Here is a 109,042-nt window from a genome sequence, read left to right as displayed (position 1 = left end):
AAAAAGCCTTAGAAAAATCTAAGGCTTTAAGCGGAATGGACGGGACTCGAACCCGCGACCTCCTGCGTGACAGGCAGGCATTCTAACCAGCTGAACTACCACTCCGTTTTGTGTGCTTCTCGTTTGAAGTGATGCAAAGGTAGGTATTTCGACTTTTTCCGCAATACCTTACCATAAAATTTTTTTAACTTTGATTCTATCTCTTTCTAATTCAGGAGAATAATTTTCAATATTTTTGAATTTAGTCTATTTCCACGAAAGGGTTTGCCTCTGAAGGATATTCCTTATCTTTGTTCCATTCAAAAATCACCAAAATGGTATTAGAATTCGAAAAACCAATAGCTGATTTAGAGCAAAAACTTCAGGAAATGAAGGATTTGGCCAAAGGTAGAAATATCGATTTAAGTTCAGATATTGAGTCCCTGGAAGAAAAAATCCTCGCTTTGAAAAAAGAAACATTTCAGAATTTGACTAGATGGCAGCGGGTTCAGCTTTCCCGCCACGCAGACAGACCTTATGCATTGGATTACATTTATGAAATCACCAACGATTTCATCGAATTGCATGGAGACCGTTCTGTAAAAGACGATAAAGCAATGGTCGGTGGTCTTGGAGACATTGATGGCCGTACTGTCATGTTTATTGGTCAGCAAAAAGGTCGCAACACCAAACAGCGTCAGGAGAGAAACTTTGGGATGGCAAATCCTGAAGGTTACCGAAAGGCACTTCGCCTGATGAAAATGGCTGAAAAATTCGGCAAGCCGATAGTAACTCTGATTGATACTCCGGGAGCATTTCCAGGTTTGGAAGCTGAAGAAAGAGGCCAAGGTGAAGCTATTGCTAGAAATCTCAAAGAGATGTTTATGCTGAAAGTCCCTGTGATTTGTATCATTATAGGCGAAGGTGCTTCTGGAGGAGCTTTAGGGATTGCAATAGGTGACAGAGTTTACATGTTAGAAAACACTTGGTACTCTGTTATTTCTCCTGAGTCTTGTTCTTCTATTTTATGGAGATCCTGGGATTACAAAGAACAGGCAGCTGAAGCATTGAAGCTGACAGCAAAAGACATGAAAGGAAATGGTCTGATTGACGATATCATTCCTGAGCCACTTGGGGGAGCACACAAAGACCTAAAGTGGATGTCTAAAACTATCAAAGAAACCATCACTTCTGCCTTGAAAGAATTGGATAAGATCAAGCCAGAAAAACGAATCGACCAACGCATCGACAAGTTCTGCTCGATGGGTGTGGTAGTAGAATAAAATTTCAATCCCGGACTCATCCAAGTCCGGGATTTCTTTTGAATCAATAAATGGAATTACACGTAGTCAATACCGGTTTTTTTAAATTGGATGGAGGGGCCATGTTTGGGGTAGTACCCAAAGTTCTTTGGTCACGAACCAACCAAGCAGATGAAAATAATCTATGCACCTGGGCCATGCGCTGCCTTTTGGCTGTAGATGGAGATCGCGTGGTGTTGATTGATAATGGAATAGGAGATAAGCAAGACGCAAAGTTTTTCTCTCATTATTACCTGCATGGAGATGATTCTTTGGAAAAATCTCTTCGAAAATTAGGAGTAGGCTTTCACCAGATTACTGATAATTTTCTGACCCACTTGCATTTTGATCACTGTGGAGGTGGAGTTAAGTATGGAAGTCATGGACAGTATGAAATGGCTTTTCCCAGAGCGAGCTATTGGTCTAATCCAGATCATTGGAAATGGGCGACAGAGCCAAATCCAAGAGAAAAAGCTTCTTTTTTAAAGGAAAATATTGAACCAATGGAAGAGTTGGGTCACCTGAAAATGGTGGACTTGAATTCCAAAACTCTATTCCCTGGTTTTAACTTCATCACAGTTGATGGGCATACGGATAAGCAAATGCTTCCAAAAATCCAGTATAAAGGAAAAACATTGGTTTTCGTTGCAGATTTACTTCCTTCTGTAGGCCATATTCCTATTCCTTATGTGATGGGATATGATACCAGACCTTTGCTGACCATGGATGAAAAAGCCAAATTTCTGGAAGAAGCGGCAAGAGAAGAATACATTCTGTTTTTTGAACATGATCCTGTCAACGAATGTTGCACCGTTAAAATGACCGAAAAAGGTGTTCGGGTAGACCAAACATTCAAACTTGATGAAATCTGAATTGAAAATAGGAGTGGCCCTCTCAGGCGGAGGAGTTCGGGGTATTTCACACCTTGGAGTTTTAAAGGGGCTGAATGAAGCCGGGATTTATCCTACGCAAATCAGTGGAACTTCCGCCGGTGCAATCGCTGGTGCTATGTATTGTCAAGGTTATCAGCCGGAAGAAGTTTTAAAAATCATTGTAGAGACTAACTATTTCAAATTTTTAAGACCTGCTATTTCGTGGACTGGGATCCTAAAAATGAGCAGTATCGAAAGCCTTTTCAAAATCTACATGGCTCATAATGATTTTGGACAGTTGAAAATTCCTTTAACTGTGGCTGCAACGGATATCAAAAGAGGAAAAGCGGTCTATTTTTCAGAAGGAGAATTGATTCGTCCGGTAATGGCTTCTAGCTGTATCCCGGGGATGTTTGAACCCATTGAAATCGAAAATAAGTACCTGGTCGATGGAGGAGTGCTGAATAATTTGCCAGTTGAGCCCTTGGACGGCATCTGTGATTTTGTCATCGGCGTAAATTGCAATCACTTGCCTGAGGAAAGCAACATTACCAATATGAAAAAGCTGATCGAGCGATCAGTTATCATGGCGATGAATTACAATGTTTATAGCCGAAAGGCTAAATGCGATTATTTCATAGAAGCTCCCGGATTAGGCAAATTTGGGGTTTTTGATATCAAAAAAGCCTCCCAATTATTTCAGGCGGGTTATACCCAAACCATGAAATATATTGAAGAGAATCCATCTATCTTAGAATTGAGTAAACCCAATAAATCTACCCTCAGCGCATGATGAAGTTTCTATCCCGGATTGTTTTCTGGATTACCGGTTGGTCATTGAATACCAATTGGCCGGAAGGAGTAAAAAAGGCCGTTTTAATTGCTATACCCCACACTTCAAATTGGGATTTATTATATGCCAGAGCAGCTTTTTTCCTGATGGATATTCCCGTGAAATTTACCATCAAAAAAGAAGTAATGGTTGGACCATTGGGTTGGTTTATCAAAGCTTTGGGAGGTATAGCCATTGATAGAAAGCGAATTCCCGGGGGAAGAAAACAAACTTACACCGAGGCTATGATTTCCATGCTCAAAGAATCAGAGGAACTGGTGATTATGGTTACTCCTGAAGGCACTCGAAGTGCAGTAAAGAAGTGGAAAACCGGTTTTTACCATATCGCGCTGGGAGCTGATGTTCCAATTGTTGTGGGCTACTTGGATTACAAGAAAAAGGAAGCAGGTATAGGCCCATGGATACAGCCAAATGGTGAAATGGATACTCAAATTGAAGAATTAATGGCTTTTGGAAGAACAGTGACGCCTAAACATCCCGAAAAGGGGATTATCTAAACAACTTGAATTAACAAACCCATATAATCTTTCAAAATCCTAAACTCGGCATCATCTACTTTGCCGTCTTCCCAAATCTTATCGATAAGCTCTTTAAGTCCATTGAATTTAGACTTCAGGTTTTCATCATCTTGGTTTTCTAAAAACTGTTTTAGCTTGTAGACTTCCTGATCGTTGATGTCTCCCGAGGAAAGGATTCCCTTAAGTAATCCTTTGATAAATAGTTTGTTGGAATCTTCAACCCGTTGTTTGGATCCGATTTTCTCTAAAAATTTATTAAGAATATCCTCAATCTCTTCCAACTCCTCCTTATTCACGGAACCTGAGTCCACAATGGGTTTAATCTTAGAGTATAAACCATTAAATGGTTCATGTTCGCATAAAGACTCATTGTCTGCACACCAATTTTTCAAAGTTTCATATTCGTTTCTGGTTACAACTCCGTCCAGTGAAACCCCATAAATCATTCCCGCAAGCTCTGTCGCAGCGTTTTTCCATTCAGTACTTTTCGCTTTTTCCATTCCTGTCTTTATTTGAAAAAAAATATACAATTTATCTCCTGCATTTTTATACCCTGTACAGGGTATTTTTCTGGTTATGAAAGAATTGTAGTGTTTTTTATGAATTATCAAATATCCTCCTCTAAAACCTTGATAACTGTCTAAAAGGCCGGAAAGCGAATTTCTTTAGGGCTGAAAAACTGTTTAAAATTTTCTAGTTGTTATGAATTTAACATTTAATAAGAAACTATTAGTAGAAATAAAATCCTGTTTTTTCTATCTTTTGCCAAATTCATTTTTCACTTAAAATTTCCAATATGAGGCACTTATTTCTATTTGCGATTATTCCTTTTTTGTTTTCCTGCGGCAAAAAAGCTGATAAGGGGGGATTTTCAGACGAGATTAAATTATCCATAGACACTGTGATGGTAGATGCCGGAGAGGAATTTCTTTCTCTCAATTATGATCTTAATTTTTCCTCACTTTCTCCGGATAAGAGTTATCTGATTAATTTAAATCCAGAGACTCATGTTGCCGAAAAAATCGATTTGAATAACTTGGTTCTATCCGAAAAAATCCAATTTGAAAAAGAAGGACCGAATGGAGTTGGACAGAGAACTGTTTATTTTTCAATTCTCCCTGATGATAGACTGCTTTTTAGAAATTATATGTTTTACAAAGTTTTTGATCAAAAAGCCCAACTGACAGAAGATTTGGAGCTTGAAAAAATAGCCCCAGAGTATTTGGGAGATTCTGAGAGATATGCTTTACAAGTATTTCAGAGCAATGATGATCCCAATCGGGTGATTGTGTTTGGTTTGAAATGGGAAAATTACACTTATTTTATCTTGGATATGGATTTAGAAAACAGGACATATACTGCAAAAGACCTTCCTGTTTTTGAAAAGGGTAAAGAGTTTAGGACAAATATTTTATATAATGGAAGTCCAGCTGGAGGATATGGTCCGAGTATTTACTCAACTATTGAAAATGGGAAGATTTACTTTAATATGAATGCTTTCAATGAGATACATATTTTTGATTTGGAATCAGACAGTCTATCTACCGAAGGCTGGGATACTCCTCTATTGGGCGCTAAAAGAACCTATATTCCTCCTAAGGAGGTTGAAATGACCACTGGTGAGCTAAAAGAAATTACAAGGAAGGCTGGAGAGGATGTGTCTTACAAGCATTTTGTCTGGGATGAGAGTAAGAAGCGTTTTTATAGATTTTCCATCAAACAAAAATTTGGTGAGGAAATCGATGAATATGATGAGTATGTAGCAATAGGCGCAGACGTTTTTTTGTCAGTTTTTGATGAAGACTTGAATTTAGTTTCTGAACAATTGGTGCCAGAGTTGAAAGAGTTGTCCAATAAATACTTTGTGAAAGACGGAGCCATTTGGATGTATTCCAATGTTGATGATGAATTAGCTTTCACAAGGATAAATTTTGTGGATTGAGTGATTGTTGATAGCCATCTATTAAATTTATTCTGTTAAACCTCAGCTCGACTTGGACTGTCAAAAACACTTATTTTCGATTGATCCTGAGATTTCTTATCTCAACAATGCATATCGGGGGCCTTTACTTAAGGCTTCTGAAAATGCTGCATTGACGGATTTGGGTAAAATGAGAAACCCTCAGGAATTGCAGCCGTCAGATTTTTTCACTGAAACCGAAGAGGTGAGGGGGCTATTTGCGCAATTAATTTCAGCTGAAACCGATGAAATTGCCATTATCCCAAGTACCTCCTATGGGTTTGCAAGTGCCTTGTCAAACTGGACTGACCAGAAGGGGCAAAAAGCCATTACGGTGAAGGATGAATTTCCCAGTGGATATTTTGCTGTTAAACGCTGGGCGGAAGAACATCAATCTAGCCTAGAAGTGATTGGGGAAGATGCTGAGCTGTCTTGGAATGATAAAATTCTAGCTGCTATCGATGAGCATACTGCCTTGGTTTTGATTTCCAGCGTTCACTGGATGAACGGCTACATTTTTGACCTGGAGGTTATCGGAGCAAAATGCCAAAAAGTAGGGGCATGTTTTATAGTGGATGGTACTCAATCGGTGGGAGCAAAACCTATAGACGTGAAAGCATGTAAAATCGATGCCTTGATTTGCGCGACCTATAAATGGTTATTAGGACCTTATTCTTTGGGCTTAGCATATTTTGGTGAAAAATTTGAAGGTGGTAAGCCCTTGGAAGAGTCTTGGATGAATAGGACAAATTCCAGGAATTTCTCTGAATTGACGAATTATAGGCAGGAATTCTTACCCAAAGCTCACAAATTTGATGTAGGAGAAAGCAGTCATTTCATCTTGATGCCGATTCTAAAAAAATCATTGGAACAAATTCTCCAATGGAGCACAGAAGAAATTCAGCATTATACTTCAGATTTAAAAAAGTACTTATTTGAAAGTTTAGAACTGGACCTTTTTCATGCTCAATCAAGTTCCAATCACCTATTTGCCTTGCCTTTAAAACTTGGTCTAAATCCTCAGGTTCTTAAATCCGAATTGGAAAACGAAAAAGTTTTTGTCTCTGTCAGAGGGCAATCCCTCAGGGTTTCTCTTCATCTCTATAATGACCAAAGGGATATACAAAGGCTGGTTTCTGTTTTGGAAAAAAGCTGATTTTTGACTTAGTTAAGATTATTCCATTATTACTAGATGTAGCATTTAGCACATCCAAAGCGTTAAGTTTTAAATGAGAGAGACCATGCTTAAAAGATATATACCCTTTGTCTTAGTTTTTATCTTGTTTTTTTCATGTTCTGAAAAAAACGATTCAACCGCATTTCAGATTGATCAACTGCTTAGATCTGCAACCTGGAGAATAGCCGATTATTCTGAAGATGGCACTGATCAGACCAGTCAATTTAGCGGAGGAACTATGAGCTTTATTTCTGGTTCAGAAGTTCAGACCCGAATCAACGGTGGTGTAGAAAATGGAATTTGGACTTTAAGTATTGATCCTGCTGACCCCAATCAAAACACGGTCAATATTGCCTTCTTTTTTAATTCAGGTTCAACATTTTCAAAAATCAATAGGGATTGGACAGTGGTGAGTTATTCCAATACAAGGATTGATATGATTTATAATCGACCTTCCGATCAGGCTGTTTTTGACTTGGTGCTGCAGAAGAATTGATTATCTAAAATTCAAAGTAAAAACTGTTCTTACATCCGGCTCCGACTCTACTGTCAAACTTCCTCTGTGCAAATTCATAATTTGTCGGGAAATAGCCAATCCTATGCCTGATCCGGTTTTTTTGGTAGTATAAAAGGGTACAAAAATCCTCTCCAAAGCTTCTGGCACTATTCCCGGACCATTATCTTCTACTTGAATTAAAGTTCCCAAATCCCCCTGGGAAATAACTCGAATAATTACCTGTCTGTCTGCTTTCTTTAACATGGACTCTGAAGCATTTTTGATCAGATTGATTAGGATCATATTGATTTGATCTGGGTCACAGAGAATTTCCAATTCTTCGGGCCGAAATTCAGTTTTGACAAAAACTTCTTTGGATTTTAACTCCTCCTTGATCAGGCCTAAAACATCTTCAATAAGCGTTTTTGCTTTGATCCATTCCTTTTTAGGCTCAGGGATATTGGTATAATCCCTGTAGGCATTCACGAAATTTACCAAACCTTTGCTTCGGTTAGCAATGGTATCCAAACCCTCTTGAATATCTTGAAAACCATCTTTTTTGATCAGCATTCCCTCTTGTTGCACGAAGCTGTCTTCATCCAAAATAGTCCTAAGGGACTCAACCAAACTCGAAATTGGAGTGATGCTGTTCATGATTTCGTGCCGTAAAACCTTGGTCAGGTTTTGCCAAGCTTCCAGTTCATTAGACTGTAGTTCCGCATTGATATTTTGCAAGGAAAGTAATGTCCAACTTTGTCCACCCATTTTCAGGGAAGTTGACTGAACAATCAAAAACAAAGAAGGGCTTACCTTATAGGAAGTTCTTTGTCCCGGCTTCATTTCTAAAACCTCTTTTAATAATGTGGGTGAAAGCCTGCCCAAATCACTGATATTTCTAAACTGAGGAATTTGAAGCAATTGCTTTGCGGCATTATTGATTACCCCGATTTTGCCTTCTGCATTGAAAGAGATGATTCCGGTATTGATATGCTGGATGATTACCTGAAGAAAGAGCATTTGTTCTTCTTTCTCAGCACGGGTTTGCTTAAAAACCTCCATCACCTCGTTGAAGGCAAAATTTACCTCCTTAAAAGAGTTTCCCATTTTGCTATCTGAGGTAAAAGAGCTGGAAAAATCCCCATATCGAATGGAATCCAGAAATCGAGCTAGCTTTTGATTTACAGAATTGACGTAATGGATTAGCTCTACAATCAGCCCCAAAATAATCAATGTAATGACCGCAGGTGCAAGCAGTAGATTTTGTCTGAAATACAACCAAACTCCTGTAAATAAGCAAAGTGTAATCAGAATGACCCGAACACTTATCCCTATCGAAAAGCGCTTATAAACCATACTTTTCCAATCTTCTGTAAAGGGAGGATCTTGTGAGTCCTAACTCTTCAGCTGCTCGGGTTATATGTCCATTGTGCTTTTGAAGAGCTTTTCTGATCAAAATTCTTTCAACATCTTCTATGTTCAAATGCTCCAAGCTGACATTCTCCTCCGATTTCTCAGGCTGTCCCGTTTTTTGCAAAAATAAATCCTCAGGCTGTAGCACATTGTGATTACTCATAATCACAGCTCTTTCTATACTATGCTGCAGTTCCCGAATGTTACCCGGCCAATGATACTTAGTCATTCGCTTAATCAAAGGCTCAGAAGCTTTTCGAATGTCTTTATTGTATTTTTTGGAATAATAGCTGATAAAATGATCAGCCAAAAGAGGGATGTCTTCCACTCTTTCTCTCAAAGGAGGTAAATTGATTTCAATTGTATTGATTCGGTATAATAAATCCTGCCTGAAAGTATTGTCATAAACCATGGAGTGAATAGGCATGTTGGTTGCAGAAATCAATCGGATATTGACATCTACCGGTCTATTGGCTCCAACTCTCGTCACTTGCCTATTCTGCAATGCAGCCAATAATTTAGCTTGCAATGGTAAGGGTAGGTTTCCAATTTCATCTAAAAATAAGGTTCCTTTATGCGCTTGCTCAAATCGGCCTGCGCGGTCCTCTTTGGCATCAGTAAATGAGCCTTTTTTATGCCCAAATAATTCTGATTCAAATAGGGTTTGGGTAATCGAACCTAGATCCACTCCCACAAAAGCCTCTCTGCTTCTTCTGGAATTTCTATGAATTGCACGGGCAATTAATTCTTTACCGGTACCATTTTCTCCTAAAATCAAAACATTGGCATCCGTACTTGCTACGCGTTCAATGGTCTCAAAAATCTTCTGCATCGCTGGACTTTGTCCGATGATGTCTTTGAATTTATTGTCAATATCCTGCTGTAGAGTCGCTTTTTGATCCTTAAGCAAGTTGACCTCCATTTTCTTTTGACGAAGTTGAAGAGCAGAGTTTAGGGTAGCCAGTAACCTTTCATTTTCCCAAGGTTTCAATACAAAATCTGTAGCTCCTTCTTTGATTGCCCTGACGGCAAGATTGACATCGCCATATGCTGTAATCAAAACAACCACCGCGGAAGGATCCAGTTCCAGAATACGGTCCAACCAATAAAAGCCTTCTTGTCCTGAGCTGACATCTTTGGTGAAATTCATATCCAACATGATGACATCATAATTTTCATTATGTGTCAGGATAGGAAGAAGGTCAGGATTAGTTTCGGTATCTACTTGTGCAAAATGTCTTTTCAAAAAGATTTTAGCTGCTTTTAAAAGATCTTCGTTATCGTCAACTATGAGAATTTTACCTATTCTTTGCTCATTCATGCTTTTAAGGTTTTTGCTGGAATCGTATCAAGCTCCCTTCTAATATTCCAAAAGTCTGCCGATTTTTCAAACCATCAATTATTTTTAATAAATGCCCGTTTCCGATCAAATTCGAGCGATTTTAAAGCATGGTCGATCAGGTTCTTGATAGGAGTCAAACTTTCGTTTTTGAAAAGTTTTGTTCGCTGGCGGACGAAATTGTTCGAGTCTCGAAAGCCCTCTTTTTCCAAAAACAGGAAATATATCCTCTGAGAGGCATTTTTTGCATGGCACATCATTTGGCATAAAAGGGTACAGCCAGAAAAGGCAATCACACACAATGGATAGAAAATTAGAAAAGAAAACATGGACAGCAAAGAAAATCGCTTATCTGCTAGGTGGGCTGTTGGTCGTTGCTGTAATTATTTACCAGTTGGGTTTTGCTGACCATAGATCCACCATGAATGTGGAGCGGGATAGACTTAGTATAGCCACTGTCTCTAAGGGTGAGTTTACTGACTATATATTGGTCTCTGGTCAGATTGAGCCCGCACAAACTTTTTTCCTGGATGCGGTTGAAGGAGGTATGGTCGCTGATGTGATCAGAGAGTCGGGAGCCTTAGTGGAAAAAGGGGATACTATTTTAGCCTTAACCAACTCCAACCTTCAGCTGGATGTGATGCAGCGGGAGACTATGCTATATGAACAAATCAATAATCTCCGTCAAACCCGCTTGCTTTTGGATCAAAATGATTTGAATCAGCAGGGGCAATTGGCAGAGATAGATTATCAAATCAGTCTTTTGGAACCACAATTCAAAAGATTCAAAGAATTGCATAGTAAAAAACTGGTTTCAGATCGAGAGTTTGAAGAGGTTAAAGAGCAATATGAATACAATCTAAAAAGGAGGAAGCTGACTTATGAGTCTTACAAGAATGACTCAGTAGCGCGCTCCATACAATTGGCTCAGCTTCGTAATTCTGAGAGAAGAATGCAGGCTTCATTAACTGGAGTTGGTAAAATTTTGAACAACTTAATCATAACCGCCCCAATTGCAGGGCAGCTGGCTATGGAGCAAATTGAAATAGGGCAAGCGATAAATCCTGGACAGCGATATGGACAGATAGATGTCATGGATGAATTTAAAGTTCGGGTTCCCATCGACGAGCTCTATCTACCTAGAATTGGCAGAGGCCTGAAGGGTAAATTTACCTTGAGCGGACAAGAGCATGAACTAGAGATATCTAAAATATACCCTACGATCACCAATGGAAGATTTGAAGTAGACATGGTGTTTACCGGTGAAAGTCCCAAAGGAATTCGTAGAGGTCAAAGTGTGAGAATCCGATTAGAACTAGGGGATAGTGAGCAAAGTCTATTGATTCCTACCGGTGGATTCTTTAAAGATACTGGTGGAAATTGGGTCTTTGTCTTGAATTCTTCAGGAAATGCCGAAAAAAGAAATATTCGTCTAGGCCGCAAAAACCCAGAGTACTATGAGGTTTTGGAGGGCTTGGTAGAAGGTGAAAAAGTGATTGTTTCGGGGTACGAGAATTTCGGGAATAATGAGGTGTTGGAGTTAAAATAGTTGTCAGATGCTAGATGTCCGATGACCGATGTGACTCGTTGGTAAATATTGATAATTAAAGACATTTATTAATGTTCCTTTTAGAAAATTATTGTTTCATGATTTTAAATTTTAAAAAAGATGGATGAATTTATTCCTCATTTTAAGTTTGAAAAACTTCAGATATGGCAAAAGGCCATGGATTTTGGAGATGCTGTTTTTGAACTTAGTAAGTCATTTCCAAAGGATGAGCTTTATAATTTAATATCGCAATCCAGAAGGGCAGCCGATTCGATCGCTTTGAATATCGCAGAAGGGTCAATTTCTCAGTCTAACCCAGAATTCACTCGATTTTTAAATTATGCGATTAGATCTCTTGCAGAGGTTGTGACTTGTTTACATAAAGCCAAAAGAAGAGAATACATCAGTCAGGATGATTTTACGGTACTCTATAAAGAGTCATTTCACATAATGAATATGTTACAATCATTTAAATCAAAACTTAACTAGGCTTATCGTATAAATCGGTAGCCCTCATCGGTCATCCGGCATCGGACACCGGACAATTTTATAAATCATGGAAAACGTAATCAAAACAGTAAACCTTCGGAAATTATATACCACCGAGGAAGTGGAAACCACCGCATTGGATGGAATCCAAATCGAAATTAAAAAGGGTGAATTCGTAGCCATAATGGGTCCTTCCGGTTGTGGTAAATCAACCTTATTGAATATCATTGGCCTTTTGGATAACCCGGATGAGGGTGAGTATCATTTCCTAGGTCAAGAAGTGGCTAACTATTCAGAAAGACAGCGCTCTTCTCTAAGAAAGGGGAATATTGGATTTGTTTTCCAAAGCTTTAATCTAATCGATGAGCTAACTGTATTTGAAAATGTGGAGTTACCTCTTTTGTACCTGAAAATCCCATCAGATGAGCGAAAACAAAGAGTAGAGGAGGTTTTGACCAGGATGAATATCATGCATAGACGCAACCATTTTCCTCAGCAGCTTTCAGGTGGTCAGCAACAGCGTGTAGCCATTGCCCGAGCTATTGTAGCCAAGCCATCAGTGATCCTTGCCGATGAGCCTACCGGTAATTTGGATTCAAAAAACGGTGAAGAAGTCATGAGGTTGTTGGAAGAGTTGAATAATGAAGGCACCACTATCGTAATGGTAACTCACTCACCTCATGATGCCAATTACGCTCATCGGGTAATCAATTTGTTTGATGGAAAAGTAGTGACTGAGAATATTAGGGAGCAATTCCATATTTGATTTCAATTATTTCTTTTTGAATGAGTCGAATTAACACTATTTCGGCCTTTCAATTAAATCAAATTAGTCTCGTGCGAAATCGGACAAAATTGTTCGGATTACTAATCCAGAAAAATCAGAAAAATGCCCATTTTGAGAAATTTGGGCATTTTTTGCTGGCACAAAAAGTGAATATCTAAGTGTGAGGCTTTGGATGCCTCATTTATAACATGACCTATGTTTAAGAACTATTTAAAAATCGCATTTCGAGGCTTTGGTAAACATAAGCTTACCTTCTTCATTAATTTGTTTGGCTTGACCTTGGGACTTTGGGCGGCAATTCTGATAGGATTGTGGATCAAAATTGAACTTGAAACTGATAGAGGACTTCCGGGTGCGGATCAGGTATTCAGGGTCATGGAGCATCAGAATTACGGAGATCAGGTTTTTACTATTCCTTCTACTCCTGGAGTATTGGCTGAGGCCATGGAAGAAAATTTAGCAGAGGTTCAATATGCTGCGACCTATACCTGGAATGAGGAGAATTTATTTGTTCAAGGTGATAAACGTGTAAAACTTTCCGGGATTTATGCCGGGGCGGATTATTTGAAAATTTTCCAATATCCTCTGCTTTCTGGAAATAGAGAACAACTGCTATCAGACAAATCCCATATAGTTCTGACTGAATCATCAGCAATCAAATTATTCGGAAAAACTGATGTTTTGGATGAAGAAATTGAAATGATTTCTACTGATGGAACGGAGCTCTTCTTGGTGAAAGGTATCATTGCAGATGAGGGAATGGTCAATTGGGAGAAATTTGATTTTATTCTGCCATATAAATTGTTTTTTGATAAACCCTACAATAGTTGGTTACAACACTGGGGGAATAATGGTCCCAATACTGTGATAACCTTGCAGGAAAATGCGGATTCAGAAGCCTTTTCGGCTTCGATAAAAGATTTCATTCGGGATCGTTTTGAAGGTTCAAATGCAGATCTATTTGTTTTCCCTCAAAGTGATATGTACCTCCATGGTTCATGGAAGGATGGAATAATTCAGGAAGGAAGAATTAAGACGGTTAAGCTTTTTGCAATGATTGGATTTTTCATTCTGGTCATTGCCTGTATTAATTTCATGAACCTATCCACTGCCAAATCACAAAAACGCTCGAAGGAGGTAGGTGTGAGAAAAGTATCAGGTGCAGATAAATCCAGTCTTATTTATCAGTTCTTGAGCGAGTCTCTGCTAATTACCTTTTTCTCAGGCTTGTTTGCCTTGGTTTTGGTTCAGCTGACACTTCCGGTATTCAATCAATTAGCTGGAAAAGAATTGGTCCTTCCAGTCTTAGATCTTTATTTCTGGGCAGGCTTTTTACTTGTATTGGTGTTTACAGGACTTCTGGCAGGGAGTTACCCCGCTTTTTATCTGTCTTCCACCAAAGTTGTATCTGTCTTTAAAAATCAATTTAGTGGTAATCGAAAAGTAGCATTCGCCAGAAAGGGCTTGGTCTTATTTCAATTTGTTTTGGCGACCTGCTTGCTCATATCTACGGTTGTCATTTTCCAACAAATCAATTATGCATTGAACCAAGATTTGGGCTATGAAAAAGATCAGTTGATTTTAGTGCCTCTAGAAGGTGAATTGCCAGAGAAGTATGAGATATTCAAGTCTAGGTTGGAGGCAAGGCCTGGAATTTCATCGGTAAGCAGAGCCTCCCACAACTTGATGGGAAGAAGTAGTAACACCGGGGATGTATCATGGGATGGCAAAGAACCAGGCTTTAATGCTTTGTTTGAAAGATTTAGAGTTGATTATGATTTTTTGGAAACCGTGGGGATAGAATTGCTCAGCGGGAAGGATTTTTCTAAAGATCGTATTTCAGATTCAGTGAGCGCCGTTATTCTAAATGAGAAGGCTTATGAACTTATCACTCAAAATAATCCTGAAAACAATACTGTGATTATCAATGAAGAAAGATTAGAAATAATAGGAGTTGCCAAAAATTTTCATTTCCAAAGCATGCATCAGACCGTGGAACCTGCTTTCATGGTGATAGACCCTACTTTCAATTTTAATTGCTTCATTCGCATCAATTCATCTTCCATGCAAGAAGCCTTGGCAGAAATAGAGGGAGTCTTTGCAGAGTTGAATCCGGTATTTCCATTTACCTATCAGTTTATGGATGAAAATTATGCCAGAATGTATAGAGAAGATGTAAGGCTCAGGGATTTGGCTAAGTATTTCAGCTTGTTGACTATTTTGATTTCTTGTCTGGGTTTATTGGGGTTATCAGCTCATGTTGCTGAACAGAAAACCAAGGAAATCGGAATTAGAAAAGTATTGGGAGCATCTACATTTTCTATTTTGAATGTGATCAATAAGGAATTTATCACGATTGTTTCGATTTCAATCTTGCTGGGCTCTGGATTAGGTTATTGGATTATGCAGGATTGGTTGTCGGGCTATGCCTACAGGATCAACTTTGAATGGTGGTTTATTCCAGCTGTAGCGGGTATTATCTTTCTGATTGCTTTATCCACGGTTTGGATTCAGTCTTATAAAGCCGCCAATTCCAATCCTGTGCAGGCGATTAAGACGGAGTAAGTTTGGTCGAAATCTAAAATGGAAATGCTCTCTAAATTAATTGGAGAGTATTTTTTTATGCAACCCATTTAAGCAAACCTGCATCTATAAAACAGGAGGGATTAGATGGGCTTTAGAATATTGTTCGCTTGCGGTCAAAAATCCTAAGGATCGGACATGTAAATAATTGATATGCCGCTCTAAAGCTCAAAATAGCATATTTTATCCCTTGGCACATTCTATGAATCTATTTATCTAAACTAACACAGCTATGAAAAAGAATCTGGCACCCATCTTAATTTTATTGGCATTCCTAATGGGATTTTCCGCCAATGCCCAGCAAACTGAAACCAGAAAATTAGATCGCTTTACCAAAGTGGAGTCCGGTGGAAGCTGGGATGTTTTTATTACCCTAGGCAATGCCTATGAGGTAAAAATCGAAGCTCAAAATGTAGACTTGGACAAAATTCTTACTGAGGTAAAAAACGGACAACTCAAGCTGAAACTTGAAAAAGGAAACTATAGAAACGTTAGGTTGAAGTTTTATGTAACTATGCCTGAAATTGAGGGATTGGGTTCTTCCGGCTCAGGTTCAATCACTGTAATGGATGATTTGGAATCTGATAAGCTGGGGCTGGGTGTTTCCGGCTCAGGGCTGATCAAACTTCAGAAAGTTTACGCTTATTCCATGAGTGTAGGGATCAGTGGGTCTGGCGATATTGTGGTAGATGGAGGAGAGGTTGAGAAGTTGGATATAGGTCAGTCAGGCTCAGGAGATTTTGAAGGAATGGACTTAAAAGCCCAGCAAGTAACTATTGGGAAGTCAGGTTCGGGAGAAACATATATTACTGCGATAGAAAGTCTTAAAGTAGGTGCATCCGGCTCAGGAAATGTATACTACAAAGGAGAACCTACCAAACAAATTGGAACATCAGGTTCTGCCAAAGTAATCAAAAGATAAAACCAAGACCTAGCACTATGAATCCAAAAATGCCGAGTAGTATATTTTACTAAGCGGCATTTTTTTCACCAATCAGCCATGTTTAGAAACTACTTTAAAATCGTATTCAGGAATGCTAAAAAGCATCCTTTGTATGTCTTCATCAACCTTTTTGGTTTGGCCATAGGAATGGCTGTGAGTATTGTGATTCTGCTGTATGTTCGGTATGAACTCAGCTATGACAATTATCACCCTGATGTGGATAGAATTTATAGAGTTTCGAGAGCTTGGTTTAATCCGGATGGGAGTACCAGCTTGCATCTGGGGCATACTGCTCCTCCCTTTGGGCCTCTGATACAATCAGATTTTCCGGAGGATGTGGAGTTCTCAGCTAGATTGATGAATGCAGATCCTTTAATCAAATCAGGAAATAATGCATTTGTGGAGGAACGATTTTTCTTTGCAGACCCAGAGGTTTTTGATGTTTTTTCTTGGGAAACACTGGAAGGTGAATCAAAGAATGCATTGACTCAAGCAGATGGTCTTATATTATCTGAAAGTACTGCCAAAAGATATTTTGGGTCTGAAAATGCAGTGGGGAAAGAACTTCTAGTAGAGATAGGAGGGATGGAGTTTACCATGCAGGTGAGAGGAGTGGTCAAAGACACTCCGGACAATTCCCATTTTCATATTGATTTTCTAGCCTCCATGCTACCTGTCGTTCAATTTTACGGTAGGCAAGATGCATTTATGTCTAATTATGGTTCCAATAATTTTTCCACTTATATCAAACTTGCAGAAGGTGTTTCTTATAAAAATTTTGAAGCCAAGCTTCCCAGTTTGATTGATAGACATATGGGTGAAAGTAATTCTGGAATCCCTATGTCAAAAGGCACTCAGCTTCTTCTATGGCCTATTCAGGACATTCACTTACAGTCGAACCTGGACTCTGAAATAGAGCCCAATGGAAATATTGATTATGTCTATATCTATGGGGCTGTGGCATTATTTATCTTATTGATAGCCTGTATCAATTTTATGAATCTTAGCACCGCAAGGTCCTCCTTAAGATCTATGGAGGTGGGCTTGAGAAAAGTGATGGGTGCTGACAAGACCATCCTCATCCGGCAATTTATGGGTGAAAGCTTCGTGATGACTTTTCTGGCTATGCTTATTGCCCTTTGCCTTGTCTTTTTATTTCTTCCTTATTTCTCCGATTTTCTGGAAAACCCTTTGAGTTTGAATTTTCTAGAAAGCCCAGAACTACTGGTTTGGATACTGGGATTAATCCTTTTTGTGGGTTTGATTTCAGGAAGTTATCCAGCTCTTTTTCTTTCAGGATTTACTCCTGCCAAAGTGTTAAAAGGAGCATTTAAAGCAGGAAAAGGCCATGAGAACTTCAGGTCTGTATTAGTGGTCGGGCAGTTTGCTATTTCTGTAATACTGATAGTCGCTGTCATAGTGGTGATCAATCAGCTGAGCTTTATGCAGAATAAAGATTTGGGCTTTGAAAAAGAAGATATAGTGGTGCTCCCTAGCTCTAATCAGATCAATGAAAACTATCTCATTTTCAAGGATCGCTTAGAAAACCATCCTGATATTCAGTCAGTGAGTATTTCGAGCAGAGTTCCGTCAGGAAGGCTCCTAGATTCTCAAGGGGCAACAGCCGAAATAGGAGGAGAGCTAACCCAGCTCAATAGCAGGATTGCGGACATTCATGTAGCTCATAATTTTCTGGATACTTATGGGATTTCTGTAAAGGCTGGAAGAAACTTTGATTTTCTAAGAGCAAGTGATTCTACTGAAGCATTTATTTTGAATGAAGCCGCTGTTCGGGAAATTGGTTGGCAAAGCCCTGAGGAAGCTGTTGGCAAGCAGTTTTTGTACGGAGGAAGAAGAGGTTTTGTGACTGGAGTTATGCAAGATTTTCACTTTGAAAGTTTGCATCAGCCCATTGTTCCTATGGTGTTTATGATTTCCCATGATAGGAATAATAGTGTCAGCATCAAGTTTGAAAGTGGAAAAAGAGAGGAAGTTTTGGCCTATCTAAAAGAAGAATGGGCAGTGATGAGACCTGATTATCCATTCGAACCCCTAATGATAGACCAGGGATTCAATAGGCAATATGAAGCAGAGGCAAGAGTCAAAACCATATTCACTTTCTTTTCTGCCTTAGCAATCATTATTTCTGTGTTGGGGCTTTTAGGTTTGGTGACATTTGCCACTGAACAAAGAACCCGTGAGATTGGAATCAGAAAAGTAATGGGAGCTGAAACTGGAAATATTCTGGCTCTTTTGGGTAAGGATTTCCTAAAACTGGTAGCAATAGGCTTTTTGATTGCTATCCCGGTCTCCTATTTTGGAATGAAAAGTTGGCTTCAGGATTTCGCTTACAGCATAGGAATCAATTGGACCACATTCCTTTGGGCAGGCTTAATTGCGGGGGCAATTGCAGCATTCACTGTCATCAGCCAAACAATCAGAGCTGCATGGGCAAATCCTGTGAAGAGTATTAAAAGTGAATAATTTATTCAATCAATTTTGATTAAGATTTTAATCTTCTTTGATTAAAAAGTGTCTGATTCCTAATAAAAATCAATTGGCCAATCAGAAGAAAACTTGGCATGGCTTGAGAGGGGAGTAAGACTTCTTTTTTTGTAGATAAGGGAAGCTATGAGTTTAGATTATTTTCCCATTTTCGGACAATAATGTTCGGTGAGTTATTTTTTGATACTTCTAAATCCCTCAATCAAGTCAATCAAGCATATAAATTAATGGCATGGATATCGTAAAAGAATCCATGCTATTTTATTTTAAATTAATTATAAACAGTTCTAAAACTCAGGATATGAATCTTTTACCAATTAAAATATCAATTCGATCCTATTTGAGAAATAGGCTGTATACTGCACTTAATCTTACAAGTCTTGTTTTAGGATTGGTTATAGTTTTTTTAGGCATCAGTTTTTTAGTCTATGAGTTTTCTTATGATAAATTTCATGAAGATCAGGATGAAATTTTCCGAGTTGTAAGAAAGTACAGAGGTCAAAATTATGGCGTAAATGGTTTTCCATCATGGTCGGAATCAACTTCAGATGAACAACTATTAATGATCAATTCAATAGAAAGTTTACCAGAAATTGAGGCCGTAAGTCAGTTTGTAGTTTCACCAGTTTCACAGTTTGTCAATTTTGAAGGTAATAGGATATCAAGCCAAAAAGTTCTTTCAACAAATACACCTAAATCTTTTTCCAGAACATTTACATTTCCAATCAAAAGCGGATCCTGGGATGATTTTAGTTCAAGAAGAAACTCTGTGTTACTCACAGAAAGCTTTGCTAAACAAATACCCAGAGTAAATTACTTGCAGCAAGAAGAATTGATCGGCAAGACCATAATGCTGAATGATGAGCTCTATGTCATTTCAGGGATTCTTCAAGATGCTCCTACCAATTCGCATTTTGATTTTGATTTGATTTTAAATGCTGCGCAATTGGATAATTGGGGTAGTAGAATTTATATCAAAAAGAACAGTTCTGTTAGCCATGAAAGCTTAGAAAAGGCTATAGATTTGGCCATTGAAAGGTCGAATCCAAGATTGGCAGCAGATGAATTGTACACCGGACATTTACTCCAACCGATTTCAGATATTCATTTTCAGAAATCTGTTCTCTATGATTTGAAACCTAGTGGAAATTTGTTGTATGTGTTTTTAATAGGAGGTTTTACGATTTTTATCCTTTTGATCACTCTTTTTAATTATTCAAATCTTACCATGGCTATTTATTCCAAAAAAAGTCGAGCCATTGGAACAAAGAAGGCTATCGGTGCATCAAAGTCTAGTCTGTATATACAAATTTTATCTGATGGCTTGATGTTAGTTTTAATCGCAATTCCAATTGCTTTTCTTTTCTTGGAATTATTACTGCAATATTTCAATCAATTGATGGAAGTACAATTAGAAACTTCAATTTTTAAAAATTGGCAAAACTTACTCATCTTTTTAATAATAGCATTTTCACTTGGGATCTTAGCATCAATTTGGCCTATGCTTTTTCTAGGTAATAAATCTGTCGTTCATTTATTTAAAGATACTCTAAGCCGGAACCAGCGAAAAGCAGCTCCAATTAATAATTACTTGATATTAGGTCAGTTAGTTATCGTGATTGTAATTAGCTCATTATCATTATTTGTAATTAATCAATTAGACTACATTGAATCAAAAGAAATAGGATTTGAGAAAAATAACATTCTGTATGTCTATAGCTCTCCGGAAAGCGTGGATGAGTTTCAGCAAGAACTTGTAAGAATTGCAGGTATAAAAAAGATAGGTAATGGCTCACCATTCGGGACCTCATCATTCAATACAATTACTTATTCAATTCCGGGTTCCCAAGAAATTTTTGATGATTCGAGACAATTGTATTTAGATCCTGAAGCTTTGGAGATTTATGGTTTAAAAACCAGTTTGGCCCAATTGCCTCAATCTAGACTTACATTGATTAATCAATCTGCAGCTGAAAAGATAGCTAAGGTAAGGAGGGTGGAAACAGAGGATTTAATTGGAACTCAGATTATCACTGAGCCAGAATATGAAAATACTGAAACAGGAGAAATGGGGATTCCTTTTGAGATCGGAGGGATTTTTAATGATATCCATTTGTTTTCCCTTCATGAGAAAATAGAACCTTACTTTATAACAGTAATTCCTGATTTAAAAATGGACGGGAGGACCATTGTAGAAGTATATCCTGGAAAAGAAGAAGAAGTCCTTCAAGAAATCGAGAAAGTATATGCTGGGATTTCAAGCGATATTCCACTTGAAATTGAATTTTTAGATCAAAACATTTTCAGCTTATATCAGAATGATGTTCAATTTAAAAGACTGGTTATCTACCTAGCTGGATTGGCAATTTTTCTTTGCTTGTTAGGATTAGTTGGGATGACTCTATTTATGATCCGAGCAAGAACTAAGGAGATTGGAATTCGGAAAGTATTGGGAGCGAGCGTTTTCGGAATAATTCTGAATATCAATCAATCTTACTTGAAATTAATGGGGATTGCCCTTTTAGTAGCTTGGCCTATAAGTATTTATTTGGCGTATTCTTGGTTAAATACCTTTGCTTATAGAATTTCAATTAATATCTGGCTTGTTCCTTTTTTGGGTCTTTTAATTTTCATGCTGGCTTTCGCCATTTTGTCTTGGGTGGCTAGCAAGTCAGCCTTAGCTAATCCGGTAAAAAGCATCCAAAGTGAATAATTTCTCTACATCAAAAATCCATTATCCACAGGGTAAGGTTGTGGAATTTCTTTCTCATCCAGCATTTCCAGCAAGTCTATTTCAATTACTCTGGTGATAGAGGATATAGGGACATCATTGTAGCCTGCTTCAAAAGGGTTTTCAGAATAATCTCCAATTCTGTCAACCAAAAAGAATATCCAGATAATGATTCCGGAAAAGGGTACCGTCAGCCAATAGTGGAGCTCTGTAGACTGCTCAAAAATATCCAAAAGACCCAAAGGAATTAATGCGCAGAAAATGTAAGTAATCCAAAGTCCGGTGGAGGCATATTGTCTTGGAAAGGGAAAGGTTTTTATTCGTTCGCTCATTCCCTGTGTATCATAAAATCTACTAATCAGCTGATGAAGCCAAACATGCTTGTATTCACTAAGTCCGTTTTCTTGATGTATTCTGTCCAACTCTAAGCTTTGTTTTTTGAGAAGTTGGGTAGGAAAGTTTGTGTATGCCTGCAATGATTCCCATTCCTCAGGATCCAGATATTTTCTGATTTCAGGTTCTAAGCCATTAGCCATTTCCTCTCTGAATCCCGGTGTAAAGACCATTTTGTCTACGGGTAAATTATGTTCCCAAGATTTTCCCTTACGAAGGTTATGCTTAAGAGAAACTAGCCAAGCCAGATGTCTGAAAATCATTTGTTTCTTCCAAGAGTAGGGAACGCTCTTATCAGGTAATGATAAAATGGCCGAGGCGAAAGTTCTACAGTCATTGACAATAGAACCCCAAATTTTTCTGGCCTCCCAAGCACGATCATAGGAGGAGTTGTTTTTAAAACCTAAGAAAAAAGATACTGCGACACCAATTACTGAAATAGGTTGCCAAGGCAATGAAAATGGCAAACCAGTGACTTCGTATAAGAAAACGATAATTGCAGAATATATCAGTCCATTGATCAGTGGCTTTTTAGACCAGCGGACAGTCATCCAGAGGCTATAGTTTCTTTTGACATACATAGGCTGATATTTTCTATAATCTACTGATTTATAGGATATTTTTCATTATTGAGTCAAATTGAATTTTATTTTGATGATTAACAATTTTATTAAAAGTCTTCATTTGTATCAGTAAAAAAGAGAGACAATGTTCAAGTTATGGCAAGGTTCAGCAATCAATTCTTGGGGAAGCCAGCGGTCACTTATGCGGGTAGCTTACTAAGAAATGGAGAAGAATGGTTTTTGTACATATTTGATTATTATGAATTTCGGTTTTCTTCTCAATAAAGAAATAATTATGGCTTAGTATCAGATGAATGGATTAGAATACCGAGCTTCTGTCTTCGGTTGCTTGTGCTGAGCGCCCGCCTCCCGAAGGGCAGGAACTCGAAGTATCCAATCGGTCAAGCAAAGAAAATAGGGTAAGTGGCCAGATTGCGCATAATTAGATTCATTATAATCTTCAACCCATGTTAAATTGGTGAGAGCCAATATTTTTAAGATTTATTTGCCCGTCAGCGGACAAAATTGTCCGAGGTAAATCCTGAATTTTTGAAAAATCGCTGTATTAAGGCTGTAAAAGTACTTTTGAAATGGCATAAAACTGGGATTATCTCTGGCAAATGATGTAAAGCTTTTCGTATATGTTAAAGAACTATTTCAAAATTGCAGTTAGAAATCTTCTCAAGCACAAGCTCCATACTGGGATCAACCTGATTGGCTTATCTTTAGGTCTGGGAGTAAGTATTTTGATTTTTTTCTTCGTTCAGTTTGAACTGAGTTTCGAGACTTTCCATCAAGATTTAGATCGGATGTACCGAGTCAAAACACATGAGCGGATAGACGGAGAAATGAAAGAATCCTACTCTTCTCCGGTAGTCCTTGAATCAGCTTTCAGAGAGGAGTTCCCCCAAATTGAGGCAATTACTGGAGTAACCAATGCAGACGTTCAGGCAATCTTGCCTGATCAGAGTACTCAAAATCAAAGAATCCGCTTGGTTCACCCAGACTTTTTAAAGATGCTCAACTTTCCCTTGATCAAAGGAGATATTTCTTCCCAGCTGGTGGATAAATACTCTGTGGTGATCACCGAAAAAGCTGCCAAGCTATACTTTGGGTCAGCAGATCCTATTGGCCAATCTCTCCAACTGAAAATGGGAGAGGACTTTGTAGACTATCGAGTTTCAGGACTTTTGAAAAACCCTCCTGCCAATAATTCCATTCCCTTCGAAATTCTGATGCCGATCGAAAACATGGATTTCTTTGCGGATAAGGAGAGTTTAGCCTCTTGGTACAATGTGTGGGGATTTAATCTGGTCAAGTTGAATAACCCGGAACAAGTAGCCTCCATTCATCAAAGTATGGAAGCTTTTATGAAAAAGTCTCTGGGTGAGGATTACGAGGAAGGCGGACTTTACTTCACGCTTACACCATTGGCTGATATGCACTTTGCTGAAGGAGCAGGAAATGGGGCTGTGCAGACTACCCAAAAATCTTTGCTCTGGATTTTGTCAGGGATTGCCTTTCTGGTTTTACTGATTGCCTGTATTAATTTCACTACGATGGCTATCGGAAGGGCAACCTCAAGAGCCAAAGAGGTCGGGGTAAGAAAGACCATGGGAGCCAGCTTTGGCCAATTGATCATTCAGTTTATGATGGAGGCCTTTTTGACAACCTTAACAGCCTCGATGATAGGGGTAGTGCTTGCTGAGTTGTTCCTGCCCACTTTCAATGATCTCTTTCAAAAAGAATTGGATATCGTCTATGGACCAACTCAGTTTGGGATTTTAGCTGGGCTGATTGTATTTATTTCAGGATTGGCTGGAGCCTACCCTGCCTTTTTTCTATCCGGACTGCGTCCAATTAAGGTATTGAAAGGAAATCTTTCCCTTCATTTTGGGAAGCAAGGCCTTCGGAAAGGTTTGGTTGCTTTTCAGTTTTTCATCTCTTTCCTACTCATTGCCACCACCTTGATTATGGTTAATCAGATGAACGCAATTCAGGAATATGACTTGGGTTTTGATCAGGAGCAGATTCTGATCGTGGACATGCCAGATTTTCCTTCCCAAAACTTTGTGACATCTTTGAAAGAAAGTTTTAGAACTGCCGAGAGTTTTCGTCAGACATTGGTCTCACGAACAGAGATTGCCTCCACAGCTTTGACTGTTGCTACTTATGGAGATGATGCCTTTTGGCAGGTTGGATTTCCTTTGGAAGATGGAACGATGTTTTCGTTCAAAGTCAACTTCGTTTCGGGGGACTACATGGAAACACTAGGCATGGAGCTTTTGGAAGGAAGAACCATTAACCCTGCTGTGGGAGCTGACAGTAGTGCCCTGATCATCAATGAGGCTTTTGCCAAAGCGTTTAATTGGGAGGATCCTATGGGAGAAATGCTTCCAAGAACCGATTTTGAACCCCATCAGATCATTGGAGTGGTAAAGGATTTTCATCATGCCTCTCTATACCAACCTATAGAACCCGTGATGATTGCTAAGTCTCCTATGGCCGTATTCAGTGGGATTACCAATCTTATGATCAACTCCAGCACCAATCCTAAGCTGCTTGTTCGTGCTGCAGGTGGTGATATCAATCAGGTTCGGAGCGTGATCGAAGCGGAGTGGGAAAAGCAGTTTGCTGGACTTCCTTTGGAAATTTCTTTTTTGGATGAAACGGTAGAAGCTCAGTACCAATCAGATCGGAGATTGGGGAAAATGGTATTTATCGCGGCATCACTTGCCATTTTGATTGCGGCCATGGGATTGTTTGCTATGGTTGCCTTGTCGATCGCCGGACGGACCAAAGAGATCGGAATCCGAAAAGTCCTAGGAGCATCAAGCTGGAGTATTTCGTGGCTTTTTGGAAAGGAGTTTATTGTCACTACGCTGGTTGGGGTAATAGTAGCGCTTCCGCTGAGCATCTATTTGATGAAAGGCTGGCTGGATCAATTTGCGGTCAAGGGTTGGCCTTCCTGGATCAGCTTTGCGGGACTGGTTATTGGGGGAATTGCTTTCACCCTTGTCCTAGTCTATGCTCAATCTCTCAAGGCCAGTTTGAGTAATCCGGTGAATACCTTGAAGGATGAATAGAGAGGTGGTATCAAGTACCATGTATCAAGTATTAGGTACAAAGTAGAAGGAAAAAAGATTGTATAATCAAGTGTCTAGACTATTGAACCTTAGCGCTATAAAACTTTCAAGCCCATGTGGAAAAATGACTTAAAAATCGCCTGGAGAAATCTATTAAAAAATAGAGTGGACACGATGATCAACCTGGGGGGGCTTACGATTGGTTTTTTTGCTGTGTTCCTGATTGCGTTGTACGTGAATTTCTCGAATAGTTTCGATAAAAACTTGGCCCAAGGTGAACAGTTGTATCGAGTCAATTTAAACTCCAGGGTTTCTGGTAAGGAAATGGACAAAAGCGCCCGTACTGCTCCAGCCATGGGGATGATTTTTAAAGAAGATTTGGCAGAAGTAGAGGATTTTTCCAGGGTAATTATCATGGGAGAGGTGATTGCAGGGCAGGATGATTCTTTTGTAAGAGAAGACCAAATTTTCATTACTGATGAAGCCTATTTCGAATTTTTTGACATCAATCTGATCCAAGGAAGTGAAGAAGGATTAGGGCAGCCACTTCAAGTCTATCTCTCTGAGAGTATTTCCAAAAGGATATTTGGGGATAAAGACCCAGTGGGACAGAATCTGGATATAAACAGTACCAATTTCGACGGAACGGTGGAGTTTCAGGTAGCAGGGGTTTATCAAGATTTACCTATTAATCGGCACCTTAGGCCCGAATTGATGATTTCATATGCAACGCTCCATCATTTTCTTGGCTCCGATATCGACAATTCCTATGATTGGCTCAATCAGTATACCTTTCTGAAGTTGGCACCGGGGGCGAACGTGGAGAGTCTTACTGATCAACTAAATGCAAGTCTTCAGACTCACCATGGGGAGCAACTAGAAGCCAGCGGTACGGAATGGGTTGTGGATTTGATTTCGGTGGGTAAAATCCATAATACCCTTGACTATTCAGGAGAGTACAATCAAGGGGTGGACGGGAAAAAGCTTGCGTATTTTGTTTGGATAGGATTTTTTGTACTGGCGATGGTATACTTGAATTCCATCAACATTGCAACTTCCAAAGGCCAAAACAGATGTAAAGAAATAGGAGTCAGAAAAGTATCCGGTAGTTCTAGTATACAATTGATTAGACTGTTACTCACGGAGTCCTACTTGACACATTTCATCGCTATTGCAATTGCCTGTTTTTTGGTTTTTGGTTTTGGAGATTGGATCAATCAGGTTTTGGGATTGGGTTTACCTACCGTAAGCCTTCAGCTAAGTCAATATTTGAGCTGGATAGTTTTCTTTTGGATTCTGGGTTCTTTCATTTCTGGAATTTACCCTGCATTGCTTTTGACCTCCTTCTATCCACAAAAAGCCATCAAAGGAGAAAGTAATCTATCTTTCCGTCAAGCATTTGGTAGTCCACTTTTGGTCGTTCAACTGATCTTCTGCTTGGTTATTTTAGCTGGGATTCTGACTACTTACAAGCAGATAGATTTCATGCGTAGCAGAGATTTAGGCTTGGAGCTTGAAGATAGAATAGTTATTCGATCCCCCATGCTGTTTGTGGATGGGAGTGGCAATTATCAGGAAAAAATGAAAGCCACCTTAGGAGCATTGCCAGAGGTCCAATTCATTGCTGCAGCAAATGAGATTCCTGGAAATGAAATCTACTGGAAAACAGAGGACTTTCATTTGGAGGGGAAAGAAAAGAGTGGAGTCATGTATAATATGTTGAGCGTCGGAGAGGATTACTTCAAACTTTTTGATCTAAAAATCTTAGCGGGAAGGCAATTTAACCCCATTGGACAAGGAGAGGAAGCAATTATCAATCAAAGGGCACTTGCCGGTTTAGGACTAAATAACCCGGAAGATGCACTGGGGAAAAGCTTAATTTCTGGTAGAGGTGAAGCAAGAATTGTGGGAGTGGTGGAGGATTACTATCAGGAGGCAGTCAATTCTCCCTTGGATCCCATTGTTCTTAATTATTCTCCCGGAGACCTGAATTATTATATTCTGAAAGTAAAATCTATGAATGAAGTGAGAAATTTATTATCAAAAATTGAAAGCTCCTTCCAGGCTAATTTCCCCCAGTCGCCTTTTGAATACTTTTTTCTTGACGAGTTTTTTGATAAGCAATACAAGGCAGAATTACAATTTCAGAAGCTTTTTGCATTAGCTTCTTTGGTTGCCATTTTCATTGCTATTATGGGAATTTTTGGAGTGATTTCTCAGGTGCTACTAAGAAGATTAAAGGAAGTAAGTATCAGGAAAATCTTGGGAGCTTCTGCCTCTTCGATTTTAATAATGATTTCAAAGGACTATCTCTATTGGCTAGGTGCTTGTTTTTTATTGGGTATTCCTTTGGCCTATTTTCTTTTTACAGAATGGCTTCAGGAGTTTCCGGTAAGAATCGAATTGGGTTGGTGGTTTTACACTCTGCCGGTACTGGCTATTTTGCTCATTTTCTTTAGTACAGCTCTGGTTTTGACGATTCGAACCGTTTTTGTAAATCCGGCGAAAATCCTAAAATCAGAATGAAATGAGGACTTGGATTCCAAAGATTGCTCTATGTATTTGTTTTTCAGGTATTCATCTGTTGACTTTTGGACAAAACCTCAATTCATCATTAGACAGCCTTTTTCAAAATGAAGTAATAACCAAATCCTTTGAGGGAACCCTATTAGTATCGCAAAATGGAGAGGTGATATATCAAAAGTCATCTGGTTTCAGGGATTTTGAACAAGAAATTCCAATTCAAATCGGAGATAGTTTTGGCATTGCATCAATCACAAAAATGATTACCTCTATTTTGATTTTACAGCTCAATCAAGAAGGAAAAATTCAGTTCGATCAAAGTCTAGAAGAGTTACTTCCAGAACTTAAAGTTCCAAATGCAAAAAGGATTACAATTCACCATCTTCTTCTGCATATATCAGGTTTACCAAACGAGCGAAATGATATTTACCTGAAGGAAGTCACGCCTCAGGAATTTGTAACTATGACCTTGGAAAAAGGAACCAAGTCCAGGGGCTTTGGTAAATTCAATTATGCAAACATAGATTATGTTTTGCTTGGATTAATTGCCGAAAAGATTGAAAGAAAACCTTGGCAGGAGATGATATCTGAACGCATTTTGGTTCCGCTAGAAATGGGAAAAACCGGGTTTTTGAAAAAAGAAAGTTTCCCTTCAAATTTTGTAAGAACATTTTCATTCTCGGAGACAGATGAAAGAATTTCTGATCCGGATTTCCAAATCGAAAACTTTTATGCAGCAGGCTCAATGTATTCTACAGTTTCTGATTTGCTAAAATTGGATCAGGCACTTTACGGAGAGCAACTATTATCCCAAGAATCTAAAAAAATTCTTTACACCTCTTATCCAGAGTATAATTATACCGGATATGGAGTTTGGACCTATTCTTATCCTTTCGCGAAAGGTAATCCGCTTATTATGGAGCGAAGAGGTGGAATTTTAGGTTCAAACAGTGTGCTAGTCAGAATGTTGGACTCCAATCAAACTATCATCATACTTAGTAATAACAATCGCTTTAATCCCGATTCATTTGGTGATAAAACAAATCTGAGAGAGGCAATCATTACTTTATTAGCTGAAGGAGAAAAATAACAACTAAAAGAAAGATCATATGCTCAAAAACTACTTAAAAATAGCCTGGAGAACCCTTCTTCGCCAAAGAATATTCTCCCTTATCAATGTTTTGGGCCTAGCAATAGGCTTAGCATGCTTTCTTTTACTGGCTTCTTATGTAAAATTTGAGCAATCCTATGATTCATTTCAAGAGGATTCTGACCGGATATTTAGAGTTTCTCAGCAAGTTCGTGATTTTGGGAATTCTGCCTGGGCTGGGGGAGCTGTGGCCCCTATGCTTCGTAAAGAGTTTGGGGAGCAGTTGGAAGAGATTGTCAGCTTAATTCAAATCAATACTTATCTCAAATCTGTCGATGGAATCAATCCCGAAGAAAGTTTCAGAGAAGATTACTTTTTTTACGCAGAGCCTGGATTTGAAAATATTTCTGGGCTAAAGGTCCTTCAGGGAAGTCTGAAAGGAGTTTTTGATGATCCTTTTACTTTAGTCCTGACCAGATCTAAGGCAAAGCACTATTTCGGAGATGAAAACCCTGTTGGTAAAGTGCTTCTGGCTACAGGAGATATAGCTTTTGAAGTAAAGGCAGTGGTAGAGGATCTTCCAGCCAATACCCACATGAAGTTTGACTTTTTATCTTCGGTTTCCACTTTCAAAAATCTTAATAATTTTCCTCAAAATGCTGATTTTGGTAGCTTTTGGTGGCCTCAAACATTTACCTATGTCAAAGTAAAAGAGGGTCAAAATGCCCAGGCGATCAGTGATAGAATACCGGAAATAAATGGGAATTACCGTGATCCTGAGGAAGCTAAAAACTACCAATATTACCTACAACCCATTCAATCAATACATCTTCAATCAGGATTTGGAGGCGAGTGGACGCCAGGAGTAGATCAAAAGACTTTGTGGATTTTTCTTTCAATTGGTGGATTTGTGCTTTTGCTAGCATGCATCAATTTCATCAATTTGGCTACGGCTCGTGCTATCAGAAGGATGAAAGAAATTGGTGTGAGAAAGGTCAATGGGGCTAAGAGAGGACAATTGATGGCTCAGTTTCTGGCTGAAGCATTTTTAACAAATGCATTTGCGCTTGTTCTAGGGTTGATTTTGGTGGGGCTGGCTCAACCAATTTTCACATCCATGCTGGGTTTATCATTTGAAGTTCCGCTATTTTCAGATAGTTCTTTGATAGGCATTGTTCTGGCTGTATGGATAATCTCCTCCTTACTAGCAGGTGTTTTTCCCGCATTTTACCTAAGTGGTCTCCGACCGGATGTCATTCTTAAAAACTCACAAATTTCTGGTGGAAAAGCCTTCCTGAGAAAATCTCTGGTAGTTTTCCAGTTCGCGCTTTCTTCCCTGTTGGTTTTCTGTGCCGGGGTAGCTTATATGCAACACACTTTCCTCAGAACATCTGATATGGGCTTTGATCACCAAGGATTATTGACCGTGAAACTCGGAAATGCTGCAAAAGCCCAAATTGAGCCCCTTAAATCTTCCCTTGAGCAACAATCAGGAGTGATTTCTGTCAATGCAATTTCCAATGCTCCCGGACTGGAAGGAGGTTGGAATCCTTCCGTAGCTTTCAGGGGAGTTGAAATAGAAGAAGCCTTTTCTATTTATGTTCAATATGTAGATGAATTCTACTTCGAAAATTTGGGAGTAGAGGTGATTGCTGGAAGAGAATTTTCGCTGGATTTTCAGGATCAGGGGGAGGTAACGGAAATGATGAGGGGACAATTTCCAAAAATGGAAAATCTTAGCGTAGTTGTAAATGAATCCGCAGCTGCCATAATTGCTCAGGCAGGGCAGGAAACTCTTGGAAATGCAGTCAGAGTATATACCGAAGAAAATGGTAATTTATTCTCTGATTACAATGGTAATATCGTTGGAGTGGTGGAAGATTACCATACTCAGGATTTAAAAACCACCATCAAACCCACTGTTTTCCTTCCTGTAAAAAATGCAGCTTTTGATGGAAGCAATATCTTATTAATTCGAACAGGAAATGGCTTTGATGAAGCTCAAATTACTCATTTAAAAAATGCATGGAATCAAATAATTCCAGGAATTCCTTTCGATTATTCATTCTTAGACGAGCGGATTGCCCAGAATTATGCTCAAGAGGCCCGAACGGGTAATTTGCTAGGCGCATTTGCTATACTAACCTTGTTGATCTCCTGCTTGGGGTTGCTAGGACTTTCCATATTCACGGCAGAAACTAAGCGCAAAGAAATTGGTATCAGAAAAGTCCTAGGAGCCTCCGTTCAGGGGATAATTTCTCAATTGTCCAAAGAGTTTATTTATCCTGTGATTTTGGCCTTACTAATAGCCTTTCCGCTTGGGTTTTATTTGATGAGCCAATGGCTAGAGCAATTCGCAACTAAAGTGAATATTTCTATTGGTTTCTTCTTGGCAACAGGGATGACTTCGCTGGTATTTGCCTGGTTGACTGTGACTTGGCAGTCCTGGAAAGCTGCCACTTCCAATCCAGTGAAATCAATTAAATCAGAGTAAGATCAATCATTTTTCAAAGACGCTAAGGTTATGCTCAAAAACTATTTTAAAATCGCCTGGAGGAATCTTCTCCGCAATAAGCTCCGAACAGCAATCCATATCCTCGGACTTTCTCTAGGGATTGCGATATGCTTTTTGATATTCAATATCGTATGGCACGCATACAGTTTTGATAATTTTCACCCTGATAAAGAGAGGATCTATAGAATCATCACGGAGAATGATTATGGGGAAATGAAATACAGTTATCCGGCTGCTCCAGGGCCATTGGGTGAGGTTTTAGGAGAAGAATTGGCTGGTATTGAAGAAGTAGGTAGACTCTATACCTTAGGACAAACACATGCCAGTATTCCGGAAGAAAATAAAAACTTTGGTAGAAAGGATTACATCAGTTTCGCTGACCCTGGTTTTTTTAAAGTTCTCCCAAGAACTTGGCTAGCAGGAAATCCTGAGACAGCATTACAGGAACCTAATCAGGTTGTGATTAGTGAAAAGAGTTTGAATACTTATTTTCCCAATCAACCTCTGGATCAAGTACTTGGGAAAGAGCTTCGCTATGTGGATGCTGATACCATCATGGCAACCATTGTTGGTGTTATCCAGGATTATGATGAAAACACCGATTTTATTTTTCAGGATTTCATTTCTTTTTCCACTATTAAAAAGAATGAGAAAGAAGACTGGTATGGGCTTCATTCATGGACCAATATCAATTCCAGCAGTCAGGTTTTCTTTAAATCAGGTAATGGAATCTCTGCCAGCAATTTACAGGAAGGGCTTAATGCAATAGCAGGTAAATACTATGCCGATGAAGAGGAGGGAAGCACCTCGTTTGGATTGGAACCCTTATCGGAACTTCACTTTTCTTATGGACTGCTGGATGAAACAGGTGCCTCAAAAGAGCTGATTAAGGGTTTGTTGATAGTTGGAGCCATCATTCTGATTTTGGCATGTCTCAATTTTATCAATTTAGAAACTGCCCAAGCAATCGGCCGAGCAAAAGAGGTAGGGATTCGAAAAACACTTGGAGGCAACAAATTCCAGCTGATGTTTCAGTTTTTAGCTGAAACCTACTTATTGGTATTAGGTGCAACTTTGCTGGGTTTGGTGTTTTCAGACTTGATATTAAAAACCTTCCAAAGCTATCTTCCAGACGGCTTCACGATGCCGTATTTAGCAGGATATAATTTAGTATTTATAGTTCTTTTCGGAGTCTTATTGACTTTGGTTTCAGGAATTTACCCAGCCTTGGTTCTGGCTAATTATCAGCCTCAGCGTGCCCTGAAAGGCGAGAAAATGGGTTCGGCGAAATTCTCCTTTGGGGTCTTTTTGAGAAAAAATCTGACGGTACTTCAGTTTACTGTGTCCATGGTCTTTTTGATTTTAGTAATGGTTATTGGCTCTCAATTGAAATATATCAGTAGTCAGCCAGTTGGATTTGAAAAAGATGCAGTGGTCTATGCTTACTTACCTTTTATGGCAGGTTTTGAAAAGGCTTCACTCTTTCAGAGCCAGGTGTCTCAAATGAGTTTTGTGGAAGGAGCCAGTTTAGGAGGAGATGCCATTTCCTCTAATGGGATTTGGACCTCTGATGTGAAAGTTCCTGTAGACAGCACAGAAATGGAATTTTTTACACAAGTGAAAAATGTGGATTCATCCTTCGTTCAAGTAAATGGAGTTGAGTTGCTGGCTGGAAGGAACTTAACTCAAAATCAAACAGAGGTTTTGGTAAATGAACGCTTTTTGAAGGAAGCAGGGATCAATTCTGCACAGGAAATTCTCGGTAGTTTCATAACAATTGGAGGAGGGCCAAAGTCTGTTGTTGGAGTGATGAAAGATTTCAATTCCCGATCGCTGAAAGAAGAGATTCTTCCTATGGTTTTTCTTCAAAACCCTGATTATTACAATGTCATCTCAGTCAAACTGGGGAAAGGAATCAACCTCGAGACAGCATTGCTTGGATTAAGAGAATCATACACGAGCGTATATCCTTTTGAGGAAATTGATTTCAAGTTTCTGGATGAGGAAATAGCGAAATTCTACGAAGAGGATCAGCGCATTAGAAACATTCTCGGTTTTTCCAGTATGATAGCCATCCTAATCTCTGGAATGGGATTGTTTGGACTTTCTTCTTTCACCATATCTCAAAGATTGAAAGAGATCTCTGTGAGAAAAATATTAGGTGCCAGTATTGCTCAGATTCTAGGACTTATCAGTAAGGAATACGTGATGCTGGTCAGCATTTCCTTTCTATTAGCAGCTTATCCAACTTATTGGCTCGCTAAAGAATTTTTGGAAAGCTATTCATACCGAATTGATATGCCTTACCTGCAATTTTTGATGGGAGGCATGGCATTATTGGTTCTTTGCATAGGGATAGTAGGTGCTCATTCCTGGGTGGCGGCTAAATCGAATCCTGCCGAAATTCTGAAAGACGAATAAGGGATTCGGTAATATTTTAAATCAATGAGTGATTCTGGTTTTAGTGGAAAAATCGTTCGCCAGCGAACAAAAATGTTCGAGAAAATATAGGGTTGTTTGATCAAAAAGGGCCTTTAGACTTGTTCTGAGGCCCTTTTTTATGGCATGGAAGTGGAAATGGTTATTGAAGCTAATTTTCAAGTATGATACAACTTAAAGAAATCGATAAATACATTGAGTCCCGTTTCCAGAGGATTTTTATTCTTAAAGGAATAAATCTTACTATCCAACAAGGGGAGTTCCTTACTTTGATGGGCCCTTCAGGAGCAGGGAAGTCCACCTTGCTGAATATCATAGGAATGTTGGACGAAGACTACGATGGGGAATATTTTTTTGGAGAAAAAAATATCCGTAAAATGAAGGACAAGGAGAGATCCAATCTGCACAAAAGTGAGTTTGGATATATTTTTCAGGCTTATCATCTGATAGATGAATTGACTGTTTATGAAAATATAGAAACGCCACTTCTTTATAGAAATGTAGCTTCATCCGAGCGGAAAAGCATTATTGCAGATCTTTTAGATCGCTTTAACATGGTAGCCAAAAAGGATCTCTTCCCTGCTCAGTTGAGCGGTGGACAACAGCAATTGGTGGGAATCGCTAGGGCTGTTGCCGGCCGACCAAGTTTGCTTCTCGCGGATGAACCTACAGGGAATCTTCACTCCACTCAAGCCAAGGAAATAATGGAGGTTTTTCAAGAATTGCATAAAGAGGGAACCACCATCATCCAAGCTACTCACGCTAGAGAGAATGCGGATTATGGAACCAGATTAATCAATCTATTAGATGGAAAAATTGAAAGTGATGAACAGCTATAAATTTCTAATTACCCTTTTGACTTTAGCTTGTTGCTCATTTGTAACATATGCTCAGGATACTCTTAGGTTGGATTTTCGTCAAGCAGTAGAATTCGGACTTGATGCAAATCTTGATTATAAAATTCAGGAGAATAATATGGAAATCCTGAAAAAGCAGAAGCAGGTAGCGGCACTATCTCATTTGCCCTCTGTGGGAATCAACTCTAATTTATTGAGGCAAAGTGGTCAGCAATTTCAACAAGTAGAAGGTGAAATTGTAGTTACCAATGTCACCAATGAAATTGTTTCCGGAGGATTAAATATGAATATGCCTGTATTCAATGCGGGCAGGAGAATTTTGGATACTCAATCGGCCAAGCTGGCATTTGAGGCTGGGGAAAAGGGCTTGGAAAGGGCCAAGCAACAGGTAGTATTCGATGTAGCCCAAAGGTATTTACAGGTGCTATTGGATCAGGAGTTATTGAAAATTGCGATAGAAAACCTGGAAAATCAGCAGGAGCAACTTCGGCAAATTGAGGGTTTCGTTGAGGCTGGATTAAGAACTGTTTCTGATTTATATAATCAGCAATCTGAAGTTGCCAGACTGCAATCCGTAAAAGTGGATGCGGAAATTCAGTTGGAAAATGATCTTTGGTCTTTATCAGAATATCTGCAATTGGAGGCGGGTAAAATTCCTGATTTGGAACCCGTTGATCCTACTAATTCATCGGTAAGCTTTGCCGAGCAAAATCTAGGAGAATTATACGAGTTGGCTATGGCAAACCGTGCTGATATAAAGCAACAGGAGCTTTTGGTAAGCTCTACCAAAAAAGATGTTCAGGCAAGAAAGGCTATGTACTTTCCTAGGGTTTCTGCTTTTTATAATTACAATACCTTTTTTACATCCTTAGATAGTAGAAGTCTTAGGGAGCAGTTATTAAGGATATATCCTCAAAATACGCTCGGCTTGAATCTGGTGATTCCCATATTTTCCAATTGGCAAACCAGATTGGATGTGAGTAGAGCTAAAGTAGCCTACGAAAATCAGCAATTGACCCTACAGTCTTTGGATAGAAGGGTGTACCAAGATGTGAGATTAGCCTGGCAAAATTATAAAGCAGCTAAATTGAAAGAGCAAAACACTGGTTTACAGGTTTTGGCGGCGGAGGAGGCAAGAAATGCAGTTCAGGAGCGCTTTAGATTGGGGATTTCCAATTTTGTAGATCTATCTGCGGCTAACCAGCAATTTGTGGCTGCCCAAGCAGATCAAGCTCAGGCAATTTACACCCTATATTTTCAGGAAGTATTAATGCAGTTCGCTTTAGGAACTTTAAGCACTGATTAAAGCCAATTAGGAGGAAATAAAAAAAGCAGACCCATAAAGTCTGCTTTTTTTGATTTAATTGTGGTAGTTGGTTTTGTTTATAACATTGCAAAGAACATATCCAAATCAGGGATTAGGACGATTCTAGTTCTTCTGTTGATAGCCATATTTTCTTTGGAATCATTGGCAACGATCGGCATATAGCTCGCACGACCCGCAGCGATCATTTTTTCAGGAGCTACACCAAAATCATTTTGAAGCTTTCTAACAATAGAGGTAGCTCTTTTTACAGATAGATCCCAGTTATCCTGAACAACTGCATTAGAGATGGTTCTTGGGTCTGTATGACCTTCTATCATCACCTGAAGGCTAGGCTCAGCGTTGATTACTTCTGCCAATTTCTTCAATAGTGGATCTGCTTTGCTGTTGATCCTGTAAGATGCGGTATTGAAAAGAAGCTTGTCAGAAACAGAGATCATCACCACCGTCTGATCAATGCTGATTTCTACGTCATCTTCTTCACCTCCGGTGTTTTCAGTGATGTTTTGCTTCAGATTATATTCCACTGCCAAGTTTACAGAATCCTCCAAAGTCTTAGCTTGAGCAAGCTTCTCAGGATCCACCTTTGCTAAAGTTTCAGTCATCTTTTGCTTTGAGTTTTTGGACATGACGGTTCCTGACTCGATTGAATACAATGAGTTATTGGACTGAGTCAAAGCATCATTGGTGTCTCTCAAAGAATTGATTCTCGCGTTGTATTCTGCTACTCTAGCCTCGATAGCTGCCATTTTTTCTTCCAATTCAGCCTTTTCCTGATTGGTCATGGCTAATTCTGTTTGAGTCTTGAAGAGATTACTCTCCAACTCGGTGTACTTCTTTTTAGATACACAGGATACTAAAACACTTGCGCTAAGTATGCCTGAAAGGATCAAAGAGTTTTTCATGGTTTTAAAATTTGTTTTTCAAGTCGATTAAAATCTGCCATGTTTAGAAATTCTTTTGTTTCCTGGCAGAATTGATTTCTAGGTTTATTCTTCTTGATCCAAAAGAACTGCCAGTGATTTTCAGAAATCTTATTATGACTTAATCAATTGAAAAACAATGATTTATACTTTTCAAATAAAAAAATCCCATCGAAAAGATGGGATTATTACTAAGCAAACTGGGGAATTATTCCACAGAATCTATTCCATGTAACGGTTTACAACTTTAAATTCATTCATCACCCGATAGGCAGCACGGGTAATGTCAGACTGAAAGCTAGGGGATTCAAAATCAAATTTAGCAGCGGTATAGCCTTGCCAAATAGTGTTTCCTCTTTTGTTGTCAATAACATAAATGACTAGCATTCCATTATTCTCCTTGTACTTGATTTGGTTGTAGGTTTCATCCTTCTCCAGTTCTTTGTCTTTGTCCTTTTCCAAATCCCTTTCCAATACCCGGCTTCCTGTTCTCTGCAACCAATAATCAAACTCGGGCTGCACATATCCTCTATAACGGATCGAATCGGTAAAAATCTTATAGCTGACCAATAAGTCTGGTTTATCCGTTTTCTCTACAAAGCCCTGAGATCCCAATCTAGCACCAATAGTAGCATTTAATACAGGAGTGATAGTTTCGATTTCAGGCTCGTTGATCTCAACAAATGCAAAAGTTTTATATCGTTTAAAGGTACCCTGGTAATTGTAATCATATTCTGTGACGAAATCTTTTTGGGTGAAGCAGCTTGAAATTACCAAAACAAGCAAGACTAGGTAATAGGTAGAGTTTTTCATATGATATGAATTTATGGTTGACTAAGGCCGATATTTTTAGATTCAAACAAGTCTTAGGAAAGTCGAGGTTTTCACTAGCTGCCTTTGATACTTTTTAGGGAATTCCTTTAGCAGAAAAGCAATTGTTTCTCGATTTATCCTCTTCTATGTTTGATCGGAAAAAGCTGAATTATCTAACTCAAAAACCAAACTGCTTTACCAATACTTTGTTTCAAGTTATTGATATTCAACTTCCTGTCTTATAATTTAAAAAGATATTTGCGTTTAATCCATATACTGGATCAATCATTTAAAATTTTACAGAAAATTCCCGAAAAATATCTTTTACACATATACGATGTTTTAAAAGCTTCTGGTTTTTAGAGAGTTAAGAAAAAATATTACTTGCCGCTGTATAATTGATGGAAAACAGAGAATTGAAGCTGATTTTTTGAAAATCGATTGGTTTTTTGTTCCATAAAACCAACCTGAACAGCCAACTGACTTTGAATTCGGTATCCTAATCCCCCATAAAGCCGATTTCTGTCGAAGTATTCCACCAAACCGTCTAACTTTTCTCCGTTGATGAATAATTCGTCATAAAGCTGTAAATACCAACTCCCTTTTTCACTCAAGCTTTTAGAATTGAGCGGGACATTTAGAAATAATGCATACCTAAATCTGCTGCGAAATGGAGAGGATTCAACCCATCTTTGTTCGTAACGGAAACGATGCATGATTCCTACTTTGGATACTTTTTGCCTTAAAATTGCTTCCTGATATATTCTGCTTTCAGGAACAGAAACCGTACTCTCTCCCGGTGGTTGTGTAGTGATATTTCCGTATCCAAGAGTGAAGCTTGCGCTTCCGTCTTTTAAATTATATTGTAATCCTGTTCTGATTAGAAGTTGCTCTAAATCCCCGACTATGTTATGGTTTCTATATTGTATTTCACCATGAATAGCCCAAGGACTTTCCCGAAATCTAAAGTTTCCAAAATACATATACCAAGAGCCTAATTCCGGATTATTTTGGCCAAATGAAGAAAAGCCAGAAATTAGAAATATTAATAAAAGGGAAAGGGGTAGAGTCTTTTTCACAATTCAAATTAAACCTAGAATTAGAAAAGGTCAATTTTTCATGGAAAATTTAAATTCAATTCTTCGGGAGGTTAGAAATTGCAAGCTTTGTGAAGCGCATCTTCCATTAGGAGCCAATCCAGTGCTTTCGATAAATTCTCAAAGTAAAATTCTAATTATCGGACAAGCACCAGGAACCAAAGTTCATGCAACAGGTATTCCATGGAATGATCCAAGTGGAAATGAGTTAAGAAGATGGCTCGATGTGGATAGCAATACTTTTTATGATCCTGAGATTTTTGGAATTATGCCCATGGGATTTTGTTATCCCGGCAGAGGTAGGGTAGGAGACTTGCCTCCAAGAAAGGAATGCGCACCTACCTGGCATTCTATGTTATCTTCACAGATGCCTAACCTGAAGTTGATTTTATTAATTGGTGCTTTTGCCCAATCCTATTATTTGGGAGAAAGAAGAAAAAACAATCTGACGGAGACGGTGAAAAATTTCAAAGAGTATTTACCAAATTATTTCCCTTTGGTTCATCCATCCCCAAGAAATAGATTATGGATGAGAAAAAACCCTTGGTTTGAAACTGAAGTGTTGCCCGAGCTTAGAGACAGAGTTCTCGCTCTTATCTGAATGGATTTTCTTTTTGCTCCAAGGCACAATTTTCCTCTGACAATTCCCACTCTATGGTGTAATGACTCAGAGGATATTTTTTGAGAGTCTCTTGTACTTGCTTTTTGGATTCAAGCAATTCTTTTAGGTTTTGAACTTGTTTCAAGCGCACATGAGCAGTAAAAACGTGGTGAGCGCCTTCCATTGACCAAAGATGGGTATGATGAATGGATTCAACTATTGGAAGAGCACACAACTCTTTTTTGATTTGGTCTAGAGAAATATCAGAAGGCACTGCCTGAAGAAATATATACAAGGTTTCTTTTAGATTTTTTAAAACATTCCAGAGAATGAAAAGCGTGATACCCAAGGATAAGACAGGGTCAATCCAAGGCCAATCGAAAAATAAGAGAAGTATTCCCCCAATTAAAACAGCTACCCAACCCAAAACATCCTCAATCAGGTGCCAACTGATTACTTTTTCATTTTGGGAATGTCCGTGACCCACCTTCCAAGCGGCATAGCCATTGACAATTACCCCGAAAATTGCAAAAAAGATCATCCCTTTTGCATCACTCAATTCAGGGGTTATGAGTCTTTGGATTGCTTCATTTATGATGAAAACGGAGCCAATGATTAGCACCATGGCATTGATTAGGGCGCCTAAAAGTGAAAATCTACCGTAGCCAAAAGAGAAACTATCGTTGGCTTTTTGCTTGGATTTTTCTTGTAATCCCCAGGCCAATCCTAATGAAAGGGAGTCTCCCAAATCATGAATGGCATCTGATAATATTGCCACTGAATTTACCCAAAATCCTCCAACCAACTCTAAAATGGTAAAACCCAAATTCAGAAAAAAAGCAATCTTTAAATTATTGCTATCCTGTGGATGGTGGTGATGTTCATGCATAATTATCGAAGACAGTTTTTAAGTCCTTCTCTAATTGGAGTAGGGTAGATTCCATATTTTTGCTGGATTTTTTTGGAATCAAAGCAATAATCCTGGCCTAGTTGATATCGAAGTTCTTTAACCTCTTTCAGTATAGACATAAATAAGGATAAAACAGAAATAAGCCAGGCTGGCATAACTTGAACCTGATGCGAGCTGTTCAATTCTTCATTTAGGATATGCACAATTTCTTCCAAGCTGGGATAGGAAGAGTCAGTTGGTAAGTTCCAAGCTTGATTCCAGGAATCTTCCTGCAATGCCAAAAAAGCAGTTGCTTTGCCTGCGTCGGGAACATAGGTAAAGGAATGCTTTTTGGAAGCTGAGTATAGCCATTGGGGTTTCTTACCTGACTTCATTTTTGAAATGACCATTTCATTCAACATGCTATTACCAGCACCTGGTCCATAAAAATCCGCTGATCGGGCTACAAGTGCTTTTAATTTTTTGGAAGCTACCTCTGACCACAGCATTTCTAATATCTGTTTCCTAACTTTTCCTTTTTTACTGCTTGCCTCCAAAGCAGTTTTTTCAGTTAGATGAGAAATTTCTTCCGGGTCTAAAGCATACATGTTATCAAAAAACACCAGTTTGGCTTGGTTTGCAATAGAAGCGTCTAATGTATTTCGCATGATAACAGGCCATTGTTTCGCCCAAGCTTTGCTAGAATACTGGATGCCTACCAGTAGGAAAATCAGATCTGCTCCTTCACAGGCTTTATGGACTGAATTTGAATCTAAAATATCTCCCGCAAATAGGATGTCAGTATGATTAATTTTTTGAGGCTTTCTGCTGAATTGAACCAGTTGATAATCAGTTTTAGCCAGCTCTAGGGAAACATATTTCCCAATATTTCCATTAGCACCAAGGATAACTGCTTTTTTCATAAGTTCTCATTTTGGATTAAATAGTTTTATGGCATCTAGCAAGGCTGAAAATTATTTTAATTTGGATTGCTTGTATCCTGCTCGATTTCATTTACTATATTTTTTTGGAAAAACTGTTTTTACTTTTTGGTTTCAAGATTTTCTACGAAAAAAACCAATGGAAATCTGGGTTTCTTATATGAATTTCAGAATAAAAATTGGGTTTTTCATCAAACCTCCAAGCTTTTCAGGAGGCAACTTACAGGGGAAGTTTCTTTGGCTTGGTAGCCAAGGATAAAAGTGCAATGGTGGAAAGGATTAGAAATGTTCCTAACCAATCCATAGCAGTAAAAGAGACTCCTAACCAAACTACAGCCATCATGGCTGCAGATAAAGGTTCCACGCTACATAGCAAAGATGCTGTTTGAGCTCCAATCAATGGAATTGCGGTGAGGAAAAAGAAAAATGACAACAGGCTTCCAAAAACAATGATATAGCCAAATGCGGCAAATGACTCTACATCCCAAATTCCGTTTATTTGCCACGGCTGAAGGTAAATGGCAAAGAACAAGCCACCCAAAAGCATTCCCCATCCCGAGACGGCTGCTGCTGAATGTTTGGCAAGTAACTGAACAGGATAGATGGTGTAAAAAGCCAAAGCAAGTGCTGATAGTAGCCCCCAAATCAAAGCTTGCGGTGAAATAACCAAAGTAGACCAAGTTCCGTGGGTGACCAATAGAAATGTGCCCAATACGGCAAAAATCATGGATGCCATTTCAGCTAAAACAGGCCACCTTCTGAACTTAATTGCATAGAAAGAAACCACGAATACAGGGCCGATATATTGGATGACTGTTGCGGTGGCAGCGTTGGAAAGTCGAATGCTGTAGAAATAGCTGAATTGTACTGCCCACATGCCCAGAATACTAAAAATTATCAGTTGGGTAATTGAGCTTTTAGATTTCCATATGGAAAGGGTTTCTTTTTTGGATTGGAAGAAACTAAAAACCAAAAGCAGTGCTCCCGCAAGGATCAGCCTCCAGCAAACCAACCAAGAAGGATCTATATTTTTTTGTTCGAATAAAAACTGGGCACAGTTGCCTGAAATTCCCCAAAAAATAGCTGCCGCCAAAGCAAGAAGCATTCCTTTGGTTTTGATCGAATCAGCCTTTTGGACAGTCATTGATAGCTTGTAAAAATTTCTTGAAATAGCATTTAGATTAATTAAAAAGCAATGGGTTTAAAAAAAATTGCAATGTTTTAGATGAGATGATAAAAAAATAAAAAGCCATCCGTTTTGGGATGGCTTTGTGGGCCCACCTGGGCTCGAACCAGGGACTTTCTGATTATGAGTCAGATACTCTAACCAACTGAGTTATAGGCCCAATAATTACTTTTAAACAAGAAAATTCTTGATAAAATCCCGCTTGGATTAGCTCAAATGCTAAAATACCTTGGTTTTGGGAATGCAATGTTACATATTTGAAATCATATTCACAACCATATTTACGGATGAAAAAAACACCGGACGCAGACTTTTTAATTTTCGATTTAGGTAATGTAATTATTGACATAGATTATCAAAGATCCTTATCTCTTATACGTCAGGAAGTTCCGTCTAATCTTCATCATTTGGTAGATGATTTTTACAAAACTGATTTTCATTATGCCTATGAAAAAGGTTTGATAGATTCTGTAAGTTTTCGAACTGAAGTCAGAAACTATTTTGATCAAGATTGGGAAGATGAGAAGATTGATTCACTTTGGAACTCTTTGCTTGGTAAAATCCCAGCTGAGAGATTGGAATTGGTCAATAGAGTGAGGAAGCACTATCAAGTTGGAGTTTTGAGTAATACCAATATGATTCATATTTTGGCTGTCAACGATATTTTAAAAAGAGATCATGGCCTTGCCAATTTTGACCCTGTATTTGACTGGGTATTTTTAAGTCATGAAATGGGATTGGCAAAACCTCAACCTGAGATTTACCATAAAATGATCACTGATTTGGGTACTTCTCCTGAAAGGGTTGTATTTTTTGACGATCTTGAACAAAATGTTCAGGGAGCTAGTGAAATAGGGATTCAGGCTATACAGGTAACTGGGCCTGAAGTTATTTTTGATTATTTAAAGCATGTACAGTAAGAAGGAGTACTTTATACATACCATATTATTTATCCTTACCCTAATCGCCAGCACTTTAGCAGGAGGTGAATGGGTTTATGGTAAATCAGTCATTGCAAAAGGTGATGATTTTTTGAGCTGGGACTATTTCTTGAGGTCATTTGCATTTTCGATTCCTTTCATCGGAATTCTATTGATTCATGAGTTGGGGCACTTATTCACCTCAATTCATCACAAAGTCAAATCCTCCTTGCCATTTTTCATTCCAGCTTGGTTAGGTTTCCTAGGAATACCTTCCATAGGTACATTTGGAGCCATTATTCAGATGAAAAGTTTCGTCAATTCCCGAAAAAAATTCTTTGATATTGGAGTTGCGGGGCCATTAGCTGGATTTGTGATTGCATTGGGAGTTTTAACATATGGATTTACAACACTTCCTCCAGCTGAATACATTTATGAAATTCACCCTGAATACGCAAATCCTGAATTTGAAGGTTATGGTGATCAGGTGGTAGATTTTGAGTTGGGTAATAATCTTCTTTTCTCACTGATGAGCTCCACGCTAGCTGATCCGGAAAGGATGCCTGAAATGTCAGAGTTAATCCATTATCCCTTCTTATTTGCAGGTTACCTGGCTCTGTTTTTTACAGCGCTTAATCTTTTACCAATTGGACAACTTGATGGTGGGCATGTGATTTTTGGACTTTTCCCAAAGAGGCATAAAGAAATCTCCCTTAGCGCCTTCACCTTATTTCTCTTTTATGCAGGTTTGGGGATGATCAGTCCTTTTTTCCCGGCTGAAGAACTCATTATTAGAATTCCACTTTACTTAGGTTTTCTTTATATCTGTTATCATAAATCGGGACTTACTGCTCAAACAAAATTGACTTTTGCCTTAAGTATAGCGGCAAGTCAATATTTAATTGCATATTTTTTTCCAACCATTCAGGGCTATCAAGGCTGGCTGTTTTTTGGATTTTTACTTGGAAGGGTGATGGGAACAAGACATCCAGAGGTATCAGGGTATAAAGAGTTGGACGCTAGAAGAAAGATTATAGGTTGGATTGCTATTATTATCTTTTGCCTTTGCTTCTCTCCACAGCCATTTATCTTCTCTGAATGATTATCTAAAAGAGTGTAAAATTTATAACTATACCTGGTTATTTTCTGATTTACCAAAAAAACAAAACCCTGAAAAGGTTGCTCTTCTCAGGGTTTAGAAATTTTTTCGGACAAAACTTATAGATCTCTGTAAGCCATGATTCCACCCAAAACATTTCTGACTTGGGAGAATCCCTTACTTTCTAGAAACTTTTTGGCATTTCCGCTTCTAGCACCGCTTCTGCAATGGATGATAATTTCTTGATCTTTGTAAGAATCAAGTTCCTCCAAACGATGGGGAAGATCTGCTAAGGGGATATTTTTTGCTCCAAGATTATCATCTTCATATTCCCACTCTTCCCGGACATCCAAAAAAAGAAATTTGTCTTTTTTCTCCAGTCTTTCTTTCAGTTCTTTTACGTCAATATCTTCCATAATTATTTCACTAAAATTCTAAACGATTCGGCTCCTTTTTCAGAAAGCAGGTGGAGCACATAAATTCCTGACTTCTGACCTCTAAAGTTAAGGATTTCTCCTCGCTCTGTCGATTCTCTCTCAAGTAAAATCTCTCTGCCAAATGAATCGAACACCTTAATGTCTCTAAATTTCCCCTCAATATTCAGTTGATTTTCGACAGGATTAGGGTAGATTCTGAATATCTCTGAAGGATTTTCGGATTGAGCAAAAGGAGGAGCCAGACTCACATGTGGTCTAATCATTAACGAACCTCTTACTTCAGTATTTTCTGCCCACGTACCATTAACATTATAAAAAATCTTATCACCTTGATCATTATTCTTATCCAGACCTATGTGTATGAAATCATTGGTAAACTGGGTAAAACCCACATAAAATTCCCCCGTAACCTGTATGTTGGTGTCCAAAGAGAAGTAGGTAAGTGAGTCAATTCCATTTTTAAATGGAATCAATTCCTCTCTTCTAAAAACAGGTTGATTATCCAGGTTTTGCCAAACCATGATATCTATAGGGAAATCTATTTGATCGGCGTTTGTAAAGTTGATGGTAAGCCCCTTGATATAGACAGGCTGATCCACTTGATACTTAACTGCAAGCATCCCCGAACGCTGATTGATTCCAGCTGCATAATCAGCCCTTCCATCGTCATAGGCAAAGAAATCCCTGATTGGAATAAGAGTCGTCACCGTATCATTGACCCGATAATTTACTTGGCTGAAAAAAGTGCTGTCACCGGAGTTGATTTCAAAGAGACTTTTATCTCCTGTGGTTAAATAAGTTTTTATTTCTAAATCTGTTTCCTCGGAAATTGCAGGTACCTGAGATGGTGAATTACTTGAAAATCCCCTTCTTTCCAGGGCAGTTGGAACAGGGTTGAAAGGGGTGTTTAAATTAATAGGAACTGAAGCACCAGTATTTGTATTGGTAATTAATACAGAGTACTCCATTGCCCGAAACCTATTTTCCAGATTGTAAAATTCGTTTTTAATAGACCCGATAGAGGAGGGTAGGGAAGAAGAGAAAACCGCAGGAACTGCCGTGTAATCCCCAAATTTCAATTCATTAGCTTGGGTTAAGGCTCTATCCAAATAGCTTAATTGATTAAAAGTTCTGCCTGTATTCAAATAGACATAATCCAAAATCCAGGTATCAAATGGTCCTGAAAGGCGACCGAAATTCACAAATCGAAACTGAAAAGCCTCATGCTGAAAGTCGGCTAGGACCTGCACAGATTCTTGAGAAAATTGGTTAGGATCTCGTTCTGGTCCACCGGATATTTCCCAAACGCTGATCCATTGTCCATTTCGGTTTAGAAACTGCAATACCAAGCGGTCGTTTTCATCGGGCATTTCAGCTCTTCCACCAGCCTGCCAAAAGAAGCTTAAAAAGAGACTTGTACTTTGAGCAACTGAAAGTGTAGATAAATCAAAAGGACGGGAAGTCAGGTAATCTCCGGCTCCTTGATCCCTAATTTGTCTTGAATAGGGCTTTCCATTGGAGTCAGTTCCATCCAGAATAATGACTCCTACAGAAGGAGCATTGATTCCAATACTTTCGCTATAGGAAGCTCCCTCGAAAACCCAAGCCAAGGTATCCATGCCTTGACTAAAATCATCCCAAAATGGAAGAGTGTTGGTATTGGTAATTCTCGAATTTGCCCCAAACTCTACCTGAGGTTTGAAGTTTTTGTGTGGAACAGTCCCCAATTCTACTAATTGGGCAAAAGAGGTCTCTGCGCCTATAAAAAGGAGAAAAATCAGAACATAAAAATTGGGTTTATTTCCCATATGGTTTTAGAAACTTCCTTCACCGGAAATCCAAAGATCTATAATATCGCCGGTTTTCACCATTGATTCAGCAGGAGGAGACTGACGAAACACCCTGCCTGATGCTAACGTATCATTTTTCATGTAAGTTTTTTGACCTACTCGAAGGCCTGAACCTAAAATAAGGAATTCGGCATCAATTTCATCCATCCCGATTAAGCTAGGAACATTTAAAACCTGATTCCCCAAACCGTTGCCAACAACCAAATCAATTTTTGCTCCTTTCGGAATCTCAAACCCTTCGGAGATACTTACTCCCCTGTATCTTTGTTCCAATACTACATTTGCTCCAATGTCAGGAACGTATATCAATTCTCCTCTTTCCAACCCAATATTGGCTAGTATTTCCTGTACGTTCTTTAACGGCATATTGACCAAGTTTGGCATCTTGATTATTGGTGCATTTCGGGCATTAAGCGTTAAATAAATTTTTCTTCCCCCTTTTACCTGTTCGTTGGCTGGAGGGATTTGCTTCAAAACCGCTAAAGGTTTTTCATCCATGTTGAAACCGGAATCTGGAGAAACCTGATAATTAAGACCAGCCTTTTCTAAAATATCCTGACTTTCATCAAAAGTATATCCTGATAAATCCGGTACAGACACCGTTTCGCCGTGATTTGTGTACATAGGAAGATAAACTTTTAGGAAAAGAAAACCCAAAAGAATTGCTATGCCTATGATAATGCCAAGGTTGATAAGAATTTTTTTCAGGGAATACTGGAAAGTGCTCATGTATAAATATTAATGCCTAAAGATAATTGGGATTTTTCATGCACCCAAAGATTGGAAATATGGAGGCTTTCTGAAAGGCAAAAAATAAGCCGAAGTGTACATCTTCGGCTTATTTAGCATTAATTAATTATCAATTTTTTTGTCTCGCTGATCGTATTGCTATTGATCCTGACTATATAAAATCCAGGAGGGAAAATCTCTCTGCTGAAAGAATAAGTTTGGTTCAATGTGTTAGGATATACGACTTGCTGCAATACTTGTCCACTTGCCGAAACAATCTGGATTGTCACGTTTTCATAACGAGGCAAGTTAAATGCAATATTGAAGTAGTCGGAAGCAGGATTTGGATAAAGAATACTCATGCCCTCTGTTGGAATTACAGGCTGTGGGTTAGCAGTCAGGAATAGCTCAATATTATCCAGATATATAGGAGTATTAAATCCTTCTCCAGCATCAAGAGCAAAAGCTAACCTGACAGATTGGTTTCCATTACCTGTGAACTCTGTAAGGTTCACGAATTCCCTTCTAAAGTCAGAGGCATTACTTGGGCTTGCTATATTTGCGGATGTAGTTCTTAGATCTTCTCCTACTGCCTCCCAAACAGGAATGTAAGTTTCTCCCGCATTAGAACTGGCAAATAGCGTCAATCGAGTAGAAGGGGCCATCTCTCCAACTGCATAATCGAAAAATACAGAGGCCTGAGTTCGATTGGATAAGTTGAATATTGGAGATCCAAGCCAGTAGGAATTCCCAGGTTGTGGGTTCTGCACTCCATTGACATTGTTGGAGGAATTATTGGTGGGGATTGTCCTCCATGAGTCCCTGTTTTCCTCTGGGTTGATTGTTCTCCAAGGATCAATGGATGTGGAGAAATTAAAGTTTTGTCTCCATGGAACCAAGGTGTTTTGGCTATCCTCGATTACAAACCTTTCCAACTCACTCTCATTACCTATGTTTTGGTCAAAATTTGGAAATATTACTCCATAATTCAATCTATTGACTCCTTCCCGAGTAGAATTTCCTCCGGTTAAATTAAAGCTTGCTCCAGGAGCTACTGGAGCCCCCTCAGCAACAAAAGCTTGAGTAGAAGAGCCATTAATACTTCTTGTAAATACAAATCGCGAAACCGGAAGATTCCCTGTATTAGTCACTCGAATTACCTCTTCCTCGTATCTTCCATCTGAAATCGGTGTAGGAAGAATTACCTCATTCATGGTCAACTCGTATTTGAACTGCTCTTCCTTAAGAATTCTAATATTTCTCAAGTAGATATTGTTACCATAAGAATTAACAGAAATGAAAGCAATTCTGACTTGGCCTAAATCAGCAAATGGGCTAAGGTTTACTAATTCGGTTCTAAACTGACTGTTTTGAGTTGGAATAAACTCATTTAATGTAGGGTTGGAGGTTTCCAATGAAACTCCAGATTTGTCATAGGTAGCATCCGCTATTTGAAATGTATTCCCACAATCTGTAGAAACTGCCACAATCAAGTCATCCTGAAATCCCGGCTGATTGTAAGGAGCATGGGCTAATTCAAATACCAATTGCGCATTTGGATTGGCGCTCAAATCAATGATAGGGGAGATAAAGTAGTCCAATTCACCCGGAGCTTCATATTCGTAATGCCGGATATAGATCAGATCTTGTTGAGTCCCCGAGATTGTCAATCTGGTAGGTTCCCAAGTAAAAGATCCATCAGGATTGGTGATTGACCAGGAACTCGGGATGGAAGCAAGATTCAAACTTAAAGGTAGACTTGCAGCTTGTTGCAAGACTGGACTGGAAGTCAATGAATTGTTTGCTGAGTTTTCATCACTATTATCATTGACTTGAACCACTCTGAATTCTACTTCATTTCCATCAGGTAAAAGATTGAAATTATTAAAACTCAAAGTAGCATCTGCTCCCGTCACCAAATTCAAAGTAAACCTTCTGCTTTCAATAACAGAACCATTTCTTCTCAATTCTACTCTAGCTGAAGTAATAGTTTGTTGCCCTGCATTTTTCACTTGTACAGAAGGAGAGATGATAGGGGAACAAGCAAAATTTCCCGGCTCAATAATTCTTGAAATCGCTAAATCCCTATCCACTAAAACAGGCTCCTGCGTAGCTCTATTATTTACCAAAGTCCTTCTTCTCGGACTATTAGCTAAGACCGCATTGAATCTTTCTACCTGTCCTCGTGTAAAAATATTCATACAGGCATCAGGAGTATAATCCATGTAATTTTGGATCATATCATTAGATCCACAGCTAAATCTGGAAGGATTGTCATTACAGGTATTATTTGAATTATCCTGTTCTGGAGTATCAGACACAAAATCATCTACGCCACAGCCTCCATCTCCCCAAATATGTCTTAGTCCGAAATAGTGTCCAACTTCGTGTGTGGCTGTTCTACCCAGAGATGCTCCTATGGCATTTCCACCACTTCCAAAAAATCTGAAATCAACTGTAACTCCATCGGTAATTGCTGGGGCAGGGGAGAAATTTAAGCCAGGTAAATCTGAAACAGGAAAGGAAGCATAGCCAATAAAAGGTTGGTTTAAGGGCACAACCCAGATATTGAGGTATTCGTCCGGATTCCATTGACTAAGCTGCCCAATCTGCGATGCATCTTGTGGGGCATAAGAGGTTTTGGGACCTTGAATTCTTACTATTCCATTGGTTGGCAGTCCATTAGGATCTTGCTTAGCTAACACAAATTCGATTTTGGCGTCGGCGGCTACCGGTAAAAACTCTGCTGGAGTACGGTTAGCATCTTGATTTAATCTCCTGAAGTCCTCATTGAGAGTTCTAATTTGCGACTCGATTTGTGATAAAGGTACATTAGCTCCCTGACCGATGGGCGTTCCGTTATGAATCACATGGACCACCACAGGAATCAATCTTATCTCTTCTTGAGTTCTTGCAATAGAAAGTGGTTGATTCCTTTGTGCTTCTATTTTGCTGTCTATCCAGTTTTCAAAAAAATCTTTGGTGCCAAAGTATCCCATTTCTTTCACCAGCATTTCCTCCAGCACACCATGAGCACATTTTTCATTATGTGCATGATTACTTTTTGAATTAGCCGTTCCTGAATAATCAGGCAAAGGTGAAATGGTGAAATTTTGAGAATTGGCTGAGGTATATGCAAAAATAGCTCCTAAAAGGAGCATAGTTGCTTTGTTGAAAAAGCTGGAAAATCTCTTCATTTAGTTCTTTTGAATTAGGCCATCGAAAGATTTACAGCCTCTACCCGTACAATTTCAGGTATGGCACGTTTGATGGCATCTTCTACTCCCGCTTTCAAGGTCATAGAAGACATTGGACAAGACCCGCAAGAACCCAACATCTCAATTTTCAAAACCTTATCATCGGTCAACTCCACAATTCTTACATTACCTCCATCGGCTTCCAAATAAGGTCTGATGGTATCCAACGCAAATTCAATCTGTTCTCGTAATTCTGCCTGCATTATATTATGCTTTTATTTCTACTACTTCTGTTTTCTTTTCCTGAGCGTTTCGGATGGCAATTTGTCTAGCAAGTGATTCTGCCAATTCCATATACGCATTTTTTGTTACTCCAGTTTTTAATACCGCAGGATAACCAGTGTCTCCACTTTCTCTAATACTCTGCACTATTGGTATTTCTCCTAAGAACGGTACCTGATACTTTTCTGCCAATTTTTTCCCTCCTTCTTTTCCAAAGAGGTAATATTTATTGTCAGGAAGTTCTTCAGGTGTAAAGTAAGCCATATTTTCAACAACACCTAAAACGGGAACATTAATTTGTGGCTGTCTAAACATGGAAAGTCCCTTAGTAGCATCTGCCAAAGCCACTTTTTGCGGTGTGGTTACAATCAGAGCACCTGTCACCGGCACTGTTTGAACCATGGTTAAATGAATGTCAGAGGTCCCCGGAGGTAGATCAATCAACAAGTAATCCAATTCTCCCCAATCCACATCTGAAATAAACTGCCTTAAAGCAGAACTTGCCATAGGACCTCTCCAGACAACTGCCGATTCGGCCGGTGTCAAAAAGCCAATAGACATTAGCTTAACTCCATACTGAGTGACTGGAATGATCACATTCTTATCTCCAACTTTTTTTACCGCAGGTTGCTCTCCTTCTACATTGAACATGGTAGGAATAGATGGACCTGAAATATCAGCATCTATCAAGCCTACTTTAGCTCCCAATTCTGAAAGTGCAACTGCTAAATTTACAGCAGTGGTAGATTTTCCCACTCCTCCTTTACCAGAGGCTATTGCAATGATATTTTTAACTTCAGGAAGGATTGGAGTAGCGTCCCGAACGGTGGTTACTTGAGAAGTCATATGTAGATCCCATTGGATTCCTTTTCCGAAATCCTCCTCCAAAGCTTCTAAACAATTGTTTTTAATGACTTCCTTTAGTGGACAGGCAGGGGTGGTAAGGACAACTTTCATTCGGATTACATCGCTGGAAATCTCTATGTCCTGTATCATTCCCAAGCTCACCAAATCTCGCTTAAGGTCCGGATCCTGAACTCTGGAAAGTGTTTTTAATATCGCTTCTTGGGTAATCTGCATTTGTAAATAAAATTTGCTGCAAGTTAGGGCTAAGACTTCGCTTTTGGAAGCTAATCCTATTCCTATGACTCACTAAACTAGCTCAGTGCTCAAATAGTTCTCCATTTGTCCTTTCTATTTGGCTGGGAACATTAACTTTGTTTACTCGGAAAAATTATGGGAATCAGTAAACTCACCACAGATAAGGTTAAAGAAAGAATGGACATAGAAGAGATCATCTCTGATTATGTTCCACTCAAGAAAAAAGGCCAAAACCTTTGGGCTTGCTGTCCTTTTCATGGTGAGAAAACACCTTCATTCTCGGTTTCACCAGCTAAGCAAATCTACAAGTGCTTTGGCTGCGGAAAGGCTGGCGATCCACTTCAGTTCGTAATGGATATTGAAGGGATAGGCTTTCAGGAGGCGATCAAACACCTCGCTGGAAAGTATGGAATCGAAGTAGAGGAAGATGAAACCCGTACTCCTGAGCAAGAGCAGGCTCAAAGTGAAAGGGAAAGTCTTTTGATCGCTTTAGGCTTTGCCAGAGATTTTTTTGTAAAAAACCTGCAAACTGAAGAAGGAAAAAGCATAGGCCTTAGTTATTTTAAAGAAAGGGGTTTTGGGCCTGCCATCATTGAGAAATTCGATTTGGGCTATGCATTGAATGGATGGGATCATCTTTTAAATGCTGCAAAAAAGGCAGGTTTCACCGAAGATATTTTACTCAAAGCAGGACTCATACTTCAAAAGGAAGGAGATCCTGATAGGAAGTATGATAGGTTTAGAAACAGAGTAACATTCACTATCCACAATATCAGTGGAAAACCTATTGGGTTTGGAGCAAGGATTCTGACTAAAGATAAGAACCAGCCCAAGTATATCAACTCTCCTGAAACGGCAGTATATCATAAAAGTGATGTGCTGTATGGGATGTATCAGGCCAAAAAGGCCATTCGTGATCAGGACAATTGCTATTTGGTCGAAGGGTATACAGATGTCATTTCTCTCCATTTGTCTGGGATTGAGAATGTGGTGGCCTCCTCAGGCACTTCGCTTACAGATGGGCAAATCAAATTAATCAAGCGCTTTACCAATCAGGTAACCGTTTTATATGATGGAGACTCAGCAGGAATCAAGGCATCTCTTCGGGGAATTGATTTGCTGTTAGAAGGAGGTTTGAACGTAAAAGCTGTCGTTTTCCCTGAAGGTGAGGATCCGGATAGCTATTCCAGAAAAGTTGGCTCAAAGGCTTTTCAGGAATATTTAAATAGTCAAAGCCAAGACTTTATCGGCTTTAAAATTGGCTTGTACCAAGATGAAATCAAACGGGATCCAATCAGGAAAGCAGAGGTAATCCGTGAGGTGGTTCAAAGCATTGGGAAAATACCAGATCCTATTGTTCGTTCCGTGTATGCGAAAGAAGCTTCTGGTCTCTTGGATATAGAGGAGGAAATTGTCCACGCGGAGCTGAACAAGGGGCTTCTCAAGAGTCAGAAAGATGCCTATAGCAAGCAAAATGAGCAGGAAGAGTCTGCTGATACACCTTTTGAAAATTTCCTCCCAACTCAAGAACAAACTTCTTTTTCTGAACTTCTCAGGCTTCAAGAGCGGGAGATGATCAGGCTTTTGTTGAATTATGGTTTGGAAAAATTGGAAGGTCAGGACCTGCAACTTTCAGATTATTTACTGAGCGAGACCCAGGAATTGGATTTCGAGACGCCTGTTTATTCAAGAATTTTAAAAATCTATCGCGAGAGGCTTGCCAGAAATGAAATTTCAGGAGTGGATTATTTTTTGTCATTGGATGATGCAGAAGTCAAGCAGGAAGTGATTGACTTGATCAGTCCTAGGTATGAAGTATCTGTGCACTGGGAAGAAAGACATCAAATTATTATTAATAAGGAGCAGGATGATCTAACCTTAACAGGCTTTAAAACTATTTTGAGACTGAAAAGGAAATTTGTCAAAAAAATGATGGAAGAAGCCAAGCAAAAGATCAAAAATGCTGAAACCCAGCAATTAGATGAAAAGGAGATCATTGAGCTTCAGGAAATCTATTTTGCTTTGAAAAAAGTTCAGGTAGAAATCGACCGGGAACTAGGGATTGTTATTGGGTAAAACCAAACTTTCTTTGGCATCATCCTGTTTTAAATCCGAAAGCACTTAAATTTGCTTTTCCTAATGAATTCAAACCCAAATCTTGTGGAAAAATACCAGTTGGATCCCATCGAGGATGCCATAGAAGCAATCAAAAACGGTGAAGTGATCATTGTAGTAGACGATGAAGACAGGGAGAATGAAGGGGATTTTGTTTGCGCAGCAGAGAAAGTCACTCCTGAAATCATCAACTTCATGGCCACTCATGGCAGGGGTTTGATTTGTGCGCCATTAATTGAAGACAGATGCGAGAAGCTGGGCTTGGAAATGATGGTTGGGCAAAATACCGCAGCTTTTGAAACTCCATTCACCGTTTCCGTAGATCTCATCGGACATGGTTGTACTACCGGTATATCAGCTTCCGACCGAGCTAAAACTATCAAAGCATTAGTGGATGATAGCATAGATCCGTCTGAATTGGGCAAGCCGGGACATATTTTCCCTTTAAAAGCAAAAAGAGGAGGAGTGCTCAGAAGAGCAGGTCATACTGAAGCAGCTATAGACCTTTCGCGTTTGGCAGGATTGCAGCCAGCGGGTGTATTGGTTGAGATCATGAATGAAGACGGAACCATGGCAAGACTTCCGGATTTAGTGGAGGTTGCGAAGAAATTCAAGTTAAAGCTGGTCTCCATCAAGGATCTAATAGCTTACCGATTAAAAAATGAATCTCTGATCAAACGAGAAATTGGCGTGGAGATGCCGACTGACTGGGGAAATTTTGATTTGATCGCTTTCCGTCAAACAAATACTCAAGAACTTCATTTGGCATTGATCAAAGGAACTTGGGATAAGGATGAGCCTATTTTAGTTAGGGTGCATTCTTCCTGTATGACTGGTGATATTTTCGGAAGTTGCCGATGTGATTGCGGCCCGCAATTGCACGCTGCCATGCAAATGGTGGAAAAAGAAGGAAAGGGCTTGGTCTTATACATGAACCAAGAGGGTAGAGGAATTGGTTTGATCAACAAGCTCAAAGCTTATAAGTTACAGGAGCAGGGAATGGATACTGTACAGGCAAACCTTGCCTTGGGACTGCCCATGGATTCCAGAGATTATGGAGTTGGAGCCCAAATTTTGAGAGATTTGGGAGTTGGGAAAATTCGCCTAATTTCCAACAACCCACAAAAGAGAGTAGGTTTAATTGGCTACGGACTGGAAATTGTGGAGCAAGTGCCAATTGAGATTAAGCCTAATCCTCATAATGAAAAATATTTAAAAACTAAGCGGGATAAAATGGGACACAATATCTTAAAGTAAGTTTCTTTAAGTAAATTGGTTTCGTCGGCAAGTTAAAATAGGCTAACCCAAACTCCCAAATACCGTTTAATCAAGCATGATAGTTAGCATGAAAAAAGCATTATTTACCATCACCTTGCTCTTTGTGGCTACACTTTCCTTGATTGCTCAGAATCAATTTCCTTCTCAGATTTGGCACAAGGGAAATATTTACGGAGCTGATGGCCAGACCTACTCAGGTCTTGTAAAATATGACCTGGAAAATAATTTAGTTCAGTTACAAACTGAGCGGATTTCCACTTTTACAGCTTCCAATGTCACCAATTTCGAAATCTACGATGAGATCTATGGAGGCATGAGAAGATTTTATAGTTTGCCTTATTCCCTGAATGGAGATTACGAAACCCCAATCTTTTTCGAGGTTTTGACGGAAGGAAATGATATTGCCTTATTGTGCAGGGAATACGTTGCGACGGATTCCAGAAATATGGGTGCTTGGGGTCCTATGGGAATGAATCCTTTTTGGGGACCACAAACCATGACTGGATATAGACTAGCTTTCAATTATTACTTTTTCAAAGACAATCAAATACAGAAATACAGCTTGAAGAAAAAGGACCTCTTCAACCTTCTTTCGGGTTACGAAGATGAAATCAGCCTTTTCATGCGAAAAAACCGATTGGAGCATGATAAAAGAGGGGATTTGCTTCGCATTACAGCCTATTACAACGAATTGAATAAAAACTAAATGTCCAAACCTTTAATTCTCGTCTCCAATGACGATGGCATTACTTCTAAGGGTATTAGAGTGCTAGTATCTATCATGAAAAAACTGGGGGAGGTGGTTGTTGTAGCCCCAGATAGTCCTCAATCTGGTATGGGGCATGCCATAACAATTGGAGAAACTCTTAGACTATACGATGAGGATATTTTTGATGGAATAGCTGCTTACAAATCCAGTGGTACACCAGCTGATTGTGTAAAATTGGCAAAGCATTATGTTTTAAAGGATAGAACCCCTGATTTGGTGGTTAGTGGAATTAATCACGGTTCCAATACATCGATTTCTGTTTTATACTCCGGTACAATGTCTGCCGCCATTGAGGGAGCTTTAGAAGGTTATCCTTCAATAGGTTTTAGTCTTTGCGATTATTCTTCCAAAGCAGATTTTTCTCATGTGGAAGAGTGGGTGGAGAAAATAGCACGGCAAGTTTTGGAAAATGGAATTCCCAAAGGGATTGCCTTAAATGTCAATTTTCCTCCAAAGCAAAATGAGGATATCAAAGGCATAAAAGTTTGTCGTCAGGCAGATGCAAAATGGCAGGAAGAGTTTTCAGAGCGATTTGATCCTACGGGGCGAAAGTATTTTTGGATGGCAGGAAACTTTGTGAATTTTGATAAAGGTGAAGACAACGATGAATGGGCGATTGCTAACAATTATGTTTCCATCGTGCCCTGCCAATATGATCTCACCGCATATCATGCCATCACGCAAATGAATAAAAATTGGGATTGGGAAAAATTAAAATAATTTCTAACCCCGTTTAATCTGATTTTCAATTTTCATCCGTATTTCTAGGTCAGGATCAGAATAAGTATGTTCATAATTCACTGATTCTATTTAATTTGCACTTGGAATCCTAACATGTCGTGAAGAAACTCAGATTATTTTGCGTACCGCTTTTTTCTTTTTTTCTGCTTGTATCAGCCGCTTTAGCCCAGAATGCAAGTATTGATAGCCTGAAGAACTCTCTTTCTATTTCCGAGGGAAAGGATAGATTGGACGTCTTGGTTGAACTTGCTTTTAGCTTACGAGAAATTTCTCAGGCAGAGGCATTGGTCTATGCATTGGAGGCTGAAAAACTTGCTCAGGACTTAAATGACCTTTCTGCGGAATCACAAGCCACAGAACATATAAGCTGGATTTATTATCGACAGGGCTTATGGCAAAAAGCTTTTGATTTTGCCAAAGAGTCTTATCAGCTTGCAAGAGAAGCAAACGATCTGACTCAAGTTGCCAGGGTTTTGAATAATATGGGAGCTCTTTATTATGAGCAGCAAAATTATTTAATGGCGATTGATCATTACAAAGATGCATTTTTAATTAGTCGAGAAGCTTCAGATGTTTATACCCAAATTAGGAGCTTGAACAATGTGGCAGTTAATTATTCACTTCTTGAGAACTATGATTCGGCGCTTTTTTATGCTAAAAAAGCGATTCATGTGAATGAAGAAAACGGCTCTCCATATTTGCCATCATTTTCCTATCGTGTTATCGGAGATATTTTATTTCAAAAGGGTGACCTAGATTCAGCACAGCTGATTTATGAAAAATCCTTGGATATGGCGCGTCAGAAGGGGACTTCTGCCTTCATGGCTAGCTTGCTCCATAGACTGGGAAGTACATACTTTCTTTTAGGAAAAAATATTCAAGCCGAGAAAATATTAGAAGAGGGGATAGCAATTTCGTCCAAGAATAATTTTAGGGATGAATTGGCAAAAAGCCATAAATACATGGCTCAGGTAATGGCTGAAAAAGGTGAGATAGATCTGGCTTTTCAGCACATGAATACTTATTCCAAAATCAATGATTCGCTGGTAGATAAGTCCAACAGAGATAGGATTGCCTTGATGCAGGGGATGTTCCAGCAAAATCTGGAAAAATCAGAACTTGAACTTCTAAAAGCTCAAAATGAAAATCAGGCGAACCGATTAGCCTTTATTAATAGGGTGGTCTGGATTATAAGTATTTGCGGTGGCTTGATTATCGCACTATTGGTTTGGCTGTTTAATCTTAAGCGGAATGTTGACAAGTATAATCGCGAATTAATCATTCAGCAAAACAAAATTGAAGAGCAAAATAGACATTTAGAACAAAGTGCTAAACAGCTGGAAGAAATCAACCAAACCAAAAATAAACTATTCTCAATCTTAGGGCATGACTTAAGAGGACCAGTCGGTCAGTTGAAGACAATTATCGATATTACTGTCAATAATCAACTAAGTCAAAGTGAGTTTGAGGAATTATTGCCTACTATGAAGCGTGATTTGGACTCAGTGCACTTTACCCTATCTAATACATTGAGATGGTCTACTGCTCAGATGGAAGGTTTCACTGTAAATCCAACGAAGGTAAACTTAAGGACAATTGTTGATGCCACCTTGTCCTTATTAGATGCTCAATTAAAGGCTAAGCAGATTGAAATTCTAGTAGAAATGCCTGAGCATTTAGAAGTTTGCCTGGATAAAGATTTGATGGAGGTGATAGTGAGAAATATCCTGAATAATGCCATCAAATATTCCGAAAAGGGCAATAAGATTTTGGTCACTGTCACAGAGAATCAGGGAGTATTGGAATGGTGTGTGAAAGATGAGGGAATTGGAATGTCAGAAGGCCAAATTCAGAAAATTTTGAGCGATGAATACAGTATTACTAATTCTCGATTAGGAACAAATAATGAAAAGGGTTCTGGTCTTGGACTTCAGGTTTGTAAGGAATTTATCCGACTGATTAATGGAGAATTATCCATTGAAAGTGAGCCAAATAAGGGATCAAAAGTTTGTGTAAATATTCCCGTGGAGGTTTTAGAAAGTAACAGAGAGTTAGTCAACTCTTAAAAACTCTGAAGCATTAGGGATTTCAGAGATGATTCCCAAATCCAGCATTTTTTTCATAGCCTTAATCATCTCATCTGAATTGACTTCTTTGGTCACAGCCCAATCAGTTTGGGAAAACCACAAGGTGACATCCTCTTTTTTCAATGAATATTTCTCAGAAATTTCAGATATCGTTTGGGATGGATTCGCCTTCAAATATTGAGATTCTTGATATACCAGGTCTCTTAATTTAAAAATCCAGGTATCAAATTCTTTTAAGGCCTTATCAGATGCTATTATTGAGAAGCATGGCCAAGGACTTGGAACCTCACCAATTCTTTTCAATTCATGGGAATCTACCCAAGGTTTGGTTGTGAATTTCTCCCATAAGAAAATTCCTTCAGCATTTCTCTGATAAGCCTCCAAAGCTCCGGGTAAGTTGCTAACTACCTCAAAACTTAAATCAGCTGCATTCCAAGATTCTCTTTCAGCCAAAACCAAGGCCATCAAATTAGATCCTGACCCTGGCCTGCTTATGTAAAAATGAGGTGATTGAATATCGGAAATCTGATTGATTGAACTTTTTCCTCCCACATGAACTCCCCAAATCAAAGGAGATTTGACATGATAGCCTATCATTTTGGAAGGATTGCCTTTTTGAAAATCCTGAATGAAGCTTTCGGTTAAAATCAAAGCCAAATCAGTTTCGTCGTTCCTCAATGCCTGATTCATTTGGCCTGAACCTCTACTTTCATCTATCCAGATCAATTCCACTCCTTCCTCGAGGAATGGCTGTTTTTCTATCACTCTTCTCCAGGGCAAGTTGAAATGTTCGGGAACTCCGGTAATTCTTAGGCTTTTCATCTGTTTATCCTTGTTTTCAATGGTCAGTAGAAATCTGGCTCAATTAATAATCCTTACCCTGTATGAAATTTTAGGCATCTCGATTTTATGACCTTATTTTCTACAAAAGTAAAAAGCCGGATCAATTTATTGTCCGGCTTTCAACATTTCTGGATTGAATCAATCGTGGATGGCTTTTTTGTCTGTGATGAGCAAATTTGAAAGCCCAGCTAAAATCAAAAGAGTTCCTGCCAGCAACATAGTGTTGATGACCTCTTCCCCGAAAAGTAGTTTATAGAGGAAATTCACTCCTCCCAAAGCTGCGATAATCTGTGGAATCACAATGAACATATTGAAAATCCCCATATAAACTCCCATCTTTTTGGGTTCTACCGAACTGGAAAGCATAGCATAAGGCATAGAAAGTATACTGGCCCAAGCTATTCCTACCAAAGAAAAGCAGATGTGAAGCATCCAAGGTTCACTGATAAAGTAAATCAGAATAAAACCGCAACCCCCTAATATTAAACTTGCCAAATGGAGTAATCTACGGTTGATTTTGATTTTGCTTGCTACAAAAGAGAGTATCAGAGCATAAAACATGGAGACTAGTCCATAAGTACCCAAATAATTTCCGACACTATCAGCCGCATCATTGTAAGCCACAGAAGTAGTGTCAGTCGCACCGAAAACATGTTCGGTAATAGCAGGAGTAGCAAAACTCCACATAGTGAAAAATGCAAACCAGGAAAAAAACTGTACTACTCCCAGCTTTTTCATTACCGAAGGCATTCCGACAATATTCTTGAAGATTTCTTTTACCCCGGTCAAAAAGCCCTTGCTTGCCTCTTTTTCCTTTTCAAACAGATCCATGTCTTCTGGAGGATATTCTTCAGTAGTCAGGATTGTATAAAGGATAGAAGAGAATAAAACGAATGCTCCAATGGCAAAAGCGTATTTTACAGAGTCAGGAACTACTCCGGCAGCCGCGGTATTCGGTACTCCCAGCTGGGTCATCATCCAGGGTAGGTTGGATGCAACCCAAGTTCCAATTCCAATGATCAAGGTTTGTACAACAAAACCGTAGGATCTTTGAGAATCAGGTAATTTGTCTGCAACTAATGCACGGAATGGCTCCATACTGATATTGATGGAAGCATCTAAAATCCATAAGGCCCCTGCGGCCATCCATAGGGCAGAGGAGTAGGGGGCAAGGAACAATGCGAATGTGCTGAATACTGCGCCTATAAAGAAGAAAGGTTTTCTCCTTCCAAATTTCGGATGCCAAGTTCTATCGCTTAGATATCCAACGATTGGTTGTACTAATAAACCTGTTAATGGTGCAGCAATCCACAAAAATGGAATGGCATCCTTATCTGCCCCTAGGGTTTGAAAAATCCGGGACATAAAACCGCCCTGTAGGGCAAATCCAAACTGAATTCCCAAAAATCCGAAACTCATATTCCAGATTTGCCAGAAACTCAGCCTTTGTTTGTTTTGGGTCATTGTTGATTTATTAGGTGGCTGGGTATTTTAAAATAAGCCTGATAGCTCAATTTTTTCTGGAAGATGCTCAAATTCTACAAACTTTAAAGAGCTAATTTCATGGTAAGGATGATCATGCTCCGGTAATGGATCAAATTCAGTCAATTTACCTAAGAAAGCATAATCTTCCGTGCTTAAAGCTTGAGATTCTCCATTAACAAAAATCAGGTCTGTGTTAAATCCATGCAGGTAAACTCTTACTTTATTAAAGCTTGATTTTTGCTTTCCACTTGCTTTTTCTAGCGAGAGTTTTGATTCTTCTGCCTGATAAATCAATTCCCTTTTGAAAAATGCCCCATCCTGATAGTCGAAGGTCTTTCCATCATCTTCATAATGAGTGAAATGACTTTCTCCCTCGTCTTGGGCATAAAGATGAATCCTCAAAATACCGTCATGCATCTCCTCGGTATTTGAAACATCTGACTGCATGCTGAAAATTGACCCTGCTTTTACAAATACTGGCAAGTAGTTTAGAGGACAGTCCTGATAAATTTCCTTTTCTCCAGCATATTTTTCATCTGAAAAAAGATAATACCAAGAACCTTTTGGCAAGTATACTTTGGTGATCTCTTTGGTGCTTTCTACTGGTGCAACTAAAAAGCTGTCGCAAAACATATACTGGTTTTGATAGGCTGATAGGTAAATTTTGGAATCTAGTGGATTGGAAATCGCCAGACTTGCATTAATAGGAAGACCAGTTTGAGCACTTGAATGAAACTTGGAATAAATAGTAGGTAAAAGTCTGTATCTCAGCTTCATATAATTCCTGGATATTTCTTCTACCTCTTCTCCAAAAGCCCAAGGCTCCGCATCATTGCTGTTAATCATAGAATGAGCTCGATATAAAGGGGTGAAGGCACCAATACTCATCCATCTAGCGAAGAGTGACTTAGAGGCTTCTCCTGCAAATCCTCCCACATCATATCCGGCAAAGGCCACGCCGCTTAAGCCCAGGCTATTAACCAGCCTGATTCCTGCAAGCATATGTTCCTCACTTGCCACATTGTCTCCTGTCCAAGCTGCCGCATAGCGTTGTATGCCAGAGAATCCCGAACGGGTTAAGACAAAGGGCCTTTCTTCTTTTTTATTCCAAACTGCGCCTTCTTGTGCACTTCTGGCCATCTGCATTCCATAAATGTTTCTGGCTTTTCTATGGGAAGATACATCGCCTTCGAAATCAAATTCGATTAGGTTGGGAGTATGTTGCCCCCAAGAGGCAGGTTCATTCATGTCTGTCCAAAAGCCATCCACTCCAGCTTCGGTATAAAAGGCCATTTTTTCTGCCCACCAAGTTCTAGTTTCTTCTTTTGTAAAATCAGGGAAAGCACACCAACCCGGCCAAACCTGCGCTTGATATTCTGCCCCATCAGGATATTTCACAAAAAGGTCTTTTTCTTTCCCCTCTTCATAAGGGAGATAACCTTTTTCAGTTTTTATTCCAGGATCCATGATGACTACCACCCGGAAACCTTTGGATTTCAAGTATGTGATCAGTGACTTTGGATCTGAAAATTTGATACTATCAAAGGTGAAAACCTTGTAGGCTTCCATGTGATGTATATCCAGGTAAATCACATCAGCAGGCATGTCTTTATCTCTAAAGGTCTGAGCTAGGGTCTTTACCTCAGAATCCGGATAATAACTATACCTACATTGCTGAAATCCCAATGACCATTTTGGGGGCAGTTGCATTTTACCAGTCAGTTCGGTGTACTTGGAAATAATCCCACCCACTACTTTTTCATGAATGAAATAATAGTCCATTTCCCCATCTTCTGCTGAAAAGTAAATGAAACGATTGGTGCTCGCCCCAAAGTTGAATACGGACTTATGCGTATTGTCAAAAAATATCCCATAAGCACCTTTTTGATGTACTCCGATATAGAATGGAATACTCATGTAAAGCGGATCATCTCCTGTGCCGTAAGCGAAATAGTCTGTATTCCAATTGGTATAAGCATTTCCAGCCCTATTGAGATTACCTGTTTTCTCGCCAAGTCCTATGAATTTTTCGTCTTCCTGAACTTTCTTGTAACAACTCACCTCAGTTCCGATCCAGGAAATCCCCAAAGAATCATCTTGATTGAGGAGATTTCCGGTCTTATCAAAAAATGAGACTGCAAATTTTTGGGAATCTACTTTAGCCTGAATTTCAGAAGTTTTCAAAATCAAAAAATCATTGCTTTCTGAAACTTCAAATGGTGCCTCATTAGGTTCCATTACCACGCTATAAGGATTGGGGTTGAATTCATCCAGAAGGCTGGCTTGAACGCGAATGATGCTTTGATCAAAAATACTTAATTGGAAAAATCCATTTTCTGTTTTCCCCTTGATCCCAATTGGAGTCCTTTCCCAATCCAGAATTTTTCCCATTCCCATGAATCTGGAAGAAGAGGATTTTTTTAAGAGTTCGGTCTGCTGGCTATTCATAGATTTATCCAAGTAAATAATTCAGGCTAATTGCTAAGTTAGAAACGAATATGAATGATAAAAACCGCATTTAAATAGGGTATAAGGCTATTTTATATCGCCTAAAAATTTAATATAGCCACTGTTGGAAATTTTGACCTATTCAATCGATTGCACTTTTTTTCCAAAAAAGCTTTAAAAATTTTTATCAGGGATAAAATTTTTCAAGGATAAGTGGTCAATAAGGTGTTTTTCTAGGTCAAATGATAAGGAGGTCTATCTTGATGAAGGCATATTTTGAAAAATATCTTTCTAAGCTGCTCGAGATTTGCAATCTCGAGCTCCTGTCGTAGGATTTGTAATCCGAAGAACCCTCCAAGGGTTTGTCAGAAAGATGGTAAAGTCATTTTTTTATCAATAACCTAATTTGATAAATCTCCTAGAGGGCCGAAATGAGATTCTCGAATGTCTTGCTGGGACGTTGATTTAGTTTCCAAACATTGATCTCGGGCCAGCGCTGGGGTATTTGTTGATTATATCTTTACCCCAGGTTTCACCTGGGGCTAATACGTTTCGCTCCTTTGGAGCTTTTGAAGCTTGTTCCATCGAAGATTTATCTCGCAGAAGGCATGCCTTTATCTATCTTTTAAAATTTCTTCTCTATTGCAATTCAAAAATTGTGTTGGGAATAAATAATTCTCTGAAGACATATTTCAATTTATTTCTACTGTACTTCAACTAAAATCCCCCTTGCCCCCTTTTACAAAGCTTTAGTCCTAAACCTTATTTACATTTTCAAAGGGGGAATTGACCCGTATCTTGCCGAAGGCATATCTTAATCTATCTTGAAAAATATCTTTTCTATTATTTCGCCGAAGGCGTATTTCAATATATTTCTACTGTATTTCTTTTTCTATTTCGCCGCAGTCGAATTTCTATCTATTTCTACTGTATTTCTCTAGACAAATATGTCGCCGAAGGCATATTTTGATAATATCTTTAAAAAGTATCTTATCAAGTTACCCCTTCAATCTCACAGATGACTTTCTGACCAATAACTCTGTTTCCAAGGTCAAGGCTTCTTTTACCTCCTCAGGATTCACTTTCTTTTCGATGATGTCTAGCAGCATCTCGGTTGCTTTGGCACCCATATTAAATCCTGGCTGGGCCACGGAAGAAAGGCTAGGTTCTATCATGGAACAAAACTGCCAGTTGCTGAAACCGACGATTCCTACATCTTCTGGAACTCGTAATCCTGCCGCTTTGCATGCTAGCATAGCCCCTACAGCTGCCATGTCATTATTTCCAAAGAAGGCATCAGGCGTTTGCTTGAGATTATCCAAAAGTGATTTGGTGATTTTTTGCCCTTCATCGCTGGTGCCGATAGGACATTCTACAATCAGATCTTCGTCAATGGCAATACCGTAATTTTTCAATGCATCTCTATATCCTCTTTCCCGTTCTTGGCTGATTTTTAGATTTTTGGGACCTGCTAAATGGACAATTCTGGAATATCCTTGGGTGATTAAATGGGAAACAGCATCAAAGGCACCCTGATAATCATCCACCATTACATTGATAGCATTTGGGATTTCTGGAACCCGATCGAAAAAGACTATGGGATATCCTTGATCCAATAATCTGGAGAAGTGATTGAAATCCTTTGTTTCCTTTGAATAGCTCACCAAAAAACCATCAATCTGATTGGAAAGCATGGTGTCAATACTGGACTGTTCCCGGTCTAATTTCTCATTGGTTTGAGTCAAAATCACATTATATCCCCGGGAGTAAGCCACCTCCTCAATTCCGGAAATTACAGTGGAAAAAAAGAAATGTACAACTTCAGGAATAATCACGCCTATGGTAAAAGACCGACTTTTTCTCAAGGAAAGTGCAATGGCATTGGGTCTGTAATTCAGTTTCTTAGCAAGCTCTTTTACCTTACGCTTGGTCTCATCACTGATTCCCGGATAGTCTTTCAAAGCTCGCGAAACAGTAGAGGAAGAGACATTTAGCTCCCTTGCGATATCCTTGATAGTGGCTTGTTCAATCTTCATAAAATTATAATATTCCCAGAATTGAATATATGGCTATTTGATCCAAAATGAATAAGTAAATAACAGCCATTTTTTTTGATTTTCACCAAAATACTGAAACCAAAGGAATTAAGTGAAAAAAATCTTTTGAAATGCAAACGTTGACGCAAACGATTGCAATAAAAAATTAGGTGGGTTCAAGACTCAGTCTATTGTTTTCTTTTTTTTACTCACTTATTATTTGAAAGGATTAAGACATAACTCCTTTTGAAAAACCCAGAATTAAAGAGTTGAAATTGTCTTTTTCCAAGAATTCATAAAACATTAACAAAAACACCAAAATCTATTACAAACTCTTACACACTATGAAAGCATTCAAAAGATTAAGCCTTATTGCAGCGATAATTCCTGTGATTTGGGGATGTGACAATTACGAAATGCCTCCAATTATTCCACAAACGGGAGCCACTTTGAGTAGCCCTGCGAATGGATCAAGTTTAGTTTTAAATTCCCAAGACCCTGAGGAATTGATTCCGTTTACCGTTACTGCTGCTGATTTTGGAATGCAAGGCACAGTAACTTATTCTTTGGAAATGGATTTGGCTGGGGCAAATTTCGCGAAGCCAATCGCATTGGGAAGTAGCACTTCTAATATTATCGAAGCACTTACATCCAAGATCAATGATGAATTAATCGCTAAGGGTGCAGCTTTTGATGTGCCTGTAAATGTGGACTTCCGTGTAAAGTCTACGATCAATCAGCCTCTTTCTCCAATTTTCGGAGAGGTGGTGACTCTTGCAGTTACTCCATTCAATACAGATGTAGAATTCCCTGTAATGTATGTACCTGGAGATTATCAAGGATGGAATCCGGAAAACGAAATGACGGTATTGAAGTCAGTGAATTTCGATGATGTTTATGAAGGATATGTTCACATTTTGCCAGGAGGTACTGGTGAATTCAAAGTAAATGAGACTAACAGCTGGGATGTTAATTATGGAGACAATGGAGCTAATGGTACGCTGGATAGAGATGGTGATAATATCAAAGTAACCAAATTCGGGACTTTTTTCATGAAAGTTGACTTAGCTGCTAAAACCTATACTTTAAGCGAACCACTTTATTGGGGAATTATCGGAGACGCTACAGCAGGTGGATGGGACTCTGAAACCAAAATGCAGTTTGACAGAGAAAACAATGTGTTGAAAATCACTGCTGACTTGAAGAAAGGCGAAATGAAATTTAGAGCCAATCAAAGCTGGAGCCATAACTATGGGGGAGCTAATGGTGAATTAACACCAGATGGAGCAAACATTCAGGTGGCTGAAGCGGGTAACTATACTGTGACGCTTAACTTTACTGAGCCTGGAGCTGTGACTTACACATTGACCAAGAACTAAAAGGCTATATTTATTCAAAAAAACCGACTGGAGTATTAATCAGCTCTGGTCGGTTCTTTCCATTTCAAGAATCCCATACTCTAACCATAAACTGGAGATTTTGGAGATTCTGAATAAATTTAAAATACCTTTTGGATTAGGCTATTTTGCCGCTGAATAGAAATTAATTCCCCAATGAAAAAAAGTTTACTCTTTCTCGTTTCCCTAGTATTTTTTGCCTTTAATCCTGGCCTGTTTGCTCAGGTTACTACCGAGCCGGCTGTACCCAATGCGTCTCAAAAAATCAAAATCATTTATGATGCATCAAAAGGTACAAGCGGTTTAAAAGATTGTAATTGCGATGTTTTTATACACATAGGAGCGGTTACTCAAGGTCCTGCTTCGACAACATGGTCTATTGTTCCTTTTCAGTGGGGAACCAATGATCCCAAAGCCAAGATGACTAAAGTGGCTGGGCAGGCCAATATTTACACTTACGAACTGACACCGGATACTTTTTTTGATAATCCAAATGGCCTTACCATTTACCGTTTGGGAATGGTTTTTAGAAATGTAGATGGCACCAAGGAAGGGAAAACTTCCGCAAATGGAGACTTTTTTGTTGACCTAGCACAAGGATTCACTGTTCAGATTACCAATCCAAGTGGGCCCTCCATTTCTTTGGAAGAAGGCGAAAATTTAACTTTTAAAGCACAAACTTCTGCTCCTGCTGATATCAGTTTTGAATTGAATGGCACAGAGGTGAAAAAAGCCAGTAATGTGGAAGTATTGGAGTATGCCTACACAGCTGCGTCTGCTGGAAATTATACTTTGACGGCAAAAGCTGTTCAGGGTTCGAATACGGATACAGAGTCTGTAAATATCGTCGTTTTTGGAGCCTCAGAGGTAGCAGCCTTGCCAAGCGGAGCGAGATTAGGGATCAATTATATTTCTGACACGGAGGTTATTTTGGCTTTGCAGGCGCCTGGGAAAAAACTCGCCCATGTCATAGGAGATTTTAACGACTGGAAAGTTTTGCCTGAGTATCAAATGAAAAGAACCCCGGATGGGGAAATATTCTGGTTAAAATTGGAAGGTCTGACTCCGAAGCAAGAATACATTTTTCAGTATCTGGTGGATGCAAGTATTAGGATAGGAGATCCATATGCCGATAAAACCTCAGATCCATTCAATGATCAGGAAATTATCCAACAAAATAGGCATCCTGGTTTAAAACCCTATCCAACCGGAAAAACAGAATTTCAGGCTACCTATCTACAAACTGCTCAGGATAAGTACGCTTGGAAAAACACCTCCTACACAAAGCCATCTCCTGAGAAATTGGTCATTTATGAACTTTTGGTCAGAGATTTTGATGAGAAAAGAACCTATCAGGCTGTAATTGATCGATTGGATTATCTAAAAGACCTGGGGGTCAATGCCATAGAATTAATGCCAGTAGGGGAGTTTGAAGGAAATTTATCCTGGGGCTACAATCCTTCCTTCTTTTTTGCACCGGATAAATACTATGGGACCAAAAATGATTTGAAACGCCTAATAGATGAGGCTCATGGAAAGGGAATCATGATCATATTGGATATGGTGTTAAACCATGCCTTTGGTCAAAATCCGATGGTTCGACTTTTTAATGATGGAGATTATGGAGCTCCAACTGAAGACAACCCTTGGTTTAACCGGGTGGCAAAACACCCATTTAATGTGGGCTACGATTTCAATCATGAAAGTAAATACACCCAGGCCTTTGTAGATTCTGTCAACAATTATTGGTTGACCGAATACAAGGTAGACGGTTTCCGTTTTGATTTATCCAAAGGATTTACCCAAGTCAACACGGGAGACAATGTTGGGCTTTGGTCTCAATACGATCCTAGTAGAGTCAAGATCTGGAAGCATATTTATGATAAAATAAAAGCCAATCACCCCGATGCTTATGTGATTTTGGAGCACTTGGCAGCCAATGAAGAGGAAAAAGAGCTGGCGGATTATGGAATGATGTTTTGGGGAAATATGAATTTCGATTTTCGTGAGATGGCCAAGGGAGAAAACAAGGACTTTTCCTGGGCCTCCCATAAAAACCGTAATTGGAACGAGCCCAACTTAGTTGCTTACATGGAATCCCATGATGAGGAAAGAGTAATGTGGGAATCTTTAAATTTTGGGAAAACTTCTCCAATTAATATCAAGCAATTGGAAAACGCCGTCAACAGAAATCAATTATTGACAGCTTTTTACTTTGCCGTTCCTGGACCTAAAATGATCTGGCAGTTCGGAGAGTTTGGCTATGATGTAGAGCTAAATAATGATCGATTGGGTATCAAACCTACCCGATGGAATTATTTGGATCAGCCACAAAGACAGCGGCTTTTCAAATTATATAAGGAAATGATCAAGTTGAAAAAGGATCATCAGGCTTTCAACAAACCCAATAAATCCAGTTTGAGTCTAAGCGGAGCGGTAAAATCCATTATTTTGGAGCATCCGGATATGGATGTGGTTCTTCATGGGAATTTTGGGCTTTCCAATGCAGGAAATGTCAGCCTCTCTTTTCCTAGAACTGGAACTTGGTACAATTACTTTACCGGAGAGGAATTCAATGTAAGCAGTACCACTGTAAGCTTTAATCTTAGACCTTCTGAGTTTGTGCTTTTCACTAGCAAGAAGCTCCCTAAGCCTAACCCAGGAATTGTTCAGGAAGATTTTGTGACTTCAGTTCCTAAGGAAATAATCCCGGCCGGTGAGTTCAAACTCTATCCGAATCCGGCAGCACAACAGCTGAATGTACAGTTGCCTGAAGGAATGACTGCTGCTAATTATCGCATCGTGGATATGAGCGGAAGAGTAATGTATTCAGGAGAAAGTAGGGGAATTGATCAGATTTTAGAATTCGATTTGGGTAATTTTAAGTCGGGTATTTATATCTTTGAAGCGTTTGACAACAGACGGGTGCTGCATCAGCGCTTTATTAAGGATTAACCAAACCTAAAAACATGAAATGCCCATGAGGAAAAATCTCACACAGGGGGATGATTATTTTGGGCATTCCATATGACCTCTAAAAAACAAATTATAAACAGATGAAATTTAAACCAGGAGTAAAATACGGACAGGAGCTCAGAGATTTGTATGCTTATGCAAAGGAAAATGAGTTTGCAATGCCGGCGGTAAATGTCATTGGTACCAATTCAGTGAATGCTGTATTGGAAACAGCCAAGAAAGTGAATTCCCCGGTGATCATTCAATTTTCCAATGGAGGAGCACAATTTTTCGCAGGAAAAGGATTAGCAAATGATAAGCAGCAGGCAAGTATAGCAGGTGCTGTATCGGGTGCGCATCACGTGCATCAGATGGCCGAAGCTTATGGTGTACCTGTGATTTTGCACACAGATCATGCTGCTTTGAAGTTATTGCCTTGGATTGATGGCATGCTGGAAGCTGGCAAAGCCTATTACGCAACTCACAAGAAGCCTTTGTTCTCTTCTCATATGTTGGATCTTTCAGAAGAGCCTTTGGAAGAAAATGTAGAAATCTCCTGCAAGTATTTCAGAGAGTTTGAAAAGCTTCAAATGGCTATAGAAATCGAGCTTGGAGTAACTGGAGGGGAAGAGGATGGAGTTGATAACACAGACGTGGATTCTTCCAAACTTTATACTCAGCCTGAAGAAGTGGCTTATGCTTATGAGCATTTGAAGCAAATTGGTGACTTGTTTACTATTGCTGCTGCTTTTGGAAACGTTCATGGTGTGTACAAGCCTGGGAATGTCAGTTTGAAGCCAATTATTTTGAAAAACTCACAGGACTATATTAATGAGAAATACGGCACTACCGGAAAGCCATTGAACTTTGTGTTCCACGGAGGTTCAGGCTCATCAGTTGAGGAAATCAGAGAAGCTAATTCTTATGGTTCTATCAAAATGAACATTGACACCGATATGCAATGGGCTATGTGGGAAGGTGTTCTTCATTATTACAAAAAGAACGAAGGCTATCTTCAAACCCAGTTGGGCAACCCAGAAGGTGCTGATAGCCCTAACAAAAAATATTATGACCCACGTGTTTGGTTGAGAAAAGGCGAAGAGAACTTTGTGAAACGCCTGGAAATGGCCTTTGACATGCTCAACGCGGTCAATAAAAACTAAAATAGACCTCAAAAAAGTCACTTTAATCGGTGACTTTTTTATTGACCTACTCCGACTGAATTGGAGGAAATAAAAGAATGTGATTATCCGCAATCATGCCAGTTACCTTATTTTCTTTGCTTGACCGATTGGAAGACCGATGACCGAAGACCGAAGCTTCGGGATTCTGATCCATTTAGCTGACAATAAGCCATATTTTATTGTTACTTGTAAGAAAGCGGATATCCGTATAAAAGAAAATCAAACGAAATAACTCAAAGTGTTCATTGTTCAGAGTTAAGAGACGCTGCTCATGAACCTTGAACTCTGAACTTTGAATTATTAATCCCATGAAATGCCCACGAGTAAAAATCTCACACTGGGAGATGACTATCCGGGGCATTCCATCTGACCACTGAAAAAAAAACATAAACAGATGAAATCATCCATCTTATTAACCTCCATGGTATCAATTGCGATAGCCTCTGCTTGTACTCAAAACGAAAAGCCTGAAGTGAAAAACTATTGGCCAGAAGCAGGAGTGACCTATGAGATTTTTGTTCAGTCCTTTGCAGATTCCAATGGGGATGGAATTGGGGATTTCAATGGAGTAACGGAAAAACTCGATTATGTCAAAGAGTTAGGAGCTGATGCAATTTGGTTTATGCCAATCATGCCTTCACCGACATATCATAAATATGATGTTACGGATTACAAAGCCGTGCATCCTGATTATGGTACTCTGGAGGATTTTAAGAGATTATTGGTAGAAGCTCACAAGCGGGATATTAAGATTGTGATCGATATGATTATCAATCATACTTCCAATCAGCATCCTTGGTTTTTGGAGTCTAAGTCTGGAAGAGATAATCCTTATAGAGATTATTATGTGTGGGCTCAAAAAGATACCATCGCTGAATTTTTGAATAAAAAGGTTATTACACTTGATTCTGACAATATCCGTCAATGGCACGATCCGGGGCAAGGAGAGGATTATTATTATGGATTTTTCTGGGGAGGAATGCCGGATTTGAATTTTGATAATCCCAAGGTAAGAGAAGAAATCTACGATATAGGAAGATTTTGGTTGGAAGAAGTAGGTGTGGATGGGTTCAGGTTAGATGCTGCAAAGCATATTTTCCCTGATGATAGGCCTTTGGATAATCATGCTTTCTGGAAGGAGTTTAGAGAAAAAATGGAGGCTATCAAGCCCGATGTGTACTTGGTAGGTGAGGTTTATGATAAGAAAGAGGTTGTTGCTCCTTATTTGCCTGGCTTGCCTGCATTATTCAATTTTGATTTTCACTACACACTTTTGGAAGCATTTGAGAAAGAGGATGGGATGCTTTTGGCGAAAAAGCAGAAAGATATCATTGACTTTTACCAAAATATCACGCCTAACTTTATTGATGCCACCATTTCATCCAATCATGATCAGCCACGTTTGTTGAATGAACTGGGTTCGGATCCATCAAAAATGAAGCAGGCGGCAGCCATTTTATTAACCATGCCGGGAGCACCCTATATTTATTATGGGGAGGAGATAGGAATGTTGGGTTTGAAGCCCGATGAGCATATTCGAGAACCGTTTTTATGGGATGTGAAAGAAAAAGATCAGTGGAGGGCTACTTGGATAGAGCCTAAATACAGTACTGATGAGACTGTGACCCCTTTAGCTTTGCAAAGAAAAGATCCAAAAAGCTATTTCAACCATTATAAGGAATTGATTGCTTTGAGAAATTCACATCCGGCTTTAGCAATAGGAGAGATGATTCTACCTGAACAAGAATTCCCTAAATCTGTGATGGCTTACTTTAGAAAGTCTGGCGATCAAGAGATTTTTGTTATTCATAACATTGGTTCGAATGATGTAGACGTAGAGCTTCCAGAAGGTTACAAAGAGGTCATTTTTGGTTTAGGAGATGGCTTAAATGTCAATGGTAATTTGAATTTGAAAGGATTTGCTTCAAGGGTTTATTTGAAAAATATATAATTGAGGAATAATATCTCGCAAAGGCGCAGCGACGCAAAGTTTTTTAAATCCCGTAGGGATTTAATTTTGGTTTTTTTCGGATTTTAAATCCTACGATAGGAGAAATACAGTAGAAATATTTTAAAATACGCCTTCGGCGAAATAATTGGAATAACTCGATAAGATCCAAAGATATTTCTCAAGATATTATCAAGATATGCCTGCGGCGAGATATTTATCTAGAGAAATACAGTAGAAATAGATAGAAATACGCCTAAGGCGAAATATTCCTAAACCCGAGGTTACCGATAAGATATTTTTAAAATAAGAGAAGATATGCCTTCGGCGAGATAGACTTCTGATTGTACTCAATCAAAAGCTCCAAAGGAGCGAAACGTATTAGCCCCAGGTGAAACCTGGGGTAATGATATAAGCAACAAATACCCCAGCGCTGGCCCGAAATCAACGTTTGGAAATGAAATCAAAATGCCAGCAAGACATTCGAAAACCTTAAATCAACCCTCCAAAGGGAATAATATCTCGCAATGGCGCAGCGCCGCAATATTCCCTAAATCCCGGAGGGATTCAAGATAGGTAGCTAATTGATTCACGTTTTCTATTCCATGCCGTAGGTATGGCACAAAAGAATAATGAAATCAATGACTGTAAGCCAGGAAAATGCGAATTGGGTGTTTTTCGGATTACAAATCCTACGAAAGAAGAAATACAGTAGAAATATTTAGAAATACGCCTTCGGCGAATTAATTGGAATAACTCGATAAGATTTAAAGATATTTCTCAAGATATGCCTTTGGCAAGATTAATCACTGGTTGTAATCGAATCAAAAGCTCCATTGGAGCGAGCTATCAAATAGCCGTGGGTTTTAACCCACGGAAAAGAAATCCGAACCCTCCCCCAGCGCTGGCCCGAGATCAATGTTTGGAAACTAATTCAAGGTGCCAGCAAGATATTCGATAACCTTAAATCAACCCTCCAAGGGATTTCTTTGGTATTGGAGTCGATGAAAAATACCTATACCATCTATCTGACCAACCCTTGGAGGGTTTCTTTATTTCAATAGCCATTAATAGATGTGATTTTATAGGATTACAAATCCTACGATAGGGCCTCGGAATTGCAAATTCCGAGGAGCAAGTAAATTTTCCCGGATTAAAAATCCTACGATAGGAGCTCGAGGTTGCAAACCTCGAGCAGCAAGGCCTCGAGCAGCAAGCGCAGCTAGGTTTAATTTTAGTTTATTCTACCAAATCAGAGTAATATTTTTTGGGATTTTGGCTATGTTTGCCCTTTGATTTTAGATCTGTCCATTAATAAAAAGTATATGCGGAAGATAGGAGCGTGGGTAGTTTATGCCCTGGTTTTTTTTGCAGCAATCAGCTGCGTTTCCAATGAAAAGGTTATTTACCTTCAAAATCTTGAAAACAATCAACCTATCAATGAAGGAGAATTGATCTCCTATGAAATTCCTGAATATAGACTTCAATACAATGATATTATTGATGTCAATATTCAAACAGCAGAAGATATGCTTCAATCTGGTTTTGGTAATAAAGTTGTTGCTGGAAATAACCAAATGCAAATGGCTGCACAATCAGGTGGCGATATTTATTACATGACGGGTTATACAGTAGATAGAAATGGTTTTATCAGGCTTCCAATTATAGGTGAAGTTCAGGTAAAAGATAAAACCATTGATGAAGCCAGAATTATAATTGAAAGCAAATTGAGAGAGTTTCTCAAAAATGAGCTATATGTAAAAGTTAAACTCGGGGGTATCCGCTATTCTGCCTTAGGGGAGTTTAGAAGACCTGGTAAATTTGTGGTTCTGCAGGACAGAATGACGATTTTCGAAGCAATCGCCAATGCCGGCGATTTGACAACTGTAGCTAAAAGAGATGAGGTCTTGTTGATTAGACAGTACCCTGAAGGCACCAAGCTTCATCGTATTAATTTAAATGACAGATCAATTATACAGTCTCCTTTTTATTTTATTCAGCCGAATGATCAATTGTATGTGGAGCCTATGAAAGTAAGGGAAGTGGGTGCCGGTGAAAACGCGGCCCAATCATTATCCTTAATTATCTCTGCAATCACAGTTGCAGTTCTATTGATCAATACCTTTACGCGTTAAGTTATGTATCCTAATCAAGTTCAAGGAAACAATCCCAACCCCAATCCATTTTTGGTTCAGCAGGAAGATGAAATAGATCTTAAAGCTCTACTTTTTAATTATTTGACCTATTGGCCACTTATTGTCATATTCGCCCTTCTAGGTGTTTTAGTGGCTTTTTTATTCAATAGATACACTACACCTATTTATAAAGTGGAGTCTACTGTTTTGGTGGTAGATGATAAACCTACGCTAGGTGCTGACCTTTTTGAATCCGCTGGATTGGGAATTCAAGGAAAGAGTAATATTGATAATGAAACAGGAATTATCAAATCCTATTCTTTGGCAGAAAGCGCTGTTTCACAAATGGATTTGAATGTTTCTTACTATAAAGAAGGCTTTTTAAAAGTTACTCAAGTTTATGGAAATGTTCCTGTTTACGTCTCAGTTGACTGGACTAAACCACAACTGGTAGGTGGAATGTTTAGGCTGGAGGTTATAGACGCATCCACTTTCGAACTTTCAGTTGAGGATGATAAATTTTCAGTTTTTCAACCAAAGGACCCATTCTACAAAAGTAATTTTGAAGGGTTTGAATTGCCTAAATCCATTTATTCTTTTGGAGAAAATATTCAAGGGGAATATTATGAATTTAAAATAAGTCAGATTTCAGCATTACCTGGCGAGGTATTCTTTTTCAAAATGATTGACACGCCTTCGCTTGCTCTGAAAATGAAGAATGATCTTCAGGTTAACCCCTTAAATAAACAAGCTTCAATTCTTACGCTAAGCCTGGAAACACCTTTGAGGAGGTTGGGAGAAAATTACATCAATACGCTGATGGATAAGTATTTGGAGCGAGAGTTGGAAGAGAAAAATCAGGCTTCAGAAAATACGATTCGATTTATTGAGCAACAATTAAGCGGTATTACAGATTCCTTGCAGTTTTCTGAAAAGCAATTGCAGGATTATAGATCCAAGAATAAGATTTTTAATCTTTCTCAAGAAGGTTCTATCATTTTTGAAAGGCTGAATGACTTAGAACAGGAAAGGAGCCAGGCTGAATTGAATCTGAAATATTATCAAACTCTCAAATCCTATTTAGGTAATAATCAGGTAGGGGATTTGGTAGCACCGTCAATTATTGGTGCGAATGACCCGCTATTAAGTGCATTAGTTCAAAATCTTTCCGAATTACAGGCAGATAGAGTTCGAATCACCGCTAATTTTTCAGATCAAACGCCTCAGGTAAGAGATATCAATGCCAGAATTGAAAGTACTTCCAAGGCTTTGATGGAAAATGTGAATTCAGCAATAAGGAATACCCAAAATTTATTAGCTGATCTTAATGGTAGAATTCGATCCATTGAAAGAGATATCAATGCATTGCCGGAGACTGAAAGAAACCTCTTAGGTTATCAGCGTCAGTTTACCATCAATGAAAACATTTATGTGTATTTGTTGCAGAAGAAAGCTGAGGCCGAGATTACCAAAGCGTCGAATATGCCCAAGAATAAAATCTTGGATTTTGCTAAGGCTTCACAACAACCTGTAGCACCTAAAACTAGCCTGAACTTATTGATAGGGTTGATTTTAGGATTGATTTTACCTATTGGTTTTATCACGATTAAAGACTTCCTCAATACCAAAATTGAAGATCCTAAAGAATTGGAACACCAGATTAAGGTGCCACTGATTGGGATGGTTGGTAGAAGCAATACAGAAGACAACCTTCCAGTATTGAATAGCCCTAGATCAACCGTGACAGAATCTTTCCGATCTCTACGTGCAGACATGTCCTATTTGAGCCCTAACAAGGATAAATTAAGCATACTGTTTACTTCCAGTATTTCAGGTGAAGGAAAAACTTTTGTTTCCATTAATATGGCTTCCGTTTTCTCTTTGATGGGTAAAAAGACCATTTTGATAGGTTTGGATTTGAGAAAGCCAAAAATCGCTGAGGATTTCAACTTGCCGAATGATAAGGGTATGAGTACTGCATTAAGTACCAATATCAACTGGCGAGAAGTAGTTAAGTCATCTGGACATAAGGATTTGGATGTGATCCTTTCCGGCCCTATTCCTCCAAACCCTGCCGAATTGCTTTTACAGGATAAATTCAGTCAGATTGTCAAAGAGATCAAGGAAGAATATGATGTGGTGGTATTTGATTGTCCTCCTGTAGGGCTTGTATCGGAGACCAAGGAGCTGTTTGCCTATTCTGATATCAACTTCTTTGTTTTCCGTCAAGGTTACTCCATGAAAGGAAATACCGCCATTCTCAATAATCTGGTTGAAAAAGGCGGAGTGTCCAAGATGTATGGTATTCTGAACGATGTTCATATTGACAAAGGATATGGCTATGGCTACGGTTATGGCTATGGCTACGGGTATGGAAACAATTCCTATGGATACCATGAAGAGATCCCACTTCCATGGTGGAAAAGGGCTTTGAGAAGAAGGGGTTGATATTTTTATCGCTCTTTTTGTCCGGAGAAATACAGTTGAAATATTTAGAAATACGCCTGCGGCGAAATAGGAAAAGAAATACAATAGAAATATTTAGAAATACGCCTTTGGCGAGATAGGAAAAGAAATAAAGTAGAAATATTTAGAAATACGCCTGCGGCGAAATATGGGTCAATTCCCCCTTTGGAATATTGCACAAGGTTGGGAAGACGTGTAAAATCAAAGGGGGTCAGGGGGATTTTTCCAAAAGATATTTTTCAAGATATTATCAAGATATGCCTTCGGCAAGATACGGGTCAATTCCCCCTTTGAAAATGTAAATAAGATTTAGGACGAAAGCTTTGTAAAAGGGGGCAAGGGGGATTTTAGTTGAAATACAGTAGAAATAAATTGAAATACGCCTAAGGCGAAATATTTATTCCCGACGAAATTTTCGAGTTGCAATAGAGAAGATATTTTTCAAGATATTATCAAGATATGCCTTCGGCGAGATAGACCTTTGGTCGAATTCGGATCAAAAGCTCCAAAGGAGCGTAATTTATTAGCCCTGGGTGAAACCCAGGGATATAATCGCCAACGAAAATTACCCAGCGCTGGCCCGAGATCAACGTTTGGAAACTATTCATTGTGCCAGCAAGATATTCGAGAACCTTAAATCAACCCTCCAAGGGGCTTCTTTGGTATTGGAGTCAATAAAAAATACCTATACCATCTATCTGACCAACCCTTGGAGGGTTTCTTCCTTTCAATATCCATCAATAGATGTGATATTATCGGATTACAAATCCTACGATAGGGCCTCGGAATTGCTCCCGACTCCTGTCGTGGATCCGAGGAGCCGATTGGGTTTAACCCTCCAAGGGATCTTCTGAATTAAGGAGTCAATCATTAAAAAACCTCATGCCATTTTCCTTATTAACCCTTGGAGGGTTTCTTCCTTTCAATATTTATTGCACACTTATTGTATTTTTAGTCACACTTATCAGCTCAAAAACTAATTTGTATTTATTTTCATTAAGATTGCATTAAATCTTGATAACACAATTAGTTTTCAGGAATAAAAAAATTACAAATTCCTCATTGAGCAATACCCAAAATGCTTGTCCATTTCCAAGGAGAAATTAGGACTTTTATCTGATTTATTATTTAAAACTAATTTTACTAAATAGCTAGAAATAACTGAAAATCAATATATGTAACAATTATGTAACTATGAAATACAATAGTTTAACACGATTTTTACCTAGATTTTCTTTTTTTCCATGATTTATCATTTTAGGTTTGTTTCAGCATTGGTTATCCATGTTCGTAGATTTGAAAAAATGAGATTCCTTTTTTGTTTATCCCTAACCTTATTTTCTTCTTCATTCTTTTGCCTTTATGCTCAGTCTTTACGATTGAATCCAGAGGCAATTCATCAGATTACTAACTTTGAACAGTTAGGCCCTCATTTCAATCAAGAAATGATCCAGCAGCTCGATTCCTTACCTGTGGGAATTGATGAAGAGTTCCAAATTCTAAAAGACGATTCAGGAATTTATCTTTTCGCCGGCTGTAGGATGGAGCTTTACCGATGGGAAGAAAATTCCTGGAAAAATCTTTACCAATTTCAAAATGTAGGTTATACCTGTAAAAGCAGGCTTATAATTAAAGAAGGAAACCCTTTTCTTCTCGGTGGCTATGGATTTTGGAATAGCCATACAGATTTAATTGAGTTTGATCCAAGATTGGGTTCTTGGTCCTTGGCGAGTGTAAAAGCACAACCGGCTAATTACAATTCTGAATACCTAGGAATTACCGAAAAATCGGCCTTTCTATTATTGGGTTTTCATAATAATCCAAGAGAGGATGTTCACCAACTTCCGGAAAATCAAGGCTATATTCTGGATTTTGAATCAATGGCCTGGAAACATTTGGGTTTTGATTTTGAAATGTCCTTGGTGAACCCAAATGCTGCCTATTATATATTTCAGGATGGAACTTTAGACTCTCAGGATTTCTTGGCTTTCAATGCTTTTGAATCAGCCTCCCAAAACAAAGGACTTTTAATTTTTGATAAAAATGAGTTGAACTTTAGGTTCTTTCCTCAGGAGTTGGATTATAATCCATTAGAATACTCCCCCTATTTTATGGTAGATGGAAACCAAGTTTACCTACAGGATCAAAAGAATTTTGCTATTTCCTGGAATCTGGAAGACATGTATGCGAAAGCAAAAATGGTGGGTAAAGCCGCAATTCTCCCGATGAGTGTGACGGAGGTTAATAGGATCAAACAGGATTATGTGATCATATCCCTTGTTTCAATCTCATTAATAGGCTTAGTATTATTTCCAGTATTCAAAAAACGGATAGCTTCTCCGACTCTGAAAAGAACAGATGAAAGGCAAGGAAAGGATCATATTCAGAATGAAAACTATTCAAAAGCCTACAGTCCTCAAGAAAGCCCAAATCTTCTGGAAATATTGGATCAGAATAAAGGGAAAATGTTTACGGTAGAAGAATTGGATGAGTTGTTCGATATTCATCAGATTCCCAACCCAGAAAACAAAAGGGTAAAACGATCCAGATTGATTAAAGAAATCAATACCCAAGCTGAGGAGAAAAGGGGCTATAAGATGATTAATAGAACAAGAAGCCCAGAAGACAAACGCTGCTTGCTTTACGAAATTAAATAAGTTTTATATGCATATTCCCTTTTATGATTGTATAAAAAAATAGGGCTTGGTATCTGCCTTGTGGATCAGAATCCGGAAACTTCGGTCTTCGGTCTTCGGTCTTCAAACCGCTCATTCAAGGAAAATATCTCAATTATGATGATTGCTTGAAATAAGGAAATTTTATTACCCAATTCTATTTAACCCAAACTATTTAATCCTAGCTATGAAGATTTTTAATTTTTTCAGGTCTGGAGGGATTTCCTACAAATCCAAAGGACGTCTTATTAGGAATCACCAGGTAAATTTCAAATACAAAGGAAAACTCTTGGTGTTTGACCCCTTTACCATGTTGGAGGAGCTCAATTTCAAGTTGAAACAGGTGAAAGGACTGGATTTCCAGCTTGATGAGATTTCCCAAAAAATTCTGAATCGCCATTTCCAAAAAGAGGCTGTGGTTCCCAATTCCATAGCCAAAACCAAGTTAGGGAGAGAAGAACTTATGGTAAAAAGAACAGCTATGAGCGCTACTATTCCCAGAAAAAGCTTGTATGAATTTATCTGGAAAGGAGAATGTGTTCTAAGTTTTTTACGGATTTACGATTATGGCAAAGAGTTTGAAAAAATCTCTGAAGAAATAAGGATAAATCATGGGGATTTAGATTTGTCCTCTTACGCTATTCTTCTGGAATTAGGATTAAACTCTAATATGCTCTTGGATAAATTCGGACAAACCCACGTCTGGAAGATAAATGATTTGGCTTTATTTCAGGATTTGATGTTGGCTATCGAGGAAATAAATATTGATGAAAAACAAAAAAGTAGCTACTAAAAAAATGATAAAAATTTAAGTCTAAAAATGAGTACTAAAACTACTCGTTTGATTATCTTTGAAGCATCTAAACCAACAAAAAGCCTTAAATTTTAAAATTTGAGGCCTTTTTTTCAATAAAGCCCAAAAAACCAAACTGTCAGCTTAGGCTAGTTTTTGCAGTAAAGATTATTGCTAAGATCATTCTGAGATCCGGAAAAAGAGATGTAGGCGATGCGAGTATTCTCAGCCTTTATACTTCTCCAAACCAATCTCAAAATGGGACTGAAAGGGCGAAGCTGTACCCGGTGGTGAGTAAGTGTGGAACTGGTTAATTGAGTAATTGATCGATTTAGGCGCGTGTTGAAAAGTGTTTAGCTCTCCAGTTTTTGAAGTGATGGTTCAGAAGTTCATGGTTCAGAGTTCAATAGGTCGACGTTAAAGCTTAAATTATTTTTCTTGAAAATAGCGCGCTTTGAAGATTTAGAAATTTGGAAAGAGGCTAGAGAGCTTTGTTTGGTAATTAGGAGAATGACTAGGAAAAATGATTTTTCTAGAGATTTTAAATTAAGTTCTCAAATTACTAGTTCATCTGGCTCCATCATGGATAATGTTGCTGAGGGTTTTGATAGGGATGGAAATAAAGAGTTTATTCAATTTCTATCTATCGCCAGAGGCTCAAATGCTGAAACCCGTTCACAAGGTTATCGCGCTTTTGATTATGAGTATATTAGTAAAGAGGAATTGGAAGAAATTTTAGAAAGAACGGAAAGGCTTAGGTCTAAAATAAATTCTTTGATAATTTACTTACGGAATTCAGATAAACGGGGGAACAAATTCTCTTAAGAAGGCAGACTTTCTTTTGAACATTGAACCCTGAACTCCACTATTTAAAAGCCTAAGCACTAACCCAAACAGAAATCTCATGTCAGTAATAAACGTTATCCTATCCGGCGGTGTCGGTTCCCGACTTTGGCCATTGTCCAGAAAGTCTAGACCGAAGCAATATCTTCCGATTTTTGATGGGAAAACTTTATTTCAAAAGACAGCCTTAAGGAATTCTGCGTTTTGTGATTCGGTTTTGGTAGTAGGGAATATTGATAATTACCAGCTTTCCCGAAAAGATTTGCAAGAAGCGGGAATTCAATCCTATCAGGAAATAATTGAAGCTTGCCCTAGGAATACAGCCGCAGCCATAGCCTTTGCAGCCTTTGCCTGCAATCCCGAGGATGTTCTTTTTGTTACCCCTTCTGATCATTTGATTGAATCAGAAAAGTCATACAAAAAATCTGTAGAGAGAGCTATAGCACTGGCAAAGGATGGATTTATAGTAACCTTTGGCTTAAAGCCCAGCAAACCAGAGACAGGTTTTGGTTACATAGAAGCAGATGGAGAAGAGGTGAAGAGCTTTAGAGAAAAGCCGGATTTGGTAACTGCAGAGGAATTTATTCAAAAAGGAAATTTTTACTGGAATTCAGGGATGTTTTGTTTTCAGGCGGGAGTTTTCCTGCAGGAATTGAAAAAGTTGGAGCCTAGCGTTTATGAAACTTCCTATACAACCTACCAAAAGGCAGAAGAGGGAAAATTAAATGAGGAGCTTTCCATGAAAATCCCATCTATCTCTGTGGATTATGCAGTGATGGAAAAAACTGACAAAATCAAGGTGGTTCCTTCTGCTTTCGACTGGTCCGATATGGGGAGTTTTGAAGCTATCTATGAATACAATCAAGCTCAGGGCTATACTATAGATTCCAATGGAAACATGGTCATCGGTTCTGAATTACACACTGAGTTTGTGGGGATGTCCAATAGTATATTGATCTGCACTGCAGATGCGATTTTGGTTTTAAATAAGGAAAAAGCCCAAGACGTGAAGAAGGTGTATGAGAGGTTGGAGAAGGAGAAGCCTGGTTTAGTGGATTAATGTGCTCGAGGATTTAGTTACACGGAGTAGCACTGAGTAGGCATAGAGGCTCACTGAGTTTGCTCGCAGGCTCGCGGATCTTTTGACACGGAGGAACACAGAGTAGGCACTGAGGTTCACTGAGTTTGCTCGGAGGCTTGCAGGATTTGTAACACAGAGGAGCACAGAAGAGGCACGGAGGTGCACAGAGTTTGCTCGCAAGCTCGCAGAATTTGTTACACGGAGGAATTCGGAGTAAGCACTGAGTTTCACAGAGTTTGTTTTGAAACCTGCTAAATTAAGATCCTTTCAAGGATTAATATCAATCTAAACTCCGCAAATACTCCGAGTAACTCTATGCTCCAAAAAAAACACTCCGTGAGACTCCGTGTAAACTCAGGTAAACTCCGTGATCTAAAATAACTCCGTGGGAACTCAGAGTACCTCCGTGTTCTAAAAAAGTCCATCAGCTCCAGTTTATAAAATTATCTTGCAAACATGCTTTTAAAAGAAGACTTAACGGAACAAATCTTGAATTGTGCCTTTAAAGTGCACTCAAAACTTGGTCCAGGCCTTCTTGAATCTGCCTATCAAGCTTGCCTAAAATATGAACTGGAGAAATTAGGTCTAGATGTTAGAGCTGAAGTTCCAGTACCGTTAATTTATGAGGAAATAAGACTTGAGTGTGGCTACAGAATTGATTTGCTTATCGAAGACCAAGTAATTGTTGAATTAAAAACTGTTGAGCAAATTACTGATGTTCACAAAGCTCAAGTTTTAACATATTTAAAATTTTCGGGATATAGAGTAGGTTTATTATTGAATTTTAGGACAAAGAGTCTCGTAAAAGGGATTCATCGGTTTATCCATTAATATATCTTATACTCCGTGGTACTCAGTGCGAACTCCTAAAAACTCCGTGATCCAAAAACAAAAACTCCTTCAATTCCTTTGTTCCAAAAAGAAATCTCTGTGTGCCTCAGTGTTTCTCCGTGAAACTCTGTGACCAACCGAAACCTAATGATATCTAAGAATACCAAAATATACATCGCAGGCCATCGAGGTATGGTAGGTTCGGCTATTTGGAGAGCATTGGAAGGAAAAGGTTATTCCAATCTGATTGGCAGAACTTCCAAAGAATTGGACCTTCGAAACCAGCAGGCTGTCCAGGATTTTTTCAAAAATGAAAAGCCGGAAGTGGTAATCGATGCAGCAGCAAGGGTAGGAGGGATTTTGGCTAATAATGATTATCCCTATCAGTTCCTGATGGAAAATATGCAGATCCAGAATAATCTGATTGACTCTGCTTTTCATGAGGGAATCAATAAGTTTATCTTTTTGGGTTCTTCTTGTATCTATCCCAAGCTTGCTCCTCAGCCATTGAAAGAAGAGTATCTTTTGACAGGGCCTTTGGAACCAACCAATGAGTGGTACGCGGTAGCAAAAATCACAGGAGTTAAAGCATGTGAGGCAATCAGAAAGCAGTTCGGAAGAGATTATATTTCATTAATGCCAACTAACCTATATGGGCCTTTCGATAATTTTGATCTGAAAACATCCCATGTTTTGCCAGCCATGATCCGGAAGTTTCACGAAGCAAGTCAGTTTGCAGTAGGCAGTGGACAGTTGGCAGAAAACAGTCCCGATAGTCATCGGGAGCAGTTGGCAGTCGGCAGTGCAGATAGTAGTATTGAGCATGCACCAGTGACACTTTGGGGATCTGGAAATCCGATGAGAGAATTCCTATATGTAGAGGATTTGGCAGAGGCAGTAGTTTTTGCATTGGAGAATGAGTTTAAGGATAACTTGTATAATGTAGGGACGGGTGAGGATTTGACAATTCGGGAATTGGCAGAATTAATTCAAAAGATCGTAGGGCATAAAGGGGAAATTATTTGGGACACATCCAAACCAGATGGAACACCAAGAAAATTGATGGATGTATCCAAGATGACAGATGCAGGGTGGAAAGCAAAAACCTCATTGGAGGAAGGAATAAAGAAAACATATCAGTGGTTCCTGGAAAATCAAGATACGTTCAAACAAGTTAAGATTTGATGCTCGCAAACTCGCGGACCTTGTTACACAGAGTAACACGGAGGATTCACAGAGGTGCACGGAGTTTGGCTCGCAAGCTCGCGGAGATTGTGACACAGACCTGCCTGACGGTAGGCAGGGTAACTTGGAGGAGACACAGCTTGTCCCGAAGTATTTCGGGAGAGGGGCAAAGAGGTTCACGGAGTTTTGACAAGGATTAGCAAGTAGTTCATAGTATTTGATTGAATGAAAAGCTACTTAAAGCCTGAATTATATATTTTAATTGTTAGAATTGATCTTTCTAAAAATGATATGTGAGACTCTGGGTCAAGTTCCTGGGTTTTCCGAGTAAATAAAAGTTTAAGAAAATAGAAGGAAAAATAAAGGTAGCGGTCTTACTTACCTGTTTTAACAGAGTAAAAACGACTTTAAAATGTCTTACTAGCCTTTATCAAACCACAGTCCCCGAAAATATTAAATTAGAAGTGTTTTTGGTTGATGACGCTTCGCCGGATCAAACTGGCAAAAAAGTCAAAGAATTATTTCCTGAAGTTCATATAATAAATGGTAATGGACAGCTTTTTTGGAATAAGGGCATGAGACTAGCCTGGGAAAGCGCGGTTGCCCATGATACTTATGATTTCTTTCTCTGGTTGAATGATGACACTTTTTTAAAAAAGGAATCCTTAATAAACTTATTGGAGGATTACGAGAGCATGCCAACAGAAGGAATTATTGTAGGAAATATTCAAAGCGAAGTCCATGGAGATTTTACCTTTGGAGGGCATGAAGAATCAGGACCATTGAAACCTAATGGAAAACCTCAAAAAGTTAAATATTGTAATGGCAATTTGGTTTTGGTTCCACAATCAGTATATCAAAGAGTAGGGATTTTGGATCAAACCTACACCCATCTCTATGGCGATATGGATTATTCTTTGGATGTCAGCGAGGCTGGATTTGATTGTTATGGTAGCTCCAAGTACTTAGGCTATTGTGAGGTCAATGAGGTTTCTTACTGGGGTGAGCCTTCACTTAGTTTCGTAAAAAGACTCAAACTGATGCATAGTCCTAAAGGGGTGGATTTATTTAAATGCTACTATTTCAAAAAAAAGCATAATGGGCAGTGGACAGCGATCAAAACTTTGGTTGATGGCTATGCAAAAGCTTTGATGCCTAAAGCATACAGAGAACTCAAAAAGTCCTTGAAATCAGTAAGTTGATTTGATAAACGGTATATCCCGATTTTTCCATTTTCCCTTTAAAGCCTTTAGGCAGACCAAAAAATAAAAAAACTCCGTGAGTCTCCGTGCCTAACTCCGCGGAACTCCGTGACCAAATAATATGAAAAAAGCATTAATAACCGGCATCACCGGCCAAGACGGTTCCTACCTAGCCGAACTACTTTTAGAAAAAGGCTATCAGGTTCATGGGATTAAGCGAAGAGCTTCTTCCTTTAATACCCAGAGGATCGATCACCTTTACCAGGATTTACATGAAACCCATGTGAATTTTGTCTTGCACTATGGAGACTTAACTGACTCCACCAATATCATCCGAATAATTCAGGAAGTACAGCCAGACGAGATTTACAATTTGGGTGCTATGTCTCATGTAAAGGTTTCCTTTGATTCTCCTGAGTATGTAGCCAATGTAGATGGAATTGGAGCTTTAAGAATATTGGAGGCAGTAAGAATTTTGGGTTTGGCGAAAAAGACCAGAATCTATCAAGCCTCTACCTCCGAACTCTATGGAGGAATGGAAGAGAATAAGAATGGTGCAGGTTTTTATGATGAGAGTTCTCCTTTTTATCCCCGTTCTCCTTATGGAGTTGCTAAAATTTACGGTTTTTGGATCACCAAAAACTACAGAGAAGCCTACAATATGTTTGCCTGCAATGGGATTCTGTTTAACCATGAATCTCCAAGAAGAGGGGAGACCTTTGTGACCCGAAAGATCACTATGGCGGCTGCAGCCATCGCAATGGGCAAACAGGATTGCCTGTATTTAGGTAACCTAGATGCTCAGCGAGACTGGGGACATGCAAAGGACTATGTGAAGGCTATGTGGCTGATTTTGCAGCAAGAAAAGCCAGAAGATTATGTAATAGCCACAGGTAAAACTACTAAAGTTCGGGACTTTGTTCAAATGGCCTTTGCCCATGTTGGTTTCACCATTCGCTGGGAAGGAGAAGGCGTCGACGAGGTAGGAATCCTAGAAGCGATTGATAAAGAGTTATATAAAAAAGCGACAGGCCTAGAATTAGATGTTCAGGGTTCAGAGTTCAGGGTTCAGGGGTCCAACGCTGAACGCCGAACTATGAACTTCAAAGAACGATCTCTAAAAATAGGCGACGTCCTTATAAAAGTAGATCCCGAATACTTCCGCCCCACCGAAGTCGACCTATTAATCGGAGACCCAACCAAATCCAAAACCCAATTAGGCTGGGAGCCGGAATATGATCTGGAAGGTTTGGTGGAGGATATGATGAGAGGGGACATACAAATGTTCTACAAAGATCTTGACTTAATCAAGAAAGGGCGTAAGGTGTTAAATCAGGCGAAGTAGGTGTCTAACAGTTTTATTGTCGAGCCGATTAATGACAAGCTATTTAACCAATTCGACAGTCCTACTATTCGACAATTTTCAGATATGATTTTGAAACAAAACATAGGATGAATATACTTGATATTTTTTATTTTTGAATTAAGCTGAAAAATTGAAACAGTTATTAATTACACTTTCTGATAAAGCAGGTATAAAAAGCCGAAGAACCAAAAATATCGTAAAGCATATTGGTTGGTCTTCATCTTATAAAATTGGCAGTATTATAGCTAATTTTATGTTAGTCCCACTTACAATAGATTATTTAGATGCTGAAAATTACGGAATTTGGTTGACCCTTAGTTCTTTTATTAGCTGGTTTTCATTTTTTGACATTGGATTGGGAAACGGGCTGAAAAACAAATTTGCTGAAGCAAAGGCATTAGGGAATTATAAAGATGCCCAGGCATTTGTGAGTACTGCTTACTTTACAATTGGAAGTATAAGTTTAGGAATAGTAATTATTTTTGTTGGTATAAACCAGTTTATAAATTGGACTCAATTATTTAATACAAATGCAAGTTTACAAGGGGAACTTTCGGTTTTATTTCCCATTATTTTTACTTTTTTCGGCATTCAATTAGTTGTAAAATTGATAACCAGCATTTATCTAGCAAATCAAAATCATTCCATTCAAGAAAAAGTTCAATTTTTGGGGCAAGCATTATCATTATTAGTCATTTTTATCTTGACCAAGACAGATCAAAGTTCTTTACTAATTTTCGGAATTGTTTTTTCAGCCTTGCCGGTTTTTATTTTGGCTGGACTTAATTTATTTGCATTCAATAATGAATTTAAGAAATTTAAACCTAAATTTTCCCTTTGGAAAAAAGAATATTTAAGAGAGATCACCGGGCTAGGTTTCAAATTTTTTGTAATTCAGATTGCGGCAACTGTACTTTTTTCTACCGATAATTTCATAATAAGTAAACTTTTTGGACCCAAAGATGTGGTTCCCTACAACGTAGCTTTAAAATATTTTTCATTAGCAATAATTGGATTTAATGTTATAATAACCCCTTATTGGTCTTCTTTCACTGAAGCCTATGCAAATAAAGATTTTGAATGGATAGAGAAATCGGTTTCCAATATTCAGAAAATTTGGTTAATTATTCCTATAGCTCTTCTTGTGATGGTTTTTTTAGCTGACTTGTTTTATCAATTTTGGGTTGGTGAGCAAGTTACTATTCCCTTGAAATTGTCTATTGCGATGGCACTTTTTGCTGCTCTGCATACATTTAGTATGATTTATGTAAACTTCATTAATGGTACTGGTATGATTAAGCTCCAATTATTAGGGAGTATTATACTAATGTTAATAAATATTCCTTTAAGTATAATTTTTTCAATTAATTTTAATATGGGATTGGCGGGGCCAATTTTGGCTACTTGCGTTTGTATAACTGGTTCTGGGTTTTTGGTTTTTATTCAATACAGGAAAATTATAAATAATAACGCAAAAGGTATTTGGTTGAAATAAATTATTTCTAAAAGATTGAAAAAATGAAATGTAAAATATGTAATACTGAAAACAAATCTTGTTTTTCAAGTAAAATATTAAATAAGTATGAAATAAATTACTTTCACTGTAGTAAATGCGATTTTCTTCAAACTGAGGAACCCTATTGGCTTGAGGAAGCTTATTCAAATCCAATAAACTTATCTGATACAGGATACATGGTGCGGAATTTAAATTATTCTAAAAAATTGACAATTTTATTACGCCTACTTTTTGACAAGAACGGAATGTTTTTAGATTATGCAGGTGGTTATGGTGTTTTTGTTCGTTTGATGCGAGATAGGGGATTCAATTTTAAGTGGACTGATAAATATACTCAGAATTTGTTTGCTGGAGGATTTGAATGGGATTTAAAATCAAATATTGAGGCAGTGACATTGTTCGAAGTTTTTGAGCACTTTGTTGATCCCATGTGTGAAATAAGAAATCTATTGAAATTTACAGATACTATTATTTTTTCAACCGAATTGCATCCAAATCCATTGCCTCAACCAAAAAACTGGTGGTATTATGGTTTGGAACATGGTCAACATGTTTCACTGTATTCCAAAGTGACACTTTCATTTATTGCAAATGAATTTGGATTAAATTATTATAATATAGGTTCATTACATATTCTTACAAAAAAGCGGATATCAAAAATTATATTAATCATCTCCAGATTAAATAAGTTTGGATTTGATAATTTATTTACAAAAAATATTCGATCAAAGACATGGTCTGATCATGAATTTATAAAAAAGAATCTATTCAATGAAAATATCCTATGATTATCAGATTTTTACAAATCAATCCCATGGTGGGATATCGCGCTATTATGCAATTCTTGCAAAAGAACTTTCGAAGCAAAATCAGGATGTCAGAATATTAGCTGGCTTTCATCGAAACAGTTATATCGAAGGTTTACCTTCGGATATTGTTAGTGGTCGAAGGATGGACAAGTATCCTAAGAAAACAGGTCGATTTTTTCAATTACTTAATCATGGTCTGAGCCAAGTTCAGATGGGTGTTGAGAGGCCGGACATCATCCATGAGACTTACTATTCAGATTGGCCCCGGTTTAAGTTCAGTGCCTGTAGGGTAAGCAGCGTGTATGATATGATCCATGAGTTATTTAGTTCAGATCTTTCTAAGCCTGACAGAACCACACAGTTGAAAAAAGCGACATTCTCAAGGATAGATCATATCCTGAGCATTTCGGAAAGTACAAAAAGTGACTTGATCAAATTATTTGAGATTCCTGAGGAAAAAATTTCTGTGGTACATCTCGGGGTTGATTTGGAATCTTTTCAGGTTCAAAAAAGAGAAAATAAAATTAATCGAAAGCCTTACCTGATGTATGTAGGTATGCGGACCAGCTATAAAAACTTTCTGGGTTTAATGAAGGCTTACGCTTCTTCTGAAAAGTTAAAAGCTGATTTCGATATCATTGCTTTTGGTGGAGGAGTTTTCAATAGACAGGAAAAGGAATTGTTTAAAAAGCATAATTTAAGTAAGGAGCAAGTTCGGCAGATCAGCGGTGATGACTGCGATCTTGTTCAACTTTATACCCAAGCTGCTGCATTTGTTTATCCGTCTTTATATGAAGGTTTTGGTTTGCCACCATTGGAAGCCATGGCTGCCGGCTGTCCGGTAGTTACTTCCAATACGAGTTCGATGCCTGAAGTCATCAGGCAGGCGGGAGAGTATTTTAACCCAAATGAATGTGAGGAAATGAAACATGCAATCGAGCGAGTGGTTTATTCATCTGAGCGGTGCAAAGAATTGATTGAACTCGGATACGAGAACATTAAGGATTTTTCCTGGGAAAAATGTGCCAGGGAAACCCTTAAGGTTTATCAGAATTTAATAGGGCTTAGATAACTGAATAGTGACATTAACCTTGTTTTCATGTTTTGATGGCGGGAAGTTGGAAGACTCTCTACCAGCAGGAAAGAGGTTAAAATGCTAAATAATACCTATTCTTAAAATGTTTTTTTAATACTGGTAAATAAGTACATACAAAAAAATTGAAAACCGCATTAATCACAGGTATTTCGGGTCAGGATGGAGCCTATTTGGCTCAATTGCTCCTTCAAAAAGGCTATAAGGTCATTGGATTGAGCCGACAAACTGACCGAAAAGCTTTTCATCGCCTAACCTATTTGGGCATAGAAGAGAAGGTAATCCTAGATACTTGCGATCTGGCAGTTTTGCAAGAAGTAATTGACTTCCTGGAAACCCATAAGCCAGATGAAATCTATAATCTGGCGGCACAGAGTTCGGTAGGTCAGTCCTTTCAATTTCCACAGGAAACTTTCACCTTCAACACTTTAAGTGTGATGAACTTGCTGGAAGGGATCAGGAGATTCGACAAGAAGATCCGTTTTTACCAAGCTTCCAGCAGCGAAATGTTTGGAAACGTGAGCTTGCAGAATCTTCCTATCAAGGAATCCCTGCTTTTTCACCCGGCGAGTCCATATGGTATTTCCAAGGCTTCGGCACATTGGTTGGCAGTCAACTACCGGGAAGCTTATGGATTATTTACGGCATGCGGCATCCTGTTCAATCATGAATCTGCCCTGCGGGGAGAGAATTTTGTCATAAAAAAGATTATCAATACTGCAGTTCAGATTAGGAACGGAGAAGCAGAGGAGTTGACGGTTGGTAATTTGGCGATAAGTAGGGATTGGGGCTATGCTCCCAAATATGTGGAGGCCATGTGGCGTATGCTGCAAAAGGATAGTCCTTCGGATTATGTTATTTGCTCGGGACAAGTGACCTCTTTGCTTGAATTATTGAATCAGGTTTTTCTCAAACTTGACTTAGACCTTAGAACCCATATTCGGATAGATCCCAACCTTCTACGATCCCTCGACTTGGCTATTATCTATGGAGATAATGCCAAGGCCAAGCAAGAACTGGATTGGGAATATGAAATGGATACTTTGGGCTTAATTTCAAAATTGATTGAAGATGAAAAAGACTGGATGAATTGGAAAAAAACCAGATTTGAATAAGCCTTTCAGAGTTTTTTTATATACAATCAGAGGTCAGAATTTCGGAATAGAGATTCTCTTCGAGGAAATTGAAAAAAAAAAATCTCCGTCAAGATTTAGGTCTAAAGTTATATTAACCAATGAATACGAAGTATTATAGTCACCCGTTATGTGATTCTGCTTATCTGACATTTAATCAAATGCAAATATAAGTTAGAGTGGGATTTAAATACAATTTGGCAAGAGATAAGATGTAGTTAGATATTAAGCTTTTTCTAAAAAGAAAATTAATTTCTTTTCATTTGAAGAATAGAATATTGCGGAGGGGAGATATTATTTTATTGTATAAGTAGTTTGTTTAAAAATCCTAAAAATCACTATCAATATAATATTTCCCTATCCGGTATCCGACAGACTCTATCTTTTCTTAGTTCAAAATCCATTAAAAATAATTAATAGCTTAGTAAATTTTACTTGATCAATAAGTTTTAACAATTTTAAAACTTTTATAAATTGATAATAAAGATTTTAAATTAATTTCTATCTATCCTTACTAGAGCTTTACTATTGGCTATAGTGAGTTATCCAGGTAGGATTAGATCAGATAATTAATATTAATTTATTACTTATTAAATTAATATCCTGATAGATTACTTTTTTCAAAATTAAAGTATTTAAAAAACTAATTTAATACGAAGTGAATAATAATATTTCAAATTGACTTTTAATTATTTGTGTTGTTTTGGATAAAAATTAAGATTCTTGGGGGTCACGAATGATCAGTCAAAGTAAAAAAAATATTCTAGCACTCTTCTTCATTAAGGGTTATAGTATTGCAGTGAGTTTAGCTTTAATTCCATTAACGTTAAAGTTGTTAAATGAATTTCAATATGGTATTTGGATTACTTTATTCAATGTTTTGTCATGGATCTCTATTTTTGACATAGGAATTGGCAATGGTTTACGTAATAAATTTACGGAGGCTTTGGCAAAGAATAAAATTGAGGAAGCAGGTAAGTATGTTAGTACTGCTTATTTTTAATGTTTGGAATTTCAATAATACTAATATTAATTATCATGCTTCCTTGGCTGATGTTGGATTTCACAAACATTTTTAATGTGCCAAGTAAATTTGGCAATGATTTTTTTTCCTTGTAGGAATAGCATTATTGCTTACAAGTTTTCAATTTTGTTTAAAATTGATAGGTACTTTACTAACAGCAAATCATAAACCAGCATGGTCTGCATTATTAGGTACTATTTCAAATACCTTGGTGTTACTTTTTTTATGGCTTGGAAATGCTTTAGTTGCCGATAGTCTATTTATCGTGGTTTTTATCTGCACCGGTGTACTTTTACTAGTTTTCTCAGTAGGTAGCCTAAATTTATTTAGCAATCAGTTTAAGAGGATAAGTCCTACTATTAGTTTCTTTAGAAAAGATAAGGTAAATAGCTTATTTTCTCTTGGGGTACATTTTTTTGTTATTCAGATTACTGTAGTTATTATTTTCTCAACTGATAGTATGATAATCACACATACACTAGGACCTAGGGAGGTAACTACCTACCATATTGTGCTACGTTATTTCGGAGTTGTAGCGATGGCTGCTGGTATTGTAATAACTCCATTTTGGAGTGCCTATACTGAGGCTTCATTAAAAAATGATTTTACTTGGATAAAATCTGCTCTTAAAAAGCAATTATTAGCTATGATATTTGTGGTTGCTATGATTGTAATTTTGTTAATTTTATCAAAATGGTTAATTCCTTTTTGGATACAAAAAGAGACTAATTTTAGTTATAATTTTCTTATAGTTATGGCTTTTTATGCTTTAATTCTTGTTTGGAATAATATTTTTTTTTTATTAAATGGGTTAAGTATTACAAATGTAAAAAATCTCACCTCCATTTTAGGAATACTCATTAATATACCTTTATCTATTTATTTTGCTCAAATGTGGGGTTATGGAGGAGTGATCTTAGCTACTATAATTTCTTTATCTTTTTTGCAGTATTTGGCCCTTTGCAAGCATTTTCATACTTAAAAAACAGAATTAAAGATATTAATTAATATCTTTTGCTATTTAATTGTGGAGTTTTCTTGATTGGCATGTCAAATGAATAGATGTATTATTTTAATCTTTTTAAGATATGGCAAATATTATTATTCATATTTATGATAATAAAAAATTAAAACTTTATTGTAATAGATTATATTTAATACATAGATAATTTTATTTGTTTCAAATTGTCTAAATTTAAAGCTAATTAAAATAGTCTATTTTATAATAATTATATAATATTAAAATGAAAAAAAATCCAAAAATTTCCATAATAATGCCTAGTTATAATCAAGTAGAATATTTAGAGCGTTCTATTCTTTCTATTTTATCTCAAGGTTATTCAGATTTGGAGTTAATAATAATTGACGGTGGATCAGAGGACGGTAGTTTGGAAATAATAAGAAAATATGAGAAACAAATTTATTATTGGGTAAGTGAAAAAGATAGAGGTCAAGGGAATGCACTTAATAAAGGATTTAGAATAGCCTCCGGTGATCTTATTGGATGGCAAAATTCTGATGATATTTATTTACCTGGATCTTTTGAATTAATAGCTGAAGAGTGGTTGAGAGATTCAAGTTATGATGTTTATTATGGTAATATTTATCATATTGATGAAGATGACCAAATCATTAATAAATGTTATTTCGCTCCCTTTTACTTTAATGTTTGGAAGTATTATGATATTAATATCGCAAATCAGGGATTGTTCTTTAACGTCAAAATAAAGGATGATTTAATAATTGATGAATCATTTAGATATGCAATGGATGCTAATTTATACTTTCAATTAGCTTCAAAAAATAAAAAGTTTCTTTTTATTAATTCTTTTTTGGGAGCATTTAGGATTCAAAAAGATAGTAAAACATCTAAGATTAAAGATGTTAGTTTAATTGAAGCTAAACAAATACGTGAAAAATTTGGAGTTAGTTTTTCTTCAATCAATTTTAAAATAAATCGGTTTAGTTCATTTATTTATGTTATAATCATGAAATTTCGTTATGGTGGATTTATTTATACAGTGAAAAAAAGGTTAAAGAAATGAATTTTTTTTATTTTATTCTTGTTATTTCTTTTAACTTTTCAGTTTATTTTTTGTTTTATCAATATATTCAAAAAACTGGAGGATGGAAATCAAACTTAATAATATTTATATTTATTGTTTTTTTATTTCATTTTACTTTTATTGTACCATTGTATTTCTTTTTTTCTGGAAGAACCCACATTTGGGATAATAATGAATTTCTTGTTGGTTTTGGGCCTGATATTTCTGACTATTATTTATATGGTTTCTTGGTATACGGCCTTGGGACGCTCTTTCTATTGTTTGGTTATTTAGTTAGAATTCCTAAGTTAAAATATATTTTTTCAAATAAAACTATATCAGAAGGAAAAGTAGTTTTATTTTTTTATATATTTTACTTTTTAATAATTTTTAATTTCTTAGTTTCAGGAATTAATCCTTTATCGACTTTAATTAATGGAAGTGATAATACAATTATTGGTCAAGAAACCTTTTCTAATTATTTAAGAAATTTTGCAGATTCATTAATATCTCTTCTTATTATTGCATATGCATATAAAATTAGTAGTAAAAAGTTTTATTTAATGATTATTTTGAGTTTTATTCTCTTTATTTTAATGGGATTTAGGTATCGTATTATTTTATCTTTATTAGGTTTTTTGTTCGTGTATTTGCTTGAAGGAAAAATGATTTCTTTTAGAAGTATAATTAATTTTTCATTTTTCTTTTTATTTATTCTTTTTATTACCTCTAATAGGTATGAATTTGCTAAAGGTAATTTTGATAATCCTATAGAAAATTTTAGAAAGTCAAATGTTGATTTAATTTTTGAACAAACTAGAAGTAGTCTTCCTGATTTAGCTGTATTTAAGTATATAGATAAAAATGTTAATTCTGAAATTTCTTATGATTATGGTCTAACCTTCTTATATACCTTTATTAGATTTTTACCTAGATCTATATTTGGAGATTTGAAAGACTTATTGTATCCACCTCCGGCATTTATCGTAATAGATAGAGCTTATGCCTTACCGAATCATTTTGGTTCTTTAGGTGAAACCCCTACGTTATTTGCATACTTTTACATTGCTTTTGGTATTATTGGGGTTTGTTTTTTATCGTTTTTACTTGGCTTCGTGATAAAATTTTTTAAAATGAAAACAGATTATTCAAGTTCTGGTGTTATTCTTCAAATTATTTTTGGAGTCAGTTTATTTCAATTTGTTTCTCGAGGTTATTTCCCTCAATATATGGATACTCTATTATTTATGATTTTGCCTTTGTTTTTATTCAATAAAAAGTTAAATATTTTATGGTAAAAAAAGTTGTTACAGCGCATACTGGTGCTAGAGATGATTATCAGCTTTCTTTAGCCTTTAATGAAGTTTATTTACTGGAAAAATTGGTTACCGACTTATATTTTAAGAAGCCTAGAGCCTTTTTTGGACTTGTTAATACGATCCGTTCCAAATCTGAATTAAGTTTAGCTAGAGTTAATAGTAATTGGGTATTAGGTTTGGATCTTATTAGAAAAAAAATTTTTAAAGGTTCTAACCATTCAAGGCTAGTAGATAGTATCTTATCAAATAAGGCTCTAAATATAGCTATTAATTCTAATTCAAATTTATTTTTGTATAGTTATTATGCATATGAAGCTTTTTTTAATGCTAGTAGATTTGGATTTGATGGGTCTAAAATTTTATTTCAATTGCATCCTCATCCATCTAGTATTAGAAATATTTTAGGTAATGAGGTAGAAAGATATCCTTTTTGTTTACAGTCAATAAATAGTGAACTTGAATTTCATTTAAGTGAAATGGACCTGTATAAATTAAAGAATGAATCTGTTATTGCTGATTATGTTTTTGTAGCTAGTTCATTTACCAAAAATACGCTCATGGAAAATGGTATAAATTCAAATAAAATATTTGTAGTTCCATACGGTGTAAATCATTCGATGTTTCCGTATGTTAAAAAACATAATACAAAAGGAAAATTTACAATTCTATTTATGGGCCAAATGGTTCAAAGAAAAGGATTAGCGGATTTGCTATATTCTGTTGAACTACTTAAATCCTCTAATTTAAAAGTTATAATATGTGGTAGAGGAAATATAGATATTGGAATATTAAATCATTTTTCTCATTTAGATTTGGACATTAGGCACAATGTTTCAAATTTTGAATTATTGGAGATTGTTAAAGAAGTTAATTTGTTTGTTATGCCTTCTTTAGTTGAAGGGTTTGGACACGTTATATTGGAGGCTATGTCAATGGGTCTGGTTCCCATCACAACATCCAATACATGTGGACCAGACGTGATTACTGATGAACTGAATGGTTTTATTGTAAAGCCAAAAGATCCACACGAATTAGCAACATTAATTGATTCTAAAATATCCAGAATTAATGATTTAAATGAAATGGGACATCTAGCTTCTATTAGAGCTAATGAATTTAGCTGGGAAAAATTTAGAAATTCAATAATTTTTAATTATCTTTCATTATATGAAGATTAAACGGTTAGCAGGACGATCATTGTTTTATATTTTTAAGTTCTTATTAAGACCTATTAGTATACTTAATCACAGGCTTTTCATGTTTTTTTATATCAAACTTCTTAAATTTGGTGGGATTAAATTCAAGGGAAAACCAAGGTATATAGGATATAATGTTATTTTTGATGATTTTAATTTAATTGAGTTTGGTGATCGTGTTGTTATATCAGATGATTGTCACTTTTTGACTCATGACTATAGTATCACAACAGTTCTTATCTATAAAAAGTATAATGTAGTTAATGATTTGGCGATTAACCGTGGTATTTGTGTTGGTAATAATGTTTTTATTGGTAAAAAATCAATTATTATGCCTAATTCAATTATAGGAAATAATATAATTATTGGCGCTGGTAGTATTGTGAGGGGTTATCTTGAAGATGGTTTTATTTATTCTGGTAATCCTGCAATAAAAGTAAAATCTTTAGATTCACAATATGAAAAATGGCTTCCTTTACTAGAGTCTGATTTTATAAGAATTGATAAATGAATATTTTAATTAATTGCTCCAATTTAAAGATTGGGGGAGGAATTCAGGTGGCTCATTCATTTTTAGATTTAATAAAAAATGAAAAAGGTTATAAGTTTTTTATTGTTTTGTCTGATTTTTTAAAATGCCAAATTGATTTAGGTGAATATGATGAAAATTTTAAATTTTATTATTATAATATACCTTACAAATTAAATGTTATTACAGGCATCGATTTTTTTTTGGATAACTTAATTTGCAATTATAATGTTGATGTTGTTTTTTCAATATTTGGTCCTACTTACTGGCATCCTAAGGTAAGGCATATTGTAGGTTACGCTAAGCCTCATTATGTATATTCTGATTCTCCATATTTTAAAATAATTTCATTTAAAGAAAGGATCTTACTTTCAATCAAGCGATTTTTTCATTTACGAGATTTCAAAAATAATTCTGATATTTTAATAACTGAAAACGAAGATGTGACAAAAAAATTAAAGGTTCTTTTTCCAAAAAAAAATATTTATACTGTTACAAATTTTTATAATCAAATATTTGATTTCCCTGAAAAATGGGATAGAAGCTTAAATCTCCCCAATTTTGATGGCTTTACATTGTTGACTGTTTCAGCTAATTATCCTCATAAAAACCTAAAAATTATTCTTCATGTTGCGAAGTTTTTTATTAGTAACCATAAAAATTTTAAATTTCGTTTTATTCTTACGGTTGAAAAAGATCAATTCCCTATTGATTACTTTAAAGAGGTTGAGGAACATATTGTTTTTTTGGGTAACGTAAATATTCTTCAAGTTCCGTATTTATATTCTAAAGTAGATGCTGTTTTTCTCCCTTCTTTACTTGAATGCTTCACTGCAACTTATCCTGAAGCAATGAGAATGGAAAAGCCAATTCTTACCTCAGATCTCGATTTTGCTCGAAGTTTGTGTAATAATTCTGCTTGTTATTTTAAACCTTTAGATCCCATTGATATTTCTAATAAAATTTTGCTTTTAGTTAATGATGTTAACCTCAAATTTAAGCTTGTTGATTTTGGTTTAAAACGTTTATCGTATTTTGATGATTATAAAATGCGAGCAAAAAAGTATATGGAAATTATTAAAAAATGAAACAAATAATCCAAGACCTTAAAAACGGAGATACTATCTTAGAAGAAGTACCAGCACCTTTGGTTAAACCAGGTCAAGTACTGATTCAAACTACCCGATCATTGGTTTCCCTAGGAACTGAACGAATGTTGGTAGAATTTGGTAAAGCTAACTTTCTTCAAAAAGCTCGTCAACAGCCGGATAAAGTCAAAGAAGTAATCAATAAAGTGAAGACAGATGGACTACAACCAACTGTTAATGCTGTATTTAATAAATTAGGCCAACCACTTCCATTAGGCTATTGCAATGTGGGAAAAGTGATTGCCATCGGAAAGGGAGTAGAAGATTTTGCGATAGGTGATCGTGTTTCTTCCAATGGTCATCATGCGGAATATGTTTCGGTTCCCAAAAATCTTGTAGCTAAAATCCCAGATGGAGTTTCAGATGAAGAGGCTGCATTTACTGTTATTGGTTCTATTGGTCTTCAGGGTATTCGATTAGCCAATCCTTCTTTTGGGGAGACGGTTGTAGTTGTGGGTTTAGGATTGATTGGTTTGATTACTGCCCAGTTGCTGAAAGCTAATGGATGTCAGGTAATTGGTTTTGACTATGATCCTTCTAAGGTTGCTTTAGCTTCTTCTTTTGGAATTATTGCAGTGAATCCGGGAGAAGGAATTGACCAAGTCGCATTTGTTCAGGATTATACTCAAGGGGTAGGAGCGGATGCTGTAATTATCACTGCCTCCAATAAAAGCAATGAGATCATTTCTCAGTCTGCCAAGATGTCCAGAAAGAAGGGACGGATCATCTTGGTTGGGGTTATAGGATTGGATATTTCCCGTGCGGACTTTTTTGAAAAGGAATTGACATTCCAGGTTTCTTGTTCCTACGGTCCTGGTCGTTATGATGAATCCTACGAGCAAAAAGGTCAGGACTATCCACTGCCTTATGTCCGTTGGACTGAAAAACGAAATTTTGAAGCGATTCTTCAAGCTCTTGCATCCAAATCTATCCAGGTAGAGCCTTTGATTACCGATCGAGTTCCCTTAGAACAGTATCAGCAGATTTATGGGGATATGAGCGGAAGCAAGTCCATCGCGAGTATTTTGCTATATCCTGAGAAATCAAGCGAACCACAGCGGTCCATTTCCATTACTTCCAACACTTTCCAAGCCGGAAAAGGAACTTTGGGAATCATTGGTTCAGGAAATTTCACTTCTGCCATGATTCTTCCTTGCCTGAAAAAGACTCCTGCCAAACTTAAGTTCATTTCCAGCTCGGCTGGACTTTCGAGTACTACCTTGGCCAAGAAATTTGGGGTTGCTCAATCTACCACAGACAATAATCTGATTCTAAGAGATGCTGAAGTGGACTTGGTAATGGTGACTACCCGACACAATGCTCATGCTCGTATGGTGATTGATGCCCTCAGGGCTGGAAAACATGTGTTTGTCGAGAAGCCCTTAGCACTCAATCAGGAAGAATTAGATTTAGTAGTGGGAGCCTATGTTGAATCCGGAAAAACGGTTTCAGTAGGGTTCAATAGACGTTTTGCACCTTTGGCCCTTCAGATGAAAAGAGCATTGGGTTCTGGAAATACACCTATGAATATAGTTGCAACCATGAATGCGGGTGTGATTCCTGCCAATGTATGGGTGCATGATATGCAAGTAGGAGGGGGCAGAATCATCGGTGAGGCTTGCCATTTCATCGATTTGATTAGCTATTTAGCTGGTTCAAAAGTCAAGTCCGTCTGCATGTCTTCTATGGGCATCAATCCGGAAGAGAACACCGACAATGCCACCATTTTGCTGAAATACGAGAATGGTACCAATGGGGTGATCAATTATTTTGCGAATGGTTCTAAGGCTTACTCCAAAGAACGGGTGGAAGTATACCATCAGGAGAGAACTTTGATCATGGATAATTGGAGAAAACTGAAGGGTTTTGGTTTTAAGAATTTCAGTTCAGCCTCATCCAGTCAGGATAAAGGACATCAGAATCAGTTTAATCTATTAATTGATTCCATTCAGAAAGGTGGAAATGCAATTATTCCTATGGATGATATAGTGAATACTACCAAGGCTAGTTTTGCGGCAATTGAGAGCCTTAAAACCGGGGCATGGGTTAGTTTGGATTAATTGAATTCTAGTTAACTAAGAAAAGTGTTTGAAGTGAACCCTTCACCATACCTTTAAATTTTAGGAAATAAAATGGGATTCTTATTGAGAGAAAGGGGCGTTGCTTCTAAATGAAAAATGCCCAATGCTCCCCAAGCTAAGTTTACTTTTTCGAACCCTTATTCATCTAAAGCCCATTCAGGCTATTTATCAGGTGAAAAATCGACTTTTCAAATCTGGCCCTCTTTCTTCTTTTCAAGTAGCTTTCACCAAAATTCAAAAACTTGATTTTTTTCAGGCTCCTGCAGTCAACACATTTTTAAGAGTAAATCCCGATCAATTCCATTTTGAATTTTTAAACCTTTCTCAAACCTATTCTAAATCCTCCTTAGATTGGAATGACCAATCTCACGGCAAACTCTGGAATTACAACCTTCAATATTTAGACTTTCTAAAACAGGATGATGTTCCCATAAAAATCAAAACTGATATTCTTAAAGATATTTATGCCTGGCTTTGGGCTGGAAGACTTCCTTTGGAACCCTATCCTGCTTCTCTAAGAATCATGAATATGATTCGGTTTTTAAATGAAAATGAGCTCGATTCGGAGGATGGAAATTTAGTAAAAACCTACTTGATTGCAGAGATTAATTACTTGTCCAAAAACTTAGAGTTTCACTTATTGGCAAATCATTTACTAGAAAATGCTTTTGCTTTTTGGATGGGGGCTTTGTATTTCAATAACGAAGCTTGGATAAATAAGGCGGGAAAACTATTAGAGTCGGAATTGAAAGAACAGACCCTATCGGATGGTGCTCACTATGAGCTAAGCCCAATGTATCATCAAATTATTCTTTTTAGAGTCATTGAAGCATACGTTCTTACTCCTGCTAAGTTTGGCATTAAAAATAAACTAAAACTGATTGCTGAGAAAATGCTCTGGTGGATGGATCAAATGACCTTTCAAAACGGTAGTCTTCCGCACTTCAATGATACCACAGAGCAAATTTCATATTCTTCTATCCAGCTTAAGAAGTTTGCATCATCAGCAGGGATCTTTTCTAGAAAGACTGGATTAAAAGAGTCAGGGTATAGAATATTCGAAACTGGTGGGTTTAAACTAATAGCTGACGTTGAAGGCATTAAACCTTCTTATCAGCCAGGGCATGCTCATGCAGATACATTTTCTTTCGTTCTTCACTATGATCATCAACCCTTAATTGTTGATCCAGGAATTTCTACTTACAATATCTCTTCAAGAAGGGATTGGGAACGTTCCACTATTGCTCACAATACTGTTACAATCGATGAAAGAAACTCTTCTCAGGTTTGGGCAGGATTCAGAGTTGGTAAAAGAGCGAATGTAAAAATTCAAGTCGATGAAAAGGATCATTTTTTAGGATTTCATACAGGTTTTGGGAATCAACTTCATCAGAGAGAATTTAGAATTCTAGATGACGAAATTTCAATTTTGGATCATATAAAAAATCCCATACTGGGCTCTAAGTTTGAGGCTAGATTTTACTTTCATCCAATGATTACTCCTGAAATTATTGATAATGAAGTGATTGCCTTGACTGAAAAAATAAAAATGAGAATTATAGGACATAAACAATTTTCAATTGAAGTCTATGATTATTGTATGGGGTTCAATTCATTAGCCCCTTCAAAATATTTAAAGGTGATATTTCAATCTGAAGCAATTTCCACAACAATATTTATCCAGGAATGAGAATATTATTTATTTCCGATAATTTTCCTCCAGAGATAAATGCTCCTGCCAATAGGACTTATGAACACTGTAAGGAGTGGGTTAAGTTGGGAGCTGAAGTAACCGTGATAACCTGCGCTCCTAATTTTCCAAAAGGGAAAGTTTTTTACGGATATAAGAATAAGTGGCGCTCAGAAGAAATTATTGATGGAATACGTGTGATCAGGGTCTGGTCCTACATTACTGCGAATGAAGGAATGCTCCGGAGAATTTTAGACTATATTAGTTTTGGTATTAGTTCTTTCCTTCAAGGATTATTTATTAAGTCGGATATTGTAATTGGTACTTCTCCTCAGTTTTTTAGTGCGATGTCAGCCTGGCAAATTTCGCTTTTTACCAGAAGACCTTGGGTGATGGAAGTTAGAGATCTGTGGCCAGAATCTATCATTGCGGTTGGTGCTATGAAAAACAAAAGAATTATTTCTTTTTTAGAGTGGATAGAAATGATGATGTATAGATCCGCAAATAAAATCATTGTGGTCACTGATACATTTAAGGTCAAGCTTTCAGAAAGAGGGGTGAAAGCTGATAAAATTTCTGTCTTTAAAAATGGTGTGGACTTAGGAAAATATTGGCCACAACCCAAATCTGAAAAATTAATCAGTAAATATAGTTTGCAAGGAAAATTTATTTTGGCCTATATTGGTACTCATGGAATGGCCCATGGACTTGATTTTATATTAGAACAAGCAAGGTTAATTCATGATGAATTAAAAAATGTCCATTTTTTGTTCATAGGAGACGGAGCAAACAAAGAAAATCTAGTAAAAAAGGCAGAAAATTATAGGTTGGAAAATGTGACATTTTTAGAATCTGTTCCTAAAAAAGAAGTATTAGAATATTTGAATTTAATGGATATTGCCTTAGTTAATTTGAAAAAGTCTGATACCTTTTTAACTGTTATCCCATCGAAAATATTTGAGGCTGCAGCAGTTGAAAAACCAATTTTATTAGGCTTGGAGGGAGAAACTAAAGGAATTATTCAAAAATATGGGGCAGGTATTTGCTTTGAGCCTGAAAACGCAATACAGTTTAGAGAGTCTGTTAAAGCTATGTATAATAAAAGAGAGAATCTTAGTGAGTACAAGCGCGGTTGTAAAAAATTAGCAATCGATTTTGAAAGGAAGAAAATTGCGAAAAGCATGTTAGAAAGTCTGAAAGAGGTAGGATGAGGGTTTTCCTTATATTTTTATTTTCGGCCGTTTGTTCAGGAGTATTTGCCCAGAGCTTAATTCCAGAATTTTGGGCCAACGAATTATTTAGAAGGAATCAATTAATTGGGATAGATTCTTTAGACTATAGCTTTTCACTTCGATCTATTGAAACGGATTATAATGATTTTGGGTATAATCAGAAGGTATTATTTGATTTAGGAGATCAATTTCGAATACATCAGTCTCCTGTTTTTATTAATTCTAAATTTTTGACAAAAAGGCCCTACGGTTTTGGAGATGGGAGCTTAATTCCTACACCTGGATTACAGATTTCAATACTTTCTGGCATCAATGCTAAATGGAGGTTTATTTATTTAGATATTCAGCCGGAATTATTTTTTTCTACAAACTCCCAATTTGCTGGCTATTCATCAGATTTTTCAAATACTGTTAACCGTGACAAATTTTATTTCTGGAACAATTCAGATTATCCTGAGCGATTTGGAAATGGTGTTTATTCTAGACTTGGTTGGGGACAAAGCAGTTTAACTTTTAGATATGGAAGCTTTGAAACTGGAGTTTCAACAAAAAATTTGTGGTGGGGTCCTGGTCAGTGGAATTCATTGATTTTCTCCACAAATGCGCCCGGATTTCCACATCTTACTTTTAAGACCTTTAAACCAGCAAAAACATTCCTTGGATTTTTTGAGGGAGAAATAATTGCGGGTAGGTTGGAAAATTCAGGATTCGATGCGGTTCAAGATGAAGAATTGAATGACTTATTTTTTAGGCCATTTACAGGTGATTGGAGGTATTTAAATGGAATAACTTTGACTTATTCCCCAAAGTGGACAAAAGGACTATCTTTTGGGTTTAGTAGAACCTTTCAAGTATACAGCCAACAAATGGGGAATACTTTTTCTGATTATTTACCAATTTTCGAGGCATTTCAGAAAGAAAGCTTTTTTCAAGATGGCAACTCTGTGATATTCGATGGGAATGGGAGAGATCAACAAATATCTATTTTTGCAAAAGTGGTGATTCCTAAAGTCAAGACAGACTTATATTTTGAATTTGGAAAAAGAGATCACAATTTTAATTGGAGAGAATTTATTCTAAATCCAGAGCATGCTAGAGCTTTTATTTTTGGGTTTAATCAAATGCTCAATTATAAATACAAAGATTATCAACTTCAATTAAGAGGTGAAATAGTTCATCAGCAGGAATCTGTAAATAGAATTGTCAGGTATGGTCCAAAAGGAGGATTAGCTTGGCATACACATACGAGAGCGAGAGGGTTTTCACATCTAGGTCAGCCTCTAGGGGTTGGCTTGGGTATAGGTTCCAATTCTCAGACTCTAGAGGTAGCAATGGTAGAAAACCTAAACAAGTTTGGTTTTTTAATTGAGCGTTTGGAGAATCATCAAGATTTTTACTATCGTGCATTTGGAACGGATTCTGAAAGAAAACCTTGGATAGACCTCTCCCTCGGTTTCCTCTACGACAAGAAATTCAAAAACCTACTTCTTAGCTCTAAACTTCAGCTCATCCATGCCCGAAACTACCAGTGGCAGTTAGATCCGGCAAGTTCTCCTGACTTTCCGAAAGGGAAAAATCTTACTTCAGTGATGGGGCAGGTGTCGGCGATCTATTTCTGGAATAAGAAGAAGGATTAGACGCTTGCTGTTTGTTGAGTAAATGTGTAATCGAGTAACTGGTTAATTGAGGGGAGAGTATTTGTTATTGGTTATTAGTTATTGGGATTGTCGCGCTATTCCAAGTTTATCTGCTCTGAAGCTATGTTTTCTATCCTCTCTATGTGGTTTAATAAATTTTTCTCCGTGATATCCCTAGTGGTCTTTGCGGCTCTGCGGTGAAAGAATGAAAGTCTCTCGCGGTGACGCGGCGGCGCAGCGGTTTTTGATCTCCCGCAAAGAGTGGAAGTGGAGAAGAAGGGATGAGAGTTGATAGTTATTGATTATTAGTTATTAGGGTATAGGTCCATTGAAGGGAGTTTTTTGATTTAGACTATGTGATCTATAAAATCTCCTATGTTAGCATCGGATTAAAAATTCACCTTTCAATCGATTAAATTTATTGAAAAGTGGTGAGGGATGAGAGCCAATATGTGACTAAATAATCAAAAGATATATTCTCACATAGATACCGCCTCATTCCTTTCTTTCTCTTTGAGTTTAAACAGAATGTAAGACGTAGCCGATTCGGGTACAGTCAGAATATCCAACCGGGAGACAAAACGAAGGGAGACATCCACTTTGATTGATTACTTCACTTTAACCTTTTAACTCTATGAAAGCGATCAAACAGACTCTCGGCGTGGATGTGGCTCAGGATGAATTGGTGTGTTCCTTTGGAATCCTTTACCAAGATCTGAATTGGCAGATTAAAGCTCGAAAAACCTTTGGGAACCACTCTTCCGGATTCAAGGCCTGTCTCAAGTGGGCTGAATCAATGAGAGATGCCAATTCCGAAGTTCTTTTTGTGATGGAAGCCACCGGGGTATACCATGAGAAGTTTGCCCACTGGCTGGTTGATCAGGGACAACAGCTGTCTATTGTCCTTCCCAACAAGATCAGCAACTACATGAGAACCCTGTCGATCAAAACGGTGACAGACAGTACCTGTGCCGATGCGATCACCCAGTTTGGATTGGAACGAAAACTGGATCTTTGGGCTCCTCCCAAACCCATTTTCAGAACCCTCAGACAGCTTACCAGGGAAAGAGACCAGATTGTAGCCGAACGGGTTACTGTTGACAATCAGATCCATGCCGAAAAAACTGAAGCCTTTCCCAATGCGAACAGCCTGAAGCGCTTGAATGTGCGAAGAAAACTGCTCTGCAAGCAGGAACAGGAAATCAAAAACGAAATCCATCAACTAGTGAAGTCTGATCAGGGGCTAGACCAGGATTGCAAGCGAATCACTTCCATTCCTGGAGTGGGAGAATTGACCGCAGTAATCGTTTTGGCAGAGACCAATGGATTCGAACTGGTAAGAAACAAGCGACAGCTCAGCAGTTATGCAGGGCTGGATGTGAAGGAAAAGCAATCGGGAACCTCTGTAAAAGGCAAGGCCAGAATCTCTAAAAAAGGAAACCGAAGTCTGAGAAAAGCAATGCACTTGCCAGCCTTAGCAGCCATCCGGCATTGCAATATTTACAAGGATACCTTTGCCAGACTGGTTGGAAGACATGGTATAAAAATGAAAGCTGCGGTAGCTGTTCAGCGAAAACTCTTGGAACTGATATACATCCTTTTTAAAAACAAAACCATCTTTGATCCCGACTATGAACAAAAAAGGGAAGACTGTAAAAACCATTCTTCCCTTCACAGTCTAGCTGGTGCCGACTTAAGCAACCAAATTTAAGAAAATCTATATTTCTTCTTGACTTTAAACACAGAATCTATGTGGTTTAATAGATTTTTCTCTGTGATATCCTTAGCGATCTCTGCGGCTCTGCGGAGAAAGAATTAAAGTCTCTCGCAGCGGCACAGCGACGCGGCGGTTTTTTTGATCTCCCGCAAAGAGTGGAAGTGGCGAAGAGGAGTGGAAGTTAACAGTTAATAGTTATTTGTTATTGGTGCTCGGTTCATTACAAGGTGTCTAAACTCAGTTAAACAATTACCCTATTACTCTTACAATTACCGATAAACACGAAAGTGGACCTGAACGTTGAACGTTGAACTCTGAACAAAGAAGCGTGTACATCCCTAAATAACGTTGACCGTTTGGTTCAACATTCATTTATAAATTCCATCGGGCATATATGAGCCAGAGGTTCTTCTCTTGGGCAAACTACTTGGGGGCTCGATGCCCCCGAGTAGTTTTTCTTTCCTTCGGTATAAACATTCACCGTCGGTCTTTCTTGGGCAGGTAAATCTAGTGTTTTTTGGTAGAATCCCATTGGTGTATACTTCATATCAAAGGCTCTGTGCAATCTTTTTGTATTATAGTTGTTGACCGCTTTTTTCACCTTTCTCTTTAGCTCATTTATATCTTTGATCTTCCATCTTTTGAGGTATTCATTTTTGATGA

79 protein-coding genes, 2 tRNA genes and 1 pseudogene are annotated in these 109,042 nt (G+C 37.9%); 59 read left to right on the top strand and 23 right to left on the bottom strand.

Annotated features, from left to right (window positions below; genetic code table 11):
- Window positions 1-31 precede the first annotated feature (31 nt).
- A tRNA-Asp gene (locus tag BM073_RS17315) sits at window positions 32-105 on the bottom strand.
- A gap of 209 nt (window positions 106-314) precedes the next feature.
- On the opposite strand from BM073_RS17315, the gene BM073_RS17310 reads away from it, so the two are divergent.
- Genes BM073_RS17310 through BM073_RS17295 form a run of 4 tightly spaced genes read left to right on the top strand, consistent with a single transcriptional unit; the run spans window position 315 to window position 3,502 of the window.
- The gene (locus BM073_RS17310; RefSeq protein WP_091655597.1) at window positions 315-1,262 is read left to right on the top strand and encodes an acetyl-CoA carboxylase carboxyltransferase subunit alpha; all 948 of its coding nucleotides are present in this window, start codon (window positions 315-317) and stop codon (window positions 1,260-1,262) included.
- A gap of 50 nt (window positions 1,263-1,312) precedes the next feature.
- Window positions 1,313-2,152 carry an MBL fold metallo-hydrolase gene (locus BM073_RS17305; RefSeq protein ID WP_091655596.1) on the top strand — a complete coding sequence of 280 codons (840 nt, stop codon included), beginning with the start codon at window positions 1,313-1,315 and terminating at the stop codon, window positions 2,150-2,152.
- Window positions 2,142-2,945 carry a patatin-like phospholipase family protein gene (locus BM073_RS17300; RefSeq protein WP_091655595.1) on the top strand — a complete coding sequence of 268 codons (804 nt, stop codon included), beginning with the start codon at window positions 2,142-2,144 and terminating at the stop codon, window positions 2,943-2,945. Before BM073_RS17305 ends, BM073_RS17300 begins: the two co-directional genes overlap by 11 nt.
- Window positions 2,942-3,502, top strand: a complete 561-nt coding sequence (locus BM073_RS17295) for a 1-acyl-sn-glycerol-3-phosphate acyltransferase (protein ID WP_091655594.1) — start codon at window positions 2,942-2,944, stop codon at window positions 3,500-3,502. Before BM073_RS17300 ends, BM073_RS17295 begins: the two co-directional genes overlap by 4 nt.
- Here BM073_RS17295 and BM073_RS17290 read toward each other — a convergent pair.
- Window positions 3,499-4,023 carry a hypothetical protein gene (locus tag BM073_RS17290; protein ID WP_139217522.1) on the bottom strand — a complete coding sequence of 175 codons (525 nt, stop codon included), beginning with the start codon at window positions 4,021-4,023 and terminating at the stop codon, window positions 3,499-3,501. The genes BM073_RS17295 and BM073_RS17290 overlap by 4 nt on opposite strands.
- Window positions 4,024-4,319: 296 nt before the next feature.
- On the opposite strand from BM073_RS17290, the gene BM073_RS17285 reads away from it, so the two are divergent.
- The 3 genes from BM073_RS17285 (at window position 4,320) to BM073_RS17275 (ending at window position 7,156) form a co-directional block, all read left to right on the top strand.
- Window positions 4,320-5,465, top strand: a complete 1,146-nt coding sequence (locus tag BM073_RS17285; RefSeq protein WP_091655592.1) for a DUF4221 family protein — start codon at window positions 4,320-4,322, stop codon at window positions 5,463-5,465.
- Between the two features lie 52 nt (window positions 5,466-5,517).
- Window positions 5,518-6,639, top strand: coding sequence for an aminotransferase class V-fold PLP-dependent enzyme (locus BM073_RS17280; RefSeq protein WP_091655591.1), 1,122 nt, complete (start codon window positions 5,518-5,520; stop codon window positions 6,637-6,639).
- Window positions 6,640-6,724: 85 nt separating this feature from the next.
- Window positions 6,725-7,156 (top strand): hypothetical protein, encoded by a 432-nt coding sequence (locus BM073_RS17275; RefSeq protein ID WP_217643123.1) that lies wholly within the window; start codon window positions 6,725-6,727, stop codon window positions 7,154-7,156.
- Here BM073_RS17275 and BM073_RS17270 read toward each other — a convergent pair whose 3' ends face one another.
- Complete coding sequence (locus BM073_RS17270) at window positions 7,157-8,509, bottom strand: sensor histidine kinase (protein ID WP_091655589.1); 1,353 nt, start codon at window positions 8,507-8,509, stop codon at window positions 7,157-7,159.
- Window positions 8,499-9,887 (bottom strand): sigma-54-dependent transcriptional regulator, encoded by a 1,389-nt coding sequence (locus tag BM073_RS17265; RefSeq protein ID WP_091655588.1) that lies wholly within the window; start codon window positions 9,885-9,887, stop codon window positions 8,499-8,501. The genes BM073_RS17270 and BM073_RS17265 overlap by 11 nt, the downstream gene beginning before the upstream one ends.
- A gap of 319 nt (window positions 9,888-10,206) precedes the next feature.
- On the opposite strand from BM073_RS17265, the gene BM073_RS17255 reads away from it, so the two are divergent.
- From BM073_RS17255 to BM073_RS17225, 7 genes are all read left to right on the top strand, one after another.
- Window positions 10,207-11,454: an efflux RND transporter periplasmic adaptor subunit gene (locus BM073_RS17255; protein ID WP_091655586.1), complete on the top strand. Its 1,248-nt coding sequence runs from the start codon at window positions 10,207-10,209 to the stop codon at window positions 11,452-11,454.
- A 120-nt stretch (window positions 11,455-11,574) separates the two neighbouring features.
- Window positions 11,575-11,943 (top strand): four helix bundle protein, encoded by a 369-nt coding sequence (locus tag BM073_RS17250; protein WP_091655585.1) that lies wholly within the window; start codon window positions 11,575-11,577, stop codon window positions 11,941-11,943.
- Window positions 11,944-12,010: 67 nt separating this feature from the next.
- Window positions 12,011-12,709, top strand: coding sequence for an ABC transporter ATP-binding protein (locus BM073_RS17245; protein WP_091655584.1), 699 nt, complete (start codon window positions 12,011-12,013; stop codon window positions 12,707-12,709).
- A 216-nt stretch (window positions 12,710-12,925) separates the two neighbouring features.
- Window positions 12,926-15,295, top strand: coding sequence for an ABC transporter permease (locus tag BM073_RS17240; protein ID WP_091655583.1), 2,370 nt, complete (start codon window positions 12,926-12,928; stop codon window positions 15,293-15,295).
- A gap of 250 nt (window positions 15,296-15,545) precedes the next feature.
- Window positions 15,546-16,235: a head GIN domain-containing protein gene (locus BM073_RS17235; RefSeq protein WP_091655582.1), complete on the top strand. Its 690-nt coding sequence runs from the start codon at window positions 15,546-15,548 to the stop codon at window positions 16,233-16,235.
- A gap of 78 nt (window positions 16,236-16,313) precedes the next feature.
- Window positions 16,314-18,740 carry an ABC transporter permease gene (locus BM073_RS17230; RefSeq protein ID WP_091655581.1) on the top strand — a complete coding sequence of 809 codons (2,427 nt, stop codon included), beginning with the start codon at window positions 16,314-16,316 and terminating at the stop codon, window positions 18,738-18,740.
- A gap of 322 nt (window positions 18,741-19,062) precedes the next feature.
- The gene (locus BM073_RS17225; RefSeq protein WP_217643122.1) at window positions 19,063-21,474 is read left to right on the top strand and encodes an ABC transporter permease; all 2,412 of its coding nucleotides are present in this window, start codon (window positions 19,063-19,065) and stop codon (window positions 21,472-21,474) included.
- Between the two features lie 5 nt (window positions 21,475-21,479).
- On the opposite strand, the gene BM073_RS17220 is transcribed toward BM073_RS17225, so the two are convergent.
- The gene (locus BM073_RS17220) at window positions 21,480-22,466 is read right to left on the bottom strand and encodes a bestrophin family protein (protein ID WP_091655579.1); all 987 of its coding nucleotides are present in this window, start codon (window positions 22,464-22,466) and stop codon (window positions 21,480-21,482) included.
- A gap of 623 nt (window positions 22,467-23,089) precedes the next feature.
- Here BM073_RS17220 and BM073_RS17215 point away from each other — a divergent pair.
- The 7 genes from BM073_RS17215 to BM073_RS17185 all read left to right on the top strand — a co-directional run bounded on the left by BM073_RS17215 (window position 23,090) and on the right by BM073_RS17185 (window position 36,264).
- On the top strand, window positions 23,090-25,534 hold the full coding sequence (locus BM073_RS17215) for an ABC transporter permease (protein ID WP_091655578.1): 2,445 nt from the start codon (window positions 23,090-23,092) through the stop codon (window positions 25,532-25,534).
- A gap of 114 nt (window positions 25,535-25,648) precedes the next feature.
- Window positions 25,649-28,060, top strand: coding sequence for an ABC transporter permease (locus BM073_RS17210; RefSeq protein WP_091655577.1), 2,412 nt, complete (start codon window positions 25,649-25,651; stop codon window positions 28,058-28,060).
- Window position 28,061: 1 nt separating this feature from the next.
- Window positions 28,062-29,147, top strand: coding sequence for a serine hydrolase domain-containing protein (locus BM073_RS17205; RefSeq protein WP_091655576.1), 1,086 nt, complete (start codon window positions 28,062-28,064; stop codon window positions 29,145-29,147).
- Window positions 29,148-29,166: 19 nt separating this feature from the next.
- Window positions 29,167-31,641 (top strand): ABC transporter permease, encoded by a 2,475-nt coding sequence (locus BM073_RS17200; RefSeq protein ID WP_091655575.1) that lies wholly within the window; start codon window positions 29,167-29,169, stop codon window positions 31,639-31,641.
- A gap of 30 nt (window positions 31,642-31,671) precedes the next feature.
- Window positions 31,672-34,083, top strand: coding sequence for an ABC transporter permease (locus tag BM073_RS17195; RefSeq protein WP_091655574.1), 2,412 nt, complete (start codon window positions 31,672-31,674; stop codon window positions 34,081-34,083).
- A 182-nt stretch (window positions 34,084-34,265) separates the two neighbouring features.
- Window positions 34,266-34,940 (top strand): ABC transporter ATP-binding protein, encoded by a 675-nt coding sequence (locus BM073_RS17190; protein ID WP_091655573.1) that lies wholly within the window; start codon window positions 34,266-34,268, stop codon window positions 34,938-34,940.
- Window positions 34,927-36,264: a TolC family protein gene (locus BM073_RS17185; RefSeq protein WP_245756453.1), complete on the top strand. Its 1,338-nt coding sequence runs from the start codon at window positions 34,927-34,929 to the stop codon at window positions 36,262-36,264. Before BM073_RS17190 ends, BM073_RS17185 begins: the two co-directional genes overlap by 14 nt.
- A 77-nt stretch (window positions 36,265-36,341) precedes the next feature.
- On the opposite strand, the gene BM073_RS17180 is transcribed toward BM073_RS17185, so the two are convergent.
- The 3 genes from BM073_RS17180 to BM073_RS17170 all read right to left on the bottom strand — a co-directional run bounded on the left by BM073_RS17180 (window position 36,342) and on the right by BM073_RS17170 (window position 39,097).
- The gene (locus BM073_RS17180) at window positions 36,342-37,187 is read right to left on the bottom strand and encodes an OmpA/MotB family protein (protein ID WP_091655571.1); all 846 of its coding nucleotides are present in this window, start codon (window positions 37,185-37,187) and stop codon (window positions 36,342-36,344) included.
- 240 nt (window positions 37,188-37,427) lie between these two features.
- Window positions 37,428-38,018: a DUF4136 domain-containing protein gene (locus tag BM073_RS17175; protein ID WP_091655570.1), complete on the bottom strand. Its 591-nt coding sequence runs from the start codon at window positions 38,016-38,018 to the stop codon at window positions 37,428-37,430.
- Between the two features lie 380 nt (window positions 38,019-38,398).
- Window positions 38,399-39,097, bottom strand: a complete 699-nt coding sequence (locus tag BM073_RS17170; RefSeq protein ID WP_245756452.1) for a DUF2490 domain-containing protein — start codon at window positions 39,095-39,097, stop codon at window positions 38,399-38,401.
- 40 nt (window positions 39,098-39,137) lie between these two features.
- Here BM073_RS17170 and BM073_RS17165 point away from each other — a divergent pair, with 40 nt between their 5' ends.
- Window positions 39,138-39,716, top strand: coding sequence for a uracil-DNA glycosylase family protein (locus BM073_RS17165; protein ID WP_091655568.1), 579 nt, complete (start codon window positions 39,138-39,140; stop codon window positions 39,714-39,716).
- On the opposite strand, the gene BM073_RS17160 is transcribed toward BM073_RS17165, so the two are convergent.
- The 4 genes from BM073_RS17160 to BM073_RS17140 form a co-directional block, all read right to left on the bottom strand.
- Window positions 39,709-40,605 carry a cation diffusion facilitator family transporter gene (locus BM073_RS17160; RefSeq protein WP_091655567.1) on the bottom strand — a complete coding sequence of 299 codons (897 nt, stop codon included), beginning with the start codon at window positions 40,603-40,605 and terminating at the stop codon, window positions 39,709-39,711. The two genes, BM073_RS17165 and BM073_RS17160, sit on opposite strands and share 8 nt — an antisense overlap.
- Window positions 40,606-40,607: 2 nt before the next feature.
- Window positions 40,608-41,528, bottom strand: coding sequence for an NAD-dependent epimerase/dehydratase family protein (locus BM073_RS17155; RefSeq protein ID WP_091655566.1), 921 nt, complete (start codon window positions 41,526-41,528; stop codon window positions 40,608-40,610).
- A gap of 238 nt (window positions 41,529-41,766) precedes the next feature.
- Window positions 41,767-42,690 (bottom strand): DMT family transporter, encoded by a 924-nt coding sequence (locus tag BM073_RS17145; protein WP_175557947.1) that lies wholly within the window; start codon window positions 42,688-42,690, stop codon window positions 41,767-41,769.
- Window positions 42,691-42,818: 128 nt separating this feature from the next.
- Window positions 42,819-42,892 (bottom strand) — tRNA-Ile (locus BM073_RS17140).
- Window positions 42,893-43,019: 127 nt separating this feature from the next.
- Between BM073_RS17140 and BM073_RS17135 the strand changes: the two genes are divergently transcribed.
- Window positions 43,020-43,652 carry an HAD family hydrolase gene (locus tag BM073_RS17135; RefSeq protein WP_091655564.1) on the top strand — a complete coding sequence of 211 codons (633 nt, stop codon included), beginning with the start codon at window positions 43,020-43,022 and terminating at the stop codon, window positions 43,650-43,652.
- The gene (locus BM073_RS17130) at window positions 43,642-44,754 is read left to right on the top strand and encodes a site-2 protease family protein (RefSeq protein ID WP_091655563.1); all 1,113 of its coding nucleotides are present in this window, start codon (window positions 43,642-43,644) and stop codon (window positions 44,752-44,754) included. The genes BM073_RS17135 and BM073_RS17130 overlap by 11 nt, the downstream gene beginning before the upstream one ends.
- Window positions 44,755-44,870: 116 nt before the next feature.
- Here the strand turns inward: BM073_RS17130 and BM073_RS17125 are convergent, their stop codons facing one another.
- The 6 genes from BM073_RS17125 to BM073_RS17100 form a co-directional block, all read right to left on the bottom strand.
- Entirely contained in the window at window positions 44,871-45,167 is a 297-nt protein-coding gene (locus tag BM073_RS17125; protein WP_091655562.1) for a rhodanese-like domain-containing protein, read from the bottom strand.
- Window positions 45,168-45,169: 2 nt separating this feature from the next.
- Window positions 45,170-46,996, bottom strand: coding sequence for a T9SS type A sorting domain-containing protein (locus BM073_RS17120; RefSeq protein ID WP_091655561.1), 1,827 nt, complete (start codon window positions 46,994-46,996; stop codon window positions 45,170-45,172).
- Between the two features lie 6 nt (window positions 46,997-47,002).
- Window positions 47,003-47,767 carry a PASTA domain-containing protein gene (locus tag BM073_RS17115; RefSeq protein ID WP_091655560.1) on the bottom strand — a complete coding sequence of 255 codons (765 nt, stop codon included), beginning with the start codon at window positions 47,765-47,767 and terminating at the stop codon, window positions 47,003-47,005.
- A gap of 119 nt (window positions 47,768-47,886) precedes the next feature.
- A complete protein-coding gene (locus BM073_RS17110) occupies window positions 47,887-50,964 on the bottom strand; it encodes a T9SS-dependent choice-of-anchor J family protein (protein ID WP_245756451.1) in 3,078 nt (1,025 codons plus the stop codon).
- Between the two features lie 14 nt (window positions 50,965-50,978).
- Complete coding sequence (locus BM073_RS17105; RefSeq protein ID WP_091655559.1) at window positions 50,979-51,227, bottom strand: NifU family protein; 249 nt, start codon at window positions 51,225-51,227, stop codon at window positions 50,979-50,981.
- Window positions 51,228-51,231: 4 nt separating this feature from the next.
- Entirely contained in the window at window positions 51,232-52,326 is a 1,095-nt protein-coding gene (locus BM073_RS17100; RefSeq protein ID WP_091655558.1) for an Mrp/NBP35 family ATP-binding protein, read from the bottom strand.
- Between the two features lie 156 nt (window positions 52,327-52,482).
- On the opposite strand from BM073_RS17100, the gene dnaG reads away from it, so the two are divergent.
- The 5 genes from dnaG (at window position 52,483) to BM073_RS17075 (ending at window position 59,316) form a co-directional block, all read left to right on the top strand.
- Window positions 52,483-54,423, top strand: coding sequence for a DNA primase (dnaG, locus tag BM073_RS17095; protein ID WP_091655557.1), 1,941 nt, complete (start codon window positions 52,483-52,485; stop codon window positions 54,421-54,423).
- A gap of 84 nt (window positions 54,424-54,507) precedes the next feature.
- The gene (locus tag BM073_RS17090) at window positions 54,508-55,719 is read left to right on the top strand and encodes a bifunctional 3,4-dihydroxy-2-butanone-4-phosphate synthase/GTP cyclohydrolase II (RefSeq protein ID WP_394344575.1); all 1,212 of its coding nucleotides are present in this window, start codon (window positions 54,508-54,510) and stop codon (window positions 55,717-55,719) included.
- Between the two features lie 88 nt (window positions 55,720-55,807).
- Entirely contained in the window at window positions 55,808-56,446 is a 639-nt protein-coding gene (locus tag BM073_RS17085; protein ID WP_175557946.1) for a hypothetical protein, read from the top strand.
- Complete coding sequence (gene surE / locus BM073_RS17080) at window positions 56,447-57,229, top strand: 5'/3'-nucleotidase SurE (protein WP_091655554.1); 783 nt, start codon at window positions 56,447-56,449, stop codon at window positions 57,227-57,229.
- Between the two features lie 119 nt (window positions 57,230-57,348).
- On the top strand, window positions 57,349-59,316 hold the full coding sequence (locus tag BM073_RS17075) for a tetratricopeptide repeat-containing sensor histidine kinase (RefSeq protein ID WP_091655553.1): 1,968 nt from the start codon (window positions 57,349-57,351) through the stop codon (window positions 59,314-59,316).
- Here the strand turns inward: BM073_RS17075 and BM073_RS17070 are convergent.
- The 4 genes from BM073_RS17070 to BM073_RS17055 all read right to left on the bottom strand — a co-directional run bounded on the left by BM073_RS17070 (window position 59,302) and on the right by BM073_RS17055 (window position 66,149).
- Window positions 59,302-60,159, bottom strand: a complete 858-nt coding sequence (locus tag BM073_RS17070) for a type 2 periplasmic-binding domain-containing protein (RefSeq protein ID WP_091655552.1) — start codon at window positions 60,157-60,159, stop codon at window positions 59,302-59,304. The genes BM073_RS17075 and BM073_RS17070 overlap by 15 nt on opposite strands.
- A gap of 159 nt (window positions 60,160-60,318) precedes the next feature.
- The gene (locus BM073_RS17065) at window positions 60,319-61,599 is read right to left on the bottom strand and encodes an MFS transporter (RefSeq protein ID WP_091655598.1); all 1,281 of its coding nucleotides are present in this window, start codon (window positions 61,597-61,599) and stop codon (window positions 60,319-60,321) included.
- Window positions 61,600-61,671: 72 nt separating this feature from the next.
- Window positions 61,672-64,113 carry a glycoside hydrolase family 31 protein gene (locus BM073_RS17060; RefSeq protein ID WP_091655551.1) on the bottom strand — a complete coding sequence of 814 codons (2,442 nt, stop codon included), beginning with the start codon at window positions 64,111-64,113 and terminating at the stop codon, window positions 61,672-61,674.
- Between the two features lie 998 nt (window positions 64,114-65,111).
- Window positions 65,112-66,149 carry a LacI family DNA-binding transcriptional regulator gene (locus tag BM073_RS17055; protein ID WP_091655550.1) on the bottom strand — a complete coding sequence of 346 codons (1,038 nt, stop codon included), beginning with the start codon at window positions 66,147-66,149 and terminating at the stop codon, window positions 65,112-65,114.
- Window positions 66,150-66,493: 344 nt separating this feature from the next.
- Between BM073_RS17055 and BM073_RS17050 the strand changes: the two genes are divergently transcribed.
- The 30 genes from BM073_RS17050 to BM073_RS16900 all read left to right on the top strand — a co-directional run bounded on the left by BM073_RS17050 (window position 66,494) and on the right by BM073_RS16900 (window position 108,373).
- On the top strand, window positions 66,494-67,528 hold the full coding sequence (locus BM073_RS17050) for a SusE domain-containing protein (RefSeq protein ID WP_091655549.1): 1,035 nt from the start codon (window positions 66,494-66,496) through the stop codon (window positions 67,526-67,528).
- Between the two features lie 174 nt (window positions 67,529-67,702).
- Window positions 67,703-70,501, top strand: coding sequence for an alpha-amylase family glycosyl hydrolase (locus BM073_RS17045; RefSeq protein WP_091655548.1), 2,799 nt, complete (start codon window positions 67,703-67,705; stop codon window positions 70,499-70,501).
- 101 nt (window positions 70,502-70,602) lie between these two features.
- Entirely contained in the window at window positions 70,603-71,664 is a 1,062-nt protein-coding gene (gene fbaA, locus BM073_RS17040) for a class II fructose-bisphosphate aldolase (RefSeq protein WP_091655547.1), read from the top strand.
- A 415-nt stretch (window positions 71,665-72,079) separates the two neighbouring features.
- A complete protein-coding gene (locus tag BM073_RS17035; RefSeq protein ID WP_091655546.1) occupies window positions 72,080-73,636 on the top strand; it encodes an alpha-amylase family glycosyl hydrolase in 1,557 nt (518 codons plus the stop codon).
- 1,322 nt (window positions 73,637-74,958) lie between these two features.
- Window positions 74,959-75,768: a polysaccharide biosynthesis/export family protein gene (locus BM073_RS17030; RefSeq protein WP_091655545.1), complete on the top strand. Its 810-nt coding sequence runs from the start codon at window positions 74,959-74,961 to the stop codon at window positions 75,766-75,768.
- Between the two features lie 3 nt (window positions 75,769-75,771).
- The gene (locus BM073_RS17025) at window positions 75,772-78,216 is read left to right on the top strand and encodes a GumC family protein (protein ID WP_091655544.1); all 2,445 of its coding nucleotides are present in this window, start codon (window positions 75,772-75,774) and stop codon (window positions 78,214-78,216) included.
- 1,463 nt (window positions 78,217-79,679) lie between these two features.
- Window positions 79,680-80,891, top strand: coding sequence for a hypothetical protein (locus BM073_RS17015; RefSeq protein WP_139217521.1), 1,212 nt, complete (start codon window positions 79,680-79,682; stop codon window positions 80,889-80,891).
- Between the two features lie 205 nt (window positions 80,892-81,096).
- On the top strand, window positions 81,097-81,702 hold the full coding sequence (locus BM073_RS17010; protein WP_091655541.1) for a hypothetical protein: 606 nt from the start codon (window positions 81,097-81,099) through the stop codon (window positions 81,700-81,702).
- A gap of 438 nt (window positions 81,703-82,140) precedes the next feature.
- Entirely contained in the window at window positions 82,141-82,527 is a 387-nt protein-coding gene (locus tag BM073_RS17005) for a four helix bundle protein (RefSeq protein WP_091655540.1), read from the top strand.
- A 79-nt stretch (window positions 82,528-82,606) separates the two neighbouring features.
- The gene (locus tag BM073_RS17000) at window positions 82,607-83,605 is read left to right on the top strand and encodes a mannose-1-phosphate guanylyltransferase (RefSeq protein WP_091655539.1); all 999 of its coding nucleotides are present in this window, start codon (window positions 82,607-82,609) and stop codon (window positions 83,603-83,605) included.
- Window positions 83,606-84,082: 477 nt separating this feature from the next.
- Window positions 84,083-84,457: a GxxExxY protein gene (locus BM073_RS16995; RefSeq protein WP_091655538.1), complete on the top strand. Its 375-nt coding sequence runs from the start codon at window positions 84,083-84,085 to the stop codon at window positions 84,455-84,457.
- 147 nt (window positions 84,458-84,604) lie between these two features.
- Window positions 84,605-85,642, top strand: a complete 1,038-nt coding sequence (locus BM073_RS16990) for a GDP-L-fucose synthase family protein (RefSeq protein ID WP_091655537.1) — start codon at window positions 84,605-84,607, stop codon at window positions 85,640-85,642.
- A 347-nt stretch (window positions 85,643-85,989) separates the two neighbouring features.
- A complete protein-coding gene (locus BM073_RS16985) occupies window positions 85,990-86,844 on the top strand; it encodes a glycosyltransferase family 2 protein (protein WP_091655536.1) in 855 nt (284 codons plus the stop codon).
- 121 nt (window positions 86,845-86,965) lie between these two features.
- The gene (gene gmd, locus BM073_RS16980) at window positions 86,966-88,189 is read left to right on the top strand and encodes a GDP-mannose 4,6-dehydratase (protein ID WP_091655535.1); all 1,224 of its coding nucleotides are present in this window, start codon (window positions 86,966-86,968) and stop codon (window positions 88,187-88,189) included.
- A 151-nt stretch (window positions 88,190-88,340) separates the two neighbouring features.
- Window positions 88,341-89,705 (top strand): lipopolysaccharide biosynthesis protein, encoded by a 1,365-nt coding sequence (locus BM073_RS16975; protein ID WP_091655534.1) that lies wholly within the window; start codon window positions 88,341-88,343, stop codon window positions 89,703-89,705.
- 23 nt (window positions 89,706-89,728) lie between these two features.
- The gene (locus tag BM073_RS16970) at window positions 89,729-90,514 is read left to right on the top strand and encodes a class I SAM-dependent methyltransferase (RefSeq protein ID WP_091655533.1); all 786 of its coding nucleotides are present in this window, start codon (window positions 89,729-89,731) and stop codon (window positions 90,512-90,514) included.
- Window positions 90,498-91,607: a glycosyltransferase family 4 protein gene (locus BM073_RS16965; RefSeq protein WP_091655532.1), complete on the top strand. Its 1,110-nt coding sequence runs from the start codon at window positions 90,498-90,500 to the stop codon at window positions 91,605-91,607. Before BM073_RS16970 ends, BM073_RS16965 begins: the two co-directional genes overlap by 17 nt.
- A gap of 146 nt (window positions 91,608-91,753) precedes the next feature.
- On the top strand, window positions 91,754-92,743 hold the full coding sequence (locus BM073_RS16960; RefSeq protein WP_091655531.1) for a GDP-mannose 4,6-dehydratase: 990 nt from the start codon (window positions 91,754-91,756) through the stop codon (window positions 92,741-92,743).
- Window positions 92,744-93,497: 754 nt separating this feature from the next.
- Window positions 93,498-93,764: a hypothetical protein gene (locus tag BM073_RS16955; protein ID WP_091655530.1), complete on the top strand. Its 267-nt coding sequence runs from the start codon at window positions 93,498-93,500 to the stop codon at window positions 93,762-93,764.
- A 157-nt stretch (window positions 93,765-93,921) separates the two neighbouring features.
- A complete protein-coding gene (locus BM073_RS16950; protein WP_139217520.1) occupies window positions 93,922-94,767 on the top strand; it encodes a lipopolysaccharide biosynthesis protein in 846 nt (281 codons plus the stop codon).
- 262 nt (window positions 94,768-95,029) lie between these two features.
- Window positions 95,030-95,830: a glycosyltransferase family 2 protein gene (locus BM073_RS16945; RefSeq protein WP_091655528.1), complete on the top strand. Its 801-nt coding sequence runs from the start codon at window positions 95,030-95,032 to the stop codon at window positions 95,828-95,830.
- Window positions 95,827-97,128 carry an O-antigen polymerase gene (locus BM073_RS16940; RefSeq protein WP_091655527.1) on the top strand — a complete coding sequence of 434 codons (1,302 nt, stop codon included), beginning with the start codon at window positions 95,827-95,829 and terminating at the stop codon, window positions 97,126-97,128. Before BM073_RS16945 ends, BM073_RS16940 begins: the two co-directional genes overlap by 4 nt.
- On the top strand, window positions 97,122-98,327 hold the full coding sequence (locus BM073_RS16935; RefSeq protein ID WP_091655526.1) for a glycosyltransferase family 4 protein: 1,206 nt from the start codon (window positions 97,122-97,124) through the stop codon (window positions 98,325-98,327). The genes BM073_RS16940 and BM073_RS16935 overlap by 7 nt, the downstream gene beginning before the upstream one ends.
- Window positions 98,328-98,406: 79 nt before the next feature.
- Window positions 98,407-98,856, top strand: a complete 450-nt coding sequence (locus BM073_RS16930; protein ID WP_175557945.1) for an acyltransferase — start codon at window positions 98,407-98,409, stop codon at window positions 98,854-98,856.
- Window positions 98,853-99,962 carry a glycosyltransferase gene (locus BM073_RS16925; RefSeq protein WP_091655524.1) on the top strand — a complete coding sequence of 370 codons (1,110 nt, stop codon included), beginning with the start codon at window positions 98,853-98,855 and terminating at the stop codon, window positions 99,960-99,962. Before BM073_RS16930 ends, BM073_RS16925 begins: the two co-directional genes overlap by 4 nt.
- The gene (locus BM073_RS16920) at window positions 99,959-102,082 is read left to right on the top strand and encodes a bi-domain-containing oxidoreductase (RefSeq protein ID WP_091655523.1); all 2,124 of its coding nucleotides are present in this window, start codon (window positions 99,959-99,961) and stop codon (window positions 102,080-102,082) included. Before BM073_RS16925 ends, BM073_RS16920 begins: the two co-directional genes overlap by 4 nt.
- Window positions 102,083-102,206: 124 nt before the next feature.
- Window positions 102,207-103,793 (top strand): alginate lyase family protein, encoded by a 1,587-nt coding sequence (locus tag BM073_RS16915; RefSeq protein WP_091655522.1) that lies wholly within the window; start codon window positions 102,207-102,209, stop codon window positions 103,791-103,793.
- Entirely contained in the window at window positions 103,790-105,004 is a 1,215-nt protein-coding gene (locus tag BM073_RS16910; RefSeq protein WP_091655521.1) for a glycosyltransferase family 4 protein, read from the top strand. Before BM073_RS16915 ends, BM073_RS16910 begins: the two co-directional genes overlap by 4 nt.
- 251 nt (window positions 105,005-105,255) lie before the next feature.
- Window positions 105,256-106,662 carry a capsule assembly Wzi family protein gene (locus tag BM073_RS16905; protein WP_175557944.1) on the top strand — a complete coding sequence of 469 codons (1,407 nt, stop codon included), beginning with the start codon at window positions 105,256-105,258 and terminating at the stop codon, window positions 106,660-106,662.
- Between the two features lie 634 nt (window positions 106,663-107,296).
- Window positions 107,297-108,373, top strand: coding sequence for an IS110 family RNA-guided transposase (locus tag BM073_RS16900; RefSeq protein ID WP_091655519.1), 1,077 nt, complete (start codon window positions 107,297-107,299; stop codon window positions 108,371-108,373).
- A gap of 367 nt (window positions 108,374-108,740) precedes the next feature.
- On the opposite strand, the pseudogene BM073_RS16895 reads toward BM073_RS16900, so the two are convergent.
- A pseudogene (locus tag BM073_RS16895) lies at window positions 108,741-109,042 on the bottom strand (IS3 family transposase); the annotation flags it as partial.

The sequence above is a fragment of the Algoriphagus ornithinivorans genome (genome assembly GCF_900115305.1).
Classification (GTDB): domain Bacteria; phylum Bacteroidota; class Bacteroidia; order Cytophagales; family Cyclobacteriaceae; genus Algoriphagus; species Algoriphagus ornithinivorans.
This window is presented reverse-complemented; position numbering and strand designations above follow the sequence as displayed.

What these genes read in the sequence shown, in the direction of transcription:
- BM073_RS17070 (WP_091655552.1), bottom strand. Translation starts at nt 60,159, where the DNA reads ATGAAAAGCCTAAGAATTACCGGAGTTCCCGAACATTTCAACTTGCCC.
- BM073_RS17240 (WP_091655583.1), top strand. Translation starts at nt 12,926, where the DNA reads ATGTTTAAGAACTATTTAAAAATCGCATTTCGAGGCTTTGGTAAACAT.
- BM073_RS17310 (WP_091655597.1), top strand. Translation starts at nt 315, where the DNA reads ATGGTATTAGAATTCGAAAAACCAATAGCTGATTTAGAGCAAAAACTT.
- BM073_RS17210 (WP_091655577.1), top strand. Translation starts at nt 25,649, where the DNA reads ATGTGGAAAAATGACTTAAAAATCGCCTGGAGAAATCTATTAAAAAAT.
- BM073_RS17230 (WP_091655581.1), top strand. Translation starts at nt 16,314, where the DNA reads ATGTTTAGAAACTACTTTAAAATCGTATTCAGGAATGCTAAAAAGCAT.
- BM073_RS17250 (WP_091655585.1), top strand. Translation starts at nt 11,575, where the DNA reads ATGGATGAATTTATTCCTCATTTTAAGTTTGAAAAACTTCAGATATGG.
- BM073_RS17115 (WP_091655560.1), bottom strand. Translation starts at nt 47,767, where the DNA reads ATGAGCACTTTCCAGTATTCCCTGAAAAAAATTCTTATCAACCTTGGC.
- surE (WP_091655554.1), top strand. Translation starts at nt 56,447, where the DNA reads ATGTCCAAACCTTTAATTCTCGTCTCCAATGACGATGGCATTACTTCT.
- fbaA (WP_091655547.1), top strand. Translation starts at nt 70,603, where the DNA reads ATGAAATTTAAACCAGGAGTAAAATACGGACAGGAGCTCAGAGATTTG.
- BM073_RS17025 (WP_091655544.1), top strand. Translation starts at nt 75,772, where the DNA reads ATGTATCCTAATCAAGTTCAAGGAAACAATCCCAACCCCAATCCATTT.
- BM073_RS17015 (WP_139217521.1), top strand. Translation starts at nt 79,680, where the DNA reads ATGATCCAGCAGCTCGATTCCTTACCTGTGGGAATTGATGAAGAGTTC.
- gmd (WP_091655535.1), top strand. Translation starts at nt 86,966, where the DNA reads ATGAAAAAAGCATTAATAACCGGCATCACCGGCCAAGACGGTTCCTAC.
- BM073_RS17180 (WP_091655571.1), bottom strand. Translation starts at nt 37,187, where the DNA reads ATGAAAAACTCTTTGATCCTTTCAGGCATACTTAGCGCAAGTGTTTTA.
- BM073_RS16970 (WP_091655533.1), top strand. Translation starts at nt 89,729, where the DNA reads ATGAAATGTAAAATATGTAATACTGAAAACAAATCTTGTTTTTCAAGT.
- BM073_RS17030 (WP_091655545.1), top strand. Translation starts at nt 74,959, where the DNA reads ATGCGGAAGATAGGAGCGTGGGTAGTTTATGCCCTGGTTTTTTTTGCA.
- BM073_RS17155 (WP_091655566.1), bottom strand. Translation starts at nt 41,528, where the DNA reads ATGAAAAAAGCAGTTATCCTTGGTGCTAATGGAAATATTGGGAAATAT.
- BM073_RS17060 (WP_091655551.1), bottom strand. Translation starts at nt 64,113, where the DNA reads ATGAATAGCCAGCAGACCGAACTCTTAAAAAAATCCTCTTCTTCCAGA.
- BM073_RS17245 (WP_091655584.1), top strand. Translation starts at nt 12,011, where the DNA reads ATGGAAAACGTAATCAAAACAGTAAACCTTCGGAAATTATATACCACC.
- BM073_RS17200 (WP_091655575.1), top strand. Translation starts at nt 29,167, where the DNA reads ATGCTCAAAAACTACTTAAAAATAGCCTGGAGAACCCTTCTTCGCCAA.
- BM073_RS17225 (WP_217643122.1), top strand. Translation starts at nt 19,063, where the DNA reads ATGAATCTTTTACCAATTAAAATATCAATTCGATCCTATTTGAGAAAT.
- BM073_RS17110 (WP_245756451.1), bottom strand. Translation starts at nt 50,964, where the DNA reads ATGAAGAGATTTTCCAGCTTTTTCAACAAAGCAACTATGCTCCTTTTA.
- BM073_RS16930 (WP_175557945.1), top strand. Translation starts at nt 98,407, where the DNA reads ATGTTTTTTTATATCAAACTTCTTAAATTTGGTGGGATTAAATTCAAG.
- BM073_RS17105 (WP_091655559.1), bottom strand. Translation starts at nt 51,227, where the DNA reads ATGCAGGCAGAATTACGAGAACAGATTGAATTTGCGTTGGATACCATC.
- BM073_RS17175 (WP_091655570.1), bottom strand. Translation starts at nt 38,018, where the DNA reads ATGAAAAACTCTACCTATTACCTAGTCTTGCTTGTTTTGGTAATTTCA.
- BM073_RS17290 (WP_139217522.1), bottom strand. Translation starts at nt 4,023, where the DNA reads ATGGAAAAAGCGAAAAGTACTGAATGGAAAAACGCTGCGACAGAGCTT.
- BM073_RS17165 (WP_091655568.1), top strand. Translation starts at nt 39,138, where the DNA reads ATGGAAAATTTAAATTCAATTCTTCGGGAGGTTAGAAATTGCAAGCTT.
- BM073_RS17185 (WP_245756453.1), top strand. Translation starts at nt 34,927, where the DNA reads ATGAACAGCTATAAATTTCTAATTACCCTTTTGACTTTAGCTTGTTGC.
- BM073_RS17295 (WP_091655594.1), top strand. Translation starts at nt 2,942, where the DNA reads ATGATGAAGTTTCTATCCCGGATTGTTTTCTGGATTACCGGTTGGTCA.
- BM073_RS17160 (WP_091655567.1), bottom strand. Translation starts at nt 40,605, where the DNA reads ATGCATGAACATCACCACCATCCACAGGATAGCAATAATTTAAAGATT.
- BM073_RS16940 (WP_091655527.1), top strand. Translation starts at nt 95,827, where the DNA reads ATGAATTTTTTTTATTTTATTCTTGTTATTTCTTTTAACTTTTCAGTT.
- BM073_RS17125 (WP_091655562.1), bottom strand. Translation starts at nt 45,167, where the DNA reads ATGGAAGATATTGACGTAAAAGAACTGAAAGAAAGACTGGAGAAAAAA.
- BM073_RS17275 (WP_217643123.1), top strand. Translation starts at nt 6,725, where the DNA reads ATGCTTAAAAGATATATACCCTTTGTCTTAGTTTTTATCTTGTTTTTT.
- BM073_RS17000 (WP_091655539.1), top strand. Translation starts at nt 82,607, where the DNA reads ATGTCAGTAATAAACGTTATCCTATCCGGCGGTGTCGGTTCCCGACTT.
- BM073_RS17265 (WP_091655588.1), bottom strand. Translation starts at nt 9,887, where the DNA reads ATGAATGAGCAAAGAATAGGTAAAATTCTCATAGTTGACGATAACGAA.
- BM073_RS16925 (WP_091655524.1), top strand. Translation starts at nt 98,853, where the DNA reads ATGAATATTTTAATTAATTGCTCCAATTTAAAGATTGGGGGAGGAATT.
- BM073_RS17065 (WP_091655598.1), bottom strand. Translation starts at nt 61,599, where the DNA reads ATGAGTTTCGGATTTTTGGGAATTCAGTTTGGATTTGCCCTACAGGGC.
- BM073_RS17120 (WP_091655561.1), bottom strand. Translation starts at nt 46,996, where the DNA reads ATGGGAAATAAACCCAATTTTTATGTTCTGATTTTTCTCCTTTTTATA.
- BM073_RS16965 (WP_091655532.1), top strand. Translation starts at nt 90,498, where the DNA reads ATGAAAATATCCTATGATTATCAGATTTTTACAAATCAATCCCATGGT.
- BM073_RS16995 (WP_091655538.1), top strand. Translation starts at nt 84,083, where the DNA reads ATGCTTTTAAAAGAAGACTTAACGGAACAAATCTTGAATTGTGCCTTT.
- BM073_RS17215 (WP_091655578.1), top strand. Translation starts at nt 23,090, where the DNA reads ATGTTAAAGAACTATTTCAAAATTGCAGTTAGAAATCTTCTCAAGCAC.
- BM073_RS16915 (WP_091655522.1), top strand. Translation starts at nt 102,207, where the DNA reads ATGCTCCCCAAGCTAAGTTTACTTTTTCGAACCCTTATTCATCTAAAG.
- BM073_RS16910 (WP_091655521.1), top strand. Translation starts at nt 103,790, where the DNA reads ATGAGAATATTATTTATTTCCGATAATTTTCCTCCAGAGATAAATGCT.
- BM073_RS17050 (WP_091655549.1), top strand. Translation starts at nt 66,494, where the DNA reads ATGAAAGCATTCAAAAGATTAAGCCTTATTGCAGCGATAATTCCTGTG.
- BM073_RS17220 (WP_091655579.1), bottom strand. Translation starts at nt 22,466, where the DNA reads ATGTATGTCAAAAGAAACTATAGCCTCTGGATGACTGTCCGCTGGTCT.
- BM073_RS17145 (WP_175557947.1), bottom strand. Translation starts at nt 42,690, where the DNA reads ATGACTGTCCAAAAGGCTGATTCGATCAAAACCAAAGGAATGCTTCTT.
- BM073_RS17285 (WP_091655592.1), top strand. Translation starts at nt 4,320, where the DNA reads ATGAGGCACTTATTTCTATTTGCGATTATTCCTTTTTTGTTTTCCTGC.
- BM073_RS17300 (WP_091655595.1), top strand. Translation starts at nt 2,142, where the DNA reads ATGAAATCTGAATTGAAAATAGGAGTGGCCCTCTCAGGCGGAGGAGTT.
- BM073_RS17305 (WP_091655596.1), top strand. Translation starts at nt 1,313, where the DNA reads ATGGAATTACACGTAGTCAATACCGGTTTTTTTAAATTGGATGGAGGG.
- BM073_RS17195 (WP_091655574.1), top strand. Translation starts at nt 31,672, where the DNA reads ATGCTCAAAAACTATTTTAAAATCGCCTGGAGGAATCTTCTCCGCAAT.
- BM073_RS17205 (WP_091655576.1), top strand. Translation starts at nt 28,062, where the DNA reads ATGAGGACTTGGATTCCAAAGATTGCTCTATGTATTTGTTTTTCAGGT.
- BM073_RS17190 (WP_091655573.1), top strand. Translation starts at nt 34,266, where the DNA reads ATGATACAACTTAAAGAAATCGATAAATACATTGAGTCCCGTTTCCAG.
- BM073_RS16935 (WP_091655526.1), top strand. Translation starts at nt 97,122, where the DNA reads ATGGTAAAAAAAGTTGTTACAGCGCATACTGGTGCTAGAGATGATTAT.
- BM073_RS17035 (WP_091655546.1), top strand. Translation starts at nt 72,080, where the DNA reads ATGAAATCATCCATCTTATTAACCTCCATGGTATCAATTGCGATAGCC.
- BM073_RS16955 (WP_091655530.1), top strand. Translation starts at nt 93,498, where the DNA reads ATGATCAGTCAAAGTAAAAAAAATATTCTAGCACTCTTCTTCATTAAG.
- BM073_RS16945 (WP_091655528.1), top strand. Translation starts at nt 95,030, where the DNA reads ATGAAAAAAAATCCAAAAATTTCCATAATAATGCCTAGTTATAATCAA.
- BM073_RS17010 (WP_091655541.1), top strand. Translation starts at nt 81,097, where the DNA reads ATGAAGATTTTTAATTTTTTCAGGTCTGGAGGGATTTCCTACAAATCC.
- BM073_RS17055 (WP_091655550.1), bottom strand. Translation starts at nt 66,149, where the DNA reads ATGAAGATTGAACAAGCCACTATCAAGGATATCGCAAGGGAGCTAAAT.
- BM073_RS16900 (WP_091655519.1), top strand. Translation starts at nt 107,297, where the DNA reads ATGAAAGCGATCAAACAGACTCTCGGCGTGGATGTGGCTCAGGATGAA.
- BM073_RS17100 (WP_091655558.1), bottom strand. Translation starts at nt 52,326, where the DNA reads ATGCAGATTACCCAAGAAGCGATATTAAAAACACTTTCCAGAGTTCAG.
- BM073_RS17135 (WP_091655564.1), top strand. Translation starts at nt 43,020, where the DNA reads ATGAAAAAAACACCGGACGCAGACTTTTTAATTTTCGATTTAGGTAAT.
- BM073_RS17045 (WP_091655548.1), top strand. Translation starts at nt 67,703, where the DNA reads ATGAAAAAAAGTTTACTCTTTCTCGTTTCCCTAGTATTTTTTGCCTTT.
- dnaG (WP_091655557.1), top strand. Translation starts at nt 52,483, where the DNA reads ATGGGAATCAGTAAACTCACCACAGATAAGGTTAAAGAAAGAATGGAC.
- BM073_RS17130 (WP_091655563.1), top strand. Translation starts at nt 43,642, where the DNA reads ATGTACAGTAAGAAGGAGTACTTTATACATACCATATTATTTATCCTT.
- BM073_RS16920 (WP_091655523.1), top strand. Translation starts at nt 99,959, where the DNA reads ATGAAACAAATAATCCAAGACCTTAAAAACGGAGATACTATCTTAGAA.
- BM073_RS16990 (WP_091655537.1), top strand. Translation starts at nt 84,605, where the DNA reads ATGATATCTAAGAATACCAAAATATACATCGCAGGCCATCGAGGTATG.
- BM073_RS17085 (WP_175557946.1), top strand. Translation starts at nt 55,808, where the DNA reads ATGAAAAAAGCATTATTTACCATCACCTTGCTCTTTGTGGCTACACTT.
- BM073_RS17235 (WP_091655582.1), top strand. Translation starts at nt 15,546, where the DNA reads ATGAAAAAGAATCTGGCACCCATCTTAATTTTATTGGCATTCCTAATG.
- BM073_RS17270 (WP_091655589.1), bottom strand. Translation starts at nt 8,509, where the DNA reads ATGGTTTATAAGCGCTTTTCGATAGGGATAAGTGTTCGGGTCATTCTG.
- BM073_RS17255 (WP_091655586.1), top strand. Translation starts at nt 10,207, where the DNA reads ATGGATAGAAAATTAGAAAAGAAAACATGGACAGCAAAGAAAATCGCT.